This is a genomic window from Streptomyces sp. NPDC048361, assembly GCF_040651795.1.
Taxonomy (GTDB): domain Bacteria; phylum Actinomycetota; class Actinomycetes; order Streptomycetales; family Streptomycetaceae; genus Streptomyces.
Window position 1 is genome coordinate 1 of record NZ_JBEZKW010000002.1, and the last position, 112,383, is coordinate 112,383.

The 112,383-nt window shown below is 71.0% G+C and carries 105 protein-coding genes, 4 tRNA genes, 4 pseudogenes and 2 riboswitches (1 of these 115 only partly in view); of the genes and pseudogenes, 72 read left to right on the forward strand and 41 right to left on the reverse strand.

Features of this window, described 5'->3' with window-relative positions; translation table 11 throughout:
* Positions 1-315 precede the first annotated feature (315 nt).
* The 8 genes and pseudogenes from AB0D31_RS01170 to AB0D31_RS01205 all read left to right on the forward strand — a co-directional run bounded on the left by AB0D31_RS01170 (position 316) and on the right by AB0D31_RS01205 (position 8,759).
* Positions 316-2,043, forward strand: coding sequence for a beta-N-acetylhexosaminidase (locus AB0D31_RS01170; protein ID WP_362715271.1), 1,728 nt, complete (start codon positions 316-318; stop codon positions 2,041-2,043).
* Positions 2,044-2,377: 334 nt separating this feature from the next.
* On the forward strand, positions 2,378-3,277 hold the full coding sequence (locus AB0D31_RS01175; RefSeq protein ID WP_362715274.1) for an FAD binding domain-containing protein: 900 nt from the start codon (positions 2,378-2,380) through the stop codon (positions 3,275-3,277).
* Positions 3,278-3,462: 185 nt separating this feature from the next.
* Positions 3,463-5,229 carry a 2Fe-2S iron-sulfur cluster-binding protein gene (locus tag AB0D31_RS01180; RefSeq protein WP_362715792.1) on the forward strand — a complete coding sequence of 589 codons (1,767 nt, stop codon included), beginning with the start codon at positions 3,463-3,465 and terminating at the stop codon, positions 5,227-5,229.
* Positions 5,226-7,541, forward strand: coding sequence for a xanthine dehydrogenase family protein molybdopterin-binding subunit (locus tag AB0D31_RS01185; protein WP_362715277.1), 2,316 nt, complete (start codon positions 5,226-5,228; stop codon positions 7,539-7,541). Before AB0D31_RS01180 ends, AB0D31_RS01185 begins: the two co-directional genes overlap by 4 nt.
* Before the next feature lie 327 nt (positions 7,542-7,868).
* Complete coding sequence (locus AB0D31_RS01190) at positions 7,869-8,036, forward strand: hypothetical protein (protein WP_362715280.1); 168 nt, start codon at positions 7,869-7,871, stop codon at positions 8,034-8,036.
* Between the two features lie 7 nt (positions 8,037-8,043).
* Positions 8,044-8,208: a hypothetical protein gene (locus AB0D31_RS01195; protein ID WP_362715283.1), complete on the forward strand. Its 165-nt coding sequence runs from the start codon at positions 8,044-8,046 to the stop codon at positions 8,206-8,208.
* 21 nt (positions 8,209-8,229) lie between these two features.
* A pseudogene (locus AB0D31_RS01200) lies at positions 8,230-8,427 on the forward strand (hypothetical protein); the annotation flags it as partial.
* 83 nt (positions 8,428-8,510) lie between these two features.
* Entirely contained in the window at positions 8,511-8,759 is a 249-nt protein-coding gene (locus AB0D31_RS01205) for a hypothetical protein (RefSeq protein ID WP_362715286.1), read from the forward strand.
* 6 nt (positions 8,760-8,765) lie between these two features.
* On the opposite strand, the gene AB0D31_RS01210 is transcribed toward AB0D31_RS01205, so the two are convergent.
* Positions 8,766-8,840, reverse strand: a tRNA-Cys gene (locus AB0D31_RS01210).
* 195 nt (positions 8,841-9,035) lie between these two features.
* Here AB0D31_RS01210 and AB0D31_RS01215 point away from each other — a divergent pair.
* Positions 9,036-10,502, forward strand: coding sequence for an MFS transporter (locus AB0D31_RS01215; RefSeq protein ID WP_362715289.1), 1,467 nt, complete (start codon positions 9,036-9,038; stop codon positions 10,500-10,502).
* Positions 10,503-10,716: 214 nt separating this feature from the next.
* Here the strand turns inward: AB0D31_RS01215 and AB0D31_RS01220 are convergent, their stop codons facing one another.
* Positions 10,717-11,310 carry a TetR family transcriptional regulator gene (locus AB0D31_RS01220; protein ID WP_362715291.1) on the reverse strand — a complete coding sequence of 198 codons (594 nt, stop codon included), beginning with the start codon at positions 11,308-11,310 and terminating at the stop codon, positions 10,717-10,719.
* 102 nt (positions 11,311-11,412) lie between these two features.
* Between AB0D31_RS01220 and AB0D31_RS01225 the strand changes: the two genes are divergently transcribed.
* Positions 11,413-12,153, forward strand: coding sequence for a nitroreductase family protein (locus AB0D31_RS01225; RefSeq protein WP_362715294.1), 741 nt, complete (start codon positions 11,413-11,415; stop codon positions 12,151-12,153).
* Between the two features lie 21 nt (positions 12,154-12,174).
* Here AB0D31_RS01225 and AB0D31_RS01230 read toward each other — a convergent pair.
* Positions 12,175-12,365: pseudogene (locus tag AB0D31_RS01230) on the reverse strand (IS5/IS1182 family transposase); the annotation flags it as partial.
* A 330-nt stretch (positions 12,366-12,695) separates the two neighbouring features.
* On the opposite strand from AB0D31_RS01230, the gene AB0D31_RS01235 reads away from it, so the two are divergent.
* The 3 genes from AB0D31_RS01235 to AB0D31_RS01245 all read left to right on the forward strand — a co-directional run bounded on the left by AB0D31_RS01235 (position 12,696) and on the right by AB0D31_RS01245 (position 16,606).
* Positions 12,696-14,522 (forward strand): DEAD/DEAH box helicase, encoded by a 1,827-nt coding sequence (locus tag AB0D31_RS01235; RefSeq protein ID WP_362715297.1) that lies wholly within the window; start codon positions 12,696-12,698, stop codon positions 14,520-14,522.
* Between the two features lie 536 nt (positions 14,523-15,058).
* Positions 15,059-15,703: a helix-turn-helix domain-containing protein gene (locus AB0D31_RS01240; protein WP_362715299.1), complete on the forward strand. Its 645-nt coding sequence runs from the start codon at positions 15,059-15,061 to the stop codon at positions 15,701-15,703.
* A gap of 114 nt (positions 15,704-15,817) precedes the next feature.
* A complete protein-coding gene (locus tag AB0D31_RS01245; RefSeq protein WP_362715302.1) occupies positions 15,818-16,606 on the forward strand; it encodes a S16 family serine protease in 789 nt (262 codons plus the stop codon).
* Here AB0D31_RS01245 and AB0D31_RS01250 read toward each other — a convergent pair.
* From AB0D31_RS01250 to AB0D31_RS01285, 8 genes are all read right to left on the reverse strand, one after another.
* Positions 16,545-18,002 (reverse strand): MFS transporter, encoded by a 1,458-nt coding sequence (locus AB0D31_RS01250; RefSeq protein ID WP_362715304.1) that lies wholly within the window; start codon positions 18,000-18,002, stop codon positions 16,545-16,547. The two genes, AB0D31_RS01245 and AB0D31_RS01250, sit on opposite strands and share 62 nt — an antisense overlap.
* Positions 17,999-18,181 carry a hypothetical protein gene (locus tag AB0D31_RS01255; RefSeq protein WP_362715307.1) on the reverse strand — a complete coding sequence of 61 codons (183 nt, stop codon included), beginning with the start codon at positions 18,179-18,181 and terminating at the stop codon, positions 17,999-18,001. The genes AB0D31_RS01250 and AB0D31_RS01255 overlap by 4 nt, the downstream gene beginning before the upstream one ends.
* A 206-nt stretch (positions 18,182-18,387) precedes the next feature.
* Positions 18,388-18,996, reverse strand: coding sequence for a winged helix-turn-helix domain-containing protein (locus AB0D31_RS01260; RefSeq protein WP_362715310.1), 609 nt, complete (start codon positions 18,994-18,996; stop codon positions 18,388-18,390).
* 86 nt (positions 18,997-19,082) lie between these two features.
* Positions 19,083-20,057 carry a glycine betaine ABC transporter substrate-binding protein gene (locus AB0D31_RS01265; protein WP_362715794.1) on the reverse strand — a complete coding sequence of 325 codons (975 nt, stop codon included), beginning with the start codon at positions 20,055-20,057 and terminating at the stop codon, positions 19,083-19,085.
* Between the two features lie 137 nt (positions 20,058-20,194).
* Complete coding sequence (locus AB0D31_RS01270) at positions 20,195-21,067, reverse strand: ABC transporter permease (protein ID WP_362715313.1); 873 nt, start codon at positions 21,065-21,067, stop codon at positions 20,195-20,197.
* Positions 21,064-22,266, reverse strand: a complete 1,203-nt coding sequence (locus tag AB0D31_RS01275; protein WP_362715796.1) for a betaine/proline/choline family ABC transporter ATP-binding protein — start codon at positions 22,264-22,266, stop codon at positions 21,064-21,066. Before AB0D31_RS01275 ends, AB0D31_RS01270 begins: the two co-directional genes overlap by 4 nt.
* A gap of 163 nt (positions 22,267-22,429) precedes the next feature.
* Complete coding sequence (locus AB0D31_RS01280; RefSeq protein ID WP_362715316.1) at positions 22,430-23,077, reverse strand: ABC transporter permease; 648 nt, start codon at positions 23,075-23,077, stop codon at positions 22,430-22,432.
* Positions 23,078-23,101: 24 nt separating this feature from the next.
* Positions 23,102-23,587, reverse strand: coding sequence for an Lrp/AsnC family transcriptional regulator (locus AB0D31_RS01285; protein WP_362715319.1), 486 nt, complete (start codon positions 23,585-23,587; stop codon positions 23,102-23,104).
* 121 nt (positions 23,588-23,708) lie between these two features.
* Between AB0D31_RS01285 and hppD the strand changes: the two genes are divergently transcribed.
* Positions 23,709-24,851, forward strand: a complete 1,143-nt coding sequence (hppD, locus tag AB0D31_RS01290) for a 4-hydroxyphenylpyruvate dioxygenase (protein ID WP_362715321.1) — start codon at positions 23,709-23,711, stop codon at positions 24,849-24,851.
* 223 nt (positions 24,852-25,074) lie between these two features.
* On the opposite strand, the gene AB0D31_RS01295 is transcribed toward hppD, so the two are convergent.
* Entirely contained in the window at positions 25,075-26,739 is a 1,665-nt protein-coding gene (locus AB0D31_RS01295) for a tetratricopeptide repeat protein (RefSeq protein WP_362715323.1), read from the reverse strand.
* A 98-nt stretch (positions 26,740-26,837) separates the two neighbouring features.
* Between AB0D31_RS01295 and AB0D31_RS01300 the strand changes: the two genes are divergently transcribed.
* Positions 26,838-28,205, forward strand: coding sequence for an FAD-linked oxidase C-terminal domain-containing protein (locus AB0D31_RS01300; RefSeq protein ID WP_362715325.1), 1,368 nt, complete (start codon positions 26,838-26,840; stop codon positions 28,203-28,205).
* A gap of 130 nt (positions 28,206-28,335) precedes the next feature.
* On the opposite strand, the gene AB0D31_RS01305 is transcribed toward AB0D31_RS01300, so the two are convergent.
* Together AB0D31_RS01305 and AB0D31_RS01310 are read right to left on the reverse strand one after the other, a co-directional pair.
* The gene (locus AB0D31_RS01305; protein WP_362715327.1) at positions 28,336-28,827 is read right to left on the reverse strand and encodes an SsgA family sporulation/cell division regulator; all 492 of its coding nucleotides are present in this window, start codon (positions 28,825-28,827) and stop codon (positions 28,336-28,338) included.
* 192 nt (positions 28,828-29,019) lie between these two features.
* Entirely contained in the window at positions 29,020-30,186 is a 1,167-nt protein-coding gene (locus tag AB0D31_RS01310) for a glycosyltransferase family 39 protein (RefSeq protein WP_362715330.1), read from the reverse strand.
* A gap of 288 nt (positions 30,187-30,474) precedes the next feature.
* Between AB0D31_RS01310 and AB0D31_RS01315 the strand changes: the two genes are divergently transcribed.
* Both AB0D31_RS01315 and AB0D31_RS01320 read left to right on the forward strand, forming a co-directional pair.
* On the forward strand, positions 30,475-32,082 hold the full coding sequence (locus AB0D31_RS01315) for an RDD family protein (RefSeq protein ID WP_362715333.1): 1,608 nt from the start codon (positions 30,475-30,477) through the stop codon (positions 32,080-32,082).
* An 87-nt stretch (positions 32,083-32,169) separates the two neighbouring features.
* Positions 32,170-32,991, forward strand: a complete 822-nt coding sequence (locus AB0D31_RS01320) for an RDD family protein (RefSeq protein WP_362715335.1) — start codon at positions 32,170-32,172, stop codon at positions 32,989-32,991.
* Here the strand turns inward: AB0D31_RS01320 and AB0D31_RS01325 are convergent.
* Complete coding sequence (locus AB0D31_RS01325) at positions 32,977-33,312, reverse strand: hypothetical protein (protein WP_362715337.1); 336 nt, start codon at positions 33,310-33,312, stop codon at positions 32,977-32,979. The two genes, AB0D31_RS01320 and AB0D31_RS01325, sit on opposite strands and share 15 nt — an antisense overlap.
* 420 nt (positions 33,313-33,732) lie before the next feature.
* Between AB0D31_RS01325 and AB0D31_RS01330 the strand changes: the two genes are divergently transcribed.
* Positions 33,733-36,123 (forward strand): immune inhibitor A domain-containing protein, encoded by a 2,391-nt coding sequence (locus AB0D31_RS01330; RefSeq protein WP_362715340.1) that lies wholly within the window; start codon positions 33,733-33,735, stop codon positions 36,121-36,123.
* 158 nt (positions 36,124-36,281) lie between these two features.
* Positions 36,282-36,581 (forward strand): hypothetical protein, encoded by a 300-nt coding sequence (locus tag AB0D31_RS01335; RefSeq protein ID WP_328312570.1) that lies wholly within the window; start codon positions 36,282-36,284, stop codon positions 36,579-36,581.
* Between the two features lie 53 nt (positions 36,582-36,634).
* Here AB0D31_RS01335 and AB0D31_RS01340 read toward each other — a convergent pair whose 3' ends face one another.
* Entirely contained in the window at positions 36,635-37,222 is a 588-nt protein-coding gene (locus AB0D31_RS01340; RefSeq protein WP_362715343.1) for an isochorismatase family protein, read from the reverse strand.
* Positions 37,223-37,361: 139 nt separating this feature from the next.
* A complete protein-coding gene (locus AB0D31_RS01345; protein ID WP_362715346.1) occupies positions 37,362-38,690 on the reverse strand; it encodes a nicotinate phosphoribosyltransferase in 1,329 nt (442 codons plus the stop codon).
* Positions 38,691-38,964: 274 nt separating this feature from the next.
* Here AB0D31_RS01345 and clpS point away from each other — a divergent pair, with 274 nt between their 5' ends.
* The 10 genes from clpS (at position 38,965) to AB0D31_RS01395 (ending at position 47,049) form a co-directional block, all read left to right on the forward strand.
* Positions 38,965-39,270, forward strand: a complete 306-nt coding sequence (gene clpS / locus AB0D31_RS01350) for an ATP-dependent Clp protease adapter ClpS (protein ID WP_100578580.1) — start codon at positions 38,965-38,967, stop codon at positions 39,268-39,270.
* A complete protein-coding gene (locus tag AB0D31_RS01355; protein WP_362715349.1) occupies positions 39,270-39,860 on the forward strand; it encodes a DUF2017 domain-containing protein in 591 nt (196 codons plus the stop codon). The genes clpS and AB0D31_RS01355 overlap by 1 nt, the downstream gene beginning before the upstream one ends.
* A 318-nt stretch (positions 39,861-40,178) precedes the next feature.
* Complete coding sequence (locus AB0D31_RS01360; protein ID WP_362715351.1) at positions 40,179-41,642, forward strand: amino acid permease; 1,464 nt, start codon at positions 40,179-40,181, stop codon at positions 41,640-41,642.
* 96 nt (positions 41,643-41,738) lie between these two features.
* Positions 41,739-42,161: a M67 family metallopeptidase gene (locus AB0D31_RS01365; protein ID WP_362715354.1), complete on the forward strand. Its 423-nt coding sequence runs from the start codon at positions 41,739-41,741 to the stop codon at positions 42,159-42,161.
* A 77-nt stretch (positions 42,162-42,238) separates the two neighbouring features.
* Positions 42,239-42,389: riboswitch (cobalamin riboswitch) on the forward strand.
* A 37-nt stretch (positions 42,390-42,426) separates the two neighbouring features.
* Complete coding sequence (locus AB0D31_RS01370) at positions 42,427-43,413, forward strand: ABC transporter substrate-binding protein (protein WP_362715357.1); 987 nt, start codon at positions 42,427-42,429, stop codon at positions 43,411-43,413.
* 164 nt (positions 43,414-43,577) lie between these two features.
* Positions 43,578-44,606, forward strand: a complete 1,029-nt coding sequence (locus AB0D31_RS01375) for an iron ABC transporter permease (RefSeq protein ID WP_362715360.1) — start codon at positions 43,578-43,580, stop codon at positions 44,604-44,606.
* A gap of 97 nt (positions 44,607-44,703) precedes the next feature.
* Complete coding sequence (locus AB0D31_RS01380; protein WP_362715363.1) at positions 44,704-45,498, forward strand: ABC transporter ATP-binding protein; 795 nt, start codon at positions 44,704-44,706, stop codon at positions 45,496-45,498.
* A gap of 66 nt (positions 45,499-45,564) precedes the next feature.
* Positions 45,565-45,693 carry a putative leader peptide gene (locus AB0D31_RS01385; protein ID WP_362715365.1) on the forward strand — a complete coding sequence of 43 codons (129 nt, stop codon included), beginning with the start codon at positions 45,565-45,567 and terminating at the stop codon, positions 45,691-45,693.
* Positions 45,694-45,818: 125 nt separating this feature from the next.
* Positions 45,819-46,097 (forward strand): MoaD/ThiS family protein, encoded by a 279-nt coding sequence (locus AB0D31_RS01390; protein ID WP_362715367.1) that lies wholly within the window; start codon positions 45,819-45,821, stop codon positions 46,095-46,097.
* A 1-nt stretch (position 46,098) separates the two neighbouring features.
* Positions 46,099-47,049: a cysteine synthase gene (locus AB0D31_RS01395; protein WP_362715370.1), complete on the forward strand. Its 951-nt coding sequence runs from the start codon at positions 46,099-46,101 to the stop codon at positions 47,047-47,049.
* A gap of 78 nt (positions 47,050-47,127) precedes the next feature.
* On the opposite strand, the gene AB0D31_RS01400 is transcribed toward AB0D31_RS01395, so the two are convergent.
* Positions 47,128-47,673 (reverse strand): type II toxin-antitoxin system PemK/MazF family toxin, encoded by a 546-nt coding sequence (locus AB0D31_RS01400; RefSeq protein WP_362715372.1) that lies wholly within the window; start codon positions 47,671-47,673, stop codon positions 47,128-47,130.
* A gap of 294 nt (positions 47,674-47,967) precedes the next feature.
* On the opposite strand from AB0D31_RS01400, the gene AB0D31_RS01405 reads away from it, so the two are divergent.
* Positions 47,968-48,720, forward strand: a complete 753-nt coding sequence (locus AB0D31_RS01405) for an MBL fold metallo-hydrolase (RefSeq protein WP_362715374.1) — start codon at positions 47,968-47,970, stop codon at positions 48,718-48,720.
* A 74-nt stretch (positions 48,721-48,794) separates the two neighbouring features.
* Here the strand turns inward: AB0D31_RS01405 and AB0D31_RS01410 are convergent, their stop codons facing one another.
* The gene (locus tag AB0D31_RS01410) at positions 48,795-50,093 is read right to left on the reverse strand and encodes a PTS transporter subunit EIIC (RefSeq protein ID WP_362715377.1); all 1,299 of its coding nucleotides are present in this window, start codon (positions 50,091-50,093) and stop codon (positions 48,795-48,797) included.
* 318 nt (positions 50,094-50,411) lie between these two features.
* A complete protein-coding gene (locus tag AB0D31_RS01415) occupies positions 50,412-51,719 on the reverse strand; it encodes a PTS transporter subunit EIIC (protein WP_362715379.1) in 1,308 nt (435 codons plus the stop codon).
* A gap of 230 nt (positions 51,720-51,949) precedes the next feature.
* Between AB0D31_RS01415 and AB0D31_RS01420 the strand changes: the two genes are divergently transcribed.
* From AB0D31_RS01420 to rdgB, 4 genes are all read left to right on the forward strand, one after another.
* The gene (locus AB0D31_RS01420; RefSeq protein ID WP_018517946.1) at positions 51,950-52,183 is read left to right on the forward strand and encodes a PTS glucose/sucrose transporter subunit IIB; all 234 of its coding nucleotides are present in this window, start codon (positions 51,950-51,952) and stop codon (positions 52,181-52,183) included.
* Between the two features lie 315 nt (positions 52,184-52,498).
* Positions 52,499-53,248, forward strand: coding sequence for a ribonuclease PH (rph, locus tag AB0D31_RS01425; protein WP_362715382.1), 750 nt, complete (start codon positions 52,499-52,501; stop codon positions 53,246-53,248).
* Positions 53,249-53,416: 168 nt separating this feature from the next.
* Complete coding sequence (locus AB0D31_RS01430) at positions 53,417-53,839, forward strand: hypothetical protein (RefSeq protein ID WP_362715385.1); 423 nt, start codon at positions 53,417-53,419, stop codon at positions 53,837-53,839.
* A gap of 99 nt (positions 53,840-53,938) precedes the next feature.
* Positions 53,939-54,541: an RdgB/HAM1 family non-canonical purine NTP pyrophosphatase gene (gene rdgB / locus AB0D31_RS01435; RefSeq protein WP_362715387.1), complete on the forward strand. Its 603-nt coding sequence runs from the start codon at positions 53,939-53,941 to the stop codon at positions 54,539-54,541.
* A gap of 56 nt (positions 54,542-54,597) precedes the next feature.
* Here rdgB and AB0D31_RS01440 read toward each other — a convergent pair.
* The 4 genes from AB0D31_RS01440 to bcp all read right to left on the reverse strand — a co-directional run bounded on the left by AB0D31_RS01440 (position 54,598) and on the right by bcp (position 56,767).
* Positions 54,598-54,672, reverse strand: a tRNA-Leu gene (locus tag AB0D31_RS01440).
* On the reverse strand, positions 54,650-55,453 hold the full coding sequence (locus AB0D31_RS01445) for an HNH endonuclease (RefSeq protein WP_362715797.1): 804 nt from the start codon (positions 55,451-55,453) through the stop codon (positions 54,650-54,652). The genes AB0D31_RS01440 and AB0D31_RS01445 overlap by 23 nt, the downstream gene beginning before the upstream one ends.
* A gap of 65 nt (positions 55,454-55,518) precedes the next feature.
* Positions 55,519-56,148 (reverse strand): HNH endonuclease signature motif containing protein, encoded by a 630-nt coding sequence (locus AB0D31_RS01450; protein ID WP_362715390.1) that lies wholly within the window; start codon positions 56,146-56,148, stop codon positions 55,519-55,521.
* 151 nt (positions 56,149-56,299) lie between these two features.
* On the reverse strand, positions 56,300-56,767 hold the full coding sequence (bcp, locus tag AB0D31_RS01455; RefSeq protein WP_362715392.1) for a thioredoxin-dependent thiol peroxidase: 468 nt from the start codon (positions 56,765-56,767) through the stop codon (positions 56,300-56,302).
* A gap of 143 nt (positions 56,768-56,910) precedes the next feature.
* Between bcp and AB0D31_RS01460 the strand changes: the two genes are divergently transcribed.
* From AB0D31_RS01460 to AB0D31_RS01470, 3 genes are all read left to right on the forward strand, one after another.
* On the forward strand, positions 56,911-57,231 hold the full coding sequence (locus AB0D31_RS01460) for a DUF3618 domain-containing protein (RefSeq protein ID WP_362715395.1): 321 nt from the start codon (positions 56,911-56,913) through the stop codon (positions 57,229-57,231).
* Positions 57,232-57,275: 44 nt separating this feature from the next.
* Positions 57,276-57,608, forward strand: a complete 333-nt coding sequence (locus tag AB0D31_RS01465; RefSeq protein WP_114036654.1) for a co-chaperone GroES — start codon at positions 57,276-57,278, stop codon at positions 57,606-57,608.
* An 85-nt stretch (positions 57,609-57,693) separates the two neighbouring features.
* A riboswitch (guanidine-III (ykkC-III) riboswitch) is annotated at positions 57,694-57,764 on the forward strand.
* Positions 57,765-57,798: 34 nt separating this feature from the next.
* Positions 57,799-58,119: a multidrug efflux SMR transporter gene (locus AB0D31_RS01470; protein ID WP_362715398.1), complete on the forward strand. Its 321-nt coding sequence runs from the start codon at positions 57,799-57,801 to the stop codon at positions 58,117-58,119.
* A gap of 162 nt (positions 58,120-58,281) precedes the next feature.
* On the opposite strand, the gene AB0D31_RS01475 is transcribed toward AB0D31_RS01470, so the two are convergent.
* The gene (locus AB0D31_RS01475) at positions 58,282-60,888 is read right to left on the reverse strand and encodes a transglycosylase domain-containing protein (RefSeq protein ID WP_362715400.1); all 2,607 of its coding nucleotides are present in this window, start codon (positions 60,886-60,888) and stop codon (positions 58,282-58,284) included.
* Between the two features lie 273 nt (positions 60,889-61,161).
* Here AB0D31_RS01475 and AB0D31_RS01480 point away from each other — a divergent pair, with 273 nt between their 5' ends.
* The 5 genes from AB0D31_RS01480 (at position 61,162) to AB0D31_RS01500 (ending at position 66,135) form a co-directional block, all read left to right on the forward strand.
* Positions 61,162-61,962: an ABC-2 family transporter protein gene (locus AB0D31_RS01480; protein WP_362715402.1), complete on the forward strand. Its 801-nt coding sequence runs from the start codon at positions 61,162-61,164 to the stop codon at positions 61,960-61,962.
* A 40-nt stretch (positions 61,963-62,002) separates the two neighbouring features.
* A complete protein-coding gene (locus AB0D31_RS01485) occupies positions 62,003-62,779 on the forward strand; it encodes an ABC transporter permease (protein ID WP_362715800.1) in 777 nt (258 codons plus the stop codon).
* Between the two features lie 67 nt (positions 62,780-62,846).
* Positions 62,847-63,815, forward strand: coding sequence for an ATP-binding cassette domain-containing protein (locus AB0D31_RS01490; RefSeq protein ID WP_362715405.1), 969 nt, complete (start codon positions 62,847-62,849; stop codon positions 63,813-63,815).
* A 43-nt stretch (positions 63,816-63,858) separates the two neighbouring features.
* Positions 63,859-64,548 carry a DUF1707 domain-containing protein gene (locus AB0D31_RS01495; RefSeq protein ID WP_362715803.1) on the forward strand — a complete coding sequence of 230 codons (690 nt, stop codon included), beginning with the start codon at positions 63,859-63,861 and terminating at the stop codon, positions 64,546-64,548.
* 237 nt (positions 64,549-64,785) lie between these two features.
* Positions 64,786-66,135: a DUF445 domain-containing protein gene (locus AB0D31_RS01500; protein WP_362715408.1), complete on the forward strand. Its 1,350-nt coding sequence runs from the start codon at positions 64,786-64,788 to the stop codon at positions 66,133-66,135.
* Positions 66,136-66,368: 233 nt separating this feature from the next.
* Here AB0D31_RS01500 and AB0D31_RS01505 read toward each other — a convergent pair whose 3' ends face one another.
* The 3 genes from AB0D31_RS01505 to AB0D31_RS01515 all read right to left on the reverse strand — a co-directional run bounded on the left by AB0D31_RS01505 (position 66,369) and on the right by AB0D31_RS01515 (position 67,919).
* The gene (locus AB0D31_RS01505) at positions 66,369-66,674 is read right to left on the reverse strand and encodes a hypothetical protein (RefSeq protein ID WP_362715411.1); all 306 of its coding nucleotides are present in this window, start codon (positions 66,672-66,674) and stop codon (positions 66,369-66,371) included.
* Positions 66,675-66,826: 152 nt separating this feature from the next.
* On the reverse strand, positions 66,827-67,108 hold the full coding sequence (locus tag AB0D31_RS01510; RefSeq protein WP_362715414.1) for a hypothetical protein: 282 nt from the start codon (positions 67,106-67,108) through the stop codon (positions 66,827-66,829).
* 193 nt (positions 67,109-67,301) lie between these two features.
* Positions 67,302-67,919, reverse strand: a complete 618-nt coding sequence (locus AB0D31_RS01515; protein WP_362715417.1) for a hypothetical protein — start codon at positions 67,917-67,919, stop codon at positions 67,302-67,304.
* Between the two features lie 889 nt (positions 67,920-68,808).
* Between AB0D31_RS01515 and AB0D31_RS01520 the strand changes: the two genes are divergently transcribed.
* The 4 genes from AB0D31_RS01520 (at position 68,809) to dcm (ending at position 74,072) form a co-directional block, all read left to right on the forward strand.
* A complete protein-coding gene (locus AB0D31_RS01520) occupies positions 68,809-69,498 on the forward strand; it encodes a hypothetical protein (protein ID WP_362715419.1) in 690 nt (229 codons plus the stop codon).
* A 64-nt stretch (positions 69,499-69,562) separates the two neighbouring features.
* Positions 69,563-70,972, forward strand: a complete 1,410-nt coding sequence (locus tag AB0D31_RS01525) for a transcriptional regulator (protein ID WP_362715421.1) — start codon at positions 69,563-69,565, stop codon at positions 70,970-70,972.
* 6 nt (positions 70,973-70,978) lie between these two features.
* Positions 70,979-72,814, forward strand: coding sequence for a DEAD/DEAH box helicase (locus AB0D31_RS01530; protein WP_362715423.1), 1,836 nt, complete (start codon positions 70,979-70,981; stop codon positions 72,812-72,814).
* A gap of 202 nt (positions 72,815-73,016) precedes the next feature.
* On the forward strand, positions 73,017-74,072 hold the full coding sequence (gene dcm / locus AB0D31_RS01535; protein ID WP_362715426.1) for a DNA (cytosine-5-)-methyltransferase: 1,056 nt from the start codon (positions 73,017-73,019) through the stop codon (positions 74,070-74,072).
* A 3-nt stretch (positions 74,073-74,075) separates the two neighbouring features.
* On the opposite strand, the gene AB0D31_RS01540 is transcribed toward dcm, so the two are convergent.
* From AB0D31_RS01540 to AB0D31_RS01550, 3 genes are all read right to left on the reverse strand, one after another.
* A complete protein-coding gene (locus tag AB0D31_RS01540) occupies positions 74,076-74,534 on the reverse strand; it encodes a very short patch repair endonuclease (RefSeq protein WP_362715429.1) in 459 nt (152 codons plus the stop codon).
* 145 nt (positions 74,535-74,679) lie between these two features.
* Positions 74,680-75,651 carry a NaeI family type II restriction endonuclease gene (locus tag AB0D31_RS01545; RefSeq protein ID WP_362715432.1) on the reverse strand — a complete coding sequence of 324 codons (972 nt, stop codon included), beginning with the start codon at positions 75,649-75,651 and terminating at the stop codon, positions 74,680-74,682.
* Positions 75,652-75,728: 77 nt separating this feature from the next.
* Positions 75,729-76,748, reverse strand: coding sequence for an SEC-C domain-containing protein (locus AB0D31_RS01550; RefSeq protein ID WP_362715435.1), 1,020 nt, complete (start codon positions 76,746-76,748; stop codon positions 75,729-75,731).
* A 128-nt stretch (positions 76,749-76,876) separates the two neighbouring features.
* On the opposite strand from AB0D31_RS01550, the gene AB0D31_RS01555 reads away from it, so the two are divergent.
* The 7 genes from AB0D31_RS01555 (at position 76,877) to AB0D31_RS01585 (ending at position 83,924) form a co-directional block, all read left to right on the forward strand.
* On the forward strand, positions 76,877-77,707 hold the full coding sequence (locus tag AB0D31_RS01555; protein ID WP_362715805.1) for a class E sortase: 831 nt from the start codon (positions 76,877-76,879) through the stop codon (positions 77,705-77,707).
* A gap of 9 nt (positions 77,708-77,716) precedes the next feature.
* Positions 77,717-77,953, forward strand: a complete 237-nt coding sequence (locus tag AB0D31_RS01560) for a DUF3311 domain-containing protein (RefSeq protein WP_362715437.1) — start codon at positions 77,717-77,719, stop codon at positions 77,951-77,953.
* Positions 77,950-79,455 carry a sodium:solute symporter family protein gene (locus AB0D31_RS01565; protein WP_362715440.1) on the forward strand — a complete coding sequence of 502 codons (1,506 nt, stop codon included), beginning with the start codon at positions 77,950-77,952 and terminating at the stop codon, positions 79,453-79,455. Before AB0D31_RS01560 ends, AB0D31_RS01565 begins: the two co-directional genes overlap by 4 nt.
* A gap of 516 nt (positions 79,456-79,971) precedes the next feature.
* Complete coding sequence (locus AB0D31_RS01570) at positions 79,972-80,295, forward strand: DUF6412 domain-containing protein (protein ID WP_362715442.1); 324 nt, start codon at positions 79,972-79,974, stop codon at positions 80,293-80,295.
* A 117-nt stretch (positions 80,296-80,412) separates the two neighbouring features.
* Entirely contained in the window at positions 80,413-81,183 is a 771-nt protein-coding gene (locus AB0D31_RS01575) for a YidC/Oxa1 family membrane protein insertase (protein ID WP_362715445.1), read from the forward strand.
* Positions 81,184-81,392: 209 nt separating this feature from the next.
* Complete coding sequence (locus tag AB0D31_RS01580) at positions 81,393-82,250, forward strand: fumarylacetoacetate hydrolase family protein (protein ID WP_362715448.1); 858 nt, start codon at positions 81,393-81,395, stop codon at positions 82,248-82,250.
* 393 nt (positions 82,251-82,643) lie between these two features.
* Entirely contained in the window at positions 82,644-83,924 is a 1,281-nt protein-coding gene (locus AB0D31_RS01585; protein ID WP_362715451.1) for a choice-of-anchor A family protein, read from the forward strand.
* A gap of 20 nt (positions 83,925-83,944) precedes the next feature.
* On the opposite strand, the gene AB0D31_RS01590 is transcribed toward AB0D31_RS01585, so the two are convergent.
* Both AB0D31_RS01590 and AB0D31_RS01595 read right to left on the reverse strand, forming a co-directional pair.
* Entirely contained in the window at positions 83,945-84,406 is a 462-nt protein-coding gene (locus AB0D31_RS01590; protein ID WP_362715808.1) for a heme-degrading domain-containing protein, read from the reverse strand.
* A 197-nt stretch (positions 84,407-84,603) separates the two neighbouring features.
* Complete coding sequence (locus AB0D31_RS01595) at positions 84,604-85,728, reverse strand: Gfo/Idh/MocA family oxidoreductase (protein WP_362715453.1); 1,125 nt, start codon at positions 85,726-85,728, stop codon at positions 84,604-84,606.
* Between the two features lie 56 nt (positions 85,729-85,784).
* On the opposite strand from AB0D31_RS01595, the gene AB0D31_RS01600 reads away from it, so the two are divergent.
* The 9 genes from AB0D31_RS01600 to AB0D31_RS01640 all read left to right on the forward strand — a co-directional run bounded on the left by AB0D31_RS01600 (position 85,785) and on the right by AB0D31_RS01640 (position 95,245).
* Positions 85,785-86,900, forward strand: a complete 1,116-nt coding sequence (locus AB0D31_RS01600) for an ROK family transcriptional regulator (RefSeq protein WP_362715456.1) — start codon at positions 85,785-85,787, stop codon at positions 86,898-86,900.
* 246 nt (positions 86,901-87,146) lie between these two features.
* Positions 87,147-87,950, forward strand: coding sequence for a hypothetical protein (locus tag AB0D31_RS01605; protein WP_362715458.1), 804 nt, complete (start codon positions 87,147-87,149; stop codon positions 87,948-87,950).
* 153 nt (positions 87,951-88,103) lie between these two features.
* Positions 88,104-88,898 (forward strand): GntR family transcriptional regulator, encoded by a 795-nt coding sequence (locus AB0D31_RS01610; protein ID WP_362715810.1) that lies wholly within the window; start codon positions 88,104-88,106, stop codon positions 88,896-88,898.
* Between the two features lie 350 nt (positions 88,899-89,248).
* Positions 89,249-90,367, forward strand: coding sequence for a TIGR03364 family FAD-dependent oxidoreductase (locus tag AB0D31_RS01615; RefSeq protein ID WP_362715461.1), 1,119 nt, complete (start codon positions 89,249-89,251; stop codon positions 90,365-90,367).
* A 14-nt stretch (positions 90,368-90,381) separates the two neighbouring features.
* On the forward strand, positions 90,382-91,194 hold the full coding sequence (locus AB0D31_RS01620) for an HAD family hydrolase (protein ID WP_362715462.1): 813 nt from the start codon (positions 90,382-90,384) through the stop codon (positions 91,192-91,194).
* Complete coding sequence (locus tag AB0D31_RS01625) at positions 91,191-92,270, forward strand: ABC transporter ATP-binding protein (RefSeq protein ID WP_362715465.1); 1,080 nt, start codon at positions 91,191-91,193, stop codon at positions 92,268-92,270. The genes AB0D31_RS01620 and AB0D31_RS01625 overlap by 4 nt, the downstream gene beginning before the upstream one ends.
* Positions 92,263-93,195, forward strand: a complete 933-nt coding sequence (locus tag AB0D31_RS01630) for a 2-aminoethylphosphonate ABC transporter permease subunit (RefSeq protein WP_362715466.1) — start codon at positions 92,263-92,265, stop codon at positions 93,193-93,195. Before AB0D31_RS01625 ends, AB0D31_RS01630 begins: the two co-directional genes overlap by 8 nt.
* Positions 93,182-93,979 (forward strand): ABC transporter permease subunit, encoded by a 798-nt coding sequence (locus tag AB0D31_RS01635; RefSeq protein WP_362715469.1) that lies wholly within the window; start codon positions 93,182-93,184, stop codon positions 93,977-93,979. Before AB0D31_RS01630 ends, AB0D31_RS01635 begins: the two co-directional genes overlap by 14 nt.
* Before the next feature lie 165 nt (positions 93,980-94,144).
* A complete protein-coding gene (locus AB0D31_RS01640; RefSeq protein ID WP_362715471.1) occupies positions 94,145-95,245 on the forward strand; it encodes a 2-aminoethylphosphonate ABC transporter substrate-binding protein in 1,101 nt (366 codons plus the stop codon).
* Positions 95,246-95,317: 72 nt separating this feature from the next.
* Here the strand turns inward: AB0D31_RS01640 and AB0D31_RS01645 are convergent.
* Both AB0D31_RS01645 and AB0D31_RS01650 read right to left on the reverse strand, forming a co-directional pair.
* Positions 95,318-95,515 (reverse strand): annotated as a pseudogene (locus AB0D31_RS01645) (helix-turn-helix domain-containing protein); the annotation flags it as partial.
* A gap of 50 nt (positions 95,516-95,565) precedes the next feature.
* Positions 95,566-96,384, reverse strand: coding sequence for an NAD(P)H-binding protein (locus AB0D31_RS01650; RefSeq protein WP_362715474.1), 819 nt, complete (start codon positions 96,382-96,384; stop codon positions 95,566-95,568).
* Positions 96,385-96,726: 342 nt separating this feature from the next.
* Here AB0D31_RS01650 and AB0D31_RS01655 point away from each other — a divergent pair, with 342 nt between their 5' ends.
* The 4 genes from AB0D31_RS01655 (at position 96,727) to AB0D31_RS01670 (ending at position 100,320) form a co-directional block, all read left to right on the forward strand.
* Entirely contained in the window at positions 96,727-97,506 is a 780-nt protein-coding gene (locus tag AB0D31_RS01655) for an HAD-IIA family hydrolase (RefSeq protein ID WP_362715476.1), read from the forward strand.
* A gap of 114 nt (positions 97,507-97,620) precedes the next feature.
* Entirely contained in the window at positions 97,621-98,190 is a 570-nt protein-coding gene (locus AB0D31_RS01660) for a hypothetical protein (protein ID WP_362715479.1), read from the forward strand.
* Between the two features lies 1 nt (position 98,191).
* Positions 98,192-98,875 (forward strand): class F sortase, encoded by a 684-nt coding sequence (locus AB0D31_RS01665; protein ID WP_362715482.1) that lies wholly within the window; start codon positions 98,192-98,194, stop codon positions 98,873-98,875.
* A gap of 413 nt (positions 98,876-99,288) precedes the next feature.
* Positions 99,289-100,320 carry a glycoside hydrolase family 6 protein gene (locus AB0D31_RS01670; RefSeq protein ID WP_362715485.1) on the forward strand — a complete coding sequence of 344 codons (1,032 nt, stop codon included), beginning with the start codon at positions 99,289-99,291 and terminating at the stop codon, positions 100,318-100,320.
* Between the two features lie 208 nt (positions 100,321-100,528).
* On the opposite strand, the gene AB0D31_RS01675 is transcribed toward AB0D31_RS01670, so the two are convergent.
* Positions 100,529-100,602: transfer RNA gene (locus AB0D31_RS01675), tRNA-Lys, on the reverse strand.
* A gap of 191 nt (positions 100,603-100,793) precedes the next feature.
* Here AB0D31_RS01675 and AB0D31_RS01680 point away from each other — a divergent pair.
* The 5 genes and pseudogenes from AB0D31_RS01680 to AB0D31_RS01700 all read left to right on the forward strand — a co-directional run bounded on the left by AB0D31_RS01680 (position 100,794) and on the right by AB0D31_RS01700 (position 107,541).
* Complete coding sequence (locus AB0D31_RS01680; RefSeq protein WP_362715488.1) at positions 100,794-102,173, forward strand: peptidoglycan-binding protein; 1,380 nt, start codon at positions 100,794-100,796, stop codon at positions 102,171-102,173.
* A gap of 272 nt (positions 102,174-102,445) precedes the next feature.
* Positions 102,446-103,546, forward strand: a pseudogene (locus AB0D31_RS01685) (SPFH domain-containing protein); the annotation flags it as partial.
* A 156-nt stretch (positions 103,547-103,702) separates the two neighbouring features.
* Positions 103,703-104,302 carry a lytic polysaccharide monooxygenase gene (locus AB0D31_RS01690; protein WP_362715490.1) on the forward strand — a complete coding sequence of 200 codons (600 nt, stop codon included), beginning with the start codon at positions 103,703-103,705 and terminating at the stop codon, positions 104,300-104,302.
* 26 nt (positions 104,303-104,328) lie between these two features.
* Positions 104,329-106,122, forward strand: coding sequence for an AMP-binding protein (locus AB0D31_RS01695; protein WP_362715493.1), 1,794 nt, complete (start codon positions 104,329-104,331; stop codon positions 106,120-106,122).
* 405 nt (positions 106,123-106,527) lie between these two features.
* Complete coding sequence (locus AB0D31_RS01700) at positions 106,528-107,541, forward strand: SGNH/GDSL hydrolase family protein (protein WP_362715496.1); 1,014 nt, start codon at positions 106,528-106,530, stop codon at positions 107,539-107,541.
* A 580-nt stretch (positions 107,542-108,121) separates the two neighbouring features.
* Here the strand turns inward: AB0D31_RS01700 and AB0D31_RS01705 are convergent.
* Together AB0D31_RS01705 and AB0D31_RS01710 are read right to left on the reverse strand one after the other, a co-directional pair.
* The gene (locus tag AB0D31_RS01705; RefSeq protein ID WP_362715499.1) at positions 108,122-108,319 is read right to left on the reverse strand and encodes a hypothetical protein; all 198 of its coding nucleotides are present in this window, start codon (positions 108,317-108,319) and stop codon (positions 108,122-108,124) included.
* A 122-nt stretch (positions 108,320-108,441) separates the two neighbouring features.
* A complete protein-coding gene (locus AB0D31_RS01710) occupies positions 108,442-109,170 on the reverse strand; it encodes a GntR family transcriptional regulator (protein ID WP_362715502.1) in 729 nt (242 codons plus the stop codon).
* Between the two features lie 59 nt (positions 109,171-109,229).
* Here AB0D31_RS01710 and AB0D31_RS01715 point away from each other — a divergent pair, with 59 nt between their 5' ends.
* Positions 109,230-110,054, forward strand: a complete 825-nt coding sequence (locus AB0D31_RS01715) for a class I SAM-dependent methyltransferase (protein ID WP_362715505.1) — start codon at positions 109,230-109,232, stop codon at positions 110,052-110,054.
* Between the two features lie 81 nt (positions 110,055-110,135).
* On the opposite strand, the gene AB0D31_RS01720 is transcribed toward AB0D31_RS01715, so the two are convergent.
* The 3 genes from AB0D31_RS01720 to AB0D31_RS01730 form a co-directional block, all read right to left on the reverse strand.
* Entirely contained in the window at positions 110,136-111,761 is a 1,626-nt protein-coding gene (locus AB0D31_RS01720) for an MFS transporter (RefSeq protein ID WP_362715508.1), read from the reverse strand.
* 156 nt (positions 111,762-111,917) lie between these two features.
* Positions 111,918-111,991, reverse strand: a tRNA-Lys gene (locus AB0D31_RS01725).
* Positions 111,992-112,124: 133 nt separating this feature from the next.
* Positions 112,125-112,383: the 3' end of an IclR family transcriptional regulator C-terminal domain-containing protein gene (locus AB0D31_RS01730; protein ID WP_362715511.1), read on the reverse strand. Its footprint extends 500 nt past the window's final position; 259 of the gene's 759 nt are visible here — the last part of the coding sequence; its start codon lies off the right edge, out of view; the stop codon is at positions 112,125-112,127.

Consider the following 112,383-nt stretch of genomic DNA (forward strand, 5'->3'; position numbering starts at 1 on the left):
CCGAGATCGAGCGGCTCGCGGCGCTGCCCTGGGTCAAGGGCGTCGGCGAGACCGGCCTCGACTACTTCCGTACCGGGTCAAACGCCGGACGGGCTGATTGTGCCGCCCGGCGCCGCGTAGTTCAGGGGCGCGGGGAACTGCGCGAGCGGCCCCGCACGGTCCGCACCCGAACGTGAACCTCCCACCCCCGGAGGGTCTCGGGAAGGGGCGGGGTGGGGGACCTCCCCGGCCCAGCCCGACGCAACCCGCACCACTGGACCCCGCACCACCGAACCCCGCACCACTGAACCCCGCACCACTGAAAGGAACCGCCCCGTGGACGCCGACAGCCTCATCCCCGCCCCGCGCGCCATCCACCCCGCCCCCGCCCGCAGCGCTCCCTCCGCCCTCACCCCCGCCACCACCCTCCACACCACCCCCGAGACCGCACCCCTCGCCAACCTCCTGCGCAGTACGATCGGCGCCGCGACCGGGCTGGGGCTGCCCGACGGGGGCGACCCGCGCGACGGGGGCGAGCCGGGCCGCGATGCCGACCGCATCGTGTTGCGGGTCAGTCCCGACGTCGCGGGGCGCCACGGCCCCGAGGGCTACCGGCTCTCCACGGACCGCTCCCTCGAAGACGCCGCCGTACTCATCGAGGGCGGCACCCCCGCCGGCGTGTTCCGCGGCATGCAGACCCTCCGTCAGCTACTCGGCCCGGACGCCTTCCGCCGAGCCCCGCTGCAGCCGCCCGGCGGAGGCCACCGCGCCCCGCTGCACCCGCCCCGCGACGGGCGGTGGGAGCTGCCCGGTGTCACCATCGAGGACGCGCCCCGGTTCGCCTGGCGCGGGCTCATGCTCGACGTGGCGCGGCACTTCATGCCGAAGGACGGCGTGCTGCGCTACCTCGACCTCATAGCCGCCCACAAGCTCAATGTTTTCCATTTCCATCTCACCGACGACCAGGGGTGGCGGATCGAGATCAAGCGCTACCCCCGGCTCACCGAGGTCGGCGCGTGGCGCGGTCGCACCAAGTGGGGGCACCGGGCCTCGCCCCTGTGGGACGAGAAGCCGCACGGGGGCTACTACACCCAGGACGACATCCGCGAGATCGTCGCGTACGCCGTCGAGCGGCACATCCGCGTCGTCCCCGAGATCGACCTGCCCGGCCACTCGCAGGCAGCCATCGCCGCGTACCCCGAACTCGGCAACACCGACGTCATCGACACCGCGGCCCTCTCCGTCTGGGACACCTGGGGCGTCAACCCGAACGTCCTCGCCCCCACCGACACCACCCTCCGCTTCTACGAAGGGGTGTTGGAGGAGGTGCTTGAGCTGTTCCCCGAAGACGTCTCGCCGTTCATCCACATCGGCGGCGACGAGTGCCCCAAGGAGCAGTGGCAGAAGTCGGACGTCGCGCAGGAGCGGATCCGTGAGCTCGGGCTCGCCGGCGAGAACGAGTTGCAGTCCTGGATCATCCGGCACTTCGACACCTGGCTCAGTGTCCGCGGACGCCGGCTCATCGGGTGGGACGAGATCCTGGAGGGCGGCCTCGCACCCGGCGCCGCCGTCTCGTCCTGGCGGGGCTACGGCGCCGGGATCGCCGCCGCCGAGGCCGGGCACGACGTGGTGATGTGCCCCGAGCAGTACGTGTACTTGGACCACCGCCAGGCCCCGGGAACCGACGAGCCCGTGCCCATCGGATTCGTCCGCACCCTGGAGGACGTCTACCGCTTCGAGCCCGTTCCCCCGCAACTCGGGCCCGAGGCCGCCGCCCACATCCTGGGCACCCAGGCCAACGTGTGGACCGAGGTGATGGAGAACCAGTCCCGCGTCGACTACCAGACCTTCCCCCGCCTCGCCGCCTTCGCCGAGGTCGCCTGGAGCGCGCTGCCCGCCCCCGCCGACCGCGACTTCGCCGACTTCGAACGGCGAATGGCCGTCCACTACGAGCGCCTTGACGCGCTCGGCGTCGATTACCGGCCGCCGAGCGGCCCGTTGCCGTGGCAGCGACGTCCCGGCGTGCTCGGACGCCCGATCGAGGGGGCGCCCCCAAACAGGTGAGCCGGCGGCCAAGGTGCCGGCCGGGCGGCCCGCTCCCTGGGACCGTGGCCCCGGGTCACGGCCGCCCGGCCGCGACCGGCTGCGAGGAAGACCGCTGTGACCAACACCCGGCGTGCGGAACACGGCGTACCGCATAAGTCGTACAAGGCTTGCGAAACCGGAACATTCCCCTGGTCGGGGACGGAAGCGAGCTTCGCGGACCCTCCCGTCGGGCCGTACGGAAGATGTGCCAGAGTTGCCACGTCCGGGCTGTGAGCACGTACGGTACGGCCATCAGCAGGTGGCCACAGACGGCACAGTCGTACGGCCGGGACACCGGGAAGGGGCAGCTGGGTTGACCACGCACGCACCGCAGGCGGCGCAGTCCGTGACGCTGCCTGCCTCACTGGACGAGGCCGTGGCGGCGCTCGCGGCCATGCCTGCCGCCGTGCCCGTCGCGGGCGGCACCGATCTGATGGCGGCCGTAAATCGGGGCCTGCTGCGCCCCGCGGGCCTCGTGGGACTCGGCCGCATCAACGACATCCGCGGCTGGCAGTACCAGGACGGTCACGCCCTGCTCGGCGCCGGGCTCACCCACGCGCGCATGGGGCGCCCCGACTTCGCGGCGCTCATCCCGGCGCTCGCCGCCGCCGCGCGCGCCGCCGGGCCCCCGCAGATCCGCAACGCCGGCACGCTCGGCGGAAACATCGCGTCCGCCGCTCCGACCGGCGACGCGCTGCCCGTGCTCGCCGCACTGGAAGCCACCCTCGTCATCGCGGGCCCCGACGGCGCCCGGCGCGAGATCCCCGTGTCGCATCTGCTCGCCGGCCGCGACATGCTCGCCCCGGCCGAGCTGATCGGCCATGTGCGGGTGCCCCTGCTGCACGCTCCCCAAGTTTTCCTCAAGGCCACCGGCCGCACCGGCCCCGGCCGCGCCACCGCGTCGGTCGCCGTCGTCCTCGATCCGGCCCGGCGCGGCGTGCGCTGCGCGGTCGGCGCCATCGCGCCGATGCCGCTGCGCCCCCTCGAAGCCGAGCACTGGATCGCCTCGCTCATCGACTGGGGCGGCGAGCGCGCGGCCCTCGCCCCGGAGGCGCTCGGCGCGTTCGGCGAGTACGTGGCCGCCGCCTGCATCCCGGACCCGGCGCCACCCGCGGACGGCTCGCCGCCCCCGCCCCTCTCGCCCGCCGTACTGCATCTGCGGCGTACCGTCGCCGCGTTGGCCCGACGAGCACTGGGGAGGGCGCTGTCGTGACCGACCGCAACACCGACCGCAACACCGATCGCACCGACGACCGCAACGCCGACCGCACCAACGGGCACGAGCCCGAGCGCGAGCACGACCAGACATACGGGCACGACCAGGCGCAGGGTCACGGGCACGGCTACGGGTACGGGCACGGCTATGGGCAGGCGCCCCGGCACGGCGCCTGGGAGCCGGTGCCGCACGGCGGCGAGTACGAGCCCGACGCTACGGCGTTCGTACAGCTCCCCCCGGACATGGACATGATGGGCGCCCCCCTCGCGGCGCCCGGCCACGGCTACGTACCGCCGATGATCGTGCCGCTCACCCCGGCCGCCGCCACGGACCCCGGTGCGACCGGTGTCTGGCGCATCCCGACCGAGCTGACCGGCCAGGGCCGCCAGGGTGCGTCCGGCGCGCCCGGTGCGTCCGAGAACGACCCCGCGCCCGGCGCGCAGACCGTGGTGTGGCCCGAGCCCCCCGCGCCCACGCCCCAGCCCGCGACCCCGACACAGCCCGCCCACGATCCCTCCGCCACGGCCCAGTGGAACTTCCCCGACGCGCCCTCCCTCGCGGGCACCGGCCAGTGGACGATCCCGGTCGCGCAGGGTGAACTCCCGGAAGAATCGGGCGAGTTCACGACGTCGTCGCTGATCGAGCAGTGGGGTTCGACCCCGCCCGCCACGCTTCCCGGCGGCGCCCCCGCGCCCTGGGCCGACCAGTTCCCCGAGCCGACGCCCGAGCCCGCGCACGAGCCCACTGCCGAGCCCGCGCACGCGCACGAGCCCCATGAGTTCCCGCCCGCGCCCCGGGGGTTCACGCCGGAGCACGCGCCCGGCACGATCGCTCCTGCCGACCCTGCCGATCCCGTCCACTTCCCGGATGCGCATGGTGTACCGAGGGATGTGCACGGCGTACAGCACGAGGTGCCGGTGCCGGTGCCGGTGCCGGTGACGATGCCGGTACCGCACGATGTCGCCCCCCAGGCGCCGGCACCCGAGCCGGTCCTGGACGAACCGGTCCCGGACGAGCCCGCCGCCGGGGAGGCCGCAACCGAGACCCCCGACGAGACCCCCGTCGAGCCCGTCGCCGAGGTCGCCCCGGAAGCGCCCGTCCCGGCCGGAGACACCGACGTACGCGAGACCTCCGCCGTACGCGAGACCCCCGAGGTGTCCGAGGGCCTCGCATCGCCCGAGCCCCCGGAGGCCGCCGCCCCCGCGGACCCCGAGCCGGAGCCGGAGCCGGAAGCCACACCGACACCGACACCCACACCGACACCCACACCGGCACCGGCACCCGAGGCCGCCGTCCTGGACGTTGTCCGGGATGGCGAGCCGGACGGTGTCCCGGACAACGAGCCCGCCCCCGCCCCCGCCCACGACCTGGAACACCCCCGCGCCTCCTACGTGCTGCGCGTGAACGGCGCCGACCGGCCCGTCACCGAGGCCTGGGTCGGTGAGTCGCTGCTGTACGTGCTGCGCGAGAGGCTCGGGCTCGCCGGGGCCAAGGACGGCTGCTCGCAGGGCGAGTGCGGGGCGTGCAACGTCCAGGTGGACGGGCGGCTCGTCGCTTCCTGCCTGGTGCCCGCGGCGACCACGGCCGGTAGCGAGGTCCGTACCGTCGAGGGACTCGCCACCGACGGCGAACCCTCCGATGTACAGCGGGCGTTGGCCGAGAGCGGGGCGGTGCAGTGCGGCTTCTGCATCCCCGGCATGGCGATGACCGTGCACGACCTGCTCGAAGGCAACCACGCCCCGACCGAGCTCGAAACACGACAGGCGCTCTGCGGCAACCTGTGCCGCTGCTCCGGCTACCGCGGTGTGCTCGACGCGGTGAAGGACGTCGTGGCGGGCCGCGAGGCGGCCGGAGCGGCCCCGGCCGAAGAGGCCCGCATTCCGCACCAGGCACCCCCGGGGGCCGGCAGCGCCCAGCCCCCGCACACGCACGACGGAGGCATGGCGTGAGCAACGACGCAGCCACCGCGACGGTCGAAGGCGCCACCTCGGTGGCGGGGCCGGAGCAGCAGCCGCCCGCACTCGGGATCGGCGCGTCGCTCGCGCCCGTCGACGCGCGGGCCAAGACCGAGGGCACCTTCCCCTACGCGGCCGACCTGTGGGCCGAGGGCCTGCTGTGGGCGGCCGTGCTGCGCGCCCCGCACGCGTACGCCCGTATCGTCTCCATCGACACCGCGGCCGCCGCCGCCATGCCGGGCGTACGGGCCGTGGTGACCCACGCCGACGTGCCGGGCGACCCGGCGTTCGGCCGCCGCATCGCCGACCGTCCCGTCTTCGCGGCCGAGTACGTACGCCACCACGGCGAGCCCATCGCCGCCGTCGCCGCCGACCACCCGGACACCGCGCGCCTCGCGGCCGCCGCGATCGCCGTCGAGTACGAGGTGCTCGAACCGGTCACCGACCCGGAGAAGGCGTTCGCGGCCGAACCGCTGCACCCCGACGGCAACTTGATCCGTCACATCCCGCTCCAGTACGGCGACCCCGAGGTGACCGGCGAGGTCGTCGTCGAGGGCCTGTACCGGATCGGCCGCCAGGACCCGGCCCCGATCGGCGCCGAGGCGGGCCTCGCCGTGCCGCGCCCCGACGGCGGCGTCGAGCTCTACACCGCCTCCACCGACCCGCACAGCGACCGCGACCTGGCCGCCGCCTGCTTCGGACTGGAACCGGACCGCGTCAAGGTCGTCGTCACCGGTGTGCCCGGCGCGACCGGCGACCGCGAGGACCTCGGCTTCCAACTCCCGCTGGGGCTGCTGGCGTTGAAGACCGGCTGCCCGGTCAAGCTGACCGCGACCCGCGAGGAGTCCTTCCTCGGCCACGCCCACCGCCACCCCACCCTGCTGCGCTACCGCCACCACGCGGACGCCGAGGGGCGCCTCGTCAAGGTCGAGGCGCAGATCCTGCTCGACGCGGGCGCCTACGCCGAGGCGTCCTCCGAATCCCTGGCCGCCGCGGTCGCGTTCGCGTGCGGCCCGTACGTCGTGCCGCATGCCTTCGTCGAGGGCTGGGCGGTGCGCACCAACAACCCGCCGTCCGGCCATGTGCGGGGCGAGGGTGCGATGCAGGTGTGCGCGGCGTACGAAGGCCAAATGGACAAGCTGGCCGCGAAGTTGGGCCTCGACCCGGCCGAGCTGCGGATGCGCAACGTGCTCGCCACGGGCGACCTGCTGCCCACCGGCCAGACCGTGACCTGCCCGGCGCCGGTGGCCGAACTCCTCTCCGCCGTACGGGACTTCCCCCTCCCGACCCTTCCCAAGGACGCCCCCGAGGACGACTGGCTGCTGCCGGGCGGGCCCGAGGGCGCGGGTGAGCCGGACGCGGTGCGCCGGGGCGTGGGCTACGCGCTCGGCATGGTCCACATGCTCGGCGCCGAGGGCACCGACGAGGTTTCCACGGCCACGGTGAAGGTCCACGACGGGGTCGCCACGGTCATCTGCGCGGCCGTCGAGACCGGCCAGGGCTTCACGACGCTCGCCCGCCAGATCGTCCAGGAGACCCTGGGCATCGAGGAGGTGCATGTCGCGCCGGTCGACACCGACCAGCCCCCGGCGGGCCCCGCCACCCACGGCCGCCACACCTGGGTGTCCGGCGGCGCGGTCGAACGCGCCGCCAAGATGGTCCGCACCCAGCTGCTCCAGCCCCTGGCGCACAAGTTCGGCATGTCCACGGAGCTGCTCCAGATCGCCGACGGCAAGATCACCTCGTACGACGGCGTCCTGTCGACCACGGTCACCGAGGCCATGGACGGCAAGGAACTGTGGGCCACCGCCCAGTGCCGCCCGCACCCCACCGAGCCGCTCGACGAGACGGGCCAGGGCGACGCGTTCGTGGGCCTCGCGTTCTGCGCGATCCGCGCGGTCGTCGACGTCGACATCGAGCTCGGCTCGGTCCGCGTCGTCGAACTCGCCGTCGCCCAGGACGTCGGCCGCGTCCTCAACCCCCGCCGGCTCGCGGCCCGTATCGAAGCCGGGGTGACGCAGGGTGTGGGCGCCGCCCTCACCGAGAACCTGCGGACGTCCAGCGGCCGCATCCGCCACCCCGACCTCACGGGCTACGCCCTGCCGACCTCCCTCGACGCCCCCGACATCCGCATCGTGAAGCTGGTCGAGGAGCGCGACGTGGTCGCCCCCTTCGGCGCGAAGGCCGCGAGCGCCGTCCCGGTCGTCACCTCGCCGGCCGCGATCGCCTCCGCGGTCCGCGCGGCGACCGGCCGCCCGGTCAACCGCCTCCCGATCCGGCCGCAGGCGGCGGTGGTTCAGGGATAGTGGCGCGTTACTGGTGAAGCGGTGGGCCAGTGGCGCGGGGCCGGCGGTTCTTGGCGCGAGGAGGTCGACCGCACCGCACCCGTCAGGTCCTCCTCGCCGTGTCCCTGGGCCAGGCGCCGGCGCAGCAACGCGAAGCAGGGCAGCAGCCCCCCGCCCCGCGGCAAGAGGGGGACCCCGGCCGGATGACGCCGGGCACATGAGCGCGTCCGCTCCGTGACTCCTGAGAGTGCGGCGGTCTCCGGACCGAGCGGGTCTCCATCGCCTACGCTGTTGGCAAAGGAATGGTAATCAGCGTACGGGGAGAGTGGGTTGAGGATCACGTCAGGGATGGCGGCGCAGGGGTCGGGCGGCGGGGATCTGGTCGCACACGCCGACGATCTCGGGGTGATCGGCTCGGACGCGTTCAAGCTGTACAACGGGTTCCGGAGCGACGGGGACCATGCGAGGGCGGCCACCTTCGCGGGCGCTGACGGCGGACAACTTCACCAGTGGTGATGCCCTGATGAAGGTGCACGACATGTGGCAGAGCCAGTACATGACGCTGCGCGACGCCTGCGCCCAGATCTCCAACCACCTCGACTACTCGGTCGCGCAGCACGCCAGGGACGACGCGGCGGTGCTCGGCTCACTGCCCCCGGTATCCGTCATCAGCGATTACCTCAAGTAAGGCCGGGGGGGAAGCACCTTCATGCTGAAGTACGCAGATGTCCTGAACGCTCCGGTGGACAAACTGAAGACGGCGGTCGACGACTGGTCGGAGATGGCGACCCGGCTGAAGAAACTCGCCGGCGAGGCGCACGACGGGATGCGGGCCCACGCGGAGCGGGCGGCATGGGCCGGGGTGAACGCGGGTGTCACCCGTGAGTTCATCACCCGTACCGCCAAGCCGTAGACGATCACGCCGCCCTCATCGTCTCCGTCGAGCGCAGGAACAGCGGCAAGGGCACCGAATGGAACGGCTACGCGCGTGTGCACGGGACCCCTGTTCAGGCCGGTGACGAGGGGCTCGTCTGGGGCAAGGGGGCAGGCGCGGTGTTTCTGTGCGAACGCCCGGACCTGCCGAGGGGGCCCGCGCTGCCCCCGTCGCAGAAGTACGTCGAGTTGGAAATCTCGGCCGACCGGGCCTCGGACACGCCCCGGACCAGAGAGGTCCTGACGGGCCTGCTCAAGCAGTACGCCGCGTTCGCCAAGCAGAAACTCAAGTGCCGTAATGCATAGAAGAGTTGGAGGCCGTGGCGGGAATCGAACCCGCGTAACTCGCTTTGCAGGCGAGTCCCTGGGCCACTCGGGCACACGGCCAGGTGTTGGTGCGTTGTGATGACCGTAGGGGCGGGGGCGCCGGGCGGGGAAGGGCTGGGCGGGGGCTGCAATGTGACTGCCACGGGGCGTTCACACGGGTTCATGAAGGGGCTCTGCGGCCTACGTCCATCGGATTAGGGCGGGATCGGTCTTCCGACAGGGGCCAGGGGCGCGTATGCCTCTTACTGTGTGCGGATGAGCGCGCTTGAACCGTCCGATGCCGGCCTCGTCGACCTTCCCCCGCAGGAGACCGGGGACGTCGGCGAGGGCGGGATTCTCGGGCCGGAGCGGCGGGCGCTGAGCGTCGGGATCATCACCGTCGTGCTGCTCATCGCGTTCGAGGCGACCGCCGTGGGTACGGCGATGCCCGTCGCGGCGCGGGAGCTCGGCGGGGTGTCGCTGTACGCGTTCGCCTTCTCCGCCTACTTCACGACCAGCCTGTTCGGGATGGTCGTAGCGGGGCAGTGGGCCGACCGGCGCGGGCCGCTCGGGGCGCTCGGCGTCGGGATCAGCGGGTTCGCGGCCGGGCTGTTGCTGTCCGGGACCGCGTTGAACATGTGGACGTTCATCGCCGGCCGCGCCGTACAGGGGCTCGGCGGCGGTCTGGTGATCGTCGCGCTGTACGTCGTCATAGGGCGGGCCTACCCCGCCCGGCTCCAGCCGACGATCATGGCGGCGTTCGCGGCGGGCTGGGTCGTGCCCTCGGTGGTCGGGCCGCTCGTCGCGGGGACGGTCACCGAACAGCTGGGCTGGCGTTGGGTGTTCATCGGGATCCCGGTGCTCGTGGTGTTCCCGCTGGCGCTCGCGCTGCCCGCGACGCGGCGGATGGCGTCCGGCCCCGCCGATCCGACGGCAACCGTCGAACCCTTCGACCGGCGCCGCATCAAGCTGGCGCTGGGCATCTCGGTCGGCGCGGGGCTGCTGCAGTACGCGGGGCAGGACGTGCGGTGGCTGTCCGTGCTGCCGCTCGTGGCGGGTGCGGCCCTGCTCGGGCCCGCCGTCACGGGACGGCGCGCTCTGCTGCCGCACGGGACGTGGCGGGCGGCGCGGGGGCTGCCGTCCGTGGTGCTGCTGCGGGGGATAGCGGCGGGGTCGTTCATCACGGCGGAGTCCTTCGTGCCGCTGATGCTCGTCACGCAGCGCGGCCTGACGCCGACGATGGCCGGACTCTCGCTCGCCGTCGGCGGGGTGACCTGGGCGCTGGGTTCGTACGTTCAGGCACGGCCCCGGATGGAGGCGTACCGGGAGCGCCTCATGGTGGTCGGGATGGTCCAGGTCGCCCTCGCGATCGTGGTCGCGCCGAGCGTGCTGGTCGCGGCGGTGCCGGTGTGGGTGGTGGCCGTCGCGTGGGGCGTGGGGTGCTTCGGCATGGGCATGGTCATCACGTCGACGAGCGTGCTGCTCCTGAAGCTCTCGGCTCCGCATGAGGCCGGGGCGAACTCCGCGGCGCTGCAGATCTCGGACGGGCTCTCCAACGTGCTGCTGCTCGCGGCGGGTGGGGCGGGGTTCGCGGCGCTGGGGGGTGGGGCGGTGACGGGGGTTTCGGGTTCGCACCCGGGGGCGTTTCTGGCGGTGTTTCTGCCGATGGCAGTAGTGGCGGTGGGTGGGGCGTGGGTGGCGGTCCGGGTGAGGAGGCCTGACCCCACCCCGCCCCTTCCCTGAACCCTCCGGGGGTCCCGCCCGGGTTCTCCCCTGAACCTCTGGGGTGGAGGAGGGGCGTCTCGGCTCTGGTTCGGCCGCGGACGGCGGGTGGTGGCTCGCGCAGTTCCCCGCGCCCCTGACTGGGGTCTGTTGTGAAAGTCCCGCCGTCGTCTCGGTCGAGCAGCGGGATCTCTGCATCAGGCGCCAGGCATACCGAGCAACCCGGTGGGGCCTGTCAGATCGTGGTCGGCAGCGCGTTTTCCAGGAGGGTCTCCGCCGCTGTCCGTGCGTGCCGGCCGTAGTTCGATTCGCCCAGCACCATGGCGCGGCTGGCGGCGCCGTCCGCGAGGGTCACGAGTTGCTCGGCGAGGACGGCGGGCTCGCGGCAGCCCAGTTCCGCTACCAGGTCGGTCACCAGCCGCACCATCAGCAGTTTCTGTTCGCGGGCGTAGGAGTGGACCGCGTTCTGGGGGTCGGGGAACTCCGCGGCGGCGTCGATGAACGGGCATCCGCGCACGGGATCCGTGCCGGTCGGGGGCGGGTCGAACAGTGCGAGGATGCGCTCCTTGGCAGGGATGTCCTCGCGTGCCAGCACGCCCTCCAGGGTGCGTCCCGTCGAGGAGAGGTCCTTGAGATGGGCGAGGACCAGCTCGTCTTTGGTTCTGAAGTGCGCGTAGAGGGTGCGCTTGGACACCGGCGCCCGCTCCGCGATCTGCTCCATGCCGGTCGCGTTGATCCCCTGGGCCGCGAACAGTTCGGCCGCGGCGGCCAGGATGCGCTCCCGCCCTCCGCGCCCCGGCCGTCGAGACGCCGTCGTCGTCGTGGTCATGACGTAAGTATACGTTCTCGTTTACTTCGGAGGGGATGGCTGGCTATAGTGCCACTTCGGGTAAACGATTACGTTTACTTTGGTGATCCTGAGGAGAGTTCCATGAGCGGACCGGTCTTCACCCGGACACGCACGAGCGAGGCGCCCACCGACGGGACACAGCCGGACGGGACGCGAACGTCGGAGCACGCCGAGCAGCTGATCCACGGGCGCCGCGCGACCCGCGCGTTCCGTCCCGACCCGGTACCCGAGGGCACTCTGCGCGAGGTCTTCTCCCTGGCCGGCGCCGCGCCGTCCAATTCCAACGCGCAGCCGTGGCGGGTCGAGGTGGTCGGTGGCGCACGGCGAGACCGTCTGGCCGACGCCCTGCGAACGGCCCACGCCGAGCGACGCGTCACGGCCGACTACCCGTACTCCGATGACATGTACGCCCCCGCCCACCAGGAACGGCGGGCCGCGTTCGGTGCCGGTCTGTACGGAGCGCTGGGCATCGGCCCCGACGACCACCCGGCTCGCGCGGCCTACGACGCGGAAAGTCTGGGCTTCTACGGGGCGCCCCATGCCGCGTTCCTGTTCGTCACCGGAGACGGCGGGCCGCGACTGGCCGCCGACGCCGGCGCTTACCTGCAGACGCTGCTGCTGGCCATGACCGGCTACGGCGTGGCCAGTTGCCCGCAGGGCCTGCTCAGCTTCTACGCCGACACCGTCCGCGATCAACTCGGAGTAGACGAGGGGAAGCTGCTTGTGGGTATCTCCTTCGGCTATGCCGATGAGCATGCGCCGGTAAACCGGGTCGCGACCGGCCGGGCGGCCCTGGAAGCAACCACCACATTCCACACCTAGAGTCGGTCCTGAAAGCGCTGGTCACAGCCACTCGCTGAGGGCTGCGACCAGCACGGTCGCCTCGTATCGGACGGCGAGTTTGTCGTATCTCGTGGCCACAGCGCGGTTCCGTTTCAGCCGGTTGATCCGCACTACGCGGTGTGGCGTTCCTTGTAGTCGTCCTTGTCGAAGGCCGGTGGCCGGCCGCCTCGGGAGCCGAGCTTCTTGCGGTTGCGTACTGGTCGGCCTCAGCCCGTCATGCGGGTCCCCCCTGGCCCGTGCGGCCTTGGGGGAGTGGGAGGACGAGCGCCTTTCAGGCGCGGTCGGGGTCTGGGCCGGAGCCATAGGGAGGCGCCACCCCTCAAGTAGCCGCACGGGCGGGGGGTGGGCAAGGTGCCCGGGGTCTGGGGCGGAGCCCCAGGGGGCCGCGCCACATCCCCGGACCACCTTGTGAGCCCGCTCTCAACCCCGCCCCGCCGCAACCCAATCCGTCGGGGTACCCGACCCCGCGCCGGTAAGGTGGCCCGGTTGTCGTACGTAAGCCCCGCCGGGCCCCGCCCCGGATGTCCGAGATCCCGTACACCGAGAGACCCGAACCGGAGACCGTGACTACTACCGCCTCCCACCACCTCTCACCCGCCTTCCCCGGCCGGGCCCCCTGGGGCACCGCCAACAAGCTGCGTGCCTGGCAGCAGGGCGCCCTGGAGAGGTATGTCCAGGAGCAGCCGCGCGACTTCCTCGCTGTCGCGACGCCCGGCGCCGGCAAGACGACGTTCGCGCTGACGCTCGCGTCGTGGCTGCTCCACCACCACGTGGTGCAGCAGATCACCGTCGTCGCGCCGACCGAGCACCTCAAGAAGCAGTGGGCCGACGCGGCGGCCCGCGTCGGCATCAAGCTCGACCCGGACTACAGCGCGGGCCCGCTGAACCGTGAGTACCACGGTGTGGCCGTCACGTACGCCGGTGTGGGCGTCCGCCCGATGCTGCACCGCAACCGGTGCGAGCAGCGCAAGACCCTGGTGATCCTCGACGAGATCCACCACGCCGGTGACTCCAAGTCCTGGGGCGAGGCGTGCCTGGAGGCGTTCGACCCCGCCACCCGGCGGCTCGCGCTCACCGGCACCCCGTTCCGCTCGGACACCAACCCGATCCCGTTCGTCACGTACGAGGAGGGCAACGACGGGATCCGGCGTTCCTCCGCCGACTACACCTACGGCTACGGCAACGCGCTCGCCGACGGCGTCGTGCGGCCGGTCATATTCATGAGCTACAGCGGCAACATGCGCTGGCGCACCAAGGCGGGCGACGAGATCGCGGCCCGGCTCGGCGAGCCCATGACCAAGGACGCCATCTCGCAGGCCTGGCGCACCGCGCTCGACCCGCGCGGCGACTGGATGCCCAACGTTCTGCGCGCCGCCGACCAGCGTCTGACCGAGGTCAGGAAGGCGATCCCGGACGCCGGCGCGCTCGTCATCGCATCCGATCAGGACTCCGCCCGCGCGTACGCCAAGCTGATCCGCGAGATCACCGGTACGAAGGCGACGGTCGTGCTTTCCGACGACACCGGCGCCTCCAAACGGATCGACGAATTCAGCGAAAGCGACGATCGGTGGATGGTCGCCGTCCGCATGGTGTCGGAAGGCGTCGACGTGCCGCGTCTCGCCGTCGGCGTGTACGCCACCACCATTTCGACCCCGCTCTTCTTCGCCCAGGCCGTCGGCCGTTTCGTCCGGTCGCGCAGGCGCGGTGAGACCGCTTCCGTTTTCGTGCCCACCATTCCGATGCTCCTCACCTTCGCCAATGAGATGGAGGTCGAGCGCGACCACGTGCTCGACAAGCCGAAGAAGGAGGGCGAGGAAGACCCGTACGCCGAGTCCGAACAGGAAATGGACGACGCGAACAAGCAGGAGGACGAGGACACGGGGGAGCAGGACATGCTGCCCTTCGAGGCCCTCGAATCCGATGCCGTCTTCGACCGCGTCATGTACAACGGCGCGGAATTCGGCATGCAGGCCCACCCGGGGAGCGAGGAGGAGCAGGACTATCTCGGCATTCCCGGGCTCCTCGAACCCGACCAGGTGCAGATGCTGCTCCAGAAGCGGCAGGCCCGGCAGATCGCGCACAGCCGTCAGAAGCCGGCCGACCAGGCCGACCTGCTCGAAATGCCCGCTGAGCGGCGGCCCGTGGTTTCGCACAAGGAACTGCTTGAGCTCCGTAAGTCGCTCAACACCATGGTCGGCGCGTACGTCCATCAGAGCGGCAAGCCGCACGGCGTCATCCACACCGAGCTGCGCCGGGTCTGTGGCGGCCCGCCCAGCGCCGAGGCCTCGGCCGGGCAGCTCCGCGAGCGGATCAAGAAGGTCCAGGAGTGGGCCACGCGCATGAAGTAGCCGCGGGCGGCGAAGTAGCGGCGGGCGGCGAAGTAGCCGCGGGCGGCAGGGAAAGGTGAGCGGGGCCCGGCATGTGCGTTGCCGGGCCCCGCTCGACCCCGGGGCCAGGCCCACGGGATCGGGATGCGTACGAGGACCGGCCCCCACGGACGCCCCTCGAACGTCTGCCACGGTAATGTCCCGGCAAATCTGTCGTGCGCGCCCAAGGTCCCCGGTGATACGGACTTAGGTCCCGAAGGTGATCGAACGGGGATCAAATTCATCGCTTCCGGTGTTTATTTGTCCATCTGCCGGGTCCGTTCCGCCCATTCCGTACGGCCCGGAATTCTGCTCGCGCCCGGATTCTGGACGAGGTCTTCCGCTGAGCGGTGTCCGCTCGCTACTGTCCCGGCCATGAAAACGCCCCGTGGCAATGTCGCCGCGGAGCGCAGCCGGTGCCTTGGCCTCGCCGGCGGGCTCTGCGCGCGATGCCGATGGGACCGGCATGGCGAACCACGTGAGAGTGCCGCCGCGACTCGCCACTTAAGGAGTGGGTCGTGACCGCGGAGACCTCCCAGACGCTCGATCGGGGACTACGTGTCCTCAAGCTGCTCGCCGACACCGACCACGGTCTGACGGTCACCGAGTTGTCCAACAAACTCGGCGTCAACCGCACGGTCGTCTACCGCCTGCTCGCGACCCTGGAGCAGCACACCCTCGTCCGCCGTGACCTGGGCGGCCGCGCCCGGGTCGGGCTCGGGGTGCTGCGCCTGGGCCGCCAGGTGCATCCCCTGGTCCGCGAGGCGGCGCTGCCCGCGCTGCGCTCACTCGCCGAGGACATAGGCGCCACCGCCCACCTCACCCTGGTGGACGGTTCGGACGCGCTCGCGGTGGCCGTGGTCGAGCCGACCTGGACGGATTACCACGTCGCCTACCGGGCGGGGTTCCGTCACCCGCTGGACAAGGGCGCCGCGGGCCGGGCGATCCTCTCGGCCCGGCAGAACGGCGGCCTCGGCGAGCCCGGCTTCACCCTCACCCACGGCGAACTCGAAGCCGGCGCGAGCGGGGCCGCGGCCCCGCTGGTCGGGGTGACCGGGATAGAGGGCAGCGTGGGTGTGGTGATGCTAGCCGACGCTGTGCCCGAACGGGTCGGCCCGCGCGTGGTGGACGCGGCGAAGGAAGTCGCCGACGCCCTGCGCTGAGCGCACGCGGCTCCCGCGGCAGGGGGAGGGGCGTACGGCGGCCGTGTACGCCCCTCCCCGCGGCGGCGAGGGGCGTGCGGCCGGTGGCCGTGGGCGTGCGGCTAGATTGGAGCCGTGCTCACTCGTCACCCCCGCCTCCGCAACCTCGCCATCGGCGCCGCGCCGGTCGTCGCGCTGCTCGCCGTCGCCTGCTTCGCGCCGCTGCCGTTCGCCGTGGCCCAGCCGGGGCCGACCGCGAACGTGCTGGGGAACGACGACGGCAAGCCGGTGATCACCATCAGCGGCGCGCCGACCCGCCCCACCAGCGGCCAGCTGCGGATGACCACCATCCTGGCGACCGGACCCGACGCGGACGTCGGCATCTCCGACGTCGTCGACGGCTGGTTCCGCACCGACCGCGCCGTGATGCCCCGCGACTCGGTCTATCCCGGCGGCGGCAGCGAGAAGGACATCTCCGCGCACAATCAGGCCGAGATGAAACAGTCGCAGGACGCGGCGTCCGCCGCCGCTCTCGGCTACCTCGGCCTCAGCCCCGACAAGGTCAAGGTCGACCTGCACCTCGCCGACGTCGGCGGCCCGAGCGCCGGCCTGCTCTTCACCCTCGGCATCATCGACAAGCTGAACGGCGACGGCTCGGGCGGCGACCTCACCGGCGGCCGCACCATCGCCGGCACCGGCACGATCGCGGGCAACGGGGACGTCGGCGCGGTCGGCGGGGTCGCCCTCAAGACCCAGGCCGCCGCCCGGGACGGCGCGACCGTCTTCCTCGTACCGAAGGGCGAGTGCACGGACGCCGAGTCCGAACTGCCCAAGGGCCTGCGCCTGATCCCCGTGACGACGCTCAAGGGCGCGGTGTCCGCACTCCAGTCCCTGCAGAAGGGCGCCCTGGTCCCGTCCTGCTGACGGCCCCCGCCTCCCAGACACCCCCGGCACCCCCGGCACTCCCGGCACTCCCGGCACCCCCGGCACCGACGGCACTCCCGACACCCCCGGCACCGACGGCACTCCCGGCACTCCCGGCACCCCCGAGGCCCTTCGCCTCCCCCTCGTTCTCGCGCTCGCTCTCGTCCATGTCCTTCCACGCCGGGAAGACCAGCGGGCTCAGTGTCGCCAGGAGGTAGACCCCGCCGACGGCGAGCAGCGCGCCGCGCAGCCCCGCGCCCTCCACGAGGAAGCCCGCGGCGAGCCCGCCGAGCGGCATCGCCAGTTCGCAGCCCGCCGTGAGCACTCCGGCGACCCGGCTGCGCAGCGCGTCCGGCACCTTCTCGTAGGTCACGGTGGTCAGGATCGGGTTGAGCGCTCCGCTCGCGAGCCCCGCCACCACCATCGTGACGGCGAGGGGCAGCGTGGTGCCGGTCAGCGCCGCCACCGCGTACCGCGGCGCCCCGCACAGCAGCACGCAGACCGAGAAGACCGTACGGCGTGCGAAGCGGTGGCCCACCAGGCCGTACAGGAGCGCACCCGACAGGCCGCCCGCGCCGAACAGCGCGGCGAGCAGCCCGAGTTGGGGTGCGCCACCCAGGTGTCGCTCGGCGTGGACGGGCAGCAGGACGGCGTTCCAGCCCTGATCGGTGCCGTTCATCAGCATCACCATGGTGACGACCGCGAGCAGCAGCCGGGTGCGCGCCAAGTGGGCGTATCCCTCGCGCAGTTCGGTCCTGTAGGCGCGGAGTGAGACCGGTGGCACGTCGCTGCGGGGCCGAGCCTCGGGGAGGTCGCGCAGGCCTACGGCGACCAGTGCCGCCGAGACGGCGAAGGTCGCACCGTCGATGAACAGGACGTTGCCCGCGCCGGTCAGCGCGATGAGTACGCCGGCCAGGGCCGCGCCGGCCATCCGGGCGCCGCGCGCGACCGCGTCGTACCCGCTGGCGGCGCGCGTCAGGGACGTACCGGACCGCACGGCCAGGTCCGGCAGCAGAACGGAGCGTGCGGTGACGCCCGGGGTGTGGGCGAGGCCCCCGAGCGCCATGAGGGCGCACAGCAGCCAGAACGCGAGGAGCCCCGTGTGGTGCAGGAGCGGGATCGCGGTGACCGCGAGGCCGCACACCGTGTCCGAGCCGACGGAGACCCGGCGGCGCCCGATCCGGTCGATGACCGGGCCGCCCACGAGCGCCGACGCGACGATCGGCAGGGTCGCGCAGAAGGCGACCATCCCGGCGCGGCCCGCGCTGCCGGTGGTCTGGAGCACGAACCACGGTACGCCGATGAGAGTGAGTGAACTCCCGGTCGCCGAAACGGCGTTGGCGATCAGCACCGCCGCGAGCGGCCTCCTGTCGCGGTGTCCCCCCGGCGCGCTCATGCGAGACGTGCTCCCGTACGCGGTGCCTGCTGGGCAAGGCGCAGCCCCAACTCGACAAGTATCCAGCCGACGTGGGCGCGCAGCCGGTGCTCCCGGCGAGTAAGTGCGGCGGTCCGAGCCTCGGCCGCCAGCTCGGTGGCGCGCACCTGGTGCAGCAGGTAATGGGTATCGCTGTGCATGACGAAGGTCCCTTCGGCGGTGCGGGATTCAGCGGAGGAGTGGGAGGCGGCCGAGCGGTATGCGGGAGGCGGCCGAGCGGTATGCGGGAGGCCGGTATGCGGCGGCGGAGTGGGATGCGGTGGAGCGGGGTTCAGCGCGGCGGACCCGAGCAGGGTTCAGCGCGGCGGGGCCGAGCGGGGTTCAGCGCGGCCGGGCCGAGCGGGGTTCAGCGCGGCGGGGCCGAGCGCGGGAAGGCGTGCAGGTGCAGGCGGACCTGAGCGGAGTCGTCCTGCGCCGCGACGGTGCGGTACGGCTCGATGACGGCGTGCAGCTTCTCGCTCAGTTCGTGCAACTGGGCCGGGGTGAGGGTCAGGGTGAAGTCGCTCAGGTCACCGCTGGCGGCCCACTCCTGCGGCCAGTCCTGCTTGGTGCCGAGCCAGGTCGAGAGTTCCTGGGTGTGGATGGTGGCGACCTCGTGCAGGAACAGGTCGGCGGCGCCCCGCACTTCGGGGTCCGTACTGGTGTGCAGCCCCTCGGCGAAGGTCGTGCCGGTGTGGACGGGCTTCCACCAGCGCTCGCGGCCCTTGCCGCGCCCCGGGTCGTCCTCGACGAAGCCGTGCGCGGCGAGCTGGCGCAGGTGGTAGCTGGTGGCGCCGCTCGACTCGCCCAGTCGTTCGGCGAGTTGGGAGGCGGTCGCCGAGCCGTCGTGGCGCAGCGACTTCAGGATGCGCATGCGCAGGGGGTGGGCGAGACCGCGCAGGGAGCGGGCATCGAGGATGCGTTCACCCATCGCGTTTTCCAGCGGCCGGGCCTCGGACGGCTTGTTCTTGGGCATGGTTCGAAGATAGCCATGCAAAGGAAACGTTGCAACGCTTTTGTTGCATGAACTTCTTTGCATCGAGTTCTTTGCATGCGGCCGCCTCACCCCTTCTTGATGAACCCCTCCCGCACCAGCCACCCCAGCGCCACGTCGTGCGGATCCCGCCCGTCCACGTCGACCTCCGCGTTCAGCTGCCGAGCCACCTGGGTCGTCAGCTTCGCGCTCACCGGGTTCAACAGCCCTGCCATCGACGGGTACTTGGCGTACGTCGCGCTGTGCAGCACCGGCGCCGCGTTGTAGTTGGGGAAGAAGTGCCGGTCGTCCTGGACGGTCGCCAGGTTCATCGCCTGGATGCGGCCGTCGGTGGTGAACACCTCGCCCAGGAGACAGGAGTTGGACTTGGACACCTGGGTGTAGATAATCCCCGCGTCCATCTTCTTGATGTTGGCGGCGGGGATCTTCATCCCGTACGCCTTCTCCATGCCGGGCAGCCCGTCCTCGCGCGAGGCGAACTCGTTCTCCACGCAGATCGTCACCGCCGAGGGAACCTTCTTCGCGAGCGCGGCCACGTCGGAAAGCGTCTTGAGGTGGTACTTGGCGTTGTTGGCCTGGCTGATGCCCAGCGAGTACGTGTTGTTCAGGGTCGACTGGGGCAGCCAGGTCACGCCGTTCTTCAGGTCGGCGTCGTGCACCGCCCGCCACTGCGTCTGCGGGTCGACGATGGGCTTGCTGTGCCCCAGATAGGTGATCCACGCCGTCCCCGTGTAGTCGTACATCGCGTCGGCGTCGCCCTTCACGATCGCCTCGCGCGCGCTGATCGACCCGGGCAGGTTCGTACGGTCGAGGACCTCGGCGCCGGCCGCCTTGAAGACCAGGCCGACCATCTGCCCGAGGATGATGTTCTCGCTGAAGTTCTTCGACGTCACCGTCAGCGAGACACCCTTGAGGGGCAGACCCTTGCCGAGCGAGCCCGGCACCACGTCGTCCACCATCGGCGAGCCGGACTTGAGCCCGCAGCCCGACACCACGGCGAGCAGCGCCAGAGCGCCTCCGGCGGCGGCCAGCGTCGTCCGCAGGCGCCGCGCCGAGCCGCTTGCGGTCCGCGCCGTGCCTCGCGTCCGTACCGTGCCTCGCGTCCGTACCGTGCCTCGCGTCTGTACCGTGCGCGCGATGTCTCCCGTCCGCACGGTCCGCGCCGTCTGTCCTCTCCACATCACGGCGCCTCCAGTCCGCGCGGCGTCAGCGCCAGTTCGGCCAGGGAGGCGAGCCAGTCCACGAAGAGCGCGAGGGCCACCGTCAGGATCGAGCCGAGGATCAGGACCGGCATGCGCTGGGTCTGGATGCCCGAGGTGATGAGGTCGCCGAGGCCGCCTCCGCCACCGAACGTGGCGAGCGTGGCGGTGCCGACGTTCAGGACGAGCGCGGTGCGCACCCCCGCCAGGATCAGCGGCACCGCCAGCGGCAGCTCGACCTTGCCCAGGGTGCCGAACCCCGACATGCCGATGCCCCGGGCCGCCTCCACGAGCTGCGGGTCGATCGCCTTCAGACCGGCCACCGTATTGGAGAGCACCGGCAGCACCGCGTAGATCACCATGCCGACGATCGCCGTGCCGGGCCCGATGCCGAGCCAGATCACGAGCAGCGCCAGCAGGCCGATGGCCGGGGTCGCCTGCCCGATGTTGGCGAGCGCGGTGACCGGCGCGGCCGCCCTGCTCACCCCGCGCCGGGTCAGCGCGATGCCCAGCGGGATCGCGATGATCAGTACCCAGAACGTGGAGATCGCCGTCAGCTTCACGTGCTGCCACAGACGCAGCTGCACATTGCCGTTGTCGAGGGAGTTCTTCGCGATGGCGTCCAGGTGGATGTGCGTGATCCAGAAGTACGTGGCCACGAGGACCACCACGAGCACCGCAGGCAGGAAGACCAGCTTCTGCCAGGTGATGCGCCGGGCCCGCCTGCCCGGGGCCGGGCCCGCCGGCTCCTCGGGCTCCACGAGCGGATCCGGGAGCTCGTCGCGGAACGCGTGGCCCTTGACCTCGTGCTCACCCGGCGGGCGTTCGGCGGGAGCGGAGTTCGGGGGTGTCATGACGTCTGCGCACCGCCCTCCAGCTCCTGATCGGTCTGGTGGTGGCGGAGCTCTTCGAGGTCGTGCTGGTGCTCGATGGCGGCGAGCCGGTCGGCATCGAGCAGTTCGTGCACGGAGTTCATCAGCGTCTCCATGTCGACGACCCCGATGTACTCGCCGCGCCGCCCGGTCACCGCGACCCGCCCGCCGGAGTCGGTGAGCACCGCCTCCAGGGCGTCGTGCAGCGTCGCGTCCCGGGTCACCGTGTCGTGCACCAGCTGCCCGGCCCGCGCCAGCGAACCCTTGGCGCGCATCAGATCGCCGCGCCGCAGCCATTTGTAGGGGCGGTTCCTGCGGTCCAGCATGAGCAGCTCGTTGTGCGGGCCGCTGCGTAGCTTGTTGAAGATCGACTGGAGTGGATCGTCGACGGTGACCGTGGGAAATCCGGCCATCTCCACGTCCCGTACGCGGGTGAGGTTGAGCCGCTTGAGCGCCGCGCCCGCGCCCACGAACCCGGAGACGAAGTCGTCGGCGGGGTTGGTGAGGATCGCCTCCGGGGTGTCGAACTGGGCGATGTGCGAGTGCTCGCGCAGCACCGCGATCCGGTCGCCCAGTTTGATCGCCTCGTCGAAGTCGTGGGTGACGAAGACGATCGTCTTGTGCAGCTCGTGCTGGAGGCGGATCAGCTCGTCCTGGAGGTGGTCGCGGGTGATCGGGTCGGCCGCGCCGAACGGCTCGTCCATCAGGAGCACCGGCGGGTCGGCCGCCAACGCCCTTGCCACGCCCACCCGTTGCTGCTGTCCGCCGGAGAGCTGGCGCGGATAGCGGCCGTGGAACTCGCGCGGGTCGAGCCCCACCAGATCGAGCATCTCCTCGACCCGGTCCTTCACCTTCGCCTTGGACCAGCCGATCATCTTCGGTACGAGCGCGATGTTCTCGGCGACCGTCATGTGCGGGAAGAGCCCGGACGACTGGATCGCGTACCCGATTTTGCGGCGCAGCTTCACCGGGTCGATGTCGGTGACGTCCTCGTCGTTGATCCGGATGCGGCCGGACGTCGGCTCGATCAGCCGGTTGATCATCTTCAGCGTCGTCGACTTACCGCACCCCGAGGGGCCCACGAAGATGACGGTCTCGCCCGCCTTGATCTCCATGGTGACGCTGTCCACCGACGGGGTCGGGTTGCCCGGGTAGCGCTTGGTCAGGTTCTCCAGGTGGATGGAGGCCCCGGAGGCGGCCCCGCCCGGCCCGGACGAGGACGTACTGGACGAGGACGCACCGGACGACGGCGTACCGGACGTGGGCGGTTCGGAGGTGGACCGCTCGGAGGTGGACCGCGCGGAGGTGGACCGCTCGTACTCGGACCGCTCGTACTCGGGTCGCTCAGACACGGATCCCCCTCGGGATGGTGAGACGGCCGATCAGCACGTACGCCGCGTCGAAGAGCAGGGCGAGCACCACGATGCCGAGGGTGCCCGCGAGCACCTGGTTGATGGCGTTGGCGCTGCCGAGCGAGGCGATGCCGCGGAAGATCTCGTTGCCGAGCCCGGGACCCGACGCGTACGCCGCGATCGCCGCGATGCCCATCAGCATCTGCGTGGAGACCCGGATCCCGGTCAGGATCGGCGGCCAGGCCAGCGGGAGCTCGACCCGCAGCAGCCGGGCGGCGCGCGACATCCCGATGCCGGTGGCGGCGTCCACCAGGGAGGGGTCGACACCGCGCAGACCCACGATCGAGTTCCGGACGATCGGCAGGAGTCCGTAGAGGGTCAGGGTGACGACGGTGGGCGCCACGCCCAGGCCCACCAGCGGAATCAGCAGGCCGATCATGGCGAGCGAGGGGATCGTGAGGATCGTCGAGGTGGAGGTGATGGCGAGTCCCGCCGCCCAGCCGCTGCGGTAGGTCACCACACCGATGACGACCCCGAGCACCGTCGCGATCACCATGCACTGGAACACCGCGCTCGCGTGCTGGTAGGCGTCGGTGAGCAGCTGCTGGTGTCTGCTGGACAGATAGCTCCAGAACCCCACGCGCTCACCCCTGTCGGTCTCCGGTCAGCCACCGCCGGGCACGGAGTCCTGACCCGCCTGCTCCACCAGCGGGATGATCCGCAGCGGGACCGGGTTCTCCATGACGATCGCCGTCGCGGCCCGGACGATGCCATCAAAACCGACAACCCGGTCGATCACCCGCTGAAGATCGGCGTTGGAGCGGGCCACCAGACGGCACAGCATGTCGCCCTGCCCGGTGGTCGTGTGCAGCTCCAGGACCTCCGGCACGGACGCCAAGTGGGCCCGTACGTCGGCCCCCTGGCCCTGTTTGATCTCCAGGGTGGCGAAGGCGGTGACCGGATAGCCGAGCGCGGCCGGATCGACGTCGGGACCGAAACCGCGGATGACTCCATTCGACTGAAGCCGGTCGAGCCGCGCCTGGACCGTGCCGCGGGCCACCCCGAGCCGCCGGGACGCCTCCAGGACACCGATACGGGGTTCCCGCGCGAGCAGCACGATCAGCCGCCCGTCCAGATGATCGATCGCCATGGCCGCCTCCGGATGGTCATCGTGTACAGAACGCCCCCTTATCGTGGCGGTCCACTGTGCACATTGACCAGTGAATGCGCGAACTATTGCGCAGCTTGCGGGACGGAGAGACTCTCCTCGCATGACTGAGACCCTGGATCAGACCCCCGGAACCGCGCGGCAGGCCGACCCCTTCCCGGTGAAGGGCATGGACGCGGTCGTCTTCGCCGTGGGCAACGCCAAGCAGGCCGCGCACTACTACTCGACGGCCTTCGGCATGAAGCTGGTCGCCTACTCCGGACCGGAGAACGGCAGCCGCGAGACCGCCAGTTACGTGCTGACCAGCGGCGGCGCCCGCTTCGTCTTCACCTCCGTCATCAAGCCCGCCACCGACCGGGGCCACTTCCTCGCCGAGCACGTCGCCGAGCACGGCGACGGCGTGATCGACCTCGCCATCGAGGTGCCGGACGCGCGGGCCGCGTACAAGTACGCCACCGAGCACGGCGCCACCGGCATCGAGGAGCCGCACGAGGTCAAGGACGAGCACGGCACCGTGGTGCTGGCCGCGATCGCCACGTACGGCAAGACCCGGCACACCCTGGTCGAGCGCTCCGGCTACTCCGGCCCCTACCTGCCGGGCTTCGTCGAGGCCGCACCCATGGTCGAGACGCCCAAGAGGTTCTTCCAGGCGATCGACCACTGCGTCGGCAACGTCGAGCTCGGCAAGATGAACGAGTGGGTGGCGTTCTACAACAACGTCATGGGCTTCACCAACATGAAGGAGTTCGTGGGCGACGACATCGCCACCGAGTACTCCGCGCTCATGTCGAAGGTCGTCGCCGACGGCACCCTCAAGGTGAAGTTCCCGCTCAACGAGCCGGCCATCGCCAAGAAGAAGTCGCAGATCGACGAGTACCTGGAGTTCTACGGCGGCCCCGGCGTCCAGCACATCGCGCTCGCCACCAACGACATCGTCGCCTCGGTGAAGGCCATGCGCGCCGCCGGTGTCCAGTTCCTCGACACCCCCGACTCCTACTACGACACCCTCGGCGAGTGGGCCGGCGAGACCCGGGTGCCGGTCGAGACGCTGCGCGAGCTGAAGATCCTGGTCGACCGCGACGAGGACGGCTACCTGCTCCAGATCTTCACCAAGCCGGTCCAGGACCGCCCCACGGTCTTCTTCGAGATGATCGAGCGGCACGGTTCGATGGGGTTCGGCAAGGGCAACTTCAAGGCCCTGTTCGAGGCCATCGAGCGCGAGCAGGAGCGACGCGGCAACCTCTGACCGGCCTCTGACCGGTCACTGATCGGTCGCTGCTCGATCGTTGGCCGGTCGCTGACCGGGCTCTGACCTGCAACTGGTCACGCCCGTACGGTAATTGAGTTACCGTCATGAGTCCCCGGCCCCACGGACCTGACCCGTGGGGCCGCGGCCTGTGCCGCTGTTCTCGGTGCCGCGACTCTCGGTGCCGCGACTCTCGGTGCCGCGACTCTCGGTGCCGGCGCTCTCAGTGCCGCTGCGACGGCTTCGCCGGCCGTGCGGGCCGTGGCCGTGCGGGGTGCTTGGTGCCCTGGTTCGACGACGTGCCCGACGACGCGGAACCCGTGCCACCACCTCCGCCGCCCCCGCCGCCGGAACCGGAATCCGGGCCCGACTCCGACGGCCCTGCCTGCGCGGCGGCCGCCACATGGCCGTACACGTCTCTCGGCCCGCCCCCCGGCGGCTCACCGAGCGCCGCGAGCTCCTCCTTGGCCTTCGGCGCGAACACCGGCGAGAAGTACGGGTTGGTGCGCAGCGCGTCCTGAAGGTGGCGCCGCGCCGCGCCCGACTGGCCCAACTCCCGCTCGATCGTGGCCTGATGGTAGGAGAACAGGGCGCTGCGCACCCCCGAGTCGGTCGCCTTCCGTACGTGCGCCAGCGCCTCCTCCGTCTCACCCGCCCGGTACATCGCCCAGCCCAGCGCGTCCTCGGCGGCCGGGCTCGGATGTGCCCTCCACTCCGCTTCGAGCCGGTCCAACGCGGAGTGCACCGCGCCGTGGTCGGTCTCGAACCGGCCGAGCACCAAGGCGTCGTCGACCCCGTTGGAACCGTCCCGCGCGGTCAGTTCGCGCAGCTTGTCGAACCAGGTCCGCGCGTCGCCGTCCAAACCCTGCGCCTCGTACAACTCGCCCAGCTCCAGGACGTATTCGGGTCGGGGGAGCCGGGCGATCGCCGCCTGGTAGTCGCGCTGCGCGTCCGCCGTGCGGCCGAGCGCCACCTTCGCCCTGGCCCGGCCGGCGAGCGCCGCGTGCGCACCCGGGTCGGCGTGCAGCGCCGCCTCGTACCGCGCGAGTGCCCCGTCCGGCTCGCCCCGCTCCCAGGCGAGATCGCCCGCCGCCACCAGCGCATCCGCCTTCTGTACGGGTGACGTGGCGTGCGCTACCGCCTCGTCGGCGGCCACCGTCGCGTCCTCGCGCCACCCGTGCGCCCGGTACACCTCGGCCGCCTGCGTCAACGAGGCCGAGCCGTCGCGCAGTTCGAGCAGCCGCTCCACCGCCTTGGCCGCGCCCTTCGCGTCGCCGAGCCCGTTGTACGCCTCGATCAGCGGCGGGTACAGCGTCCAGCGGTTCTCTGCGCGGGCCCGTACCCCTTCGGCGAGGGTGCGCGCCGCCGCGTAGTCGTGGCGGGCGTTGGCGAGGGCCGCGAGCCCGATCTCCGCGTCCTGGTTGTCCTTCGGACGCACTTCCAGGGAGCGCTTGAGCGCCCACTCGGCCCGCGGGTAGAACGACGGGTCCGCGCCCCGCTCGCCGCGCTCCACATAGGCCGAGCCGAGCACCGCCCAGGACGCCTCGTCCTTGGGGTGGGTCCGCACCCACGCCGCCCGGTCGGTGATGAGCGCCGTCAGATCGCCCACCGACGCGGGCGCCCCCGCCGCCACCGCGCTCAGGGCGCGCGCCGCGGGCCCCGGGGCGGCCGGCTTGGCCCGGTGTCCCCCGTCGTCGGGCCTGAGCAGCAGGACGCCCCCGACCAGCACCCCCGCCGCGAGCGCCACCAGAACGGCCCGCCTCAGGGCCCGCCGTGGCCCTCGCCGTGGCCCCGGCCGCGGCGCCGGCCGCTGGGCCGCCGCGGACGCCGCGAGCCAGGCCGCCCGCCGGGTCGCGTCCGGATGCTGTTCGGTCTCCACGATCTCCATGGCGTTCACTGTGCGTCAATAGGAAGAGCACACCCGGTCCCGCCCGACCGGCCGGGGAAAGGGTTCACACCGATGGCCCCGAGTGCCAGGCTGAGTCCATGGACGATCTTCTCGAACGGCTGCGTGAGGGCCTCCCGGCGGACGCCGTCATCACCGACCCCGACATCACCGGCTCCTACGCCCACGACATGGCGAGCTTCTGCGCGGCGGGGAGCCCGGCCGTGGTGGTGCTGCCCCGCACCGTCGAGCAGGTCCAGCACGTGATGCGCACGGCCACCGCGCTGCGGGTGCCCGTCGTGCCGCAGGGCGCGCGCACCGGCCTGTCCGGCGCGGCCAACGCCAGCGACGGCTGCGTCGTCCTGTCGCTGGTCAAGATGGACCGCATCCTGGAGATCAACCCGGTGGACCGGGTCGCGGTCGTCGAACCCGGCGTCGTCAACGCCGTACTGTCGCGCCGCGCCCAGGAACACGGGCTCTATTACCCGCCGGATCCGTCCAGCTGGGAGATGTGCACCATCGGCGGGAACATCGGCACCGCCTCCGGTGGGCTGTGCTGTGTGAAGTACGGGGTGACCGCCGAGTACGTACTCGGCCTCGACGTGGTCCTCGCCGACGGGCGGTTCATGAGCACCGGGCGGCGTACCGCCAAAGGCGTCGCCGGGTACGACCTGACCCGGCTCTTCGTCGGTTCCGAGGGCAGCCTCGGCATCGTTGTCAGGGCGGTCCTCGCGCTGCGGCCCGCGCCGCCGCCCCAGCTCGCGCTCGCCGCCGAGTTCGGCTCGGCCGCGGCGGCCTGCGACGCCGTCGTCGCGATCATGGAGCGCGGCCACACCCCGTCACTGCTCGAACTCATGGACCGCACCACCATCCAGGCCGTCAACCGCATGGCGAACATGGGCCTGCCCGAGACCACCGAGGCGCTGCTGCTCGCCGCCTTCGACACGCCCCACGCGGCGGCCGACCTCGCAGCGGTCGGCGCCCTGTGCACCGCAGCGGGCGCCACCGACGTCGTACCGGCCGAGGACGTCGCCGAGTCCGAACTCCTGCTGCAGGCACGGCGGTTGTCGCTCACCGCTCTCGAAACGATCAAATCGGCCACGATGATCGACGACGTCTGCGTGCCGCGCTCGAAGCTCGCAGCGATGCTGGAGGGCACCTCGGCGATCGCCGCCAAGTACGACCTGACCATCGGCGTCTGCGCCCACGCGGGCGACGGCAACACCCACCCCGTGGTCTGCTTCGACGCCGCCGACGAGGACGAATCGCGGCGCGCCCGCGAATCGTTCGACGAGATCATGGCGCTCGGCCTGGAGCTGGGCGGCACCATCACCGGCGAACACGGCGTCGGCGTACTGAAGAAGGAGTGGCTCGCCCGCGAACTCGGGCCGGTCGGCCTTGAGATGCAGCGCGCCGTCAAGCACGCCTTCGACCCGCTGGGCCTGCTCAACCCCGGCAAACTGTTCTGACAGGACCCTGGCATCGGCGCCCCCACCGGCCCCACATCCGCCCCCCACATCCGCCCCCCACATCCGCCCCCCCACATCCGCCCCCCCCACATCCGCCCCCCCCACATCCGTCGCCTCACCCGCCCGCCCCTCACACGCCCTCCTCCGGGCGGGACTCGTCGCAGGGCCAGGGGTCGCGCAGCCACAGCTCGTCGGCGCGGCCCCGTCCGGTGGTCGCCGCGAGCAGCTCGGCGAGGCCGTCGTCGATGCCGAGCCGCTCGGTCTCCGAGCCCGGCGGCACCGCCCGCAGCGTGCGCTCCAGCCACGCGGAGACCTGCACGGCGGGCGCTTCGAGCAGTGCGTCGCCGTCCGGCGAGCTGAGCGCCATCAGGACCACGCTGCGGCCCTCGACCTTCGTCGGCCAGATCCGGACATCGCCGTGGCCGCACGGCCGGAACACCCCCTCAACGAGCAGCTCGCGCGCGAAGGTCCAGTGGACGGGCGTGTCGGAGCCGATGTGGAAGGTGATGTGCACGGCGTACGGGTCGTCCGTGCGATAGGTGAGCCGGGCCGGCACGGGGATGCTGCGCTCGGGCGACAGCACCAGCTTGAGCTCCAGTTCGCGCTCCACCACGGTGTGCATGGGACCCTCTTCTCTTCCGGTACGGGGCCCGGGATCGGGCCGTACCGGATGAGAGCGCGTTCGGCGGCGGTCATGACGCGACTTCGGGAAAGTTTTTCGCCGGCCAGCCAGGCAGGCCCCGCACGCGGTGGAGTACCGGGATCGCCGGCTACCGGGCAGGCCCCGCACGCGACGAAGCACCGGGACCGCCGGCTACGGGGGGCCCGAGCCGCTCAGCCAGGTCGCCCCGTACACCGCGGAGCCCAGCGCGAGTACGGCGACCACGGGCACCGCGCGCGACGCCCGCACCCGCGAGAGGGCGAGCGCCACCGGCAGCAGCAGCGGGAAGGCCGGGAGCAGCAGCCGCGGCTTCGAGCCGAAGTAGCCCGACGAGCAGAGGGCGAGCGCCACCACGATGCCGGTGTAGACGAGCAGCGGAACCGGCTGGCGCCGGCGCACACAGATCCCGTACGCCCCCAGCGCGAGCGCCGTGCCCACGATCAGGCCGATCCCGGCCAGAACCACGGGCCAGCCGTCCAGGTGCGCCACGATGAACTTCGCGTACGCCAGACCTCCGTCGAAGCCGTTGCCCCACTCGGCCTGTACGTCGAGATAGGCCAGCGGGCTGCCGCGGCGCATCCCCACCCACAGGATGAACGCGGCCGCGCCGAGCGGGGCGAGCGCCATCCCGGCGAGCATCCGCGCCCCGATGTGCCGGGTGCGGCGCGCCTCGACGGCGGCGCCCGCCCACAGCGCGGCCGCGACCGCGAGCCCCACCGGGCGGGTGAGCCCGGCGAGCGCGGCGAGGAGCCCGGCCTCGACCCAGCGCCGCCGGGCCACCGCGTACAGCGCCCAGGCGGCGAGTGCCACGAAGAGGGCCTCGCTGTATGCCATCGACTGGACGATCCCGACCGGCACCGCCGCCCACAACGTCACCAGGAGGAGCCCTGCCCGGTGCCCGTAGAGGTGATGGCCGATCAGATACATGCCCCAGGCGGCGACCGGCCCCGCGACCCCGCTCACCAGGAGCCCCGCGTCGCCCGGGCCGAGCGGGCTCACCGCGCCGATCGCCCGCTCCAGCCAGGGAAGCAGCGGGAAGAACGCCTGGTCGGACAGGACGCGGCCGTCCGGCGCGGTCAGCGTGAAGTCGTAACCCGACTCGGCGACCCGTACGTACCAGAGCGAGTCCCAGCGCGCGGAGAGCAGCTCATGGGCGTCGTCGCCGTTGGCGCGCGGCCACACCGCGAGGATCAGCACACCGAGCGCGCGGACCGCCGCGAAGGCCGCGACCGCGGTCCAGGCCCGCCGGAGTGCGGGCGCCTGCGCCTCGGGGCCGCCCACCGGGGTGTCATGACCGGTCAGGCCGGGCCCCACGCGCATCGCTCACTCGCTTTCCTCACCGGCAGGGCCGGGCGCATCAGTTCGATGCCCGACGACTGTACGCACTGGCGCGTCCCACCCGTGCGGCGAGGACCCCGGGGCCGCGCGGCGCCCCACATCGCTCGTACGCGGGCTTCCTGTCCGGCTTCCTCCTAACGGCCGCCCGTTCTTGGTTAGGGTCTCTCCCACGGGCCCCGCCAGGACAAGCGGAGGCGTGTAGTCGGTGCCCGGTCCGGCGGGGTGCCGCGGCGGAGATCAAGTGTGCTGGATCTGAACGGAGTTGGGGACATGGCGACGGTTCCTCCTGACAGCGACGGGAGTACGGCCCGCGAGGGGTATTACCCGGACCCGTCCATTCCCGGATATGTCCGGTACTGGAACGGGGTCTCCTGGGTGCCCGGCACGAGCCGGCCCGCCCCCGCCGCCGGCGAGCAGCCGCCCACCCCGCCGCCGGGCGCCGCCCCCGCTCCGGCCCCCTCGCTCGCCGCCGTGCCCCCGGTCCGCACCGCACCGGCCGAGGAGACCGGACCGGTCTTCCTCGACGAGCCCGAGGCCGCGCCCGCCGGGGCCGCGCACGGGCAGGGCGGGCACGGGCAGGGCGGCCAGGCGCAGCCCGCCTGGCACGCGGACGCCGCCCACCAGTCCGGGTTCGGAGGCGACCAGGACCGCCGCGTCTCCTGGGGCCGGCCGGTCGATCCCCGCGGGCTGCCCGAGACGGACCCCCGCCTCTCCGACTCCCGCCTCCCCGAGGCTCGCCCGTCCGATTCCCGCCTCTCCGATCCCGGCCTCTCCGATCCGCGCCTTCCGGACCCCCGGCGCCCCGAGCCCGCCGGAGCCTCCGACCCGGGGCAGGCGCACTCGGCGCAGCCCCCCGTCGGGCAACTATCCAACCCCGGTCATCCGGCCAACCCCGGGCAGCCGTCACATTTCGGGCAGTCCAACCGCCGGCCGCAGCCCGACCGGCCGCAGCCCAACCACCAGCCGCAGCCCGGCCGGCTCGCCGGGACGGTGCAGCCCGCCGCCGTCGAACCGGCCCCCGCGCGAGCCCAACTACCTTCGGCCGAAGCCCCGTTGGGACCAAGGGCCACCGGCCGCGCGGACGTCTCCTACACGGCGCCGCCCCACACGCCCGCGCCCCAGCCGGCCCCCGCTCAGCCCGCACCGGGGCCCGGTTCGCCGATGGCGGCCGGGCCCGGGGGAGGGGCCGCGTCCTGGGCGCAACAGGTGCACCAGCTCGCACAGCCCGATCCGCAGAGCCATCCGCAGAGCCATGCGCAGGGCCATGTGCAGGGGCAGGGGCACGCACAGGGGCAGGGACACGCGCAGGGACACGGGTCGGCGCAGGAACCCGTCGTGCCGTGGAAGCCGCCCGTCGCCGACCCCTTCTTCGCCGCCGCGCAGGCGCAGGCCGCGGCCCGGCCCGCGGGGCTCGGCAGGCGCCTGATCGCGCGGCTCGTCGACACCGTGCTGCTCGGCGCCCTCGTCGGTGGCCTCGCCGTGCCGCTGCTCACCCAGATCGGTGACCACATCCAGGAGAAGGTCGACGCGGCGAAGCTGTCGGGCCGTACCGTCACCGTCTATCTCCTCGACGGCACGACCGCGGGCTTCCTCGGGATCGTGCTCGGCGCCTTCCTCATCCTCGGCCTGCTGTACGAGGCGCTGCCCACCGCCAAGTGGGGGCGCACCCTCGGCAAGCGGCTGTGCGGGGTGCAGGTGCGCGGCATCGAGTCGTACGAGCCGCCGACGTTCGGCCAGGCCGCGCGGCGCTGGCTGGTCTACGGGGTGCTCGGGCTGCTCGCGGTCGGCGTGGTCAATGTGGCGTGGTGCCTCTTCGACCGCCCGTGGCGCCAGTGCTGGCACGACAAGGCGGCCCGTACGTTCGTCGCGCAGGACTGACGGCGGGCCGGGCCGGCATGAGCACGAAGCCCCCCGAACGGCGTCCCTCCGGTCGCGGAGCTCTCGCGCGCGCGGTGCACTACCGGCATGAGTACCGATCAGCCGCCGCCCGGTCAGCCGCCCGAGGACGACCCGTTCCTCAAGAAGCCGTCAGAGCCTCCGCAGAGCGGTGCTCCCTACGGCGGTTCGCAGCCGCCGCCGGCTGATTCGCCCGACTCGCCCTATGGTTCGGGCCCGCCGCCCGGCGGCGCGGGACCCTATGGCGCTCCGCCCCCGCCCGTCGGAGGAGGCGGCCCGTACGGCGGCGGTGGGGGTGGTCCGTACGGCGGGCCGCCTCCCCCCGGTGGCGGCTCGCCGTACGACAGCGCGCCGCCGCCCTCCGACCCGTACGGGGGTCAGTACGGCGGTGTCGATCCGCTGGCCGGGATGCCGCCGCTCGCCGACTTCGGCAAGCGGTTCCTGGCCCGCTTCATCGACTTCCTCATCATCGCGATTCCGCTCGGCCTGATCGAGTGGGCGACGAGCAACCGGGTCGTCATCTCCACCACCGACAACGGCGACTCGGGCTCCGAGGTGATCAGCAAGGCGTACTCCGGCAGCGGTCTGCTGTGGCTGCTGATCACGCTCGTGGTCTACATCGGCTACGACACCCTGATGGTGGCGAAGTCGGGTCAGACGCTCGGCAAGAAGTGGCTGGGGCTGCGGGTCGCGATGCTCAACGACGGCCGGGTGCCCACCACCAACTCCGCCCTCGCGCGGGCCGCCGTGCTGTGGGCGCCTTTCGTGCTCTGCTGCTACTGCCTGTGGGACATCGTCCTGCTCATCACCATCGTGGCGGACAAGCCGTACCGGCAGGGCTGGCACGACAAGGCCGGCAAGACGGTGGTGGTGGTCTCAACTCCGCAGTGAGTGCTCGCGCGTGACGGCCCGCCGCCGGGGGGCCGGTACCCGCGCCGCGGCAGAACTCTCCACGACGGCCGCACGGTTCACCGATGCCGCATCCGCGGCCGGGGCCGTGCGGCCGTCGGCGTTGGCGGCGTCCGCCCGCGTACGGCGGGGCAGCGGCATGGGGACCGTCACGGCGACGAGGAGGCCGAGCAGGAGCGCGGCGAGCACGATGACCGCCACTCCGACGCCGGACTCGGTGCGGGAGAGCAGCAGCATGGCGACGGTCGAGAAGACGACGGTGGCCGAACCGTAGGAGAGCTGTGCGGCAGTGGGACGCGGCATGGCGTTATCCGTCCTGAGGGTTCGGATAGGGGGTGAGCTGCTCGACCGTTCTCAACCGGCGGCACCCGCCACCGGATCGCACTGCCAAGCGACTCTACGTCGGTCCATGCCCGAGCGGAACTGTTGGTAAGCGTGACCTAACCCACGGTGCCGGTGCACGGGGGGCGCACGGAGTCATTCGGGGACGCGCCCCGGTCCGTATGGCGAGACATGTGCACCTGTTGTCCTGGTCTGTTAGCACACCGGTCATGTTCGGATAGCGGAACTCGCCTTCTGCATAATGTACTTGGCACGAACAAGTCAAGATCTGTCTTTTCTTTGGTAACTCCGGTCCAATGTCGTCACTTGAGACGCGTGTCGTGACCGGAACCAGCCCCTCACCCCCCGGTTCCTGCCGGCCGCGGGGGAGGAAAACATCAAGTGACCAGCAGCAGGAGGGCGGCAAGAGCCGCCGCCGTGCTCGTGGCTCTCGCCACGGCCGGCGCCACGGGCTCGGCCTACGCCACGGCCCAGGCGGACACGAAGGCCCCGGCGGCCGTCCAGCGCCAGGACCCGTCGACGGCCAACGGCCAGGAGCACAACCTCAAGGGCCCCTTCACCGACCAGCAGGCCCAGCAGCGCCAGGCCGCGCTCGAAGGGGTGCTGTCCGGCAAGAAGCAGATCGAGAAGCGCGGCGGCTCCGACGTCGTCAAGCTCAGCGACAAGAAGTACGTCGAGCTCGGCCGGCAGAAGACCGACAAGATCTTCACGATCCTGGTGGAGTTCGGCGACCAGGTCGACAACACCACGATGTACGACCCGGACGGCCCCGACGGCCCCAAGCCGCCGCAGCCCAAGTACGGGGGCACCGCCGGCCCGGCGCACAACCAGATAGCCAAGCCTGACCGGTCGAAGGACAACTCCACGGCCTGGCAGGCGGATTACAACCAGAAGCACTACCAGGACCTGTACTTCGGTACGGGCAAGAACGTCAACTCGCTCAAGACGTACTACGAGAAGACGTCCTCGGGCCGCTACTCGGTCGACGGCCAGGTCACCGACTGGGTCAAGATCCCGTACAACGAGGCCCGTTACGGCTCCAACTACTGCGGCCAGACCAACTGCGCCAACGTGTGGGACACCGTCCGTGACGGCGTCAACGCCTGGGTCGCCGACCAGAAGGCCAAGGGCCAGACGGACGCGCAGATCAAGGCGACCCTGGGTCAGTACGACCAGTGGGACCGCAACGACTACAACAACAACGGCAACTTCAACGAGCCCGACGGCTACATCGATCACTTCCAGATCGTGCACGCCGGCGAGGACGAGTCCGCGGGCGGCGGCGCACAGGCCACCAACGCCCTGTGGGCGCACCGCTGGTACGCCTACGGCACGGACGCGGGCAAGACCGGCCCGGCCAACAACAAGGCCGGCGGCACCCAGATCGGTGACACCGGGATGTGGGTCGGCGACTACACGATGCAGCCGGAGAACGGCGGCCTCGGTGTCTTCGCCCACGAGTACGGCCACGACCTCGGTCTGCCGGACCTCTACGACACCACCAACACCGCCGAGAACTCGGTCGGTTTCTGGTCCCTGATGTCGGCGGGTTCCTGGCTCGGCACCGGCAAGGACTCCATCGGAGACCTGCCGGGCGACATGACCGCCTGGGACAAGCTCCAGCTGGGCTGGCTCGACTACGCCTCGGTGAAGGCGGGTTCGAAGATCACCGCCAAGCTCGGCGTCTCGGAGTACAACACCAAGAACAACCAGGCACTCGTCGTCGAGCTGCCCAAGAAGGAAGTCACCACCACCGTCGTCAAGCCCGCCGAGGGCTCGAAGCAGTGGTGGAGCGGCATGGGTGACAACCTCAACAACACCCTGACCCGCTCGGTCGACCTCACCGGCAAGTCCAAGGCGTCCCTGGACCTTTCGGGCTGGTGGGACATCGAGAAGGACTACGACTTCCTCTACACCGAGGTCTCCACGGACAACGGCGCCAGCTGGAACGCGATCGACGGCACCGCCAACGGCAAGGCCATCACCCGCGACTCCAGCGACAAGCCGGCCCTGACCGACGCGTCGGGCGCGTACCAGAAGCTGTCGTACCCGCTGGACCAGTTCGCGGGCAAGCAGATCCAGCTCCGCTTCCGCTACCAGACCGACGGCGGCGCGGGCGGCAAGGGCTTCACGGCCGACGCGATCACCGTCACCGCCGACGGCACCGCCGTGGTCACCGACGGCGCCGAGGGCGGCGACAACGGCTGGACGGCGAAGAACTTCACCCGCATCGGGGAGTCCTTCACCAACGACTACCCGCAGTACTACCTCGCGGAGAACCGCCAGTACGTCTCGTACGACACGACCCTCAAGGTCGGCCCGTACAACTTCGGCTTCTCCAACACCCGTCCGAGCTGGGTCGAGCACTACCCGTACCAGCGGGGCCTGCTCATCTGGCTCTGGGACACCTCCCAGAAGGACAACAACGTCTCGGCCCACCCCGGCCAGGGCCTGATCCTGCCGATCGACGCGCACGCCAAGCCGCTCAAGTGGGCCGACGGCACGCTGCTGCGCAACAAGATCCAGCCGTTCGACGCGCCGTTCAGCCAGTACCGCACGGACGCCTTCACGCTGCACAAGGCGGACGTGGCGACCAGGATCAAGTCGCAGGCCGGCGTCCCGGTCTTCGACGACCACAACGGCACGTACTGGTACGCCGAGAACCCGACCGGAAGCGTCAAGGTTCCTGACACCAAGACGAAGATCTCGATCGTCGACCAGCCGTGGAACGGCCAGACGATCACGGTGAAGGTCGGAACCTCCACCAAGTAATCGTCAAAGCTGCAGGTCAAAGCATGATCGGCCGTCGCCCTCTAGCGGGGCGGCGGCCGATCGTGTTTAGGTGCGTCCTACGAGTCCTTATTGACAGCGGGTCCAATGCTTCGCCGCGGCGGGTCCCACGCGTCGTCTTGCAGGGGGAGTGGTCCGGCATGCCCGGCGGAGGTTATTGCAAGTTGCCAGGAGGCAGCGTGGTCGTCGCGCTGACCCTGCCGAACCCGGCGGCACCGGGTACCGACGTGCGCGTCCTGGTGCACGCCGTCAACCGGGCGCGCGCCCTGACCAGGCTCCGCAATCTCGGCCTGCGGGCCGTCTATCTGCGCGGCCAGACCGCGCCGCCCACCCTGGACGAGATCACGGCCGTCCTGCACCACCCCGACGGCCTGCTGTGGCGCACGGCCCCGGAGACCACCGAGGAGCTGTGGCACCCGATACGGGCGCTCCTGAAGTAGCCGTCGGCGGCTTTACGTAGCCGTCGGCCGCCTCCACGCCGCGTAGCCATCGGCTATACGACGGGCTTGCCCGACAGCTCGATGCCCGCCGCCCGCATCTCCTCCAGCGCCGCCGACGTCGTGTGCGGCGCCACCCCGGCCGTGAGGTCCAGCAGGACGGTGGTGACGAAACCGGCCCGTACCGCGTCGAGGGCGGTGGCCCGTACGCAGTGGTCGGTGGCGATGCCGACCACGTCGACCTCGGCCACCTGCCGCTCCCGCAGCCAGTCCGCCAGCGAGAGGCCGTTCTCGTCGAGCCCCTCGAAGCCGCTGTACGCCGCCGCGTGGGCGCCCTTGTCGAAGACCGCGTCGATCGCCCCGCAGGCGACGGCCGGCGCGAAGTTGGGGTGGAAGCCCACGCCCTCGGTGCCGGCCACGCAGTGCACCGGCCACGAGTGCTCGTAGTCGGGCGTGTCGGAGAAGTGCGCGCCCGGGTCGATGTGGGCGTCGCGCGTGGCCACCACATGGCGGTAGGCGGATCCGGCGGCCTGGCCCACCAGGTCGGTGATGGCGGCGGCGACGTCGGCGCCGCCCGCGACCGCGAGGGAGCCGCCCTCACAGAAGTCGTTCTGGACGTCCACGACGATCAAGGCGCGGTGCATGGCGGCTGTCCTTCGGTCTGCGGGCCCGGGGCCGGCGGGGGCTGTTCCTTGAGCGTAGAGACTTCGTGCGGCGCACGGCAGGGGGCAAACGGGGGCGGAAATCCCCACCGCCCCCGCCGCGGAGGCACGGCGCCCGCGCTCAGACGTACTCGGTCGGGATGACCGGCTCGCCGCGCGAGAGCTGGCTCGCCGACATCGGCAGCGCCGCCAGCGCGTCGATGTGCCGCTCGCGCGCGGCATCCAGCGGCTCGCGGGCGACCACCGTGCCGCCCTTGACCAGCTCGACCAGGAGCTGGCGCTCGACGAGTTCGGTCGGTACCGCGCCGGTGCCGACGACCTCCGCCTCGGCGATCCCGTACGCGTCCGAGCGGCGCGCGGCCCACTTGCGGCCGCCCATCGACGACTTCGCGCCGAGCGACTTCTTGGCGACCGGGGTCAGCGGGGCCTGGGTGTCGGCGGACTGGGCGCGGGCGACCAGCTTGTAGACCATCGAGCAGGTCGGGTGCCCGGAGCCGGTGACCAGCTGGGTGCCGACCCCGTACGCGTCGACGGGGGCCGCGGCCAGCGAGGCGATGGCGTACTCGTCGAGGTCGGAGGTGACCACGATCTTGGTGCTGGTGGCGCCCAGCTCGTCGAGCTGCTGGCGTACCCGGTGGGCGACCAGGAGAAGATCGCCGGAGTCGATGCGGACCGCGCCCAGCTCGGGCCCGGCGATCTCCACGGCGGTGCGCACCGCCTCGGTGACGTCGTACGTGTCCACGAGCAGGGTCGTGCCGCGGCCCAGCGAGTCGACCTGGGCGCGGAAGGCGTCGCGCTCGGTGTCGTGGAGCAGGGTGAAGGCGTGGGCGCTGGTGCCGACGGTGGGGATGCCGTAGCGGAACCCGGCCGCGAGGTCGGACGTGGTGCTGAACCCGCCGACGTAGGCGGCCCGCGCGGCGGCGACCGCGGAGAGCTCGTGGGTGCGGCGGGCGCCCATCTCGATGAGCGGGCGGCCGCCGGCCGCGGCGGACATCCGGGAGGCGGCGGCCGCGATCGCCGAGTCGTGGTTGAGGATCGAGAGGATCACGGTTTCGAGCAGGACGCACTCGGCGAAGGAGCCCTCGACGCGCAGGATCGGCGAGCCGGGGAAGTAGACCTCGCCCTCGGGGTAGCCCCAGATGTCGCCGCTGAAGCGGTAGGAGGAGAGCCAGCGCAGAGTGGGCTCGTCCACGATGGCGTTCTCGCGCAGGAAGCCGAGCACGCCCGCGTCGAAGCGGAAGTTCTCGACGGCGTCCAGGACGCGCCCGGTGCCGCCGACCACGCCGTAGCGGCGGCCCTCGGGCAGCCGACGGGTGAAGACCTCGAAGACCGAGCGCCGCTCGGCCGTGCCGGCCTTCAGGGCGGCCTGGACCATCGTGAACTCGTACTGGTCGGTGAAGAGCGCGGTCGACGGCACGTCCACCGGCAGACCGAGGTCCGGGGCATTCACAGCGAGCTACCTCGCACTTTCGTCCGGGCCGGGCACACGCCGGCCGGGGGTCCGCGGGATGGCCCCCGGGAGGGGGCATGCGGGGATGCTACCCCGAATACTCGTCACTCTGACGATTTCTAGGGGCCCGTTTGTGCGATGACCGGCCCCGGGTGGCAGCATGGAGGCCGTGGCTGTGTTTTTCGGGGGCGGGCCCCCGAACCCCCGGCAGGCCGCGTTCGCGGGGGACCGATCCACGGCCCCCCGGCAGAAGAGACGAAGGTCGCCCAGAGTCGTGAGCGTTGCCCCCGTAGAGATCGAACGCCCCGAGTCGGCGGAGTCGAGCCTTCCCGTCGCCGAGCCCGACGTGCCCTGGGTGACACTCGTCCATAACGACCCCGTCAACCTGATGAGCTATGTGCAGTACGTCTTCCAGTCCTACTTCGGCTACTCGAAGGACAAGGCCCACAAGCTGATGCTCGACGTGCACCACAAGGGACGGGCCGTGGTCTCCAGCGGCAGCCGCGAGGAGATGGAACGCGACGTGCAGGCCATGCACGGCTACGGACTGTGGGCCACCCTCACCCAGGACCGCGGCTGATGGCCGGGGCCGTGAGCGGCTTCGAGCCGCTGCCCCGCGGCGGCGCGGCGGCCGCGTTCGACGAGGTCGAGATCGCCATCCTGCGCTCGCTCGCCGTCCAGCTGCTCGAACTCGTCGGGCCCGGTGACGAGCCGGCCGAGGACGCGGACCCGCTGGCCGCCCTGTTCGCCGAGGGCCCGAGCGAACCGCCCGCCGACCCGGCGCTCGCCCGCCTGTTCCCCGAGGCGTACGCGAGCGAGGAGAGCGACGAACTGCGCGCCAAATCGGCCGAGTTCAGGCGCTTCACCGAGAACGACCTGCGCGCGCGCAAGCGCAGCGACGCCCTCGCGGTCGTGCACGGCCTGGACGCCCTGACGCCCCAGGGCGACGGCGGCGCCGTCCTCAAGCTGACAGCCGAGGACGCGCGGCACTGGCTCGGCGCCCTCAACGACCTGCGCCTGACCATCGCGACCCGTCTGGAGATCACGGACGAGGACGAGAGCGGCGAGCTGTACCGGCTGCCGGACGACGACCCGCGCAAGCCGATGGTGATGGCCTATCTGTGGCTGGGTGTGTTGCAGGAAACACTCATCGAAACGCTCATGCCCTGACCGATCGACCGGAAGAGGAGCGTTCGCTCAGCGGACGCTCAAATCCGTATAACGATCCTGTTACCCCATCGATCTGCTTTGTCATATTGACGAACCTTTGTCCGCTTCTTCCTGTGATCTGCGCCACAAAGCCCGCTGGGGATCACCCATAAGGCCGTGATAAATCTTCACGACCACCCGGGGACGCCACCCATGTTCCCGGGGGCGCTTCGACCGGCAGACCGCCGGTGGCACTCCATCCACATCCGGGGGGATCAGGACCTGATCCGACGCTTCGTGACGAGGCGGGCGGGTCAGCATGGAGAAAGGCGCACCACCATGACCTCAGCGCAGGTCGACCAGCACGGAGACCGTCCTGCCGGCATTGAGGCCGCGGGGACCGCCCAGGCTCCGGGCGAGGGCTCGGGCGAGGGATACCAGCGGGGCCTCGGGGCCCGGCAGATCCAGATGATCGCGATCGGCGGTGCCATCGGCACCGGCCTCTTCCTCGGCGCGGGCAAGGCCATCTCGAAGGCCGGCCCCAGCCTCATCCTGGCCTACGCCATCGCGGGCCTGGTCATCTTCTTCATCATGCGCGCCCTCGGCGAGCTGCTCATGTACCGCCCGGTGTCGGGCTCCTTCTCGGAGTACGCCCGCGAGTTCGTCGGCCCGTTCTGGGGCTATGTGACCGGCTGGACGTACTGGCTCTTCTGGGTCGTCACCGGCATCACCGAAGTGACCGCTGCCGCCCAGTACATGTCCTTCTGGACCCACAAGAGCTTCCCGCAGTGGGCCTACGCGCTCATCTTCACGCTGGTCCTGTACGCGGTGAACCTCATCTCCGTGAAGCTCTTCGGTGAGCTGGAGTTCTGGTTCTCGATGGTCAAGGTGACCGCCATCGTCGGCATGATCCTGATCTGCGCCGGCATCCTCACCGTCGGCTTCTCCGACGCCGCGGACACCGCCACCGTCGCCAACCTGTGGAGTGACGGCGGGTTCTTCCCCAAGGGCATCGGCGGCACGCTGATGACGCTCCAGATCGTGATGTTCGCCTTCCTCGCCGTCGAGCTGGTCGGTGTGACCGCCGGCGAGTCCAAGGACCCCGAGAAGACGCTGCCCAAGGCCATCAACACCGTGCCGTGGCGCATCGCCGTCTTCTACATCGGCGCCCTGATCATGATCCTCTCGGTCGTCCCGTGGCACGAGTTCCAGCCCGGTGTCAGCCCCTTCGTCGCCGCCTTCCAGAAGATGGGCCTCGGCATCGGCGCGGCCATCGTCAACTTCGTCGTGCTGACCGCCGCGCTCTCCTCCTGCAACTCGGGCATGTACTCCACCGGCCGCATGCTGCGCGACCTCGCGCTCAACGGCCAGGGCCCGAAGGTCTTCACCAAGCTCACCAAGTCCGGCACCCCGCTGGTCGGCACCTCGGTCTCCGCCGCGCTCATGCTGGTCGGCGTGTGGATCAACTACGTGGCGCCCGGCAAGGCCTTCGACTACGTGGTCTCCTTCGCCACCATCTCCGGCATGTGGGCCTGGATCATGATCCTGGTCTGCCAGATCCGCTACCGCGCCAAGGCCGACCGCGGCGAACTGCCGCAGTCCACCTTCCGCGCCCCCGGCGCCCCGTACACCAGCTGGTTCGCACTGCTCTTCATCTTCATGGTCATCGTGATGATGGGCATCGACAAGGACTCCCGCGTCTCGCTGTACTGCGCGCCGCTGTGGGCCCTGATCCTCGGCGTCTCCTACCTGGTCCTCAAGGCCAAGAACCCCGAGAACAAGGCGTTCGCCAAGCGCGCCTGAGCCGCCGCTGAAGCTCTGACCAGCAGGTTCTCACCATGCGGGCCGTTCCGTATCGCACCTCGATACGGGACGGCCCGTCTGCTTATCCTTGCCGACATGCTGACCCTCACCCAGGCCCTGTACGACCAGCTCGTGGCGCACGCCCGCGCCGACCACCCCGACGAGGCGTGCGGTGTGGTCGCGGGCCCGGCCGGCACCGGCCGCCCCGAGCGCTTCATCCCGATGCTGAACGCGGCCCGCTCGCCCACGTTCTACGAGTTCGACTCGCAGGACCTCCTCAAGCTCTACCGCGACCTCGACGACCGCGACGAGGAGCCGGTGATCGTCTACCACTCCCACACCGCGACCGAGGCCTACCCCTCCCGCACCGACGTGACGTACGCCAACGAGCCCGGCGCGCACTACGTCCTGGTGTCGACGGCGGACACGGACGGCGCGGGCGAGTTCCAGTTCCGCTCCTACCGCATCGTGGACGGCGTGATCACTGAGGAAGATGTAAGGGTCGTAGAGGCCTACTGACGAATACGCGTACGGGCGGATTTCGCGCATACTGTGCATGCGCGCGTTCTGTCCGTGCGCACGGCCGCCGGCTGTGCGCACCTTCGCCGTCCGTGCGCACCTTCGATCACGGGGCGGCAGGACCCAGGAAGCCGGTGCGAATCCGGCACGGTCCCGCCACTGTGACCGGCGCCGAGGACACCCCTCGGCGCCGGAAGCCAGGAACTGGCCTGCCGCCTTCTCCCATCGACAGGGGACGTGGAAATCCCCTTGGAGGAGCTCGGCCATGCTCTGGCGCCGCGCGGCACTCGCCGCCGCCCTGCTGTTCCCGCTCGCCGCGTGCACCTCGCCCGCGCGACCCGAGGCCGCGGGCGGTCCCGCCCCCGGCTTCCCGTACACGGTCACCAACTGCGGGGTGACGACGACATACACCGCGCCCCCGAAGCGGGCGGTGACGATGAACCAGCACGCCACCGAGGTGATGCTGGAGCTGGGCCTCGTCAAGTCCCTCGCCGGGACCGCCTACTTGGACGACAAGGTGCTGTCGAAGTACGCGGCGGACTACCGCACGGTCCCGGTCCTGGCCGCCGCATACCCCTCCTACGAGAAGCTCCTGTCCGTCAACCCGGACTACGTCTACGGCGGTTACGCCTCCGCCTTCGCCGCGAACGAGGGCCGCGGCCGCGAAGCCCTCGCCAAGAGCGGCATCAACTCCCGTCTCAACGTGGAGAACTGCCCCAAGGGCGCGGCGACCACGATGAACGACGTGTACGAGGAGGTCCGCGAGGTCGGCCGCACCTTCGGCGTGCCCGACCGGGCGGAAAGCTGGGTGAAGGCGGCCGAGGCCACCAACGCGAAAGTGGCCCGCACGGGCGCGCCGCCGGTGCCGGTCTTCGTCTACGACAGCGGCGACGCGACGGCGTTCACCCTCGGCGGCAAGGGCATCGGCAACGACATCGTGACGCGGGCGGGCGGCCGCAACGTCGTCGCGGACGACCTCAGGACGAAGTCGTTCGGCGACGCGAGCTGGGAGAACGTGGTGGCCCGCGCCCCCGAGACCATCCTGATCCTGGACTACGGCGGCACGAGCGTGGAGGCCAAGAAGAAGCGCCTGCGCGACGACCCGGCCCTGGCGTCCGTCCCCGCCGTCAAGAACAACCGGTTCGCGGTCCTGCCCCTGTCCGACATGGTGACGGGCGTTCGGGCGCCGGACGCGGTGGCGAAGCTGGCGACACAGCTCTCCGCGACGGCGGGGGCGGGGGCGGGGGCGTGAACGAGCTCCCGAACACGGGCTCACCGCGCACCGCAGCTCTCCGCGACGGCGGGGGCGGGAACGGGGGAGTGAGGGAGCCCCTGAACACGGGCTCACCGCGACGCACACCGAGCGGGGCGGCGCAGAGCCACGGTGAGCCGGATCGGGGCCCAAGAGGCGCGGCCGTGACCCCGCGCCTGCGCTACCCCGCGCTGCTCGGCGGACTCACCCTCGTGCTCCTGGCCGCGGCCACCGCCGGGCTCGCGCTCGGCTCGGTGCGGATACCGGCCGGCGATGTCCTGGCCATCGTCACCGGCGCCGCCGAACCCGGCCCGTACCGCACGATCGTCCTGGAGGTCCGGGCACCCCGCGTCGTGCTCGGCGCGGTCACCGGCGCCGGGCTCGCCGTCATCGGCACCACCCTCCAGGCCCTCGTCCGCAACCCCCTCGCCGACCCGTTCCTGCTCGGCGTCTCCAGCGGCGCGTCCGCCGGAGCCGTCGCCGTCATCGTCCTCGGAGCCGGCGCGGGCCTCGCCACCACCGTCGCCCTGCCCGCCGCCGCCTTCGCGGGCGCGCTCGCCGCCCTCGTCCTCGTCTACGCCCTCGCCCGGCGCGCCGGCTCGATGACCGGCGGCCGCCTGGTCCTCGCCGGGGTCGCCGTCTCCTACGTCCTGTCGGCGCTCACCAGCCTGATCCTCGTCACCTCCGCCCGCGCCGAGCACGTACAGGAAGTGCTGCACTGGACGCTCGGCGGACTCGGCGGCGCCCGCTGGTCCATGCTCGCCCTGCCCGCCACCGCCCTCGTCCTCGGCACCCTCGTCCTGATCACCCTGGCCCGCCCCCTGGACCTGCTGCTCGTCGGCGAGGAGGGCGCCACCGTGCTCGGCCTCGACGCGGGCCGCTTCCGCGCCGCCGCCTTCGTCCTCACCTCCCTGCTCACCGGTGTCCTCGTCGCGTACACCGGGGCGATCGGCTTCGTCGGCCTGATGGTTCCGCACGCCGCCCGCATGGCCGTCGGCGCCGCCCACCGCACCCTGCTCCCCGTCGCGGCACTCGGCGGCGCCGCCTTCCTCGTCGTCGCCGACCTCGCCGCCCGCACCGTCGCCGCACCCCAGGACATACCCGTCGGCGTGCTCACCGCGCTCACCGGCGGCCCGTTCTTCCTGTGGATGCTGCGCGGCCGCGGCGCCCGCACGGAAGGCGGCCCGGCATGACGACCCTGCGCGCCGAGTCGCGGCGCGGAAGGCGGCCCCGCACGACGTCCCTGAGCACCGAGTCGCCGCGCGGCGCCCGCACGGAAAGCGCCCCCGCATGACGACCCTGCGCGCCGAGTCCCTCACGTACACCACGCCCCAGGGCCGCACCCTCCTGCACGACATCACCCTGGACGCCGCCGACGGCGAGACCATCGGCCTGGTCGGCCCCAACGGCAGCGGCAAGACCACCCTGCTCCGCTGCGTCTACGCCACGCTGCGTCCCACCACCGGACGCGTCCTGCTGGACGGCGCCGATCTGCACGCCCTGCCGGCCAAGGCCCGCGCCCGCCGCATAGCGACCGTCCCGCAGGACGCCGACGCCGGCGGCATCGAACTGAGCGTGCGCGAGATCGTCGCCATGGGCCGCTCCCCGCACCACCGCTTCTGGGAGGCCGACACCGCCGCCGACCGCGCCCTCGTACGCGAAGCCCTCGCCCGCGTCGGCATCGCGGACCTCGCCGGCCGCCCCTTCCCGTCCCTGTCCGGCGGCGAGCGCCAGCGCGCCCTGGTCGCCCGCGCCCTCGTCCAGCAGCCGGACGTCGTCGTCCTGGACGAGCCGACCAACCACCTCGACATCCGCTACCAGCTCGAAGTCCTGTCCCTGGTCCGGGAGTTGGGCACGGTCAACCTCCTGGCCCTGCACGACCTGAACCTCGCCGCGTACTACTGCGACCGCGTCTGCGTCCTCGCCGCGGGCCGGATCGTCGCGGCGGGCCCGCCCGCGGAGGTCCTCACCGCGGAGCTGCTGCGCGCGGTGTACGAGGTCGACGCCGAGGTGAACATCCACCCGGCCACCGGCGCCCCCACCATCGTCTACCTGCCGCCGACCACCGTCACGACCACATGCTGAGCAAGGTCCATCCAGTATGCGAGATCACATTCCGGGAAGCGGACCGGGAATCTATACGATGACCCCATGGTTTCGAACGACGTGAGCGACGAGACGCCGAGCAGTGGCCCCGCCCTGCTGCTCGTGGCGCGGCTGCACGTCGACCTGTGCCGCCTCGCCAGCGCGATCTGTACGGCCCGCGCCGCCGCCCTCTGACGCCGCGGCGCCCCGCACCGAAGAACCAACGCACCACCCGCACGCCCCAGGGCGCGCGGTGCGCGGACCCGGGCCGCGCCCCCTGCCTCTCCCTTCCGACGTCCTTCCGATCAGGAGCCCACGCCATGGCCATCGAGGTCCGCATCCCGACCATCCTCCGCACCTACACCGACGGCGCCAAGGCGGTCGAGGGCAACGGCGCCACCCTCGCCGACCTGTTCCACGACCTCGACGCCCGGCACACCGGCATCCGCGAGCGCATCGTGGACGGCGACAACCTGCGCCGCTTCGTGAACGTGTACCTCAACGACGAGGACGTCCGCTTCCTCGACGGCATCGACACCAAGCTGGCCGACGGCGACAACGTCACGATCCTCCCCGCGGTCGCGGGCGGCGCTGTCTGACATGCGCTACGACTCCGCTCTCGCCGCGGTCGGCAACACCCCGCTGGTCCGCCTGCCGCGCCTGTCGCCCTCGGACGACGTGCGGATCTGGGCCAAGCTGGAGGACCGCAACCCGACCGGCTCCATCAAGGACCGGCCGGCGCTCCACATGGTCGAACAGGCCGAGAAGGACGGCCGGTTGACGCCGGGCTGCACCATTCTCGAACCGACCAGCGGCAACACCGGCATCTCGCTCGCGATGGCGGCGAAGCTCAAGGGCTATCGCATCGTGTGCGTGATGCCGGAGAACACCTCGCAGGAGCGCCGCGACCTGCTCGCGATGTGGGGCGCCGAGATCGTGCCGTCCCCGGCGGCGGGCGGCTCCAACACGGCCGTACGGGTCGCGAAGGAGCTGGCCGAGCAGAACCCGACCTGGGTGATGCTCTACCAGTACGGAAACCCGGACAACGCGGGCGCCCACTACGCCACCACGGGCCCCGAGATCCTCACCGACCTGCCCTCCATCACGCACTTCGTGGCGGGCCTCGGCACCACCGGAACGCTGATGGGCGTCGGCCGCTACCTGCGCGAAAACGTCCCCGGCATCCAGATCGTCGCCGCCGAACCCCGCTACGACGACCTGGTCTACGGCCTGCGCAACCTCGACGAGGGCTTCGTACCCGAGCTGTACGACGCCTCCGTCCTCACCACGCGCTTCTCCGTCGGCTCGGCCGACGCGGTGACCCGCACCCGTGAACTCCTCCAGGAGGAGGGCATCTTCGCGGGCGTCTCCACGGGCGCCGCGCTGCACGCGGCGATCGGCGTGGGCAAGAAGGCCGTCAAGGCGGGCACCCCCGCCGACATCGTCTTCGTCGTGGCCGACGGCGGCTGGAAGTACCTGTCGACCGGCGTCTACACGGCCCCGACGACGGAGGCCGCGATCGAGACCCTGCACGGCCAGCTCTGGGCCTGAGGTCCGCCGCCCCGCATCGCGGGTGGGACGTGGGCGCCTGCAACCGGTCCTGCTTCGGTGGACGGGACCGGGGTCGCCTCACCCTGCCAGGTGGCGGACCTGGTCCCACAGGGCCGGGTCCACCACGCCCACCCGGCGCCGGAACGCCCACACCCCGACCTCACGCAGCTCGTCCGTCTCCAGGAAACTGGGCCGGCCCTGCGCGTCGGACACCGTGCCCGGCGGCAGCGGAATGACCCCGGCGCGCTCGTCGTGGTACTTGCTGGTGATCTTCGCGACGGTCACCGCGTCGCCCCGCACCCGCAACACCAGACACGGCCGGTCCTTGGCGCCCGGGACATCCTCGTAAGGCACCTCGGCCCACCAGATCTCCGCCGCCCTGGGAGCCTTCAGCTCCTTGGGTGCCCCGGATGTCCTGAGCGCCTTGGGTGCCCTGGCTGCTTTCGGTGACCGGCCTGCGGCCCGCCCCGCCCCGGCCGGACGCCCCGGCGGCCGCGTCCGCCCACCCGCACCCCGCCGCGAACGCCCCGGCCGGCGCCGCGAACGCCCCCGCCCGTCGACGAGCGTCGCCACCAGCGCGAGCGCCACCACGGCGCCGAGCGCCAGCCACCACGACGTGTCCATACCGCAGACGGTACCGGCGCACCCATCCGAGCCGCGCGCTCCTCGACCTCGAACCCCTGTACTGACTTCGGCCCGGCCCCGCCCCACGTCCGTACACCTGCACCCTTGGCGCTACGGGGGAAGAGTGGTCTTGGCGGTGACTTCCCCCACAACGGCCCGCTCCAAAGGAGCGAGGCGCCTTGGCGCGCCTTACGCTCGACGCACCGCAAGCCCTTACCCGCGGTCGCCCCCCGCCCCGCCCGCCCCGCAGCGACAGGCTTCGCCTGGCCCCTCTGTTCCGGAGGTTCACGCTCCATGAAGCTCACCGTCGTCGGCTGCTCCGGGTCGTTCCCGTCCGCGGAATCGGCCTGCTCCAGCTACCTCCTTGAGGCAGACGGCTTCCGGTTGCTCCTCGACATGGGCAACGGGGCCCTCGGTGAGCTGCAGCGCCACATCGGTCTGTACGACCTCGACGCGATCTTCCTGTCGCATCTGCACGCCGACCACTGCATCGACATGTGCGGCTACTTCGTCGCCCGCTACTACCGCCACGAGGGCGGCCGCTGCGCCCCCATGCCGGTGTACGCGCCGGAGGGCGCCGAGCAGCGCCTGACCACCGCGTACGCGGACACGCCCTCCGCCTCCTCGATGAGCGAGGTCTTCGACTTCCACACCCTGAAGCCGGGCTCCTTCGACATCGGCCCCTTCTCGGTACGCACGGAACGGGTCTGCCACCCCGTCGAGGCGTATGCCATCCGCGTCGAGCACGCCGGGCGCTCCCTCACGTACTCCGGCGACACCGGCCCCTGCGCGGCCCTCGACGAACTGGCCGAGGGCGCCGACCTGTTCCTGTGCGAGGCGTCCTTCACGTACGGCAAGGAGGACATCCCGGCGCTCCACCTCAACGGCCGCGAAGCCGGCGAACACGCCGCGCGCGCCGGCGCCGGCCGCCTGGTCCTCACCCACATCCCGCCGTGGACGGACGGCGAGGTCAACCTGGCGGACGCCCGCGCGGCCTACTCCGGCCCGACGGAACTGGCCGCGCCGGGCGCGGTGTACGAGATCTGACCCGGTCACCCCGCTCACGGGAAAGGCCCCCGGAACCGTTCGGTTCCGGGGGCCTTCGGGTGCTGCGCGCAGGCTTACGCCTTCGTGAGGTCCTCGACCTCTTCCTCGGGCTCGCGGCCCGGGGTGGTGAGGTTGAACTTCGTGATGGCGAAGCGGAACAGGACGTAGTAGATGGCTGCGAAGACAAGACCGATGGGAATGATCAGCCACGGCTTGGTGGCGAGGTTCCAGTTGAGCAGGTAGTCGATCGCGCCTGCCGAGAAGGTGAAGCCGGCGTGCACGCCCAGCGCCCAGGTGACGAGCATGGACAGCGCCGTCAGGACCGCGTGGATCACGTAGAGCAGCGGCGCGATGAACATGAACGAGAACTCGATCGGCTCGGTCACGCCGGTGACGAACGAGGTCAGGGCGAGCGAGATCATCATGCCCATCACGGCCTTGCGGCGCTCGGGACGAGCAGCGTGCGCGATGGCGAGCGCGGCGGCCGGGAGGCCGAACATCATGATCGGGAAGAAGCCCGACATGAACTGTCCGGCGGACGGGTCATGCGCGAAGAAGCGGGTCAGGTCACCGTGGACGACGGTGCCGTCCGGCTTCGTGAAGTCGCCGATCTGGAACCAGGAGACGGTGTTGACGAACTGGTGCATGCCGATGGGCAGCAGACCGCGGTTGATCAGACCGAAGAGACCCGCACCCACCGCGCCGAGGCCGGTGATCCACTCGCCCAGGTTGGTGATGACCTGACCGATGGGCTTCCAGCCGATGGCGGCCAGAACGCCGAGCGCGGTGCCGACGAAGGCCATGATGATCGGGACGAGGCGGCGGCCGTTGAAGAAGCCGAGCCAGTCGACCAGCTTGGTGCGGTGGAACCGCTGCCACAGCACGGCGCTCAGCAGGCCGAGGATGATGCCGCCGAGGACGCCCGGGTTCTGGAAGGTGGCCGCGGTGACCACGCCGTCCTTCAGGTAGGCGCCGCCGAAGAGGCCGGTGCTGGTGTACTCGGCGCCGTCCATGCGGACCGGGAACTGGTGGATCACGGCGTAGTACGTCATGAAGCCCACCACCGCGGCGAGCGCGGTCGAGCCGTCGGCCTTCTTGGCGAAGCCGATCGCCACGCCTATGCAGAAGAGCAGCGGCAGGCCGAACGAGGCGTCGAGCAGAGCGCCGCCGGCGCCCGCGAAGACCTTGGCGACTTTGTCCCAGCCGAGACCGTCAGGACCGAACACATCGGGCTGCCCGAGCCGCAGCAGAATGCCCGCGGCGGGCAGCACGGCGATCGGCAGCTGCAAGCTGCGGCCGACCTTCTGCAGACCCTGGAACAGGCCGGAGCCCCGCTTCTTCGCGGGCGCCGCCGTAGCGGTGGCCGTACTCATCAACATCCTCCAGTAGGGCAAGGCGCCGCCCGGGGACATGGGAAAATACGGGGGGACGGCGGCGTCTCAGGGGAACGCGGTCAAGCCCGCGTGGTCTACACCAATGAGTGGTGTAGACCAGTTGTAGCACGGTGTGGGTTAGATAAGGAACCTTCGTTTTTTGTGGGCTGAGCCATACCCGGCCATCAGGCCCGGACCGACGCGCAGCCGTGACCTGTTCGTTGTCCGAACGGGCCGTCAGAACATGCCGAAGGCCCCCGGACCGGGAGTCCGAGGGCCTGGCGGAACGGCGAGGAAGGACCCTGGCCGAAGCGGCTGCTACGCCTTGATGTTCTCCTCTTCCAGCTCCTCGGCGTCCGGCTCCCGCCCCGGCGTCTGCAAGTTGAACTTGGTGATCGCGAAGCGGAAGAGCGCGTAGTAGACGACGGCGAAGCACAACCCGATCGGAATGATCAGCCAGGGCTTCGTCGCGAGGCTCCAGTTGATGGCGTAGTCGATCAAACCGGCCGAGAAGCTGAAGCCGTCCTTGACGCCGAGCCCCCAGCTCACCGCCATCGAAACACCGGTGAGCACCGCGTGGATCGCGTACAGCAGCGGCGCGATGAAGACGAAGGAGTACTCGATCGGCTCGGTGATGCCGGTGACGAACGAGGTCAGACCGACCGACAGCATCATGCCGCCCACCTCCTTGCGGCGGTGCGGCTTGGCGCAGTGCGCGATCGCGAGCGCCGCCGCCGGCAGCGCGAACATCATGATCGGGAAGAAGCCGGTCTGGAACTGGCCGGCCGTCGGGTCGCCCGCCAGGAAGCGTGGGATGTCGCCGTGCACGACCGTGCCGTCGGGCTTGGTGAAGTCGCCGAACTGGAACCAGACGAAGGTGTTCAGGAACTGGTGCAGGCCGATCACGAGCAGCGCGCGGTTGGCGACACCGAAGATGCCGGACCCGAGCGCGCCCAGGTCCACGAGCCACTTGCTGAAGCTGGTCAGCGCGTCACCGACCGGCGGCCACACGAACAGGCACAGCACCGAGAACACGATCGCGATCCCGGCCATGATGATCGGCACGAGACGGCGCCCGTTGAAGAACCCCAGCCAGTCCACCAGCTTCGTCCGGTGGAAACGCTGCCAGAAGTACGCGGTCAGCAGCCCCATCACGATGCCGCCGAACACTCCGGGATTCTGGTAGGTGGCGAGGACCGCGGTGCCGTCCTTGGCCACGCACGCACCGGCCGTGAGCGTCGAACCGGCGGCGCAGTCCTTCGGGAACTGGAGCAGGACCCCGTAGTAGACGAGGAAGCCGGCGACCGCCGCGAGCGCGGTCGACCCGTCCGCCTTCTTCGCCATGCCGATGGAGACACCCACGCAGAACAGCAGCGGCAGCCCGAGCGAACCGTTGAGCAGCGCGCCTCCCGCGCCGGCGAACACCTTCGCCACGTCGTTCCAGCCGAGCCCGGTCTTGCCGAACATGTCGTCCTGGCCGAACCGGTTGAGGATGCCCGCCGCGGGCAGTACGGCGATCGGCAGCTGGAGGCTGCGGCCCATCTTCTGCATCCCCTGGAACAGGCCGTTCCACCACTTGGGCTGGGGCGCTGCGGCCGGCGCTGCGGCCGCACTGCTGGTGCTCATCGGCAACCTCCAGGCTTGCGGAACAAGCCCGCTCGGACGGTCGTTGCACACTGGTGTAGACCAGTTGCGGTATCGTCCGGAGAGGCCCCTCGCGGGACATGGCTCCGGTGATCGCCATCCTTGGCCAGGCAGAATGCGCCCGCGCGCATAGCTGGGCCAAACGTGGGTTACCGTGACAAAGCGGACCTACCGTGGGCCGACACAGCGTTCTTCAGAACCAGGAGAGACACATGGCCAGCAAGGCTGAGAAGATCGTCGCCGGCCTCGGCGGTATCGAGAACATCGAAGAGGTCGAGGGCTGCATCACGCGCCTGCGCACCGAGGTCATCGACCCGAGCAAGGTCGACGAGGCCGCGCTGAAGGCCGCCGGCGCCCACGGCGTCGTCAAGATGGGCACGGCCATCCAGGTCGTCATCGGCACCGACGCGGACCCCATCGCCGCGGACATCGAAGACATGATGTGAGTCGCTGAACCCACACCGCCAGGGCCGGCCCCCCACGGGGCCGGCCCTTCGCGTTCGCCCACGCCCAGTCGCGTACACGGGCGGCCGCGCCTTCGCGTACGCGTACACGCGGGACCCGCGCCTTCGCGTACACGGACGGGGAAGGGGATCCGGGGCACGGACGGGGAAGGGGATCCGGGGCACGGACGGGGAAGGGGATCCGGGGCACGGACGGGGACGGGGATCCGGGGCGCGGACGGGGAAGGGGATCCGGGGCACGGACGGGGAAGGGGATCCGGGGAATCCGCACCACCCGAATCGCCTAGGCTCTCGACCATGGATCGAATCGACGGCCGCACCCCCGAACAGCTCCGCCCCGTCACCATCGAACGCGGATGGAGCAAGCACGCCGAGGGCTCCGTCCTCGTCTCGTTCGGCGACACCAAAGTCTTCTGCACCGCCTCCTTCAGCGAAGGCGTCCCGCGCTGGCGCAAGGGCAGCGGCGAAGGCTGGGTCACCGCCGAATACTCCATGCTGCCCCGCTCCACCAACACCCGCGGCGACCGCGAATCCGTCCGCGGCAAGATCGGCGGCCGCACCCACGAAATCTCCCGCCTGATCGGCCGCTCCCTGCGCGCCGTCATCGACTACAAGGCGCTCGGCGAGAACACCATCGTCCTGGACTGCGACGTCCTCCAGGCAGACGGCGGCACCCGCACCGCCGCCATCACCGGCGCCTACGTCGCCCTCGCCGACGCCGTCACCTGGGCCCAGGGCAAGAAGCTCATCAAGCACGGCCGCCGCCCCCTGACCGGCACCGTCTCCGCCGTCTCCGTCGGCATCGTCGACGGCGCCCCTCTCCTCGACCTCTGCTACGAGGAAGACGTACGCGCCGAAACCGACATGAACGTCGTCTGCACCGGCGACGGCCGCTTCGTCGAAGTCCAGGGCACCGCCGAGGCCGAGCCCTTCGACCGCAAGGAGCTCAACGCCCTCCTCGACCTCGCCACCGGAGGCTGTGCCGACCTCGCCGCCCTCCAGCTCCGCGCCCTGGCGGCCGCGTCCGCAGAACAGCCCGGAGCGTAACGAGGCAACCACGGGGGACGCTCCCCGCGTCACCACGACTACGGGCGTACGGGCCAACCGTGCGCCCGTCCGTCACCCCCGGAAGCCCAGGGAGCTCACCGGAAGCCCACCGGAGCCCACCCGAGCCCACCGGAGCCCAGCGGAAGACCTTGGGGGAGGACCCGTACGATGCGCCGAACCCCGCTCTCCTCCGCCGTCGCCACCGCCACCGCCACCGCGACCGCGACCGTGGCCATCACCATCACCATCACCGTCATCATCACCGTCACCGCGGGCTGCGGAGCCATCGACAAGGCGATCGACTGCGTCAACACCGCCCAGGCCATCGGGGCCGCCGTCGACAACCTCGGCAAGGCGGTCGGCAACGCCACGGACAACCCCGCTCAGGCCGATCAGGCCCTGAACGACATCGACACGCAGCTGTCGACGCTGAAGAGCAAGACCGGAAACGCCGACCTCTCCAAGGCGGTCGACCACCTCAACAAGGCGGTGGACAACGTCCGTTCAGCCCTCAAGGACGGCGACGACACCCCCGACATCAGCGGCGTCACGGAAGCAGCCAACGAAATAGGCAAGGTCTGCACCCCGTAAACACGCCGTAGCACCCCGTAAGCCGGCCGGCACCCCCGCGCCCCGACGCGTCACCCCACCGCCCCAGGTCACCCCGCCCGGCCCCCGATACTGGTGGACATGACCCGCCTGATCCTCGCCACCCGCAACGCCGGCAAAGTCACCGAACTCCACGCCATCCTCGCCGCCGCAGGCCTGCCCCACGAACTCGTGGGCGCCGACGCCTACCCCGAGATCCCCGACGTCAAGGAAACCGGCGTCACCTTCGCCGGGAACGCCCTCCTCAAGGCCCACGCCCTCGCCCAGGCCACCGGACTGCCCGCCGTCGCCGACGACTCCGGCCTCTGCGTCGACGTCCTCAACGGCGCCCCCGGCATCTTCTCGGCCCGCTGGTCCGGCACCCACGGCGACGACCGGGCCAACCTCGACCTCCTGCTCGCCCAGCTCGCCGACATCGGCGACGAACACCGCGCGGCCCACTTCGCCTGCGCCGCGGCCCTCGCCCTGCCCGACGGCACGGAACGCGTCGTCGAGGGCCGCCTCCTCGGCACCCTGCGCCACACCCCCGTCGGCACGGGCGGCTTCGGCTACGACCCGATCCTCCAGCCCGAGGGCGAGACCCGCACGTGCGCGGAGCTGACGGCGGCCGAGAAGAACGCGATCAGCCATCGCGGGCAGGCGTTTCGGGCGTTGGTACCGGTGGTGCGGGAGCTGGTGGGCTGAACAGATGGCGAAGGCCCGGCACCTTCGTTTCGAAGGTGCCGGGCCTTTTCTGCCTGTGGGCCCGGTGGGACTTGAACCCACGACGCGCCGGATCTAAACCGGCGTCCTCTAGCCAGCTGGGATACGGGCCCCGGCGCTGCCCACTCTACTGGGCGGCACCCGGCGGTTGGAAAAGGTACCGGTCTGGCTGTGGCAGGACGGACACAGGTAGCGCAGGTTTTCCCGCCGGTTGTCGAGGCGGTCACCGTTGATGTGGTCGATCTCCAGGACGAGCCGTTTGCCTTGCCATGTGTCGCCCACGCCGCAGGCCTCGCACACGTGGGCAATCTCCAAGTCGTCGAGCGCGCGCCGAAGCTGCGCCGTGCCGGTGCGGGCGGAGCCCGACGTGAGTCGCACCAGGATGTCGCTCGCAGATTTACGCACCTCGGACGGGACGCCGCGGCGGTGGCCCTGACCGAGGAAATGGTCGGTGCGGATGCCATGCACGTCCAGGCTGCGCTTGAGGCGGGCCCGGCTTCCGCCGTTGTCGGTGATGCCGAGCTGCTTCAGCACTCCCGCGAGGCTCTGCGAGGACGCAACGGCGGGCGAGAGCGCCTCGCGGGGCAGGAGGTGGGGCACGTTTCTGCGTCCGCCGATGAAGTGGGAGGTATCGATGCCGAACCGGTCGAGCTTCTTGCGTATGTGCCCGTACGGGCAGTCGCGTGGAGAGAAACCCATGTACTCGATCACTTCCCGGATGCTGTGCGACTGGGCGGCCGCCTCCGCGAGCAACTCCTTCGGATAGGAACGGCGAGCCCGTTCAGGCAGCGACTCTTCAACGAAGTGTGAGGTGTTGATGCCGTAGTGCCTGAGCCTCTCGCCGAGATAACGCAGAGGCCGACTGCCCAACGGGGCGTCGAGCCTTCTCAGCATGTCGACCAAACTGCTGGACACGCCTGCCGTGTGCACGAGCAGGTCGCGGGGGTACTTCGGGGAGCTCACGATGTTTGTACCCGCCGCTTGCGGCCCCGATAAGTGTCCGTCACCGCATGGCAGTTGGGGCAGAGGAGCCGAAGGTTTTCCGGTCGGTTGTCCCACCAGTCACCGTTGATGTGGTCGACTTCGAGTTGCAGCGGCCTGCCGTTCCTCTCGGGCCCGGTGCCGCACATCGTGCACCGCTCCTCGACTCCTTTGACCCGGAGCGCGCGCCGCAAACGGCGGCCCGGGATCCTGCCGTCCTCGGGCTCGCGCAGGCTGAGGGGATCGCCGAGTGAACCTTTCGGACGGCCTCGGCGGGTGCGGGTGAAATGGCTGGTGTCGATTCCCAGTACAGCCAGGCGCCTGCCGATGTGGGCCTGGTTCCCACCGACTTGGCTGATGCCCAAGTGGCGTATGACGTCCTTGATGTTGTTCGACACCGCCACGGCCGCTCGCAGGCGTTCTTCCGTATGCCGAACCTGCTGCGTGGTGAAGTGTGAAATGTCGATCCCCGCCTCGGCCATCCGCCGCCGGAGATAGCGCCTGCTGCCGGGGGTAGCTTTACCCCCGCACCAGCGGACCGCGTCGTCTATGTGGCGGGTTTTGCGCGCTGCCTCAGCGAGCAGCTCGGGGGTGTACCTGACCGCCATGCCATCCTCCGTCCCGGCCACCCGTTCGCGGCCTCGTACGGAGTAACGAACCGAATAGCGGACAGTCACACCCGAAATGCGGAACGAGCCCTGCCGCTTGAGGAAGGGCAGGGGCCGTTCGGGACGTCCGGGGTGCTGGGCCGGGGCGGAGTCAGACGCCCAGGTCCTTGATGATCTTGGCTACGTGGCCCGTCGCCTTCACGTTGTACAGGGCGCGCTCCACCTTCCCGTCCTCGTCCACGACCACCGTCGAGCGGATGACCCCGGTCACCGTCTTGCCGTACAGCTTCTTCTCGCCGTACGCCCCGTACGCCTCCAGGACCTCCTTCGAGGGGTCGCCGACCAGCGTGACCTTCAGGGACTCCTTCTCGCGGAACTTCGCGAGCTTCTCCGGCTTGTCGGGGGAGACGCCGATGACGTCGTACCCGGCGCCGGTGAGCAGCTCCAGGTTGTCCGTGAAGTCGCACGCCTGCTTGGTGCAGCCGGGGGTGAGGGCGGCCGGGTAGAAGTACACGATGACCTTGCGGCCCTTGTGGGCGGCGAGCGAGACCTCGTTGCCGTCGGCGTCGGGCAGGGTGAAGGCGGGCGCGGTGTCGCCGGGCTGAAGTCGCTCGCTCATGGATTCCTCCGGAAGGACCTGAAAATCAGGGGGGTGGGGTGTACACCGACAGAGCCTAATGGGGGCCTGTGACAGTGCATTGGCCACAGAGCTGACAGACTGTGGAGGACGGATGACCCCATACGACCACCGGAGGCGGCGCAGTGTCGGAAGCCAGGACCCCTGCGCAGATCGAGGCGGACATCAGGAGCCGGCGGGACCAGCTCGCGGTGACCCTTGACGAGATCGGGGTGCGGCTGCACCCGTCCACGATCGTCGGCGACGCGAAGGCGCGGCTCGTCTCGACGGTGGACCACACCGCGGGACGCGCGTACGTCGCGGTGAACCGTGCGGTGAGCGATGTGAAGGCGCAGTTCGTGTCCGAGGACGGGGCGCCCCGCGTGGAGCGCATCGTGCCGGTCGCGCTCGTGGCGGTCGGCCTTGTGGGGCTGTTCGCCCTGTCGGCGAAGAAGCGGCGTGCCTGACCCTTCGGCGTACGTCCGGCGCCGGTGCGGGTAGGTTCGACCTCGTGAGCGAGAACACCCACGACAAGCTGCCCATCCGGATGTTGCACGACCGTGTGCTCGTCAGGTCAGACACCCCCGAGGGCGAGCGGCGTTCGGGCGGCGGCATCCTCATTCCGGCGACCGCCGCCGTCGGCAAGCGGCTGGCCTGGGCCGAGGTGGTCGCGGTCGGCCAGAACGTGCGCACGGTGGAGCCGGGCGACCGGGTCCTGTACGACCCCGAGGACCGTGCCGAGGTCGAGGTGCGGGGTGTGGCGTACGTCCTGATGCGGGAGCGCGATCTGCACGCGGTGGCGTCCGAGCGGGTGTCGGTGGACGCGACCGGGCTGTATCTGTAGCGGCGCGGCTGTATCTGTAGCGACCCGCGGGTCCACCTCGACGAGCCTCGCCAAAGGGCTGGTGACCGTTGTCACCGGCCCTTTCGCATGCCCTTTGTTACGGTGGTGGGACCCCGACGAGACGCGTCGTACCGGGTCAGGACAAGACGACGCACCCGCTCAGTCCCTCACGCGTCTCGGAGGTGCCGTCATGGCATGGGTTCTGCTTGTGGTCGCCGGTCTGCTCGAAGTCGGCTGGTCGATCGGGATGAAGTACACCGACGGTTTCACGCGTCCGGTGCCCAGTGTGCTCACCGGCCTCGGGATCGTCGCTTCCATGATGCTGCTGTCGCAGGCCGCCAAGACGCTGCCGATCGGCACGGCGTACGGCGTGTGGGTGGGCATCGGCGCCGCGGGTGCGGCGGTGCTCGGCATGGTGGTGCTGGGTGAACCGGCCACCGCCGCCCGGATCTTCTTCGTCTGTCTGCTCCTCGTCGCGGTCGTCGGCCTCAAGGCGACGAGCGGTCACTGATCACGGCGCACCGCCGCACTGTCCGGCCACCCGGACCGCCGCGCTGTCCGGCCACCCGTAGCGCCGCGCTGTCCGGCCGCCCGCAGCGCCGCACTGTCCGGCCACCCGTAGCGCCGCGCTGTCCGGCCACCCGTACCGCCGCACGTCGTCATGCGCACGTCGTCATGGGCGGGTCGGGCTCCATGGGGTGCGGGGGCCCTGGGGGCGTTCGGCGGCGCCGGCCGTGGTGCCGCCCGCTCCGTCGGTCGCGCCGCCTTCGGTGCCGCCGGTATCGGTGGCTCCGGTGGTGCCGCCGTCCGTGGCGCCGCCCTGGGTCTGGCCTTGTGCCTGCCCCTGGCTCTGCCCCTGGGTGGGGCCCTGGTTCTGGCCGGCGTTGACGGCGCCCTCGTTGTCGGCGCCGCCCTGTGTCCCCTGGGTCTGGCCTTGTGCCTGGCCCTGGTTCCGGCCTCCCGTCTGGGCCTGACCTTGGGTCCTGCCCTGATCCTGGCCTTGCGTGCGGCCCTGGTCGCGGCCGCCGGTCCTGCCTTGGTTCTGGCCCTGCGTCTGGCCCTGGGTCTGTCCCTGGTCCTGGCCCTGGGTCTGTCCCTGGTCGGTGCCGGGCGTCGGGGACTGGAACGGGTTCGAGGGGGACGGCGGTTCGACCGGGAGGTTCGCGCCGTCCTGGAGTTCCAGGTCGAAGTCCTTGACCTCGCTGCCCTGGAGGGCGCCCTTGGTGTACTGGGCCCAGATCTGCGCGGGCGGCCCGCCGCCGTTCATGCGGGGCAGGCCGAGCGCTCCGTACAGCGGCTGCTGCACGGCCGTGTCGGGGTCGGCGCCCATCACGGCGACGACGGTGGCCAGGTCGGGGGTGTACCCCGCGAACCAGGCGGCCTTGTCCTGTTCGGCGGTGCCGGTCTTGCCTGCGGCGGGCCGTCCGGAGGCCTGCGCGGCGGTGCCGGTGCCGCCGTCGACGACGCTCTGCAACATCGACGTCGTGGTGTCGGCGGCCTCGCGGCTGACGGCCTGCTCGGTGTCCTGGGAGGGCAGGTCGGTCGTCCCGCCGTCCTTGGTGACCGATGCGACGATCGTGTACGTGCCGTGTCTGCCGTGCCCGGCGAGCGTCGCGTACGCCTGGGTCATGTCGAGCACGCTCGCGGTGGACGGCCCGAGCGCGATGGAGGGCGAGGCGACCAGGTCGGGGGTGGTGGCGGGGATGCCCAGGTCGATCGCGCTCTGCTTGACCTTGCCGGGGCCGACGTCGACGGCCATCTGCGCGTACACGGCGTTGACGGACTTGTCGGTGGCGGTGCGCACGGTGATCTGACCGTAGGAGACGTCGTCCTCGTTGGCGGGGGCGTAGAAGCCGCCCTTCCAGCCTTGCACGGGGCGCTTGTTGGTGCCGTCGTAGACGGTGTTGGGGGTGATGACGCGCCCGTCCTGTGTGGTGGAGCCGTTGGCCACCGCCGCGGTGAAGACGAACGGCTTGAAGGTGGAGCCGACTTGGAAGTCGCGCCGGGTCGCGTTGTTGACGTACTGCTTGGTGTAGTCGATGCCTCCGTACATCGCGACGACCTTGCCGGTCGACGGGTCGATGGAGGCGCCGCCCACGCGGACGGTGCGGTCGGCCTTGCGGACGCTGCTGAGCTGGGAGTTGACCTTGTCGTCGACGGCCTTGACGAAGGCGTCCTGCTTGGCCTTCTCGATGGTGGTGGTGATGCGGTAGCCGCCGGTCGCGAGGGTGTTCTCGTCGATGATCTTGTTGCTGGTGAGGTAGTCCTTGGCCGCCTCGACGAGGTAGCCGCGCTGCCCCGCGAGCCCGGCGCGCGGCTTGACCTTTCCGGGTACGGGGAACGTGGTCGCGGCCCGCTCCGAGGGGCTGAGCCACTTCTTCTTGACCATGCCGTCGAGTACGTAGTTCCAGCGGGCCAGCGCCCGGGGCTTGTTCGCGGGGTGGGAGATCACGTCGTAGGCGCTGGGGGAGTTGAGCAGCGAGGCGAGGTAGGCGCCTTCGGCGGTGGTGAGCTGTTCGACGTTCTTGCTGTAGTACGCCTGGGACGCGGCCTGGATGCCGTAGGCGTTGCGGCCGAAGTAGCTGGTGTTCAGGTAGCCGGCGAGGATGTCCTCCTTGGTCTCCTCGCGGTTGAGCTTGATCGCGATGAAGAATTCCTTCACCTTGCGGGTGACGGTCTGCTCTTGACCGAGGTAGTAGTTCTTCACGTACTGCTGGGTGATGGTGGAGCCGCCCTGGGTGCCCTTGCCGCTGAGCGTGTTCCAGGCGGCGCGGACCATGGCCTTGGGGTCGACGGCGCGCTCGGAGTAGAAGTCGCGGTCCTCGGCGGCGAGCGCGGCGTGCTGCACGGTGAGCGGGATCTGGGCGAGTTGGACGTTCTCGCGGTTGACCTCGCCGTCCGAGGCGAGCTGGGTGCCGTCGGCGTACAGGAATACGTTGGACTGCGCGGTGGCCACGGCGTTGGCGGGCGGGATCGACACGAGGGTGTAGCCGGCGATGAACGCGCCGATGATCAGCAGGGCGCAGAGCAGGAAGAGGCCGAGCAGCACGCGCCAGGGCGGAACGAAGCGGCGCCATCCGGTGCGGCGCGGGCGCGTGCCGTTGCCGTTGCCGTCCGGAGGGGGATCGCCGTCCGCCGCGGCTTGCTCCGGCCCGGCGCCGCTCCCTGCCCCGCTTCCGGCTGCGGCTCCGGCTGCGGCGGGGCCGAGATCCCGGGGCTCCCAGGTCCGCGGCGGCTGGGATCCGGGGTGCGGTGGCTCCGGCTGCTCGTCGTCGCTCATGTCTCTCCGGCCAGTGCGTGTCGATCGCGTGCGGGTGCGGGGTGGGTGCGGGGTGGGCGTGGTCGTTCCGATTCGGGTGGGCCCATGCAGTCTTATGTGAACGATTCAGTTGATTGAAAGCGATTCGTCTTATTAAAGCGTTCCGATCTGGTTTTCGGTTGATTCGCCGGTCACGACACTGTGCGTGCCCGACCGGGGAAATTGCGTCGCGAAGTCCGGAGCGCTGGGCTAGGCTCCTGCGCTTCGGTGCCGACGGAGGCGAGGGGGGCGTACGTGCGGCTGTACGGGGTCGTGGCCCTGGGCGGGTTCCGGCGCTATACGACGTACCGGGTCGCCACGGCGGCCGGGGTCTTCACCAACACCGTTTTCGGCGTCATCGTGGCGTACACCTATATGGCCCTGTGGGAGCAGCGCCCCCATCTGGGCGGCTACGACCAGTCCCAGGCCCTCACCTATGTGTGGGTCAGCCAGGCCCTGCTGATGACGGTCAACCTGTTCGGCGGCGGCTTCGCGGACGAGCTCGTGGAACGCATCCGTACGGGTGACATCGCGATCGACCTCTACCGTCCGGCCGACCTCCAGCTGTGGTGGCTCTCGGCCGATCTGGGCCGGGCGCTCTTCCACTTCCTGGGGCGCGGGGTCATCCCGCTCGCGTTCGGCGCGCTCGTCTTCGACCTTGCGCTGCCCGCCGACGCGGCGACCTGGCTCGCCTTCCTCGCGGCGGTCCTGTTCGGCGTGGTGGTGAGCTTCGCCCTGCGCTTCCTGGTGGCGCTCTCGGCGTTCTGGCTGCTCGACGGCGCGGGCGTCGCCTCGCTCGTCTCCATCGCGGGCCTGTTCTTCTCCGGGATGCTGCTGCCGCTCAACGCCTTCCCCGGGCTGCTCGGCGAGGTGGCCCGCGCGCTGCCCTGGTCCTCGCTGCTCCAGATTCCGGCGGACGTACTGATGGGCCGCCACCGGGGCTGGGGCCTGTTCGGCGCGTACGCCTTCCAGCTGGGCTGGGCGGCGGCCCTGCTCGGCGCGGGCCGGCTCCTCCAGTCCGCGGCGGTACGCAGGGTGGTGGTGCAGGGTGGGTGAGGCGCGCGAGGCCGGGCCGGGCGCGTGGAGCGCGTACCGGATGATCGCCGGGATGTGGATCCGCTCCACCCTCGCCTACCGGGCGTCCTTCGCGATGATGCTGCTCGGGAACTTCCTGGTGACCGCCTTCGACTTCGTCGTGATCGCTCTGATGTTCTCGCAGGTCCGCTCGCTCGGCGGCTACTCGTTCGCCGAAGTGGCGTTCCTGTACGGGACGTCGACGACGGCGTTCGGGCTCACCAACGCCGTCCTCGGCTCCATCGACAAGCTCGGCGCGCGCATCCGGGACGGCACGCTCGACACGCTCCTCGTCCGACCGGTCCCGGTGCTCGCCCAGGTGGCGGCCGACCGCTTCGGGCTCCAGCGCCTGGGCCGGCTCCTCCAGGGTGTGCTGGTCCTGGCCGGCTCACTGGTCGCCCTCGATGTGCACTGGACCGTACTGAAAGCGGCCCTGGTCCCGGTGATGCTGCTCAGCGGTACGGCGCTGTTCTGCGCGGTGTTCGTGGCGGGCGCGGCCTTCCAGTTCTGGGCGCAGGACGCGGCGGAGGTGCAGAGCGCGTTCACGTACGGCGGGCAGACCCTGCTCCAGTACCCGCCGACCGTGTTCGCCAAGGACATGGTGCGGGCCGTCACCTTCGTCCTGCCGCTGGCCTTCGTCAACTGGCTGCCCGGGCTGTACGTGCTGGGCCGCCCCTATCCGCTCGGTGTGCCCCAGTGGCTCGCCTTCGCGCCCCCGCTGGTCGCCGCCGGCTGCCTGGGGCTGGCGGGCCTGGCCTGGCGGGCGGGTGTGCGGGCGTACCGCAGCACGGGAAGCTGAGGTGCGCCGGCAGCTCCGCCTCACCTCGTCCGACCTCATCTCACCTTGCAGCAAAGGAGGTTGACCAGTGGAACCAACGAACCTCATCGAACTCGACGACGTCGAGAAGGTCTTCGACGTACGCCGCAGAACGGGCCGGCTGCGCCGCGAGAAACGGCAGGTCAGGGCGGTCGACGGGATCAGCTTCCGGGTGCCGCGCGGCGAGATGGTGGGCTACATCGGGCCCAACGGCGCCGGAAAGTCGACCACCGTCAAAATGCTGACGGGCATCTTGACACCGAGCGCCGGCCGGCTGCGTGTGGCGGGCCTCGACCCGTCCCGTGAACGCACCAAGCTGGCCCAGCGCATCGGCGTCGTCTTCGGTCAGCGCACCATGCTCTGGTGGGACCTGCCGCTGTACGACTCGTACCGCCTCGCCCACCGCATGTACCGGATCCCCGACGCCCGGTTCCGCGAGAACCTCGACCGATGCGTCGAACTCCTCGATCTGGCAAGCCTGTTGGACGTTCCCGTACGTCAGCTCTCCCTGGGGCAGCGTATGCGCGGCGACATCGCGGCGGCGCTCCTGCACGACCCGGACGTCCTCTACCTCGACGAGCCGACGATCGGCCTCGACGTCATCAGCAAGGCGAAGGTGCGGCAGTTCCTGCGCGATCTCAACGCCGAGCGCTCCACCACCATCCTGCTCACGACCCACGACCTGACCGACATCGAGCAGCTCTGCAAGCGGGTGATGGTCATCGACCACGGGCGTCTGATGTACGACGGGGCGCTCGCCGGGCTCCACGAGGCGGGCGAGAGCGAACGCACCCTCGTGGTCGACCTGGAGCGCGAAGTGCCGCCGGTGGAGGTGGCGGGCGCCCGGGTGGTGAAGGTGGAGGGCCCCCGGCAGTGGCTCGCCTTCCCGGCGTCGGCGTCGGCGGCGCCGCTGGTGGCGCAGATCGCGCAGGCCTACCCGCTGGCGGACCTGTCGGTGCGGGAGCCGGACATCGAGGCCGTGATCGCGCGCATGTACGCGGGTGAGGGCCTTCACTAGGCTTCACGGCATGACGAGTGAACCAACGGGTGGGCTGCCACAGATGCGGGCGTCGGACGCCGAGCGGGAGCGGGTCGCCGAGTCGTTGAGGGACGCGGTGGCCGAGGGGCGCCTCGACATGGAGGAGTTCGAGCAGCGCCTGGAGGCGGCCTACAAGGCGCGTACGCACGGGGAGTTGGAGCCACTGGTCCGCGACCTGCCGGCGCCGGGTGCCTCCGGCCCTGCCGTCGCGGTACCGCGCCGTACGCAGGACGACGTCGAGGTCCACTGGCCGTCCCGCATCGGCCATCCGCCCACCTCCAAAGGAGGCTTCGCCCTGTGGGGCGGGTTCGCCCGCAAGGGCAACTGGACGGTGGCCAGGACGTTCACCGCGTTCGCGATGTGGGGCGGCGGCGACATCGATCTGCGCGAGGCCCGCTTCGAGGACCGCCGTACGGTGCTGCGCCTCTTCACGATCATGGGCGGCATCGGCGTGACCGTACCTCCGGAGCTGAACGTCCAGGTCAAGGGCTTCGGTTTCATGGGCGGGGTGGGCGGCAGCAAGGCCAACGGCGAGGGCACGCCGGGCTCGCCCGAGGTCACGATCGTGGCGTTCGCGCTGATGGGCGGGATCGGGGTGGACCGCAAGATGAGGAAGGCCCAGAAGGAGCGGTTGCGGTTGGAGCGGCGGGGCGGGGAGCGGGACGGGGACGAGGGTCGGGACCGGGGCCGGGGCCGCAAGGAGCTGGGCTGAGCGGGAGAAGGGCCGCGGGCGGCGGGCGGCGCGTCCAACGCCCGCGCCGGCCTCTTCGTTCCCGGGCCCCTCGCAAAGCCCCCGTACGAGTGGACGTACGCACATACGGCGAGGTACGGGAACTGATCGCGCGGCTCGTCAGTACTTCATGGGGAAGACGTCACTTCACGGGGAGGACGTCAGGCGGACCGCCCACGGGAAGAGGCCGCTTCCGGCAAGAACGGTGGAGCGAGGCGAATGGAACGCAGGAGAACGGAGCCGGGGCCCGAGCGGCCGGCCGAGGCGGACGCGGGGGCGGGGGCGGCCCGCGCGTCGGCGTCATCGCCCTTCGCGTACACGGCGGCGGACGAGGAGAAGCGCCGGGGCGTGCGCCGTATGAAGGCCACGGCGACCGGACTGCTGATCCTGGTCGCGGCCGTCTTCGCCCTGGCGACGTGGGCGGATCGTACGGGGGCGGGCGCGTGGGCGGGGTATGTGGCGGCGGCGGCCGAGGCGGGCATGGTGGGTGCGCTGGCCGACTGGTTCGCGGTGACGGCGCTCTTCCGCCGCCCGCTGGGCCTGCCCATTCCGCACACGGCGATCATCCAGAACAAGAAGGACCAGTTCGGGGCGTCGCTCGGCACGTTCGTCGGCGAGAACTTCCTGTCCGCGGCGGTGGTGCGCACCCGTCTGCACGCCCTCGGTATCGGGCGCCGACTCGGCACCTGGCTCGCGGAGCCCGAGCACGCGGACCGGGTCACGTCGGAGCTGGCCACGGCATTGCGCGGGGCGTTGACCGTGTTGCGGGACGCCGACGTACAGGCGGTGGTGGGCGAGGCCATCACGCGCCGGGCGGACGCGGCGGAGATCGCGCCGGGCCTGGGCAAGACGCTGGAGCGGATCGTCGCCGACGGCAGCCACCGCAAGGCGGTGGACCTGGTGTGCGTACGGGCCCACGACTGGCTGGTGCTGCACGGGGACTCGGTGATGGACGCGGTGCAAGGGGGCGCCCCCGGCTGGACCCCGCGCTTCGTGGACCGCAAGGTGGGTGAGCGCGTCTACAAGGAACTGCTGCGCTTCGTGACGGAGATGCGCGACATGCCGGCGCATCCGGCGCGCGGGGCCCTCGACCGTTTCCTGGCGGATTTCGCGGCGGACCTCCAGTCGGACACGGAGACGCGGAGCAGGGTCGAGCGCTACAAGTCGGAAGTCCTGGCCCGGCCCGAAGTGCAGGACATCATCGCCTCGGCATGGTCGTCCGTACGCTCGATGATCATCGCGGCGGCGGAGGACGACCACAGCGAACTGCGCCTGCGGGCCCGGGGGTCCCTGCTCTCCCTGGGCACCCGTCTGACCACGGACCCGCGCCTGCAGTCCAAGCTGGACGGCTGGCTGGAGGACGCGGCGGCGTACGTGGTGTCGACGTACCGCGCGGAGATCACGTCCCTGATCACGGACACGGTGGCATCGTGGGACGCGAACGACACCTCCCGCAAGATCGAGGCGAACATCGGCCGCGACCTGCAGTTCATCCGCATCAACGGGACGGTGGTGGGTGCGTTGGCGGGGTTGGTCATCTATACGGTGTCGCACGCGGTCGGGGGCTAACGGCTCGGCCGGGGCTCCGCCCGTGTTCCGCTCGTGACCCGACGCGGGGCTCCGCTGGGCCGGGGCTCCGCTGGGGCTCCCACCGGGCGGGGCTCCGCCGGCCTTCGCCGGGCGCACGGCCGGCCTGCCTGTCCTTGCCGTCCGGTCGTGCGCCCGACCACTGCGGGGAGTTGCCGTTAGGTACGGCGCGGGGCGGGCCTGCGTTCAGCGGCCCCGGAACTTCTTGGCGCGCCCTACTTGGCGGCGTTGCGCGTGACAGCCCAGGAGGCCGCGGCGACGACTCCGGCGACACCGAAGACGGAGGGCCAGGCGCCGACCTTCTTGGCCAACGGGTGCGACCCGGCGAACGCGGCGACGTAGGCCCCGGTCAGCCCGACGGCGGCCTTGGTCCCGGCGGCCTGCTGCCACTGCCGAGCGGCAAGCGCCCCCGCCGCGGCAAGCGCCACCCCGCCGAGCGGCCGCTTCTTGCTCCACCGAGCCACCCCATACCCCCCGACGAGCCCGCCGGCCGCGATCGCAGTTGCGGGAACCTTTGCCATGGTTTGCCTCCTGAAGTGCGGTTTCCTTGAGGCTACGCGGGGGCGCTGCGCGGCTCTGAGCGGGTGCTGCTGACGTATGTCCGTCCGGCGGGCGATCGCTGAGAGGGCTGGCGCGAATGCAGACCGCGCCAGCCCTCTCGAATTGGCGGGGACTACCGTCCCCGCTGGGCCCAGGCCTCAAGCCAAAGTGCCGCGATCGACAGGACGACGAGCGCCCAGAGGGAGCCGGGGTCTTGAGGCGCGTGCCCCGACAGGATGGCGGAGCAGAGGACGCCGCTCCCCATGACGGAGGCGTACCGGGGGTACTCGCGCCGCAGGCCGGGCACCGAAATAGTTACCTGGGCGACGATCGTGCGCGTGCGATCCGCAGGAGGGAGGGCCGGCTCCAGCCCACCGGAGGCGTCGTCTCCCTGCGGCATGTCATTGTTGGTCATAGCGTTCCTATCCTCTGTGCACGCGGATGGAAATGTGGGGCGCGGTGCCCGCTGCTCCGTGCGTCTCCAAACCTCGGAGCAGCGGGTCACTCTTCTTTTCTCCGCCCAGGGCTCGGAGAGCCCTGGGACGTCCTGGGGCTGGTATCGGAGCCACTGTCGAGGGCTCCAGGCAGAGGCCCTGTGTCGCGGGGGGTCAGCCGCTGCGCTGAACGGAAGCCTGTACGAGAGCCATCGCGTCGTCATAGCACTGCGCTTCCAGAAGCGCTGCCGTGACCAGCAGAACATCCTCAGCCCGTCGTTCCGAGGCGCTGGCCAGCACGGCGTCGACCGCATCCCTTTCCTGCGCAATGGTGTAGGCGGCGATCACATCCCGGATCTCGGCTGGTGTATGCGTCTGTCCGATGTGCCAGAACAACGAGAACGCGTCGTTCTCCCGCCCTGCCTTGAGGTGCCGGATGGCGTCATCTGCAGCCGGAGGAGTCGGTCGCGGAGCGGGGCCCCCCTGTTGCGCCGGCAGGACCACACCGCCGTGCTGGCGACGGCGGGCAGCCTTGAGGCGAGCGAGCTGGGCCTGCACTGCGTCGTCGCCCAGCCCCCTTCGCGAGACTGAAGCTGCTCTCCAAATTTCCAGCACGTCTTCCAGGGACGGCAGGCGGGCTGGGTCCTCCGCCTCGCAATCGAGGGCGATCTCGTAGAGGCGACGCATGACGTTAAGCGGGGGGACGGAGCGCGCACGAACGTACGCCGACAGGGCGGAACGGGCCGTCGGCACCTGCTGTGCGATGACATTATGACTGCTGTAGGTGCTCATGGAGTGCTGGCATAACTCGCGCACCAAGAGCGCACACTCCCGCTCCGCTGCTGTCGCGGCAGCGTGAAAGCCGGCGGTAATTTTCCCTCGCGGGGGCACTGAACCTCTGTTCCCGGGCGGATAGCCTTTCGCCCTGTCCGATGTGTTCGTTGACCGGCCCATTTCGGAACTACCACGCTCAGGCCCGATCAACCTTTTCCTGATGTGATCATCGCATTGCAGGGGCGGCAAAAGTCAAGCCACCGCTGTTCGCCAACTTGCGGCCATGGGAAATCGTGATTCTTGAGACGATGCAGCGATTTGTATGGTAGAGGAGCGCGCCGGGAGGCGGAATTCCATCCTCCGTTTCCCACGATAGCTGCCATAGGGCTTTGTGAAGCCGGCTGATTCCACGTTCTGTGGCCGAAAAGGGTCGGCGGTGCCGTTTCGTCTCCGTGCGCTGCCGGTGCTCCTGACAGTTGCCGGTGCTGCCGCAGACGGTTGCCGGTCCTCCTGTGCGGCGCGCATTCACCGCAGAGCTCCAGTTCAGGCACAGGGCGGACTTGTTCGGCGGATCGTGGGCAGGGCGCCCCGCCTCCTGGGTGGCGGTAGCGAGCATCTGGGGCTCCGGGAGGCCGCCGGTCGGCTGATGGAATGCCGCCGCGGAGTTCGCGGTAAGGGTGAAGTGTGCCGATGTGTGCTAATTCGCGAGGTACTTCCCGAGCCCCGGGATGGGTTTCCGATACCGCCTCCACCCTGCAGAGTCAATACTTCTATGTTCATAAATCCGTGAACGCGGCCCGCCGGTAAAAAGTTGCCCGCGCCCCGCTGGGTGGGGATAAATGGAGTGACCCTGATGTTCGGGGTGCCTGCGCGTTGCGGCCAGCATTGCTTTCGGAAGGTGACTGTCATGGTGTTGCCGTCGTGGACGGACGAGAATCTCGGCACTATGAAGCGGGCCGGTCTCTGGTTGGTAAGTGTCGTGGGTGAAGGCAGTACCTTCACGAAGGATGAGCTGAGGCAGGCCTTTCCGGGGGTCTCCCAGATCGACCGGCGCATGCGGGACTTGCGCGACCATGGCTGGCAAATCGATACAAATCGAGACGATATTACGCTAGAGCCCCACGAGCAGCGTTTTGTCCGGCAGGGAGAGCCGGTCTGGGAGCCTGGAAAGGGGCGTGCCAAGTCCACGGTCTCCGTCACCGCGACACAACGCCGCGAAATCATGAGCCGGGACGGCAACTTCTGCAGGTCCTGCGGGATCTCCGGTGGCCAGACTTATGCCGGCACGTTCGAGAGTGCTCAGCTCGACATTGCCCGCCGGCAGGTCAGGCAATCTGATGGCGCGGTCTCGGTGGAGCTGGTGACGGAGTGCAATCGTTGCCGTGTCGGCGGCCGTCAGCTCACCGCTGAGCCAGCTGATGTGCTGGCGCAGGTACGTCAACTAGGTCGGCTGGAGCGCCGGGTTCTCGCCGGCTGGATCGCTGATGACCGACGTCCGTTCAGCACAGTGGAGCGGCTGTGGGCGGAGTACCGAGCCCTGCCTGAAGAGTCCCGGATCAGGATCCGTCAGGTGCTGGACTCTGCCGACACTGACTGAATGGGACCGGTCTGGACCGCGGCGCCCGCCGCCCCCCATCCTCCTTTTGAGCCGAAAGTGAGACATGAGCAAGGATTTCGGAAGGCCGCCGCGAGCGAAAGAGAACCAGGAACTGGTCCTGCAACGCCTCGCCGAAGCAGGCACCGCGGCCGGCACCCAGGAGACGCTGACGGTTGAGTGGCGGGGGCTGCCCCTGCATGTGGAAGTCATCAACATGCCGGTGGCTTCGCTTTACTACAACCCGGGGACACACCGCATCCGCGCGCAGCGGAGCTACGACTCCGCTCGCGACCGGCAGCTGGACCTGGACCCCTGGAGCACGGCCAGCCAGGAGTACCTTCACTACCTCCTTAAGGCACTGCCGGCTGACCCCTCGAAGGAGGATCCGGACTACCAGGTCCTGAAGGACAGCCTTCACGACTTCAAGCAGAACGATCCTGGGCTCATCACCCGCGACGGAGTGCTGGTCAACGGCAACACACGCCGGGCTGCACTGTCCGAGCTGGGCGTTGCTCACATCCGGGTGGGCGTGCTGCCTGACTCCTGCACCTGGGACGATGTCGACGCGGTTGAGCTTTCCCTGCAGCTGCGCAGAGACCACCGGCGCGAGTATTCGTACGTCAACAGGCTCCTTGCCATCGATGAGCAGTTCAGCATCGGGAGGCAGCCGGCGGACATCGCCCGTGACTTCCGGATCCGGACGGCGACCTGCGAGCAGGACCTGTGGATCCTGACCTGTCTGCGCGACCTGATTGAGCGGAGCCGGGACGGTGACGCGGTGCTGCGGCTTCTCGATTTCGAAGACCATCAAGAGAAGCTGCGGGAACTCCACCGGCGCTACGTCAAGGAATCGGCGGTCAGCAGGGAGAACGCAGACCTCCTGAAGGAGAGTCGTCTTGCCGCCATTCTTCTTGGCTTCTCGAAGACGGATGTCCGTCTCATCGAGCCCGACTTCAGGGCGAGGTACCTCGATAAGCGTCTTCCGGCGGAGTTGAACCCCGTAGCCGCTGCGTCCGCGGTGACGATTCCAGGCCTGGGCCGGACGGTACGCGCAGCAGACCCCAAGGTGGGGGCCGCGAGAGCGCTGACGGACTCCGTCCTGAGGGCGAAGGCAGTCGAAGGGGCCGCAGAGACAGTCGCCGCTGATCGGGTGGTTGCTGCGACCAGCACGTTCCGGGCAGCGCGCGAGGCAGTTGAGAGCGCCTTGGAGCCGGCGGGCAAAGACGCCCGAGTCCGCAAGCGTAAGCAAGCCGCTCCCGATCGGATCCATGACGCATGCCAAGATCTCGAGCAGTGCATCACCGACCTGGTGATGTCCCGTGCGTCCCGCAGTCTCGATGAGGAGGCGCTCGACGAGGCGGTGGTCAAGCTGCGGGACACCCTCGGCAAGCTCGCAGCCCAGTGCGCTCGTACCATTTCCGAGCCTGGTGAAGGTGTTGCGTGGCTGCTTGATGCGGCACGCCAGAAGGAATGAGGGCTGATGGCCAGCGGGGGCGGACCTTCACTGCGCATTGGGTTCGACGTGACCCGGACCAAGGCAGCCCTCCGGGCCGCGCCTCACCATCAGGGAGACCTGGCCCAGCTCGCTGCCCGGTTCCCCGCCACGAGCCAGCGCGAACTCCTGGGCGTGGAAATCGCCCTTGATGACTTCTTGGTGGGGCTCGACGCTCTGGGAGCGTGGCCTTCTCCCGAGGACGTCGAGTGGGAGGACGCTCTCGCCGAGCTGGTGGGAGGGGTGCTCGATGACGCTGCCAGCGCCGAACAGTCCCTACATGACCGTGGCCCCGACAGCCGGACTGCGTTCTCCGCCGACGAGGTCGCGGGTCTGCTCGGCTCAGGGTGGCGAGCAGAACTGACATCGTTCCAGCGGCGCGATATCGCCTATCTCCTCTCCATGCGGCATGGGGCGAACTTCAGCGTGCCGGGTGCGGGGAAGACCCGGGTCGCGCTCGCTGTCTACGCCGCAATGCGGGAACGTGGCGAGGTCAGCCGGCTCTTGGTCGTGAGCCCGAAGTCAGCTTATGAAGCATGGCGCTTCGAAACGGCAGAGTGCCTCAGCACGCCGTTGGCCAGCGAGGTGATGGGCAAGCGGCCCCAGCTCGGTACGGAAGTGCTCGTCGTCAACTACGAACGCCTAGACCGGTCGTTGGCCACGCTCGCGTCCTGGCTGCGAGCCGCCCCGTCCATGATCATCTTGGATGAAGCGCACAGGATGAAACTCGGGGTACAAGGAACGTACGGCAGCGCCTGTATGGCTCTGGGTCCGCTGGCTCGCAAGCGCCTCATACTGACCGGCACGCCTGCTCCCAACGGCGCCCGTGATCTGGAAAATCTGCTGTCCTTCGTCTGGCCAGGTCACGGTCGGCGTGTGGTCACCAGTGCTGTGGACGGCGGCGACCTGAGCCATGCCAGCAAAGTGCTCCGCCCGCTGTTCACCCGGACGACCAAACGGGAGCTGGGGCTGCCGCCTGTGGTGACGAAGATTCGGTATGTGGATTTGCCACCGCTGCACCGCGAGATCTATGACGCGCTGGTTGGCCGGTTCACGGCCAGGGCGGAAGCGTCGCGGGATGACTTCGACGCGCTGGGAAAAGCACTGCTTCGCCTTCTGATGGCGGCCACGAGCCCGGCCCTGCTCAGCAAGGGAACGAGCCGGTACGAGCCCCTCACGTACCAGGTGCCACCCCTGGAGGTACCGCAGGGTGACTCTCTGTACGCGCTGTTGCGGGATCTGCCGAGTTACGAACTCTCACCCAAGTACGCGGAAGCCCTCAGCCTGGTGGCAGCCAACGCCGCGCTTGGACGTAAAACTCTGGTGTGGACGACCTTCGTGCGGAGCCTGACCACGATGGAGAGGATGTTCGCGGAGTACAAACCAGCTGTCGTCCATGGCGGGACCCAGGACAGGGACGAGCAGATCACGAGATTCCGCGAAGATCCCGACTGTTTGGTGCTGCTCTCCAACCCGGCCACCCTGGGAGAGGGCATCAGTCTCCATCAGGTCTGCCACGATGCTGTCTACGTGGACCGGGATTTCATGGCGGGACGTTTCCTGCAGAGCCTGGACCGTATCCACCGTCTTGGCCTCGCCCCGGAGACAGAGACCCGTGTCACGGTCCTTGCGGCGGTCGGCACGGTCGATGAGGTCGTTGCGAAGCGCCTGGAGGAAAAGGTCACGTTCATGGGGCGCATTCTGGACGACCCCGCTGTACACCGGCTTGCTGACCTTGAGGAAGAACCCTCGGTGGCTGGAGGCATGGACGCCCTTGATATCCAGGCCCTCCTGGGGCACATGAAGGCCCTCAGCGCCAGGTGAGGCCTGCTTGTCACGCAGCCACATCCTTCCGCTCGTACCTCAGGGGAGCGTTCTGCGAGAGGAGCCCGGCGTACAGGGGTGTTCTGAGAGGGCCGTGGCGTGCGGCAGACTAGTTCCGTCTCGTTGTCAGTGGGGTCTGTCACCCTCTGTGTTGGTGGATTGCTTAAAGCTGCCACCGTTGTCGACCGGAAAGTGAGGGGACATGATCCGCACGAATGAGCTCAAGTACTCATCTGTAGAGATCTGTGCGGGGGCGGGCGGGCAGGCAGTCGGTCTCCACCAGGCTGGCTTCAAGCACGTGGCACTGATTGAGATCGACAAGGATGCGTGCCAGACGCTGAGAGACAACACAGGCGCCGACGCCGAGTGGTCGGGGTGCAGGGTTATCCAGGCCGACCTCAGGGAGTTCGACTCTCAGGATCTGGGGCTTCAGCCCGGCGAACTGGACTTGCTTGCGGGCGGAGTGCCGTGTCCTCCGTTTTCCGCCGCGGGCAAGCAGCTCGGTGCGGACGATGAGCGTGATCTCTTCCCCACGATGCTGGATCTCGTCGATCAGCTCGAGCCCAAGGCCGTGATGATTGAGAACGTCCGGGGTCTCGTAGATCCGAAGTTCACTGCCTACCGCGCCGACATCGTCAAGCGGCTCGAGTCGCTGGGTTACGAGAAGTGCTACTGGGAGGTGCTGGAGGCGAAGAGGTACGGCGTCCCCCAGCTGCGTCCGAGGGCCATCCTCGTTGCGATGAAGCCCGAGTACGCAAAGTACCTCGAGCATCACAAGCCTGCGCCTGTGCCCGAGGTCAAGGTGGGGGAGGCTCTCGAAGAAACGATGCGTGAGCGCTTCGATGCGGTAGCCGATGACCCCCGCGCTGACCAGGCGTTCAAGGACTGGTACGAGAATGCACTCAAGGGAGTGGCTCCGACGCTAGTCGGTGGCTCGAAGAAGCACGGGGGCGCCGACCTCGGTCCGACGAGGGCTAAGCGGGCCTGGTCTGACCTCGGCGTATGCGGGCTCGGCGTTGCCGACGACCCTAAGAAGCTCAAGGACAAGGAACGTGACCTTTTCGCGAAGGCTGGCCCCAAACTGACCGTACAACAAGCCGCCATCATCCAGGGATTCCCCACCGAATGGGCCTTCGCCGGGCGTAAGACTGCTGCGTACCGGCAGGTGGGAAATGCCTTTCCGCCCCCCGTGGCCAGGGCTGTAGGCGAGCAGATCTATGCGGCGTTCGAGGCGGCTTCCCGGGAGCAGAATGGCTGACGCTCAGGGGACCTGCTGGGACGGAGGCCGCAGCCGTCTAACCGTGGCCGCGATCCGGAGCGCACATTCTTCGGGCGGCTCGTGTTCCCAAAACCGGAGCACTGTCCAGCCTGCAGAGCGCAGCTTCTGATCAGTGTCGCGGTCACGGTTCACGTTTCCGACGACTTTCTGCGACCAGTAGCCATGGTTCGTCTTCGGCGGTACGTAGTGTTCCGGGCAGCCGTGCCAGTAACAGCCATCAATGAATACTGCCACCTTTGCGGGACGGAAGACCATGTCGGCAGTACGGCGAAGCTCCGGTACCGGCTTCGCTGAAACGCGGTAGCGAAGCCCCTGGGCGTGCACAAGCCGGCGGACGAGCTGCTCGGGTTTGGTGTCCCGGCTCCGGATCGCCTGCATGTTCCGGCGCCTCGCGGCAGAGGATGCCCAGGATCCGGGCGGGGGGCTCCAGTCGTCTGTCATGTTCGGCACGGCTCGCTCTAGCTGATTCGTCGCCCTGCGGGCGGAGATCACTGGGTGGTCGACGTGGGTTCATCATGACACCGGCCGTGCAGCCCCCTGTGAGCTTTCTGGTGACAGAGGCCGCAGCCGGGACGCCTCGAGCCGGTCACCTCGCTTGCTTGGTATGGGTGGGAAGGGGCGGGGCTGTCTGCGGAGCGTCCGTGGCGCTGGCCACAACCCAGCGTCGCCCGCCGAGGACCACGCCGGGACTGGAGGGTTGGCCAGAGCATGCTTCCGCTACCCGGACGCTGACAAACTCACCCTCGGCCGGTACGGGAACACCCAGTTGCGCCGCGACCTGCCGGTGGCTGTCGTAGTCACCCATGATGAGGATCCCCTCCTCCCGCAGAGCCGTTCGGGACCCGCCGTTGCCCCTCACGCGCTTCATGTAGTCCTTCTGCTGGGCGACAGTACGCACCACACTGCGCCCGATGCGCCGCTGCTGGGCCCTCCGGAACAACTCATTGAGGCGGGCCTGGCCCGAGGGGCGGGCGAAAATGGCTTCGCGGTCGCTCTCACTCATATGGAGAAGGACGTTCTCTGGCAGTGCGCAGCCGTGCCAGAGCCAGAGGATTTTCTTCCGGTGCTCGGCCTTGACCGTCAGCTTCGCATCACGGTTGTTCCCTTTGTTGAGCCACTCGGGCTTTATCCGCAGGAGCCCGGCGCTCCATTCACTCTTGTAGTCATCTGCCCAGACGAGCAGACACAGGTGTCCCATCGCCTCGGGCGGGATCATCCAACCTCCGAAGAGCTGCGAGTACTTGCAGTCGACATCAGCTCCAGCGATCTCGTAATCCATATCGATACCGTCGCTGAACTTGAACTCCCGTTGGAGGTTGATCTCGACGACAGTTCCGGCGTGTGTCTTCTCGGTCTTGTACAGAGATTTCCAGTCGTACCGGCCAGTGGCTTCGCCGTTGAGGAGCTGGTCGATCGTGTCGCGCAGTACCGCGGCGAAGCGTTGGCCGGTGGGATCGAGTTGGCGCAGACGGGAGTAGACGGCGGCGAGTTCGGGGTCCTCTTGTAAAAGGACCTGTGACTGGATGTTCACCGCCGCGGCGAGATCGAGCGGAAGCAACGGACGGACCTCGTTCTTTCTTTGATGCTGGCAGATGGGGCAACGGCCCGTGGAACCCAAGGGAAGCCGCGAAAAGATCAAGCCGCCCCGTGGCAGTCCCCGTAGTTGACGCCTGAGCCGCACCAGCAGTCCGCGCCGCGGCCCGGGGGCCAGGAGGTGGCTCGGCCTCGGGCGGCGAGGGTGGTGGCGTATTGGGGGAGGAGGTCGGCGTTGGCGGGGGAGGAGGACTCCGAGGCGGCGAAGGCCTCGTAGGAGGGGACGGTCGCCGTCACGATGCCGAGGTTGGGGGTGCCGGCCGCGGCCAGTTCGCGCAGGGACGCCTCGATGTCCAGCAAGTGGGCGGTGTGCGTGGGGTATTCGGACTGGAGCTCGGGGTACGCCGTGAGGAGTTCGTCCAGTTCCGGCTCCGGCCAGTGCAGGACCGCGACCGGGAACGGGCGGGACAGTGCCAGCCGGTAGGTGCCCAACTCGGCACGCAGGCGGGCCAGTTCGGCCCGGAGTTCGGCCGGGTCGTTCGAGCCGAGGGACCACAGGCGCTTGGGGTCGTGGAGTTCGTCCAGGGGGATCGGCGCGGTGTGCAGCTCGTCGGCGAGGGTGTCCCACGTGTCGTGCGGCAGCGCCAGCAGACGGCGTACCCGGTGGCGTGTGGTGAGGAGCGACCCGGTGCTGTACGGGAGGGCCGCCTGGTCGATGGTCGCCTCGGCCACGCCGAGGAGCGTCAGCGCCGTGGTCAGGGAGGCGTGGGCCAGGTCGAGCTCGTCGTGGGACTCCAGCGTCTCGGCGACGACGCCCCACGCCGCCGGGTCGAGCGGGGCCGCCGCGCGGATGCCGTCGATGATCGCGCGTGCCTCCGGCTCGTGGCCGTACTCCCACAGGTTCGCCGCCTTGAACGCCTTCACCAGGTGGGGGTGGTCCATTTTCGTGGCCGAGGACAACAGGCGGTCGTAGAGCGTGGTGGCCCTGGGGCGGTCGCCGGCGAGTTCCAGATGGGCCGCGGCCTGAAGGAGCAGGGGCTCGTGGTCCTCCGGGTACTGCGCGGCGGTGCGCAGCAGACGCTCGGCTTCGGCAGTGTGATCGGCAGGCGTGTCAGGGCGCATGAGGGACACCGTACTGCTGTACGGGGGCGTGGCGGAGGGCGCTTTTGACCCTGGGGAGTCGACTCCGTCACGTTGCGGGCCTGGTGAGTTGCGGGTGCGGCGCCTACCCTGCGCCCGTGCGCAGACGGATGCCGGTGGTGGTGCGGGGCGGGCGCGGACGGCGGGCCTGGGCGGCCCGGGGCCTGTGGGCCGGGGCCGAGCTCGCCGTGACCTGCGGGCTCGTCGTCCTGCTGCTCGTCGTGCACCAGCTGTGGTGGACCAACCGGGAGGCCCGCGCCGAGGCCGGGCACACCGTCCATTCCCTGGAGGAGACCTGGGACACCCCGGGAGGAGCTGCAGGGAGCGCGGACCCGGGGAGCGCAGGTGGGGGCGCCGGCGGCGATGAGCAGGTGGCGGTGGGGGAGGGGGGTGGTGTCGCTCCCGGTTCTTCGGGGGGCGCCCCGGCGGGCGGCGCCAAGGCGGGCGCCGGCGGTAGCGGTAGCGGCAGCGGTACGGGTGTGCTGCGCGGGGATCAGGCGTACGCCGTCATCCGGATCCCCCGGATCGCGGTCGCCGCGCCCATCGCGCAGGGCATCAGCAAGGCCGGAGTCCTCGACAAGGGGTACGTCGGGCACTACGTGCAGAGCGCGCAGCCCGGGCAGGCCGGCAATTTCGCGCTCGCCGGGCACCGCAACACCCACGGGGAGCCGTTCCGCTACATCAACAAGTTGCGGGCGGGCGACGAGGTGGTGGTCGAGACGCGGGACACCGTCTATACGTACGTCGTCGATTCCGTGCTGCCCCAGACCTCGGCGCGCGACAGCGGGACCATAGCGGCCGTTCCCCGGAGCGATGTCAAGCCCTCGTACGGGTACAGCGAGCCCGGGCACTACATCACGCTCACCACCTGCACGCCCGAGTTCACGTCCACCTACCGGCTGGTCGTGTGGGGCAAGTTGCGGGCGAGCAGGCCGCGCTAGCGTTCGGGTATGCGCCGTCGTCGATCTCATGTGCTCTGGCTGGGGGTGCCCTATCTGCTGTACCTGGGGGCGCTGCCCTTCGTGAACAAGGTGCGGCCCGTGGTGTTCGGGGTGCCGTTCCTCTTCTTCTGGCTACTGATCGCGACGCTCGTCACGCCGCTCGCCATCTGGCTGACCTGGCGCGGCGACAGACGGAGCGGCCGGCGCGGCGAGCGGCACGGTCACGTGGCGGGAGGCGGGCGATGAGCAGCGCGGCCGTCGCCACCACCATCTTCGGTGTCTTCATGGTGGGCGCCGTAGCCCTCGGTCTCTACGCCGTACACGGCCGGGGCGGGCGGGGCGGCGGAGGCGGTGGGCTCGCCGAGTGGTCCGTCGGCGGGCGGAGCCTGGGTACCGTGTTCATCTGGGTGCTGATGGCGGGCGAGAGCTACACCAGTTTCAGCTATCTGGGTGCCGCGGGCTGGGGATACAACTACGGCGCCCCCGTGCTGTACGTGGTCGCCTACATGTCGTGCGGCTACGCCGTCGGGTATGTGGTCGGGCCCACGTTGTGGGCGTACGCGAAGAAGCACGGCCTGGTGGGCATCACCGACATGGTGGCCCATCGCTACGGGCGGCCCTGGGTGGGCGCCCTGGTCGCGCTGCTCGCCACCGTCTTCCTGCTCCCCTACATCCAGTTGCAGATCACCGGCATGGGCGTGGTCGTCTCGACCATCTCCTACGGTGCGATCTCGCTCAACTGGGCCTATTTCATCGCCTTCGCGGTCACCACAGGGTTCGTGGTCGTCAGCGGACTGCGCGGCAGCGCCTGGGTGTCGGTGCTCAAGGACGTCCTCGTCATCGCCACCCTCGCCTTCCTCGCGATCTATGTGCCGCTGCACTACTTCGCCGGGTACGGGGACTTCTTCCACCGGATCGTGAGCGAGAAGAGCGACTGGCTCACGCTGCCCGGCCACGGCGGCGCCTTCGGAGAGGCGTGGTTCGCCACCACATCCGTACTCAACTCCCTTACGGTCGTCATCTTCCCGACCACGGTGGCCGGCTACCTCGGCGCGCGCAGCGCGGACGCTCTGCGGCGCAACGCCATGCTGCTGCCCGCCTACAACGTGCTGCTCTTCGTGCCGATGCTGCTCGGCATGGCGGCGATCTTCGTCGTGCCGGGCCTGGTCGGCGCCGACTCCAACCTCGCGCTCTTCAAGCTGGTCGTCGACTCGCTGCCCGCCTGGACCGTCGGGCTGATCGGGGTGGCGGCGGCGCTGTCGTCCATCGTGCCGATGGCCGTGTTCATGCTGGTCATCGGCACGATGTGGGGGCGCAGTGTGCTCTCGCTCGTGCCGCGGTTGCGGGAGCGGCAGAAGGGCGCGTCGCAGATCGTGGTGGTCGTCGCGGGCGCGCTCGCGCTACTCATGACGTACACCGTGCCCAACACACTCGTCCGGCTCTCGCTCATCTCCTACGAAGGGATGGCGCAGCTTCTGCCCCTGCTGCTTCTGGGGCTGGTATGGCGGAAGTTGACGCTGGTGGGTGGGCTCGCGGGGCTCGCGGTGGGGGTCGGGACGGTCTGCGGGTTCGTGTTCACCGACCATGACCCGGTGTGGGGGGTGAACGCCGGAATCGTCGCGCTCGGGCTCAACCTCCTTGTGGCGCTTCCCGTTTCACTCCTCGGGCCGAAGGGTGCGCCCGTACCGGACGATGTGCTGGCCCGTGATCCCATTCATGAGGAGGACCCCGAGGTGCTACGCGTGTGAGCGCGGCCTCGTCGGAGCGGGTGCCCAAGGCCCTGCACGACGAGGTGTTACGGGTGTGAGGGCAGCAGCATCGTGAGGCCCGCGGCCGCCACCGCCCGGGCCGCCGACACCACGATCACCGTGTCCGGTCCCGGCCGCGCCGCCGGTCCACGCCGGTCCGTCGCCGGTCCGTCGCCGGTCCCGGCCGCGCCACCGGTCCGTCGCCGGTCCGTCGCCGGTCCCGGCCGCGCCACCGGTCCACGCCGGTCCGTGTCCGGTCCCGGCCGCGCCGCCGGTCCGCGCCGGTCCGTGTCCGGTCCCGGCCGCGCCGCCGGTCCGCGCCGGTCCGTCGCCGGTCCCGGCCGCGCCACCGGTCCACGCCGGTCCGCCGCCAGGCCGCCCCGGGTCCCGTCCGGCCGTGGTCTTTCTCGCACCACCGGACACCCCCGCCGAGGCGTCGTGTATAACGGCTGAAGGTATCGGTGCGCGCGGGAACCCGCGGAGCGGACCGGACGGTGACCGAGGGAGGGCAGCGGCATGAGCGGCGTCATCGCACGTGGTGCGCGGGTTGCCCGTCCCCTGCTCGGGCTCTTCCTCTTCCTGCTTGCCCAGGTCGTCCTCGTCGAGGGCGGCATGCTCTCCGCCGCCGTCGCGCTCGCCGCGACCGCCGCCGCGGGGTCCGCGCTCGCCGTCTGCGCCACCCTCGCCTCGCGCGCGGTGCCGCATGTGGCGCGCACCCGGGTGCGTACCGCGATCCGCGACCGGGAACGCCGTACCGCCTTCCTCCCGCAGCGCGATCCCGACGCCTCCGGGCGGCCCCGGCCCCGAGCACCCGGCCGTCTCGTCCCGACGGCCGCGTAGGGCACCCGTACCCCCTCGTACCACCGCCCCGCCGGCTCGTCACCTCACGCAGAACCGCACGTCACACGCGTGCGCTCACGTGTTCCTCCCTGACGAGACGCCCCGGAGGGCCTCCTCATGTTCAGCTCCCTTTTCAGCGCTTTCGCGAGCCTCACCGAACACCTCGCCGCCCTGCTCGAACCGGCCTTCCACGGTGCGTCGACGGCTGCCGCGATCGTGCTCTTCACCGCTCTCGTACGGCTGGCCGTGCACCCTCTGTCGCGGCAGGCGGCCCGGGGCCAGAAAGCGCAGGCCAGGCTGCGGCCGCAGATGACCGCGCTGCGCGAGAAACACGGCAAGGACAGCAAGGCGCTCCAGAAGGCGGTCATGGAGCTGCACGCCGCCGAGAAGGTGTCGCCGCTCTCCGGCTGCCTGCCCGGCCTGCTCCAGATGCCCGCCTTCTTCCTGCTCTACCACCTGTTCTCCAGCACCAGCATCGGCGGGAAGGCGAACGGTCTGCTCGACCACGCCCTCTTCCAGGCGCCGCTCGGCGGGAACTGGACGGCCGCGCTCGCGCATGGCGGGGTGTTCGGTGCGCGGGGGCTCGTGTACGTCGTGCTGTTCGCGGTCGTCGCGGCCGTGGCCACCTTCAACTACCGGCGGATGAAGCGGCAGATGGCGGCCACGCCCGTCGTGGCGCCGGGCGGCCAGGACGCGGTGCCGGGGATGGCGGCGATGAGCAAGTTCATGCCGCTGCTCTCCTTCGGCACGCTGATCTCCGTCGGCGTGGTGCCGCTCGCCGCCGCGCTCTACCTCGTGACCAGTACGACGTGGTCCGCCGTCGAGCGGGCCTTCCTCTACAAGGACATGGTGCCCGCGACGCCTGCCGCGCTGGCGACGGCGGCGTAGCGCGTCGGGGGCACCTGGAGCCCGACGCATAGCACCCCGGGGCCCGACGCGTAGGACCCCGGAGCTCGGCGCATAGCACCCCGGGGCCCGGTTACGGTCCAGTTTGTGAACGGGGTCTTGCGGAGTGGACGTCTTCCTTGGAGGATCGGACGATCCTCCGATGGCCGCTACCCATCGGCCGGGCCCCGCTCGACCAAGGGAGACTGACCATGAAGCTGCTGCGCGTAGGCGATGCCGGCCAAGAGCGTCCGGCGCTGCTCGACGCCGACGGGACCCTGCGGGACCTGTCCGGCCTTGTGACGGACATCGACGGCGAGCTGCTCGCCGACGAGTTCGCCCTGGACCGGATACGGGCCGCGGCCGACACCGGCGTGCTGCCCGCCCTCGCCGATGCCGGCGCCCGCATCGGGCCGCCCGTCGCACGGATCGGCAAGGTCGTGTGCATCGGGCTGAACTACCACGACCACGCCGAGGAGACGGGCGCGGCCACCCCCGCCGAGCCGGTCGTCTTCTTCAAGGCGGCGGACACGGTGGTCGGACCCGAGGACACGGTGCTCGTACCGCGCAAGTCGGTCAAGACCGACTGGGAGGTCGAGCTCGCCATCGTCATCGGGCGCACCGCGCGGTACGTGAGCGACGACGAGGACCCGCTGGCGTACGTCGCCGGGTACGCGGTGTCGCACGACGTGTCCGAGCGGGAGTTCCAGATCGAGCGCGGCGGCACGTGGGACAAGGGCAAGAACTGCGAGACGTTCAACCCGCTCGGGCCGTGGCTGGTCACCCGGGACGAGGTGCCCGACCCGCAGGCGCTCTCGCTGAAGCTCTGGGTCAACGGGGAGCTCAAGCAGGACGGCTCCACCGCGCAGCAGATCTTCTCCGTCGCGGAGGTCGTGCGGTACGTCAGCCAGTTCATGACGCTGTACCCGGGTGACGTCATCAACACGGGTACGCCCGCGGGCGTGGCCATGGGGCAGCCGGAGCCCAAGCCGTATCTGCGGGCGGGGGACGTCGTGGAGCTGGAGGTCGAGGGGCTGGGGCGGCAGCGGCAGCTGCTCAAGGACGCGTAGCGCTTCCAGCGGGGTTCGGGTGGGGGGAGCTTGGGCCTGCGGCCCTTGCCCTCTCCCACCCGCCCGCCCGTTCGGCGGGGTCGGAGGGGTCTGAGGGGTCGGAGGGTTCGGCTACCTGTAGGTGGTTGCTGTTTCGTCGGCGCCCTGCGCCGGATGGGGCGCCCCCGTGCGTGTCTCGCGGCAACCCTGCGGCAAATTTCGCATATTGCGTAAATGCGAAATAAGCCAGGTGTGGCACGTGGGGCACGTGGGGCAGGGCGGCGGAGAAGGGCGGGCGCCGCCTCGGCCGTGGTCATGGGGGCGGCCGTCGTCGTCGGGGGCCTGGCCACCCTCGGGGTCGCCGATCCGTTGCCGGACGGGCTCGGCCCCTGCAAAGGCAGCAACTGTCCGGTCGTGCCCTACCCGAACCCCAACAACGGGTCGCTCGCCGGGCGCGACAACAACATCAACATCTTCGTCGGCGGCGACTTCCTCGTGCGGCAGGCCGCCGCCGAGGCCGAGGGCAAGATCGTCGTGCTGGGCGGGTTCGACCAGCACAAGGCCGCCGGCGTCTCCCAGGTCTACAACGTGGGCGTCGCAGGCGTCGGCTCCCGCGTGCCGCCGGACAACGGCACCGACTTCCTGACCACCGGCAAGGACGTCACCGTCGGCCCCGGCCAGCGCCTCCTCGCCGAGGAGGGCTCCGTCTCCGGTGTCGTACGCCACGGCGGCACCCTCAGCGGCACGGTCCGGCCCAGGGCCGTCCACGACCCCGACGCGGCCGCCCCCTACGCCCGGCTCAGGCCGAACCTCGCCGCCGCCAGCCACTGCTACGCCTACGTCGACGGCAAGCACAGGACCGCCACCGGCACGGCCAGGAACAACGGCAACGAGACCGTGTTCACCGGTGACGGCAAGTCCGCGATCCAGGTCTTCAACGTCGACTTCGACCTCACCGGTTCGGGCGGCGGCGCCCAGGGCTTCCTGTTCACCGGGATTCCCGCCGGGGCCACCGTGCTGGTCAACCTCACCGGCGAGGCGCGCGACATCAACACGTACATGGGCATGCTCCCGGCCGCGCTCCGTGACCGGCTGCTCTGGAACTTCCCCGACGCCGAGACCGTCCGGCTGCGCGGCAGCGGGCAGTTCTCCGGCAGCGTCCTGGTCGGCAACTCCGACAGCACGACCACCGTCACCCTGCCCGGCATCAACGGGCGCTTCTTCACGGTCGGTTCGCTCGTCCACACCTCCGTGGTGGGAGGTGGGGGCGGACAGGAGTTCCACGCCTACCCCTTCAACGGGGACCTTCCCGGCTGCCGGGGCGACGAGCCGACCCCGACCCCGGAACCGCCCACCCCGGACCCCCCCACACCCGAGCCGCCCACTCCGACACCCGAGCCGCCCACGCCCGAACCCCCCACCCCCATCCCCGAGCCGCCCACCCCGAGCCCCACGGACACCGAGGGCATGACCACCGGCGGCAGCTCGGGCGGGAGTGACTCCGGCGGGAACACCGGCGGGAGCGACTCCGGCGGCTCCGGCACCGACGGCGGTGGGAGCGACGGCGGCGGCGAACTGCCCGACACCGGCGCGCCCTCCGACACGATGGTCCTGGTCGGCGGGCTCGCCGTGGTGCTCGTCGCGGCCGGCGGCATCACCTTCGTGGTGACCCGTAAGCCCAAGGGACTCGGGTAACCGGCCGGGTCTGCGCCCGCTCAGCGTGGCCGGAGAGCGGCGGCGAGTTCGCCGAGCGCCCCGGCCACCAGGGCGTGGTCCTGCGCCTGCGGCAGCCCGGACACCGTCGCCGTCCCCACGACCCCGACCCCTTCGACCGTCACCGGGTACGAACCCCCGTGCGCGGCAAAGGAGTCGGGGTCGAGGCGGGACGCCTCCTCGAACGTCGTGCCCTTGGCCCTGAACCGCGCGCCGACCAGGAAGGAGGGCGCCGCATAGCGTTCGGCCACCCGGCGCTTGCGGTCGATCCAGGCGTCGTTGTCGCCGTTGGAGCCGGGCAGCGCGCACCGGAACACCGTGCGGGCACCGTGCCGTACGTCGATGACGACCGGCGCGCCGCGCTCGACGGCGCGCTTACGCAGCAGCACGCCGAGCTCCCACGCGTCGTCGTAGGTGAACCGCCCGAGCACCAGGCGCTGTTGTTCCGCTTCGAGGGCGGCCACGTCGCCGGCCGGGGGTACGGCGACGCCCGCGCCGGCCTCACCACCCGCACCGGAGTCCGCGGCGCCCGCGACGCTCACGCCACCTGCGCCAGAGCCCGCGCCGGTCACGCCACCCGCGCCAGCACTCGCGCCCGCACTCGCACCCGAGCCCGCGCCACCCTCCGCCGTCTCCGGGCGCGCCGTCGTGTCCCGGGCCCTCACAGCGCGATCTCCACGGTCACGCCCTCGCGGGCCGAGCGGCGGGCCGCCTCCAGGACATCGAGCGCGGCCGCGGCCTCGTGCGCGGTGACCGGCGGCTCGCCGCCCTCGCGCAGGGCCTTCGCGATCGCCGCGTAGTACGCCGGGTAGTCGCCCGGCGCCGTACGCACCGGGCGGCCGCCGCCGGTCAGCGGCGAATCACCGCTGCCGATCCGGCCCCACAGCGACTCGGGCTCCTCGCCCCACGGCTCGCCGGCCGCGGGGCGCCCGCCCTCGCGCAGTGCCGCCTCCTGCGGGTCGAGGCCGTACTTCACGTAACCCGCCGACGAGCCCAACACGCGCATGCGCGGGCCGAGTTGAGCGGTGGTCGCGCTGACGTACAGATGGGAGCGCACGCCGCTCGCGTGCGTGATCGCGATGAAGGTGTCGTCGTCGGCCTGGGCGCCGGGGCGGCGTACGTCGGCCTCGGCGTAGACACGCAGCGCCGGGCCGAACAGGACGAGCGCCTGGTCGACGACGTGGCTGCCCAGGTCGTACAGGAGGCCCCCGATCTCCGCCGGGTCGCCGGACTCGCGCCAGCCGCCCTTGGGCTGCGGCCGCCACCGCTCGAAGCGCGACTCGAAGCGCTGGACCTCGCCCAACTCGCCCTCTGCGAGCAGTCGTTGGAGAGTCAGGAAGTCGTTGTCCCAGCGGCGGTTCTGGAAGACCGAGAGCAGCAGGCCGCGCTCCTCGGCGAGGGCGGCGAGCTCGCGCGCCTCGGCGGCGGTACCGGCCAGCGGCTTGTCGACGACGACCGGGAGGCCCGCCTTGAGCGCGCCGGTCGCGATCGGGACGTGTGTCTTGTTCGGCGAGGCGACCACGACCAGGTCGAGCCCAGCGTCATACAGCTCCTCGGGGGAGCCCGCGAAGCGCAGCGCGTCGCCGTGCTCGGCGCGGGCCTGCGCCTGACGCTCGGGGTTCGAGGTGACGACCGTGTCGAGGGTCAGGCCCTCGGTCGCGGCGATCAGCGGCGCGTGGAAGACGGAGCCCGCGAGGCCGTAGCCCACGAGTCCCACGCGGAGGTCGGCGGTCGGATGCGCGTGCGGGGCGGCCAGGGCGTCCACGGGATTCAGGGGGTCCTTCATGGAATCCACTTAAGCAACGCTGTTGCCAAAGTGCAAGCAAGAGGGACAATGGGTCGGTGAACAGGAGCAATACGGGTGTGAACCTGCCGGCGCTGCGCCACCACAATGCCGCGCTCGTCCTCGACCTGCTGCGGGCCGCGGGCGAGCCGGGCATCAGCAGGCTGGAGCTGGCCGAACGCACCGGGCTCACCCCGCAGGCGGTCAGCAAGATCACCGGCCGGCTGCGGGACGAGGGCACGGCCACCGAGGCGGGCCGCCGCGCCTCCACCGGGGGCAAGCCGCGCACCGTGCTCAAGCTGGTCCCCTCTGCGGCGCACGCCATCGGGCTGCACCTGGACCGTGACGAGCTGACCGCGGTCGTCGTCGACCTCGCGGGCACCCTGGTCGGCGCCAGGACCGTACCGCTCGACCTCGGGGCGGAGCCCTCCTGCGTGGTGGAGGCGGCGGCCGCCGAAGCCGAGGCGCTGAGCGGCGGACGGCGCGTGCTCGGCGTCGGGGTCGCCATGCCGGGCCCGCTCGACCACGGCAGCGGAGTGCTGCACCGCGTCACCGGGTTCGCGCACTGGAACGGCTTCCCGCTGCGGGACGCACTCGCCGAACGGCTCGGCCAGAAGGTCTTCCTCGACAAGGACACCAACGCGGCCGCCCTCGGTCTCGCCCTGCGCGACACCACCGGAGCCGGCTCCTTCGCCTACCTCCACCTGGGCAGCGGGCTCGGCGCGGGGCTCGTGCTCGGCGGCGCCCTGCACCGCGGAGCCCGTACCGGCGCGGGCGAGTTCGGCCACCAGACGATCCTGCTCGGCGGCCCGGCGTGCGGCTGCGGCGGGCGCGGCTGCATCGAGGCGCTCTGCCTGACGGCCGTCGCCCGCGGCGACATCGCGGCCGCCGCCCGCTTCCTCGGGGTGGGGGCGGCCAACCTCGTCGGGCTGCTCGACATCGACGAGATCCTGCTCGGCGGCCGCACGGTCGCCGCCGATCAGGACACGTTCGTACGGGGCGTGGGCGCGGTCGTCGACGAGCGGGCCCGGCGCGGCGGGGCCCCCGCGATCCCGGTCCGCCCGGCGGCGGGCGGCCCGCACGCCGTGGCAGAGGGCGCGGCCCAGCTCGTCCTCGTCCCCGTCTTCGGCCGAGCGAACGTGGCGTATCCCGTGGGCAGGACCACGCAGGCATAGCCGGGGCGCGGGCCGATGGGGGAGCGGGCCGCATCGGGCAGGGCCGCCGCCGTACGGTTATGAACGGATATTGGGCTGATGGGGCGGTCTTACCGGGCCCGAGGGCGTGCTGGGGCCGCGTCGGGCGGGGCGCGGGGCGGGTGCGTGGCAGGCTCGCGTGCCACGGCCGCGGCCGGCCGGAGGGTTCCGAGACACTCCGGACGGCGGCGGCCGCCGAGCCAACGCCGCGAGCAGCAAAGGTCCCGCATGCGACTGCGCACCGCCCCTGTCGCCCTGGCCGCCCTCGTCACCGTGGTGGCCGCCGCGACGGTCACGCCGCTCGCTGGGGTCGCCGCGGCCGACGACGGCGGGCTCCCGCACGGGCGTCACGATGTCGCGCCGCGCAAGCCGGTCGTCGCCATGCGGCCCGTCGCCCCGCCGCTCGCCGAGAAGCCGTCCGTGTGCGAGCTGCGGACCGGCTCGGCGTTTCCGCTGGACACGAAGGTCGAGGGCGGGCCGGAGGAGTACGTCCCCGGTGGCGGAAGCGAGGAGTGGTCGCTCGACCTCACCAACACCTCGGACCGGCCCTGCGACGGCATCCACCCGGTCCTCGTCCTGGTCGACCGGGACCGCACCCTGAACAACGCGCAGCTGCGGATGGAGTTCGACGACCCGGCCACCGGGCGCAGCCATCCCGTGCCGTTCATCAAGACCGACGAGGACGAGCACATCGGCGTCTTCGACGACGGCTTCCCGGGGTTCGTCGTCGGGGCGGGCCGGACCCTCACCGTGCGGGTGCGGCTCGGCTTCACCGCGGACACCGTGCCCGGCCCGATCACCGCGACCGCCGCGATCGTGCAGCGCCGGGGTGGCGCAGGGCAGTGGGTGGGGGAGTCGGGCGAGTACCGCTTCGACGTCGTGGACGAGGGCGATCTGCTGCACGAGCTGGACACCGAGCTCGCCGCGACGGGCGGGGGCGGCGCGCTCACCGCCCTCGGTGTCGCCGCGGCCGTCCTGCTCGCCGCGGGCGGGACGCTGCTGGCCGGGGCGCGGAGGCTGCGGGACCGCTGAGGCGGTTCCGGCCCCTGCCCGGTCCCGGCCCAGCCCTCGTCGGCGCCCTTACCGGGGCGGCGCCGGGGGGACGCCGGGTGTTCACCTGGCCGTGCGAGCATCGACCCCGTGGCTCCCCCGAACGACTCCATGAACGACTCCATGAACGGGTCCATGAACGGCTCCCCGAACGACTCCCTGCTCGGCTACCCGGAGAACCAGGCGCCCGGCGCCCCCGTCCGCTCCGGTATCCCCGAGCACGGGCGCATCCCCAAGTACTATGCCGTCAAGGCTCAACTGACGCTGCTGGTCGACGAGTTGGGAGAGGGCGGGCTGTTGCCGACCGAGCGCGACCTGGCGCTGCGGTACGAGGTGGCCCGCGAGACGGTACGCCAGGCGCTGCGCGAGCTGATCCTCGAAGGGAGGCTGCGCCGCCAGGGCCGGGGCACGGTGGTGGCGGGGCCCAAGCTGGAACAGCCGTTGTCGCTGGCCAGCTACACCGAGGGGGTGCGCCGCCAGGGCCGTACGCCGGGGCGCCATCTCATCACCCTCGAACGCTTCCCCTGCCCGCCCGCGCTCGCCGACGAGACGGGGCTGCGGCGCGGGGAGCCGGTCTGGCACATGGAGCGGGTGCTGCTCGCGGACGAGGAGCGGGTGGGGCTGGAGAGCACGTACGCGGCGGTGGCCCGCATGCCGGACCTGGACCGCGAGTTCGCCCCGGACTCCTCCTTCTACGCGTATCTGCGCAACCGGCTCGGTGTGACCCTCGGCGGTGTCGACGAACGCATCGAGACGGTGCTGGCGACTCCGCGGGAGGCGTTGCTCATCGGTACGCCGCCGGGGTTGCCGATGCTGCTCATCCACCGGGTGTCGCGGGACGCGTCGGGTGCCCCGCTGGAGCGGGTCCGCACGCTGTACCGGGGGGACCGGTTCTCCTTCACGACCCACCTGGGCGGCACGGCGCGCTGACCGCCGGCCCGGCGTCCCGTGCCCCTTGGATGCCGGGCGGCCCGGCCCCCTCGGCCGCCCTGAACCCGTTGTCGCCCGCGGGCCGCGTGTGGCCGGTCGCGCAGTTCCCCGCGCCCCTGTAGGGCACCCGATGTCCGAGACGTCGAGCCCATTGCGCGCGCAGTGGTAGGGCATCCGATGTCGAGACGTCGAGCCCATTGCCCGTGCAGCGGTAGGGCATCCGGTGCGGACCGGGCGGGATCGTCAGGTCACGGATGCATAACGGGTCTAGGCCAAGCTTGGCGGCCCGTTCACCGGGGTGTCGCCGGGCGGACCGGCAGGCGACACCCGCCCCCACGACCGTTGCCGCTGTGAGAGTCATCGTCGTTGGAGCCGGCGTGGTGGGAACCATGCACGCCTGGCACGCAGTGGAACGCGGCCACGAGGTCGTACACATCGAGCGCGAGAGCGAGGCCCGCGGAGCCTCCCTTCGCAACTTCGGCCAGATATGGGTCAGTGGCCGCGCGGGCGGCGCGGAGCTGGACACCGCGCTGCGTGCCCGCGAGCTCTGGGACGGGATCGGCAAGCGCGTCCCCGGGGTCGGCTTCCGGCCCAACGGTTCGCTCACCCCCCTCCGTACCGGTCTCGAACTCGGCGTAGCCGAAGCCGCGTTGGCCAGGCAGGACGCCGCCGCCCGCGGTTACAAGCTGCTCACCGCCGACGAGGCCCGCGCCCTCAACCCTGCTCTGCGCGGCGACTTCACCGCCGCCCTGTGGTGTGAGCGTGACGCCGCCGTTGAACCCCGTACCGCACAACTCGCCCTGAAAGCGGAGCTGTTGGCGTCCGGGCGGTACACCTTCCTGGGTGGCCGCGAAGTGCGCGAGGCCGGCGAAGGCGCCGTCCGCGACGACCACGGCGACGTGCACACCGGCGACACCGTGATCCTGTGCACGGGCGCATCGCTCGGCGGGCTCGTGCGCGAGCTCGCCCCCGGCCTGCCCGTGCGCCGCGTACGCCTCCAGATGATGCAGACCGCGCCGCTCGGCGAGCCGCTGACCACCTCCGTCGCCGACCCCGACAGCTTCCGCTACTACCCGGCGTACGCCGGTGAGGCGCTCGACGCGCTCAACGCGGGGCAGGCCCAGGACCCGACCGCGGCCGCGCACAAGATGCAGCTCCTCATGGTGCAGCGCGCGGACGGCGGCCTGACCATCGGCGACACTCACGAGTACGAGCACCCCTTCGCCTTCGACGTGGTCGAGGAGCCGTACGACCACCTGGTCCGGGTCGTCGAGTCCTACCTCGGCCGGCCGCTGCCCGCGATCCAGCGCCGCTGGGCCGGGGTCTACGCCCAGTGCACCGACACCACCCGCGTCGTCCACCGTCAGCAGGTGCGGGACGGCGTCTGGCTGGTGACCGGGCCGGGCGGACGCGGCATGACGTGCTCGCCCGCCATCGCCGAGCAGACCGCCAACGAGCTGAACTGGTAAGGGAGTTGACCATCATGAAGTTGACCGCCGCAGAGTCGGCCACCGCGAAGTCGACTGCCGCGAAGTCGTCCGCCGCAGTGTCGGCCACCGCGAAGCCGTCCACCCCGGAGCCGTCCACCCCGACGCCCACCGCGCACCCGTACAACCTGATCGTGCTCGACATGGCGGGTACCACCGTCGCCGACGGCGGCCTCGTCGAGCGGGCCTTCGCGCGCGCCGCCGACCGCCTCGGAGTGGAGGAGGGCTCCGCCGAGCACGCCACCATGCTCGACTACGTCCGCGCCACCATGGGCGAGTCCAAGATCTCCGTCTTCCGGCACCTCTTCGGCGACGAGACCAAGGCACAGACCGCCAACACCGCCTTCGAGGAGGCGTACGGGACGCTCGTCGACGGCGGGCTCATCGCGCCCGTACCGGGTGCCCGCGAGGCCGTCGAGCGGCTCACCGCCGAAGGCCGCACCGTGGTGCTGTCCACCGGCTTCGCCCGGGTCACCCAGGACGCGATCCTCGCCGCGCTCGGCTGGCAGGACCTCGTCCCGCTCACCCTGTGCCCGGCCGACGCGGGCGGCCGTGGCCGCCCCTACCCCGACATGGTGCTCAGCGCGTTCCTGCGTACCGGCGCCGTCGATTCGGTGCGCTCCATCGCCGTCGCGGGCGACACCTCGTACGACATGCTCAGCGGCGTACGCTCCGGGGCCGGCGTCGTCGCGGGTGTGCTGACCGGCGCCCACGGGCACGAGGACCTCGCGGCTGCGGGCGCGACCCACGTTCTCGGCTCCATCGCCGAACTGCCCGACCTCATAGCGGAGTTGGAGGCAGCCGAGTGAGCGGCGGCCCCGCGCGGGACGCGTCCCGCGGCGGCATCCGCTTCGACGGCGTCACCGTCGCCTACCACGGCACCGTCGTCCTCGACTCGCTCGACCTGACCGTCGAACCCGGCGAGGTCATGGCGCTGCTCGGCCCCTCGGGGTCGGGCAAGACCACCGCGCTGCGGGCCGTCGCCGGGTTCGTCCAGCCGGCCGCCGGGCGGGTGTTCATCGGCGACCGCGACGTGACCCCCCTGCCGCCGCACCGGCGCGGCATCGGCATGGTCGTCCAGCAGTACGCGCTCTTCCCGCACCTGCGGGTCGAGGACAACGTGGCGTTCGGGCTGCGGGCGCAGAAGGTTCCCCGCGGCGAGATGCCCGCCCGGGTCGCCGAAGCCCTCGCCATGACCGGCATGGACGGCTACGCCAAGCGGTATCCGCGCGAGCTCTCCGGCGGCCAGCAGCAGCGCGTCGCCATCGCCCGCGCGCTCGCCATCCGCCCCGGCGTCCTCCTCCTCGACGAACCGCTCTCCGCACTCGACGCCCAGCTGCGCTCCGGCATGCTCGCCGAACTGGCGCGCTTGCACCGCGAGTTGCCCGACGTGACCATCCTGTACGTCACGCACGACCAGATCGAAGCGCTCACCCTCGCCGACCGTATCGCCGTCATGGACCGGGCCCGCCTCCAGGACTGCGGAACCCCGCAGGACCTGTACCGCAGGCCCCGTACGGAGTTCACGGCGTCGTTCGTCGGCAACGCGAACCTCCTTCCGGTCCGGGTGGGCGCGGGGTCCGTCCTGTTCGGCCAGACCGAACTGTCCGTCGCCACCGGCCGGGCAGCCCAGGGGGCGATGGCCACCCTGTGTGTCCGCCCGCACCTCGTCGGGCTCGGCGCGGGACCCAACGCGCTGCGCGGCAGGATCGCCGAAGTGCAGTGGCGCGGTGCCACCCACCGGTTGTACGTGGATGTCGGCGGCCACCAGGTGAAGGCGGACGTACGGGAGCTGCGCACCACCCCGGCGCTCGGAGACGAGGTCACCGTGCACTTCGCCCGCGAGGACGCGGTGCTGCTCGGCGCGGGGGTGTCGGGTGGCTAGGGGCGCGGTGCTGCGAAGTGATCCGGCGCCGGGGTCCGCGCCCACCCGTGCGGCCCGGCCGGCCGACCGGCCGCGGCAGCCGCGGCGGCAGGGCGCCCGGAGCCGTCAAGTACCCGCCCTGGTATGGGCATTGGGCCCAGTCCTCGTCCTCGGCGCCGTCTTCCTCTACCCCCTCGCCCTCGTCGTACAGCAGTCCTTCTCGCCGGACTCGGGGGGAACCTCCCTCCAGCCCTACGCCGACGTCTTCGGGTCGGCCGCGTTCCGGGACGCGCTCGGCACCACCGTCTGGCTCGCGGTCGGGGCGACCGTCGGATGCCTCGTGCTCGGATTCGTCCTCGCCCTGGTCATCGCCTTCGTACCGTTCCCCGGCGGTAAGGCCGTCGCGAAGTTCATCGACGTCTTCCTCTCCTTCCCGTCCTTCCTGATCACGCTCGCCCTGCTGTTCGTCTACGGCACGGTCGGCATGGCCAACGGGGTGTGGACGGACGTCACCGGCGCACACAGCGGACCGTTCCAGTTCCTGACCACACCGTGGGGCGTGCTGCTCGCGGAGATCACGTACTTCACACCGTTCGTGATGCGGCCCCTGCTCGCCGCGTTCTCCCAACTGGACACCGCACAGCTGGAGGTGGCGTCCTCGCTCGGGGCGCGGCCGGCCAGGATCGTACGGCAGGTGATCCTGCCCGAGGCGCTGCCCGCGCTCGCGGCCGGCGGCGCGCTGGTCCTGGTGATGTGCCTCAACGAGTTCGGGATCGTGCTGTTCACCGGCGCGAAAGGCGTCACCACGCTGCCGATGCTCGTCTACAGCAAGGCGATCCTGGAGTCGGACTATCCGGCCGCCTGTGTCGTCGCCGTCGTCAACATCGTGATTTCCGTGGGCCTCTACGGCCTCTACCGGGTGGTGAGCCGTCGTGTTGGTGCATAGCCGGGGCGGCCGCCGGGCCACCTGGACCGTCTTCTTCGTCCTGTTCCTGCCGGTGTTCGCGCTGCCGCTGCTCGTCATCGTGGCGGCGTCGTTCGCGACGAACTGGTCGGGCGCCTTCCCTTCCGGGTTCACCGCCTCCCACTACACGGCGGCGACCACCGGTGACTCCCTCCAGGCGCTCACCACCAGCCTGGTCACCGCGCTCGCGGCGAGCGTCATCGCGCTGACGGTCGGCGCGTGGGCCGCGCTCGCGGCGGCCGCCCTGAAGAAGGGCGGACGGCGGGTGATGGACGCCCTGTTCGTGCTGCCGGTCGCCGTGCCGTCGGTGGTCGTCGGGCTCGGTGTGCTCGTCGCGTTCTCCAAGCCGCCGGTGCTGCTCAACGGGACGCGCTGGATCGTGATCCTGGCGCACACCGTTCTTGTCATGGCGTTCGCCTACCAGTCGGTTGCGGCTGCCATCGTGCGGCTCGACCCGATGTACGAGCAGGCCGCCGCCAGCCTGGGCGCCCGCCCGGCCACGGTCCTGTGGCGGGTGAAACTGCCCCTGCTGCTGCCGTCCCTGACCGCGGCCGCAGGGCTCTGCTTCGCCCTGTCCATGGGCGAGTTGAGCGCCACGATGATGCTCTACCCGCCGGACTGGACGCCGCTGCCGGTGCAGATCTTCGCGGCGACCGACCGCGGCTCGCTCTTCACGGGCGCCGCCGTCGCCGTGGTCCTCATGGGCACGACGCTGCTCGTCCTGCTCGCCGTCTCCCGCATCCGCACCCGCGCCTCCTTCCGCTGACTTCTGCCGACCCGAGTCTCCTTCCGCTGACCCGCGCCGCTTCTGCGCCGGCGCGCGGCCCTCTTCCGCCGTCCCGCGCCGCCCTTCCCCTCCGCCGTCCCGCGCCCCCTTTCGTCGCCCTTTCATCGCCCCTCACCGCCCCACAATCCAGGAGCCCCGAACGTCATGCACAGAAACACCCGCACCCACGTCCCCACCGTCGCCCGCGCCACGGTCAAGCCGATCGCCGCCGTCACCGGCGCCCTCGTACTCGCCGCCACGCTCTCCGCCTGCGGCGGCGACTCCTCGGCCGACTCCGGCGCGAAGACCGTCACCGTGTACAGCGCCGACGGACTCAAGGGCGAGAAGGGCGACGGCTGGTACGACCAGGTCTTCAAGGACTTCGAGGCGAAGACCGGCGTCAAGGTCAAGTACGTCGAGGGCGGCTCCGGCGAGATGGTGCAGCGCGCCGTCCGCGAGAAGTCCAACACCCAGGCCGACGTGCTCGTCACGTTGCCGCCGTTCATCCAGCAGGCCGAGGACAAGGGGCTGCTCCAGAAGTACGTGCCTGCCAACGCCGACAAGGTCGACGGCGGAGCCAAGTCGCCGGACGGCACCTGGACCTCGGTCGTCAACAACTACTTCGGGTTCATCTACAACAAGAAGGAGCTCAAGCAGGTCCCCAAGAACTGGGAGGACCTCCTGGGCGCCAAGTACAAGAACAAGATCCAGTACTCCACGCCGGGCGTCGCGGGCGACGGCACCGCGCTCGTCATCAAGGCCATGCACGACTTCGGCGGCAAGGAGGCCGCGATGGAGTACCTGCGCAAGCTCCAGGCCAACAACGTCGGCCCGTCCGCCTCCACCGGCAAGCTCGCGCCCAAGGTCGACAAGGGCGAGCTGCTCGCCGCCAACGGCGATGTGCAGATGAACCACGCGCAGGCCAAGACCATGCCCAACCTCGGCATCTGGTTCCCCGGCACCACGAGCGGCACCAAGCCGTCGTCCTTCGCGCTGCCGTACGCGGCCGGCCTGGTCAGCAAGGCCCCGCACAGCGCCAACGGCAAGAAGCTCCTCGACTACATGCTGAGCGAGCAGGCGCAGAAGCAGGTCAGCGAGATCGGCGGCGGCTTCGCGGCGCGCGCCGACATCAAGGCCACCGACCCCAACGCGGTCGCGCTCGGCACACTGATGCAGGAAGTCGACGTCTTCCAGCCCGACTGGATGGACATCTCGAAGAACCTGCCGAAGTACGTCGACGCGTGGAAGACGGCCACCGGTAGCTGACCGCCCCGCCGTGACGAAGGCCCCGCTCACCGCCCATGGTGGGCCGGGCCTCCGTCACGGCCCGGCGCCGGGTCACGCGAGTGTGGTCAGAACGACGGTGCGGGGCGGCGGCCCGGTCCGCGCGGGGACGGCGGGGGTGGTGCCCGCGCGGAACTCCTGGGGGCTGATGCCACGGACACGCTTGAACGCCGCGGAGAGGGCGAAGGCGGAGCTGTAGCCGACCCGCCGGGCCACCGTCGCGATGGTGGCGTCCGACTCCCGCAGCAGGTCGACCCCTCTCCCCTCTCCCCTCATCCCTCGTCGCCGTGGTGCCGGCCGCCTCAGGTGTTCCAGACTCCGGCTGCAGCCGCCTCGCGGACGAAGACCGCGAAGTCCTTGGGTTCGCGTCCCAGTGCCTCCTGCACACCATGCACCAGGTGGGCGTTGCGTCCGTCGAGAATCGTGGTGAACAGGTCGGCGAACTCCTCGGGGAGGCCGTGCCCGCGCAGCAGCGTCCGGTACTCCTCGGAGCCGACCGACGTGTACCTGATCTCGCGCCCGATGGCCCGGGAGAGCTCGGCCGCCACGTCGCCGTAACTGAGCAGTCGTGGGCCGGACAGCTCGTAGGTCCTTCCGATGTGCCTGTCGTCGGTCAGCGCCGCCACCACGACGTCGGCGATGTCGTCGGCATCGACGAAAGCCTCCACGGCGTCCCCCGTCGGCAGGACGATCTCTCCGGCGAGGACGGAGTCGTGGAAGAAGCTCTCGGAGAAGTTCTGGTTGAACCAACTGGACCGCACGATGGTCCAGTCGGCGCCGGATGCCTTGAGGCGGTCCTCGCTCGCCTCGGTGGCCTCTTCGCCGCGTCCTGACAGCAGTACGAGGCGGCCCGCACCGTGCGCCACGGCCACCTCGGCGAATGCGCCGATCCGCTCGGCCGCCCCCGGGAAGGCGAGGTCGGGGTGGTAGGTCACGTACACCCGGTCCACACCCTCCAGGGCCTGCACCCACGTGGCGGGCTCGTTCCAGTCGAAGAGGGGCTCACCCCTGCGGGACCCGATCCGGACCCGGAGGCCCCGGGCGGACAGTCTTCGGGCGACCCGACGGCCGGTCTTGCCGTGGCCGCCGATGACGAGCGGGATCTGTGTTTTCGAAGTCATGGGCGCAGTCAAGTCCAGCCCCCGCCAGACCGGCCATGGCCAGGGCTCTCAGCTCCATACGCGTGCGTCCGTACGCCCCTGTCCGGCAGTCCTCCTGGATGCCGGGATTCCCTTCGGCCCGGGGTCGCGGGAGGTGCGGGCGTACCCACCGGCAGTCCTCGCTCCGTGGCCGCGGAATGTGCGGACGTCCCCACCGGCAGCTGAACCGTGAGCGGCCGGGTCGTGAGGGGCGGGAGCTGACTAGGCTAAGGGCGTCGGCAACGCACAGTGCGGTGCGCCGGCGTCCCCAGCTGATCGCTCATCAGCGCGAGAAGACCGCGCAGAACGCAGGAGTCCGCACCCATGGCAGAGCGCAAGCCGATCGAATCCTGGCTCACCGACATGGACGGTGTCCTCATCCACGAGGGCACCCCCATCCCCGGTGCGGACGCCTTCCTCAAGACGCTCAAGGAGTCGGGCCGTCCCTTCCTCGTCCTGACCAACAACTCCATCTACACCCCCCGCGACCTGCACGCCCGCCTGATGCGGATGGGGCTCGACGTGCCCGTCGAGAACATCTGGACCTCCGCGCTCGCCACCGCGAAGTTCCTCGACGACCAGCGGCCCGGCGGCACCGCGTACGTCATCGGCGAGGCGGGACTCACCACCGCGCTGCACGACATCGGGTACGTCCTGACGGACCACGAGCCGGACTACGTGGTGCTCGGCGAGACCCGCACCTACAGCTTCGAGGCGCTCACCAAGGCGATCCGGCTGATCAACGGCGGCGCCCGGTTCATCTGCACCAACCCGGACGAGACCGGGCCGAGCCAGGAGGGCCCGCTGCCCGCCACCGGCGCGGTGGCCGCGCTGATCACCAAGGCGACCGGCAAGAAGCCCTACTTCGCGGGCAAGCCCAACCCGCTCATGATGCGTACCGGCCTCAACGCGATCGGCGCGCACTCCGAGACGAGCGCCATGATCGGCGACCGGATGGACACCGACGTCCTCGCGGGACTTGAGGCGGGCATGCAGACCTTCCTGGTCCTGACCGGTCTGACCCGGCCCGACGACGTGGAGTCGTACCCCTTCCGGCCCTCGAAGATCGTCGACTCGATCGCCGATCTGGTGAAGCTGATCTGACCTTCACCGGTCCCCGTGGGCGGGCGTGTCGTGCGCCCGTCCGGCGGAACGCTCCGGCCTCCCGGGATGCGGAACCGGGCCTCACCCGAGAGGCTCGGTCGCAGGAGGTTCACGATGCGCATCCGTCCCATGACACTCTGTGCGGCCGTGGCGGCCGCCGCCCTGACCGTGCTGCCCGCGTCCCCCGCGGTGGCCGAGTCCGAGCCGCACGGATCGGTGCGGGTGACCCCTGGCACCACGGCCCCCGGCGGGGAGGTGGATCTGAGGGTCAGCGTGTGCAGCGGCCGCGAGGCGGTCGGCTCATCGGACGCCTTCGTCTCGGAGGCCCGCTTCACACCCGCCGCCGACGGCGGCCTCTACGCCCAGGCCCGTATCCGCTCGGACGCCCAGGACCGTGACTACGACATCTGGGTCACCTGCAAGGACAGCCACGGCAAGGCGAGCGGCCGGCTCACCGTCGTGCACGGCGACCGCCGTGACCACGACCACGACAACGACCACGGCAGGCCCACCCCGTACCGGCCCGTGCACGCGGGCGGCGGCGGTGCGGCGACGCTCGCCGCCGACGAGGCCAAGGAAGAGGGCCCCGGCACCCGGCACGCGGTGATCGGCCTGGCGCTCGCAGCGGTCGCGGCGGTCGCCGTGGCGTCGCGCAGCGTACGCCGTCGGCGCGGCGGCGACTGACATGTCGTCGGCGCGCGGCAGCGGGCGGTTCGTCACCGGGCTCGCCTGGGCGGTGCTGCTGCTGGGCCTGTGGCTGTGGGGGCGGGACGTCTCCGGCGGCACCGGCAGTACGTCGGCGCCGACCACGGGCGACATCGCGGCCGTCGGCCGCCCGCTCGGTGTGCCGCTGCCGCCCGCGCACGACCCGCTCAAGGGCGCGGCGCCGCAGCGCGTGGAGATACCGTCCATAGGCATCGCGGCGCCCGTCGTGCCGCGCGGCCTCGACGCCGACGGCGCGGTCGATCCGCCGCCCTTCGCACAGCCCGGCACGGTCGGCTGGTTCGACAGCGGGGCCCGGCCCGGCCAGGCGGGAGCCGCCCTGCTCGTCGGACACGTGGACACCCAGAGCAAACCGGCCGTGTTCTACGGTCTGAGCGCGGTACGCCCCGGCGAACGGATCAAGGTGACCGGGGACGACGGCACGGTCGCCGAGTTCACCATCGACGATGTCCAGGTCTTCCCGCGCAAACACTTCGACGCGGCGAAGGTGTACGGGTCACGCCGGCGTGGCCGCGCCGAGCTGCGCCTGATCACCTGCGGCGGAACGTACGACCGCGCGACGAAGGCGTACACCGCGAACGTGGTCGTCTCGGCCTATCTCACCGACGCGAGGGACCCGGCCCCTTCAACGCCGCGAAAGCCCTGACCGCCACCCCGGGTCGGCCCGGTCACGGTTCGGTCCACGGTCCCGAACCCCGCGCCACGCACCCGCGGGTTCACGGTCCCGAGCTCCACACCGCGCGCCCGCCCCGCACCTGGCCCGGCCGATGGCCCGCTTTCCCCGGAACCGCCGGCCGGGCCGGTCCTCGACCGCCGGTGCGCGGGCCGCGGGAGAAGTCCGGCACCGCCGCGGGAGGTTCAGTGCGGCCGGATGGCCGGGGGGCGGCCGATGCGGAGACCGGCCACACCACTCTAGAACCGCCGCGCGCCACGGGCCTAGGCCCGGATGACGCCAAGTCGACCGGTGGACGCACCGGTCCTGGAAGGCCACACCGGAACCCCCGCGGCGGCCGGGACGACACGGACGTGCGGGTACGAAACGGGGCCAAGGGGCAGCGTATGTACGGGAGTTGGGCAAGTGCAGGAGTACGGGTCCGGGTGCCGGCCCTCGCGATGGCGCTGCTCGCCGCGGGGTGCGGCAGCGGCGGCGGAGGCCGTGACGCCCAGGCGGGTGAGAGCGCGGCGCCGTCCGGGCTCGCCCAGCCGGCGTCGTCCACCAGTCCGTTCTGGGTGGACCCCGACACCAACGCCGCGCGTCAGCTCGCCGCGTACACGCGGGCCGGGGACGGTGAGAAGGCCGCCCTCATCAGGAAGATCGCCGAGCAGCCGGCGGGTGAGTGGATCGCCGGGGAGGATCCCGAAGGCAGGGTCCGCGGTTACACCGAGTCCGCGACGAAGGCGGGCCGGACGGCGCTGCTCGTCCTGTACAACATCCCGCACCGCGACTGCGGCCAGTTCTCCCGGGGCGGCGCCCCCGACGGCGACGCCTACCGCGGCTGGGTCGACCAGGTGGCCCGGGGGATCGGCGAGCGCCCCGCCGCGATCGTCCTGGAACCGGACGCGCTGCTCCACGTCGTCGACGGCTGCACTCCGGCCGAGTTCCGCGAGGCGCGGTACGCGCTGTTGAAGGGCGCCGTCGAGCGGCTCAAGCGACAGCCCGCGACGAAGGTGTACGTGGACGCGGGGAACGCGGGATGGCGTTCGCCCGACGCCCTGGACGAACCGCTGCGGCGGGCGGGCATCGCGGGCGCCGACGGGTTCGCGGTCAACGTGTCCAACTTCCAGACGACGCGAACGAGCCGGGAGTTCGGCGAGCACCTCTCCGCGAAGGTCGGCGGCAAGCACTTCGTGATCGACACGAGCCGCAACGGCAACGGCCCGTACACCGAGGGCGACCCGGCGGAGAGGTGGTGCAATCCGCCCGGCCGCGCGCTCGGCGAACGCCCGACGACGGACACGGGGGGCGGCCCGGTCGATGCCTATGTGTGGGCGAAACGCCCGGGGGAGTCGGACGGCCCCTGCAAGGGCGGCCCCCCGGCGGGCAAGTGGTGGCCGGAATACGCCCTGGCTCTCGCGGGCAACTCCCGCTGACACGCCCCGGCTCGCGCGGACGGCACCCGCTGACACGCCCTCGCTCGCGCTGGGCGGCACCGCTGACACGCCCTCGCTCGCGCTGGGCGGCACCGTCGACACGTCCTGGCTCTCGCGGGCGAGAACCGCTGACATGCCCGCGCCCGCGACCTGGCTGCGGGAACCACCGAGGCCCCCTCGCGCTGGGCGAGGGGGCCTCGGTGGTGCGTGCGCCGCCAGGGACTCGAACCCCGGACCCGCTGATTAAGAGTCAGCTGCTCTAACCAACTGAGCTAGCGGCGCCTGCTGACTCGGAAAACTTTACCGGACTCCTGAGGGTGGTTTTGACCAGCGCCACGCTGTCAGATGTTCGTTTTATCGGTATCAATCGGTCAAAATGTGACGAGTTTGGGCAGTACACACGCTGTCCTGCGCGTGAAGGCGCGGTAACGATCGCCGAAGTCTCCGATGGCGGAACGAACGAGGGGCAGCGGATGGAAGCGAGTACACCCGGACCGGTGTTCGAGGACTATGAGCCCACGGCCGGGTGCGGCTGCGCCGGGTGCGCCGACGGGCGGCGGCTGCGGCTGCTCCCGGTGCGCGACGGCGGCCTTCCCGCGGCGCATGGCGGCGCCCGCCGCGCGCTGGTCGCGGCGACGGCGGCCTCGATGGTGCTCGGCGCGGGCACGGTGGCAGCGGCCGCCCCGATCCCGGCGCCCGACGGCCCCGGCGCGAACAGGGCCGCCGACCCGGGGCCGCCCACCGAGCAGGGCGGCACGAGTGGACTGCACGGCGCGCCCAGCCATGCCTCGCCGGACCCCGAGAAGCCGCGGCCCACCACCCGTACCGAGATCATCAACCGGGCCAAGGCCTGGGTGGCCGCGGCCGTGCCGTACGACATGGAGGCGTACTGGAAGGACGGGTACCGGCAGGACTGCTCCGGCTATGTCTCGATGGCGTGGGACCTCGGCACCAACGAATGGACGGGCAGCCTCGCGAAGTTCGGGGTGCGGGTGACCAAGGACGAGCTCCAGCCCGGGGACATACTGCTCTTTCACAACCCGGCCGACCCCAACAAGGGGTCGCACGTGGTGATCTTCGGCGGCTGGACCGACAGCACGCACACCTACTACACCGCCTACGAGCAGACCCCGCCCGGCACCCGCACGCAGGCCACTCCGTACGCGTACTGGAAGAACTCGGCCAGTTACCTGCCCTACCGGTACAAGGGGCTCACCGCGGGCAGCGCGGGCACGGTGCCCGTCGTAGCCGACCGGGACAACGACGCCGGCGCCGGGAGTACGGCGTTCCCCGGTGCGGACAAGTTCGGGCCCGGCGCCGACAACAGCTACGTCACCCGGCTCGGCCAGATGCTGGTGCGGCGCGGCGGCGGCCGCTTCTACACGCAGGGCCCGGGGCCCCGCTGGGGGACGGCGGACCTGAACGCGACCCGCGCCTTCCAGCAGGCCCAGGGCTGGACCGGCGCCGACGCCGACGGGATCCCCGGAGCGCGCACCTGGGCGCTGCTCGTGCAGGGCGCCGGCAAGAACATTCCGCCCGTCGCCGCGGGTGCGGTGCCCGTCGCCGCGGCTGCGGTGCCCGCGGTCGCGTCCACGGGCGGCGCGGAGACGGCCCGGCCCGCCTATCCGGGCCTGGGTGTCTTCCGTACGGGACAGAGCAGTCCGTACGTCACCCGGCTCGGCCGGCAGCTCGTCCTGAAGGGCTTCGGCACGTACTACACCTCCGCTCCCGGGCCGAGCTGGGGCGAGGCGGACCGGCGCAACGTCGAGGCGTTCCAGCGCGCACAGGGCTGGCGCGGCGCCGAGGCCGACGGCTACCCGGGCCCCGAGACGTGGCGGCGGCTCTTCGCATGATGGAGGGACAGACGAACATGCAATCCCCGACCCAGCCCCAGCCCCAGACCCCGGCTCCGGCCCCCACCGCGGCCCCGGTTCTGGGCCCGACCCCGGTGTCAGCCTATGCCCCGGCCCCCACCGCGGCCCCGGTCATGGGCCCAACTCCGGCCCAGGTGGCGCCCCGAGCCCCGGCCTCCGACCCCGTCGTCGTCGGCTCCTCCGCCCCGGCGTCCGGCCCGACCTCCGGCCCCGTCGGCCCCGTCGGCCCCGTCGGCCCCTCCGCCCCTGACGCCGGGCGCAGAGTCGCGGTGATCCGTAACGAGAACACCGCCGAGATCCCGGTCCACCTCCTGTTCCGCGACGACACCGGGCCCAACCCGGTGCCGCGCGCGGCCGATGCGTCGGCGCCGCGTGCCGTGGGCCGGCCGCCCAAGCAGGCGGGCGCGCGGACCGTGGTCGCCGCACCGGCGAGGCCGGCGACACCGGTCGACCCGTGCATCTCGGAACGGCCCGGCCCGGTGGTGCCCGGCGGCGCGGCGGTGGCCGCCGGGCTCCTCGCGCTCGCCGGGTGCGGTGCGGTGACCTGGTGGGCCGGGGTCCTGCCGCGTGCCGTCACCTCACTGCTGCGGCTGCCGGCGTTCCCGTACCAAGGGGCCCGGCTCGAACACTGGGGGCTGCTCGCGCTCGGGGTGACCGTGGTGGTCCTCGCCTTCGGCGGGCTCGACCGCGGACAGGTCGGCTACGCCTGGGTGCTCTCGCTCTTCGGCGACTACCGGGGGAGCGTGCGGCGCACCGGCCTGGTGTGGATGAGCCCGCTGCTGCTGCGGCGCCGGGTCGATCTGCGGCTGCGGCACTGGCGCAGCGAGCCGATGGGCGCCGTCGACGCCCGCGGCACCGCGCTCCAGGTGGTGGTGCTCGTGGTGTGGCGGGTCAAGGACACCGTGCGGGCGACCCTCGCCGTCGCCGACCACGAGACGTATCTGCGCGAGCAGGTGGAGGCGGCGATGGCCCGGGTGCTCTCGCAGCTCCCGGCCGACGCCTTCCACGAGGACGCGCCCACGCTCAGGAACGCGGAGGCCGTCGGTGACGCGCTGACCCGGATGCTGAAGGCGGAGGTGGAGCCGGTCGGTATCGAGCTGTACTCGGCGCAGCCGACCCGGATCGAGTACGCGCCCGAGGTGGCGGCGGCGATGCGCCGCCAGCGGGTCGCGGCGATCGACGCCCAGCACCGCGACTCGGTGCTCACCTCGGTGGTGGACGCGGTGGACGACACGGTGCACCGGCTGACCTCGCGGGGCCTGGTGGAGCTCGACGCGTACGAGCGCAAGGCGCTGGTGAAGGACCTCACGGTGGCGTTCTACACGGGACGGGGGTCGGGGGACGGCGTCTGAGGACGACCGCGTACCTCACGGATTGGCCTGGACCAAAGCCTGGACAGGGTCAACTCCCTTCCATAGGCTGGTAGTTGGTCTAGACCGGAACATGACATACCGCACGCGTGCAGCACCACCCCAAGGAACTCCCCCACGTTCTCCAGGAGTGTCAGCATGCGAAAGAAGCAGCGGCTCGGTGCCGTCGTGGTGGGGCTCGCCGTCGCCGGCGCGTCCCTGCTCGCGACCGGCAGCGCGAGCAGCCACGGCTACACCGACCAGCCGATCAGCCGGCAGAAGCTCTGCGCCAACGGCACGGTCAAGAACTGCGGTGACATCCAGTGGGAGCCGCAGTCCGTCGAGGGCCCCAAGGGCTTTCCGGCGGCCGGGCCGGCCGACGGCACCATCTGTGCGGGCGGCAACAGCAGGTTCGCCGAACTGGATGACCCGCGCGGCGGCACCGGCTGGCCCACGACTCAGCTGATGGGTGGTCAGACGTACACCTTCCGCTGGCAGTTCACTGCCCGCCACGCGACGACGGACTTCCGTTACTACCTCACCAAACAGGGCTGGAACCCGGCGCAGAAGCTGACCCGGGCCGCGCTCGACACCCAGCCGTTCCTCACCGTGCCCTACGGCGGGAAGCAGCCCCCGGCGACCGTGTCCCACCAGGGGACCATCCCCACCGGCCGGACCGGGCGTCAGATGATCGTCGCCGTGTGGACGATCGCGGACACGGGCAATGCCTTCTACGCCTGCTCGGACGTTCAGTTCTGACGCTCCATCAACTACCGTGCGGCGCCATGACGAAGAGGGCGTGGAACGGGTCCACGGCGTCGGGCGGGGCAGCGTCGGGCGGGACCGTGCCGGGCGGGGCGTCACACGGGGGCGCGTCGGGCGGGGCCGTGTCGCACAAGGCCGCGTCGCTCGGGGGCGCGCCGGATCGGGCCGGGCCGACCGTCGCCGCGTACATACGGCGGCAGTGGGGCGACGGGCGGATCGCGCTGCGCTGCGGCGACCTGGAACTCACCCACCACCAGGTCGCCGCGGGCGCCGCCGCGCGGGCGGCGCTCCTCGCCGAGCTGCTGCCCCGAGGTGCCGAGCCACACCTCGGGGTGCTGCTCGACAACACCCCCGAATTCCCGCTCTGGCTGAGCGCGGCGGCCCTCGCCGGGGCCGCCGTGGCGGGTATCAACCCGACCCGGCGCGGCCCCGAGCTGGCCCGCGACATCCTGCACACCGCATGCGGAGTCCTGGTCACCGCCCGGTCCCACCTCCCCCTGCTCGACGGCCTCGAACTGCCGGGCGTACGCGTCCTGGTGACCGACACGGAGGCGTACGAGCAGCTGCTCGCCCCGTACGAGGGCGCGACGCCGGGCGACTCGACGGTCGGCCCGGTCGGACCGCGCAGCCGGCTCCTCCTCTACTTCACCTCCGGCTCGACCGGCGCCCCCAAGGCCGCGATCTGCACCCAGGGCCGGCTCGCCGCGGCGGGCGAGGCGCTCGCCTCCCACTTCGCGCTCGGCCGTGACGACGTCCACTACATCTGCATGCCGCTGTTCCACGGCAACGCGGTGATCGCCAACTGGGCCCCGGCCCTGACGACGGGCGCGACCGTGGCGCTCCGCGACCGCTTCTCGGCGTCGGGGTTCCTGGACGACGTACGGGCGTACGGTGCCACGTACTTCACCTACGTGGGCCGGGCGATCCAGTACGTGCTGGCCACGCCGGCGCGGCCGGACGACCGCGCGCACGCCCTGCGGACCGGGTTCGGCACGGAGGCGGGGGCGGCCGACGCGGACCGGTTCGCCGAGCGGTTCGGCGTGCGGCTCGTCGAGGGGTACGGGTCCTCCGAGGGCGGCGCGGCGATCCAGCGCACCCCGGGCACACCGCCCGGCGCGATCGGCAGGGCCGCGCCGGGCGGCGACCTCGCGGTGGTCGACCCGGAGACGGGCCGCTACTGCGCGACGGCACGCTTCGACGAGGCGGGGCGGCTCCTCAACGGGGCCGATGCGATAGGGGAGTTGGTGAACCGGGCGCCCAACCCCTTCGAGGGGTACTGGCGCAATCCGGAGGCGGAGAGCGAGCGGCGCCGGGGCGGCTGGTACTGGACGGGTGACCTGTTCTTCCGCGACGCGGACGGTTTCCTCTACTTCGCGGCGCGCGCCGACGACCGGCTGCGCGTGGACAGCGAGAACCTGGCCGCCGCGATGATCGAGAACATCCTCGCGCGGTGGGAGCCGGTGCCGGGGGAGCCGGTGCGGGGGGTGGCGGTGTACGCGGTGCCCGACCCCGTCACGGGCGACCAGGTGATGGCGGCACTCGCCCTGCCGGACCCGACCTCCTTCGACCCCCTCGCCTTCGCCGAATTCCTCGCCTCCCAACCCGACTTGGGTACGAAGATGGCGCCGCGGTTCGTGCGGGTGATGGCGGGGTTGCCGGTGACGGCGACGAACAAGGTGTGGCGGGCGGGGCTGCGGCGGGAGGGGTTCTGGTCGGGCGGCGAGGTGTGGTGGCGGCCGCCGGGGTCCTCTGCGTACCGGCGCTTGGCGCGGGGGGAAGGGGGGCGGGGTGGGGCTGCCTGTGCGGCCACATGAACGTGCGGCTTGCGGGGCTGCCCGTGCGGCTACTTGAGAGTGGCAGCTCCCTGGGGCTCCGCCCCAGACCCCGAGGGCGCTTGCCCACCCTCCTCCCGTGGCCTCAAAAGCCAGGGGGGACCCCCATGACGGGCTGAACGTGCCCATGCTGCCCGGCATCGAGTAGTTACGGGGCGCGGGGAACTGCGCGGGACGTGGGCACGGCCCGCAGACGAAGGCGGAGCACTCAAGGGGCGCGGGGAACTGCGCAACCAGCTACCCCACCGCCCACGCCCCAAAGGCCCCGCAGGGTTTCGGGAAGGGGCGGGGTGGGGGACGACAACACCACAGCCCCCCGTCCCGCAGGAGGGTGAACGATCGGCCAGCGTCCCCCCTCCCCCCGCCCGGCAATGGGTGGATGGCCCCGTGAACCCCCGCCTCCTCCTCGCCGCCCTCGCCACCACCGCCACCCTGCTCACCCTCCCCACCACCCCCGCCGCAGCCGCACCCAGCGCCACCGCTACCACCCCCGCCGCAGCCGCCCCCAGAGTCACCGCTACCACCCCCGCCGCACCGAAAGTCCCGCTGACTCTCCCCGCCCCCGCCGGACGGCACCCCCGCTTTCACGAGTACGTCGCCCTGGGCGACTCCTGGTCCGCAGACGTCACCGTGCTCGGCATCGACTCCACCTACGCCCCCACCGGCTGCGCCCAGAGCACCTGGAACTACCCCAAGCAGGTCGCAGCCCAGCTGCACATCGACGTGTTCCGGGATGCGACATGCGGGGGCGCGACCACCGCCGAGATGACCGCGCCACAGAACGTCGGACGCGTACCCCTGCTCGCGCAAGGCGTGAACCCGGCCCAGTTCGACCGGCTGACCCCCACCACCGATCTGGTCACCGTCGGCATCGGCGGCAACGACATCGGCCTCGCCTCCGCCATCGTGGGCTGCCTCAACCCGCTGCCCGCCCCCCTCGGCAGCCCGTGCCGCAACCGGTTCACCCGCGCCGACGGCACGGACGTGATGTCCCAGCGGATCGCCGAGACCAAGTCCCGGATCGCCGACGTCCTGACCGGCATCAAGCACCGCTCGCCGCACGCCACGGTGCTGGTCGTCGACTATCTCGCCGGAGTCGCCGCCGATCGCGGCTGCTATCCCCTGGTGCCGATCCAGGACCCGGACATGACCTGGTTCGGCGCGCGGCTCAGGGAGTTGAACGGCATGCTCGCCGACGCCGCCGTCGAGAACGGGGCGTCCTTCGTCGACACGTACGACGGAAGCCGCGGCCACGACGTCTGCGCGCCCGCCGGCACCCGCTGGGTGGAGGGCCTGGCGCCCCTGTCCACCGACCCGCCGGGCCTCGCCGTCCCGTTCCACCCCAACCGCCTGGGCGCCGACCATCAGGCTGCGACTGTGCTGTCGGTCTTGGTGAGTTGAGTCGTACGGGCGCCCGATGCGACGTCGAGGCGCCCGCACGTCATGCGTAACGCTCCCAGGCATGACCGCCGCGGTGGCCGACCGGGAGCCAGCACGCCAGGTCCTCCGTTGGTCTGGTGGACGGGCAGATCGAGGCACTGCACCTCCATGCCGATGCCCTCGCCCCACGCCAACCACAGCGCGTGGTCCGGATCCTGCGTCATGGAGAGGAGCTGTGCCACGTGGGCGCCATGAGCATGGGAGTCCGGCTCACACGTGGGGTATTCCGGCAGGTCATCGACCTCGGCTCCAGGGAATGACCGGGCCAGGCTCTGCTGTGCCTCAGGCAGCCGCACGTATTGCGGCCATTCCACGGGTCATCCCCTTTCCCGGGGCTCGGTCTCGCTCTCGGGCTGCATGTGTGGGTGACCCGCGATCGAAGCGTTGGCCGCCTCGGCCGCTCCCGTATCGCCGGCCCTGCGGGCCGACTCTCGCTTCGCGCCCCAGTCACGGCATGCGCGGCATCCGGCATGGGCAGTCGGCTCCACCGCGCGCAGCCGATCGAGCAGACCCGGGAGAGGCGGTGGCGGGAGAGCCCACATCAGCCAGTCACCACCGGGGTGCCGTAGACCCGCGCCATCCGCAACTCCGCCGCGGTCGGCGGCCGGAGCCGGCTGGACGTCACCGCCCACTCCCGACCGCCGCCCGGTGGCCGCAGGAACACCGACCCGTGGTGTGCCTCCATGATCTCTCCGAGCTTGTTCGTGTCCATGTCGACCGCGTATTGCGTGGGGCTCACGACGTTCGGTCCTTCCACGATGTGGGGTGGCGTGAGCCACACCACATAGACTGGACCGGTGGACCGGTCCAGTCTAGCGGCACGGAGCGACTTCCAACCCAGAGCCGTTTGATGACGGGCCGTCAGTGCTCCTGGCCCATGGCGTAGCTCTCCGTCTCTTCCCACAGGTCGCCAGGCGTGACGCCGTACTCGACCACCATCGTCCGGCCATCCGCGTCCGATGCGGTGTGCAGCACCGTCTGTACGGCGAACGGACGTTCCCGCTCCAACAGGGTGGCTTCTTCGGCGGTGCCGAGCCGGGCCGTCTTGGTGTCGGTGCCGCGCGCGGGGCCGCGCCCCGTCATGCGCAGGACGTAGCGGGTGGTGCCCTCGGCGATCTGCCGCGTGCCCTCAAGGCGGGGACACTGGTCGGCGATGTCCAGCGGGAACCACGCCTGCACCACCGTAAGGGGCAAGCCATCGGCCAGTTGCATGAGCCGGTCACGGCGCAGCGCCGTCTGCCCGTCCGCGAGACCGAGCGCGGCGGCGACGCGCTCGGGCGGGACCTCGCGCACGGGGGTGCCAAGGATCCGGAAGGCGCGGCCGGTTTCCGCCCGGCTGGAGCCGGACCTGCGGCCGCCGGCCGAACGGGCGAGCGGTGCGGGGACGACATGGAACCCCTGCCCCTGCCGCGCCACCACCAAGCCGTCCTGCACCAGGACGTCGTAGGCCTTGATCACGGTCGCGCGCGAGACGTCCCACTGCGCACACAGGTCGCGCTGCGAGGGCAGCAGATCCGCCGGGGTGAACTCCCCGCCCGCGATGCGTTGCCGCAGAGAGTCGGCGATCAGCTCGTACTTGAGAACGCCCATGTGCGCGAGCCCCTTGCTTCTCTGGACAGGTGGACCGGTCAAGGTAGACCATCCCCGCTATGACACCAGACCCACAAGTCGCACCGGAAGTCCTGGCTTTCTACTCCGAGACGATCGACGAATCCGAGCGGCTGACCACCAGTGCCGACGGTGCGCTGGAGCTGGCCCGTACGCAGGAGATCCTGCGCCCTGTCCTGCCGCCCGCGCCGGCCCGGATCCTGGACGTCGGAGGCGGCCCCGGTGTCCACGCCCGGTGGCTCGTCGAGGACGGCTACACCGTGCATGTCGTCGACCCCGTTCCCCGCCACATCGAGCAAGCGACGGCGACGGGCGCCACGGCCGAGCTGGGTGACGCGCGCAAGCTCTCCGCTGACGACCGCTCCTATGACGCCGTGCTCGTTCTCGGCCCGCTCTACCACCTCCTGGAGCGCGCCGACCGCGACCAGGCGCTCGCCGAAGCCGTACGTGTCGTCAAGCCGGGCGGCCTGGTCGCCGCGGCCGCGATCGGCCGCTATGCGTCCCTGTTCGAGCACGTCGCCACCACCATGCTCGATCACGACCGCGTGCACGATGCCGTCGTAGACATCCTCGCCACCGGCATCCACGAGCCCGGCCGGAAGGGATTCACCGCCGCGTACTTCCACACCGCCGAGTCCCTCGCCGAGGAAATGACCGCTGCGGGTCTGGCCGATGTCACCGTACGCGGCATCGAGGGCCCCGCCTGGGCCGTCCTCAAGGGCGCCGAGCAGCACACGGGCGAGTCGGTGAGGGACACCCCCATGTTCCGGTCGGCCCTGCGCGCAGCCCGGCTCGCCGAGCCCTACCCCGAACTCCTGGCCGCCTCCTCCCACATGCTCGCTCTCGCGACCGCCCCGGGTATCTGACCTCGAGACGCCGGAGAGGCCGGCCATCATGACGATGGTCGGCCCCTCCGGCTGGACCTCGCTCGGTGTCGTACGTCTCGCTCACACAGCCGGCTCCGTGACCCGGCCCCGCGCCGCCTCCGGGACCTGCACTCCGGTTCCCTGGGCCGGTGTTCCCGCCGCCCCCACACCCCGCAGCATCCCCGCCGCCAGTACCGCGGCCGCGACCAGGACCAGCGTGCCGCCGAGGGTCGCGTACTGCATGCCGTGCACGAACGCCGCCCGGGCCAGTGCCGAGAGGCCCTGGTCGGCGCCTGCGACCGCCGCGCCCAGCGTCTGGCGGGCGGCGGCGGGCGCCGAGGCCGGCATGTCGGCGCGGTAGACCGCCGTACCGACCGAGCCGAGCACCGCCATGCCGAGCGCCCCGCCGAACTCCTGGCCCGTCTCCAGGAGTGACGCGGCCGAGCCCGCCTTCGCCACGGGGGCCGAGGTCAGCGCCATGTCGGAGACCAGCGCCATCACCGTCACGATGCCGCTGCCGATGACCGCCGCCCCGGCAAGGACCATCACCAGGGAGTCCGTACCGGACAGGGCGAGCAGGGCGTATCCGGCGGCGGCCACGACGAAGCCCGCGGCGACGACGTACGCCCGGTCCACCTTCCGTGCCACGGCGGAGGCGGTGGGGGCGGCGATACCGACGGCGAGTGAGGGGGCGACGCTCCACAGCGCGGCCCGCATCGTGCTCATGCCGAGCACCGACTGGAGGTACTGCGTGGTGAAGTACGCCGAGCCCATCATCGCGAACGCGGCGATGGTGTTGAGCGAGATCGCGGCGCCGAACCGGCGTCCCGGGCGGAACAGTTCACGGCTGATCAGTGCGGAGCCGCGGGTGCGCTGACGGCGGACGAACACCGTGCCGAGGACCAGACCCACCGCGACACAGACCACGTACGACCAGGCGAAGCCGTCGGCGGCGAACTCCTTGAGCCCGTACACCACCGGCAGCACCGCGCCCATCGACAGCGGCACGCTCACCACGTCGAACCTCCCCGGCGCCGGGTCCTTGAACTCCGGTACGAGGATCGGCGTCAGGACCAGGAGCAGCACCATCGCCGGCACGTTGACCAGGAAGACCGAGCCCCACCACAGGTGCTCCAGCATGACGCCGCTGAGCACCGAACCCAGGGCGATCCCGCCCGCCATGGCGCCGGACCAGATGCCGACCGCCTGAGCGCGCTGCTTGTCGTCGTGGAACATGGTGCGGACCAGGCCCATGGTCGAGGGCATGAGAGTGGCCCCGCCGATGCCGAGCAGCGCGCGGGAGGCGATGAGCATTTCGGCGCCGGTGGCGTACGCGGCCGTGACCGAGGCGACGCCGAAGGCCGCCGCGCCGAACAGGAGCAGCTTGCGCCGCCCGATCCGGTCGCCGAGCGAGCCCATCGTGATCAGCAGCCCGGCCAGCGCGAAGGCGTACACATCGGTGATCCACAGCTGCTGGGTGGCGGTGGGGTGGAGTTCGGCGCTGATGGAAGGGAGGGCGAAGTAGAGGACGGAGACGTCCATCGAGACGAGGAGGAGGGGCAGCAGGAGGACGGTGAAGGCGGTCCACTCCTTGCGGCCTGCGCGGCGGGAGGCGCCGGGCGGGGAGCTCTCGGCGGTGGTGCTCACGGTGGCGCCCGCGCTGGTGCTCGCGGTAGCGCCCGCGGTGGTGCTCGTCGAGTTCGGCATGGCAGTAATGTACGAGCGTCTTAAACGCTTGTCTAGTACCTCCGTTTAAGACGTTCGTATGGATCTGCGGGCATGGCTCGGCCCTCGGGATGCGAAGGGCCCCGCCCCCCGGACACGAAGAAGCCCCCCGCTTGCGCGAGGGGCTTCTTCCGTCTGTGCGCCGCCAGGGACTCGAACCCCGGACCCGCTGATTAAGAGTCAGCTGCTCTAACCAACTGAGCTAGCGGCGCGTGCTGACAGAGAAAATACTACCCGGTCGTCCGGGGTGCAGATGACCACCCGGGTGACCACCCGGGTGACCACCCGGGTGACCACCCGGGTGACCGCCCGGGTCACCATCCGGGCGGGGGCGCACCGGGCCCGTCAGATGGCGAGCGAGAGCACCACGGGGGCGGCCCTGCGGTTGAGGGTGTCGGCGGCGGCGCGCAACCGGTGGGCGTGCTCGATCGGCATCGACAGGGCCAGGCAGCCCACGGCCGAGCCCGCGGTGAGCGGAACCGCCGCGCAGACCGTGCCGACCGCGTACTCCTGGAGGTCGAGCACCGGCACGGTGGCCGGCTGGCTGTCGAGCTTGGAGAACAGGACCTTCTCGCTGGTGATCGTGCGCGAGGTGAGTCGGGCG

Excerpts from the sequence above, each read along its gene's own strand:
- AB0D31_RS01190 (WP_362715280.1), top strand. The coding sequence starts at position 7,869 with ATGGCGGCGCAGGGGTCGGGCGGCGGGGATCTGGTCGCACACGCCGAC.
- AB0D31_RS01195 (WP_362715283.1), top strand. The coding sequence starts at position 8,044 with ATGAAGGTGCACGACATGTGGCAGAGCCAGTACATGACGCTGCGCGAC.
- AB0D31_RS01215 (WP_362715289.1), top strand. The coding sequence starts at position 9,036 with ATGAGCGCGCTTGAACCGTCCGATGCCGGCCTCGTCGACCTTCCCCCG.
- AB0D31_RS01220 (WP_362715291.1), bottom strand. The coding sequence starts at position 11,310 with ATGACCACGACGACGACGGCGTCTCGACGGCCGGGGCGCGGAGGGCGG.
- AB0D31_RS01225 (WP_362715294.1), top strand. The coding sequence starts at position 11,413 with ATGAGCGGACCGGTCTTCACCCGGACACGCACGAGCGAGGCGCCCACC.
- AB0D31_RS01235 (WP_362715297.1), top strand. The coding sequence starts at position 12,696 with ATGTCCGAGATCCCGTACACCGAGAGACCCGAACCGGAGACCGTGACT.
- AB0D31_RS01250 (WP_362715304.1), bottom strand. The coding sequence starts at position 18,002 with ATGAGCGCGCCGGGGGGACACCGCGACAGGAGGCCGCTCGCGGCGGTG.
- AB0D31_RS01255 (WP_362715307.1), bottom strand. The coding sequence starts at position 18,181 with ATGCACAGCGATACCCATTACCTGCTGCACCAGGTGCGCGCCACCGAG.
- AB0D31_RS01260 (WP_362715310.1), bottom strand. The coding sequence starts at position 18,996 with ATGCCCAAGAACAAGCCGTCCGAGGCCCGGCCGCTGGAAAACGCGATG.
- AB0D31_RS01270 (WP_362715313.1), bottom strand. The coding sequence starts at position 21,067 with ATGACACCCCCGAACTCCGCTCCCGCCGAACGCCCGCCGGGTGAGCAC.
- AB0D31_RS01285 (WP_362715319.1), bottom strand. The coding sequence starts at position 23,587 with ATGGCGATCGATCATCTGGACGGGCGGCTGATCGTGCTGCTCGCGCGG.
- hppD (WP_362715321.1), top strand. The coding sequence starts at position 23,709 with ATGACTGAGACCCTGGATCAGACCCCCGGAACCGCGCGGCAGGCCGAC.
- AB0D31_RS01295 (WP_362715323.1), bottom strand. The coding sequence starts at position 26,739 with ATGGAGATCGTGGAGACCGAACAGCATCCGGACGCGACCCGGCGGGCG.
- AB0D31_RS01300 (WP_362715325.1), top strand. The coding sequence starts at position 26,838 with ATGGACGATCTTCTCGAACGGCTGCGTGAGGGCCTCCCGGCGGACGCC.
- AB0D31_RS01305 (WP_362715327.1), bottom strand. The coding sequence starts at position 28,827 with ATGCACACCGTGGTGGAGCGCGAACTGGAGCTCAAGCTGGTGCTGTCG.
- AB0D31_RS01310 (WP_362715330.1), bottom strand. The coding sequence starts at position 30,186 with ATGCGCGTGGGGCCCGGCCTGACCGGTCATGACACCCCGGTGGGCGGC.
- AB0D31_RS01315 (WP_362715333.1), top strand. The coding sequence starts at position 30,475 with ATGGCGACGGTTCCTCCTGACAGCGACGGGAGTACGGCCCGCGAGGGG.
- AB0D31_RS01320 (WP_362715335.1), top strand. The coding sequence starts at position 32,170 with ATGAGTACCGATCAGCCGCCGCCCGGTCAGCCGCCCGAGGACGACCCG.
- AB0D31_RS01325 (WP_362715337.1), bottom strand. The coding sequence starts at position 33,312 with ATGCCGCGTCCCACTGCCGCACAGCTCTCCTACGGTTCGGCCACCGTC.
- AB0D31_RS01335 (WP_328312570.1), top strand. The coding sequence starts at position 36,282 with ATGCCCGGCGGAGGTTATTGCAAGTTGCCAGGAGGCAGCGTGGTCGTC.
- AB0D31_RS01340 (WP_362715343.1), bottom strand. The coding sequence starts at position 37,222 with ATGCACCGCGCCTTGATCGTCGTGGACGTCCAGAACGACTTCTGTGAG.
- AB0D31_RS01355 (WP_362715349.1), top strand. The coding sequence starts at position 39,270 with ATGGCCGGGGCCGTGAGCGGCTTCGAGCCGCTGCCCCGCGGCGGCGCG.
- AB0D31_RS01360 (WP_362715351.1), top strand. The coding sequence starts at position 40,179 with ATGACCTCAGCGCAGGTCGACCAGCACGGAGACCGTCCTGCCGGCATT.
- AB0D31_RS01365 (WP_362715354.1), top strand. The coding sequence starts at position 41,739 with ATGCTGACCCTCACCCAGGCCCTGTACGACCAGCTCGTGGCGCACGCC.
- AB0D31_RS01370 (WP_362715357.1), top strand. The coding sequence starts at position 42,427 with ATGCTCTGGCGCCGCGCGGCACTCGCCGCCGCCCTGCTGTTCCCGCTC.
- AB0D31_RS01380 (WP_362715363.1), top strand. The coding sequence starts at position 44,704 with ATGACGACCCTGCGCGCCGAGTCCCTCACGTACACCACGCCCCAGGGC.
- AB0D31_RS01385 (WP_362715365.1), top strand. The coding sequence starts at position 45,565 with ATGGTTTCGAACGACGTGAGCGACGAGACGCCGAGCAGTGGCCCCGCC.
- AB0D31_RS01390 (WP_362715367.1), top strand. The coding sequence starts at position 45,819 with ATGGCCATCGAGGTCCGCATCCCGACCATCCTCCGCACCTACACCGAC.
- AB0D31_RS01395 (WP_362715370.1), top strand. The coding sequence starts at position 46,099 with ATGCGCTACGACTCCGCTCTCGCCGCGGTCGGCAACACCCCGCTGGTC.
- AB0D31_RS01400 (WP_362715372.1), bottom strand. The coding sequence starts at position 47,673 with ATGGACACGTCGTGGTGGCTGGCGCTCGGCGCCGTGGTGGCGCTCGCG.
- AB0D31_RS01405 (WP_362715374.1), top strand. The coding sequence starts at position 47,968 with ATGAAGCTCACCGTCGTCGGCTGCTCCGGGTCGTTCCCGTCCGCGGAA.
- AB0D31_RS01410 (WP_362715377.1), bottom strand. The coding sequence starts at position 50,093 with ATGAGTACGGCCACCGCTACGGCGGCGCCCGCGAAGAAGCGGGGCTCC.
- AB0D31_RS01415 (WP_362715379.1), bottom strand. The coding sequence starts at position 51,719 with ATGAGCACCAGCAGTGCGGCCGCAGCGCCGGCCGCAGCGCCCCAGCCC.
- AB0D31_RS01420 (WP_018517946.1), top strand. The coding sequence starts at position 51,950 with ATGGCCAGCAAGGCTGAGAAGATCGTCGCCGGCCTCGGCGGTATCGAG.
- rph (WP_362715382.1), top strand. The coding sequence starts at position 52,499 with ATGGATCGAATCGACGGCCGCACCCCCGAACAGCTCCGCCCCGTCACC.
- AB0D31_RS01430 (WP_362715385.1), top strand. The coding sequence starts at position 53,417 with ATGCGCCGAACCCCGCTCTCCTCCGCCGTCGCCACCGCCACCGCCACC.
- rdgB (WP_362715387.1), top strand. The coding sequence starts at position 53,939 with ATGACCCGCCTGATCCTCGCCACCCGCAACGCCGGCAAAGTCACCGAA.
- AB0D31_RS01445 (WP_362715797.1), bottom strand. The coding sequence starts at position 55,453 with ATGCTGAGAAGGCTCGACGCCCCGTTGGGCAGTCGGCCTCTGCGTTAT.
- AB0D31_RS01450 (WP_362715390.1), bottom strand. The coding sequence starts at position 56,148 with ATGGCGGTCAGGTACACCCCCGAGCTGCTCGCTGAGGCAGCGCGCAAA.
- bcp (WP_362715392.1), bottom strand. The coding sequence starts at position 56,767 with ATGAGCGAGCGACTTCAGCCCGGCGACACCGCGCCCGCCTTCACCCTG.
- AB0D31_RS01470 (WP_362715398.1), top strand. The coding sequence starts at position 57,799 with ATGGCATGGGTTCTGCTTGTGGTCGCCGGTCTGCTCGAAGTCGGCTGG.
- AB0D31_RS01475 (WP_362715400.1), bottom strand. The coding sequence starts at position 60,888 with ATGAGCGACGACGAGCAGCCGGAGCCACCGCACCCCGGATCCCAGCCG.
- AB0D31_RS01485 (WP_362715800.1), top strand. The coding sequence starts at position 62,003 with ATGATCGCCGGGATGTGGATCCGCTCCACCCTCGCCTACCGGGCGTCC.
- AB0D31_RS01495 (WP_362715803.1), top strand. The coding sequence starts at position 63,859 with ATGCGGGCGTCGGACGCCGAGCGGGAGCGGGTCGCCGAGTCGTTGAGG.
- AB0D31_RS01500 (WP_362715408.1), top strand. The coding sequence starts at position 64,786 with ATGGAACGCAGGAGAACGGAGCCGGGGCCCGAGCGGCCGGCCGAGGCG.
- AB0D31_RS01505 (WP_362715411.1), bottom strand. The coding sequence starts at position 66,674 with ATGGCAAAGGTTCCCGCAACTGCGATCGCGGCCGGCGGGCTCGTCGGG.
- AB0D31_RS01510 (WP_362715414.1), bottom strand. The coding sequence starts at position 67,108 with ATGACCAACAATGACATGCCGCAGGGAGACGACGCCTCCGGTGGGCTG.
- AB0D31_RS01515 (WP_362715417.1), bottom strand. The coding sequence starts at position 67,919 with ATGAGCACCTACAGCAGTCATAATGTCATCGCACAGCAGGTGCCGACG.
- AB0D31_RS01520 (WP_362715419.1), top strand. The coding sequence starts at position 68,809 with ATGGTGTTGCCGTCGTGGACGGACGAGAATCTCGGCACTATGAAGCGG.
- AB0D31_RS01525 (WP_362715421.1), top strand. The coding sequence starts at position 69,563 with ATGAGCAAGGATTTCGGAAGGCCGCCGCGAGCGAAAGAGAACCAGGAA.
- AB0D31_RS01530 (WP_362715423.1), top strand. The coding sequence starts at position 70,979 with ATGGCCAGCGGGGGCGGACCTTCACTGCGCATTGGGTTCGACGTGACC.
- dcm (WP_362715426.1), top strand. The coding sequence starts at position 73,017 with ATGATCCGCACGAATGAGCTCAAGTACTCATCTGTAGAGATCTGTGCG.
- AB0D31_RS01540 (WP_362715429.1), bottom strand. The coding sequence starts at position 74,534 with ATGACAGACGACTGGAGCCCCCCGCCCGGATCCTGGGCATCCTCTGCC.
- AB0D31_RS01550 (WP_362715435.1), bottom strand. The coding sequence starts at position 76,748 with ATGCGCCCTGACACGCCTGCCGATCACACTGCCGAAGCCGAGCGTCTG.
- AB0D31_RS01555 (WP_362715805.1), top strand. The coding sequence starts at position 76,877 with ATGCCGGTGGTGGTGCGGGGCGGGCGCGGACGGCGGGCCTGGGCGGCC.
- AB0D31_RS01560 (WP_362715437.1), top strand. The coding sequence starts at position 77,717 with ATGCGCCGTCGTCGATCTCATGTGCTCTGGCTGGGGGTGCCCTATCTG.
- AB0D31_RS01565 (WP_362715440.1), top strand. The coding sequence starts at position 77,950 with ATGAGCAGCGCGGCCGTCGCCACCACCATCTTCGGTGTCTTCATGGTG.
- AB0D31_RS01570 (WP_362715442.1), top strand. The coding sequence starts at position 79,972 with ATGAGCGGCGTCATCGCACGTGGTGCGCGGGTTGCCCGTCCCCTGCTC.
- AB0D31_RS01575 (WP_362715445.1), top strand. The coding sequence starts at position 80,413 with ATGTTCAGCTCCCTTTTCAGCGCTTTCGCGAGCCTCACCGAACACCTC.
- AB0D31_RS01580 (WP_362715448.1), top strand. The coding sequence starts at position 81,393 with ATGAAGCTGCTGCGCGTAGGCGATGCCGGCCAAGAGCGTCCGGCGCTG.
- AB0D31_RS01595 (WP_362715453.1), bottom strand. The coding sequence starts at position 85,728 with ATGAAGGACCCCCTGAATCCCGTGGACGCCCTGGCCGCCCCGCACGCG.
- AB0D31_RS01605 (WP_362715458.1), top strand. The coding sequence starts at position 87,147 with ATGCGACTGCGCACCGCCCCTGTCGCCCTGGCCGCCCTCGTCACCGTG.
- AB0D31_RS01610 (WP_362715810.1), top strand. The coding sequence starts at position 88,104 with ATGAACGGCTCCCCGAACGACTCCCTGCTCGGCTACCCGGAGAACCAG.
- AB0D31_RS01620 (WP_362715462.1), top strand. The coding sequence starts at position 90,382 with ATGAAGTTGACCGCCGCAGAGTCGGCCACCGCGAAGTCGACTGCCGCG.
- AB0D31_RS01640 (WP_362715471.1), top strand. The coding sequence starts at position 94,145 with ATGCACAGAAACACCCGCACCCACGTCCCCACCGTCGCCCGCGCCACG.
- AB0D31_RS01650 (WP_362715474.1), bottom strand. The coding sequence starts at position 96,384 with ATGACTTCGAAAACACAGATCCCGCTCGTCATCGGCGGCCACGGCAAG.
- AB0D31_RS01655 (WP_362715476.1), top strand. The coding sequence starts at position 96,727 with ATGGCAGAGCGCAAGCCGATCGAATCCTGGCTCACCGACATGGACGGT.
- AB0D31_RS01660 (WP_362715479.1), top strand. The coding sequence starts at position 97,621 with ATGCGCATCCGTCCCATGACACTCTGTGCGGCCGTGGCGGCCGCCGCC.
- AB0D31_RS01665 (WP_362715482.1), top strand. The coding sequence starts at position 98,192 with ATGTCGTCGGCGCGCGGCAGCGGGCGGTTCGTCACCGGGCTCGCCTGG.
- AB0D31_RS01670 (WP_362715485.1), top strand. The coding sequence starts at position 99,289 with ATGTACGGGAGTTGGGCAAGTGCAGGAGTACGGGTCCGGGTGCCGGCC.
- AB0D31_RS01680 (WP_362715488.1), top strand. The coding sequence starts at position 100,794 with ATGGAAGCGAGTACACCCGGACCGGTGTTCGAGGACTATGAGCCCACG.
- AB0D31_RS01690 (WP_362715490.1), top strand. The coding sequence starts at position 103,703 with ATGCGAAAGAAGCAGCGGCTCGGTGCCGTCGTGGTGGGGCTCGCCGTC.
- AB0D31_RS01695 (WP_362715493.1), top strand. The coding sequence starts at position 104,329 with ATGACGAAGAGGGCGTGGAACGGGTCCACGGCGTCGGGCGGGGCAGCG.
- AB0D31_RS01710 (WP_362715502.1), bottom strand. The coding sequence starts at position 109,170 with ATGGGCGTTCTCAAGTACGAGCTGATCGCCGACTCTCTGCGGCAACGC.
- AB0D31_RS01715 (WP_362715505.1), top strand. The coding sequence starts at position 109,230 with ATGACACCAGACCCACAAGTCGCACCGGAAGTCCTGGCTTTCTACTCC.
- AB0D31_RS01720 (WP_362715508.1), bottom strand. The coding sequence starts at position 111,761 with ATGCCGAACTCGACGAGCACCACCGCGGGCGCTACCGCGAGCACCAGC.